The 115,343-nt window shown below is 39.1% G+C and carries 96 protein-coding genes, 1 tRNA gene and 1 pseudogene (1 of these 98 running past the window's edge); 44 read left to right on the plus strand and 54 right to left on the minus strand.

The features are described 5' to 3' along the window. From EZ444_RS19750 to kynU, 13 genes and pseudogenes are all read right to left on the minus strand, one after another. Positions 1-189 (minus strand): annotated as a pseudogene (locus EZ444_RS19750) (IS5/IS1182 family transposase); the annotation flags it as partial. Between the two features lie 151 nt (positions 190-340). After that, on the minus strand, positions 341-1,627 hold the full coding sequence (locus tag EZ444_RS19755) for a citrate synthase (protein ID WP_131610878.1): 1,287 nt from the start codon (positions 1,625-1,627) through the stop codon (positions 341-343). 123 nt (positions 1,628-1,750) lie between these two features. Then, complete coding sequence (locus EZ444_RS19760; protein ID WP_131610879.1) at positions 1,751-2,284, minus strand: DUF3347 domain-containing protein; 534 nt, start codon at positions 2,282-2,284, stop codon at positions 1,751-1,753. A 96-nt stretch (positions 2,285-2,380) separates the two neighbouring features. Further along, positions 2,381-2,890 (minus strand): hypothetical protein, encoded by a 510-nt coding sequence (locus tag EZ444_RS19765; protein WP_131610880.1) that lies wholly within the window; start codon positions 2,888-2,890, stop codon positions 2,381-2,383. Between the two features lie 153 nt (positions 2,891-3,043). Then, positions 3,044-3,574 carry an outer membrane beta-barrel protein gene (locus tag EZ444_RS19770; protein ID WP_131610881.1) on the minus strand — a complete coding sequence of 177 codons (531 nt, stop codon included), beginning with the start codon at positions 3,572-3,574 and terminating at the stop codon, positions 3,044-3,046. A gap of 193 nt (positions 3,575-3,767) precedes the next feature. Continuing rightward, positions 3,768-4,703, minus strand: a complete 936-nt coding sequence (miaA, locus tag EZ444_RS19775; protein ID WP_131610882.1) for a tRNA (adenosine(37)-N6)-dimethylallyltransferase MiaA — start codon at positions 4,701-4,703, stop codon at positions 3,768-3,770. Positions 4,704-4,721: 18 nt separating this feature from the next. Next, a complete protein-coding gene (locus tag EZ444_RS19780) occupies positions 4,722-5,525 on the minus strand; it encodes a hypothetical protein (RefSeq protein ID WP_131610883.1) in 804 nt (267 codons plus the stop codon). After that, positions 5,516-5,893, minus strand: coding sequence for a DUF1801 domain-containing protein (locus EZ444_RS19785; RefSeq protein WP_131610884.1), 378 nt, complete (start codon positions 5,891-5,893; stop codon positions 5,516-5,518). Before EZ444_RS19785 ends, EZ444_RS19780 begins: the two co-directional genes overlap by 10 nt. 61 nt (positions 5,894-5,954) lie before the next feature. Beyond that, a complete protein-coding gene (locus EZ444_RS19790; protein WP_131610885.1) occupies positions 5,955-7,052 on the minus strand; it encodes an MBL fold metallo-hydrolase in 1,098 nt (365 codons plus the stop codon). Positions 7,053-7,058: 6 nt separating this feature from the next. Next, positions 7,059-8,918 carry a DNA topoisomerase III gene (topB, locus tag EZ444_RS19795; RefSeq protein ID WP_131610886.1) on the minus strand — a complete coding sequence of 620 codons (1,860 nt, stop codon included), beginning with the start codon at positions 8,916-8,918 and terminating at the stop codon, positions 7,059-7,061. 2 nt (positions 8,919-8,920) lie between these two features. Next, complete coding sequence (locus EZ444_RS19800) at positions 8,921-9,820, minus strand: histone deacetylase family protein (RefSeq protein WP_131610887.1); 900 nt, start codon at positions 9,818-9,820, stop codon at positions 8,921-8,923. A gap of 1 nt (position 9,821) precedes the next feature. After that, positions 9,822-10,682 carry a bestrophin family protein gene (locus EZ444_RS19805; RefSeq protein ID WP_131610888.1) on the minus strand — a complete coding sequence of 287 codons (861 nt, stop codon included), beginning with the start codon at positions 10,680-10,682 and terminating at the stop codon, positions 9,822-9,824. 44 nt (positions 10,683-10,726) lie between these two features. Then, positions 10,727-12,016, minus strand: a complete 1,290-nt coding sequence (gene kynU / locus EZ444_RS19810) for a kynureninase (protein WP_131610889.1) — start codon at positions 12,014-12,016, stop codon at positions 10,727-10,729. A 489-nt stretch (positions 12,017-12,505) separates the two neighbouring features. Between kynU and EZ444_RS19815 the strand changes: the two genes are divergently transcribed. The 3 genes from EZ444_RS19815 (at position 12,506) to EZ444_RS19830 (ending at position 14,985) form a co-directional block, all read left to right on the plus strand. Continuing rightward, positions 12,506-12,727: a hypothetical protein gene (locus EZ444_RS19815; protein ID WP_131610890.1), complete on the plus strand. Its 222-nt coding sequence runs from the start codon at positions 12,506-12,508 to the stop codon at positions 12,725-12,727. An 87-nt stretch (positions 12,728-12,814) separates the two neighbouring features. Next, the gene (locus EZ444_RS19820) at positions 12,815-13,090 is read left to right on the plus strand and encodes a hypothetical protein (protein ID WP_131610891.1); all 276 of its coding nucleotides are present in this window, start codon (positions 12,815-12,817) and stop codon (positions 13,088-13,090) included. Positions 13,091-13,410: 320 nt separating this feature from the next. Next, complete coding sequence (locus EZ444_RS19830) at positions 13,411-14,985, plus strand: Na+/H+ antiporter (protein WP_131610892.1); 1,575 nt, start codon at positions 13,411-13,413, stop codon at positions 14,983-14,985. Between the two features lie 103 nt (positions 14,986-15,088). Here EZ444_RS19830 and EZ444_RS19835 read toward each other — a convergent pair whose 3' ends face one another. The 5 genes from EZ444_RS19835 to EZ444_RS19855 form a co-directional block, all read right to left on the minus strand. After that, on the minus strand, positions 15,089-15,577 hold the full coding sequence (locus EZ444_RS19835; RefSeq protein WP_131610893.1) for a DNA-deoxyinosine glycosylase: 489 nt from the start codon (positions 15,575-15,577) through the stop codon (positions 15,089-15,091). 147 nt (positions 15,578-15,724) lie between these two features. After that, a complete protein-coding gene (locus EZ444_RS19840) occupies positions 15,725-16,087 on the minus strand; it encodes a DUF1801 domain-containing protein (protein ID WP_225874779.1) in 363 nt (120 codons plus the stop codon). Between the two features lie 374 nt (positions 16,088-16,461). Further along, entirely contained in the window at positions 16,462-17,055 is a 594-nt protein-coding gene (locus EZ444_RS19845; protein WP_131610894.1) for a dihydrofolate reductase family protein, read from the minus strand. 109 nt (positions 17,056-17,164) lie between these two features. After that, positions 17,165-17,902 carry an MBL fold metallo-hydrolase gene (locus EZ444_RS19850; protein ID WP_131610895.1) on the minus strand — a complete coding sequence of 246 codons (738 nt, stop codon included), beginning with the start codon at positions 17,900-17,902 and terminating at the stop codon, positions 17,165-17,167. Between the two features lie 42 nt (positions 17,903-17,944). After that, positions 17,945-18,643, minus strand: a complete 699-nt coding sequence (locus tag EZ444_RS19855; protein WP_131610896.1) for an alpha/beta hydrolase — start codon at positions 18,641-18,643, stop codon at positions 17,945-17,947. A gap of 134 nt (positions 18,644-18,777) precedes the next feature. On the opposite strand from EZ444_RS19855, the gene EZ444_RS19860 reads away from it, so the two are divergent. From EZ444_RS19860 to EZ444_RS19890, 7 genes are all read left to right on the plus strand, one after another. Then, positions 18,778-19,845, plus strand: a complete 1,068-nt coding sequence (locus EZ444_RS19860; protein ID WP_131610898.1) for a DUF2652 domain-containing protein — start codon at positions 18,778-18,780, stop codon at positions 19,843-19,845. Continuing rightward, on the plus strand, positions 19,842-21,557 hold the full coding sequence (locus EZ444_RS19865) for a hypothetical protein (protein ID WP_131610899.1): 1,716 nt from the start codon (positions 19,842-19,844) through the stop codon (positions 21,555-21,557). The genes EZ444_RS19860 and EZ444_RS19865 overlap by 4 nt, the downstream gene beginning before the upstream one ends. Positions 21,558-21,655: 98 nt before the next feature. Next, complete coding sequence (locus tag EZ444_RS19870) at positions 21,656-22,222, plus strand: RNA polymerase sigma-70 factor (RefSeq protein WP_225874780.1); 567 nt, start codon at positions 21,656-21,658, stop codon at positions 22,220-22,222. A gap of 74 nt (positions 22,223-22,296) precedes the next feature. Further along, positions 22,297-23,493 carry a FecR family protein gene (locus EZ444_RS19875; protein WP_131610900.1) on the plus strand — a complete coding sequence of 399 codons (1,197 nt, stop codon included), beginning with the start codon at positions 22,297-22,299 and terminating at the stop codon, positions 23,491-23,493. 214 nt (positions 23,494-23,707) lie between these two features. After that, positions 23,708-27,208, plus strand: a complete 3,501-nt coding sequence (locus tag EZ444_RS19880) for a TonB-dependent receptor (protein ID WP_225874781.1) — start codon at positions 23,708-23,710, stop codon at positions 27,206-27,208. 12 nt (positions 27,209-27,220) lie between these two features. Continuing rightward, positions 27,221-28,651 (plus strand): RagB/SusD family nutrient uptake outer membrane protein, encoded by a 1,431-nt coding sequence (locus EZ444_RS19885; protein WP_131610902.1) that lies wholly within the window; start codon positions 27,221-27,223, stop codon positions 28,649-28,651. Positions 28,652-28,661: 10 nt separating this feature from the next. After that, a complete protein-coding gene (locus tag EZ444_RS19890) occupies positions 28,662-30,176 on the plus strand; it encodes a TlpA family protein disulfide reductase (protein ID WP_131610903.1) in 1,515 nt (504 codons plus the stop codon). Between the two features lie 66 nt (positions 30,177-30,242). Here the strand turns inward: EZ444_RS19890 and EZ444_RS19895 are convergent, their stop codons facing one another. The 7 genes from EZ444_RS19895 to EZ444_RS19925 form a co-directional block, all read right to left on the minus strand. Then, positions 30,243-31,436 carry a TlpA disulfide reductase family protein gene (locus EZ444_RS19895; protein WP_131610904.1) on the minus strand — a complete coding sequence of 398 codons (1,194 nt, stop codon included), beginning with the start codon at positions 31,434-31,436 and terminating at the stop codon, positions 30,243-30,245. Positions 31,437-31,439: 3 nt separating this feature from the next. Further along, positions 31,440-32,954 (minus strand): PKD-like family lipoprotein, encoded by a 1,515-nt coding sequence (locus tag EZ444_RS19900; protein ID WP_131610906.1) that lies wholly within the window; start codon positions 32,952-32,954, stop codon positions 31,440-31,442. A gap of 4 nt (positions 32,955-32,958) precedes the next feature. Next, the gene (locus EZ444_RS19905; protein WP_131610907.1) at positions 32,959-33,753 is read right to left on the minus strand and encodes a DUF4843 domain-containing protein; all 795 of its coding nucleotides are present in this window, start codon (positions 33,751-33,753) and stop codon (positions 32,959-32,961) included. A 17-nt stretch (positions 33,754-33,770) separates the two neighbouring features. Further along, positions 33,771-35,189: a RagB/SusD family nutrient uptake outer membrane protein gene (locus EZ444_RS19910; RefSeq protein WP_131610908.1), complete on the minus strand. Its 1,419-nt coding sequence runs from the start codon at positions 35,187-35,189 to the stop codon at positions 33,771-33,773. A 16-nt stretch (positions 35,190-35,205) separates the two neighbouring features. Further along, positions 35,206-38,652, minus strand: a complete 3,447-nt coding sequence (locus EZ444_RS19915) for a SusC/RagA family TonB-linked outer membrane protein (RefSeq protein WP_131610909.1) — start codon at positions 38,650-38,652, stop codon at positions 35,206-35,208. Between the two features lie 177 nt (positions 38,653-38,829). Next, positions 38,830-39,933, minus strand: a complete 1,104-nt coding sequence (locus EZ444_RS19920) for a FecR family protein (protein WP_131610910.1) — start codon at positions 39,931-39,933, stop codon at positions 38,830-38,832. Between the two features lie 75 nt (positions 39,934-40,008). Further along, positions 40,009-40,593, minus strand: coding sequence for an RNA polymerase sigma factor (locus tag EZ444_RS19925; RefSeq protein WP_131610911.1), 585 nt, complete (start codon positions 40,591-40,593; stop codon positions 40,009-40,011). A 128-nt stretch (positions 40,594-40,721) separates the two neighbouring features. Between EZ444_RS19925 and EZ444_RS19930 the strand changes: the two genes are divergently transcribed. The 5 genes from EZ444_RS19930 to EZ444_RS19950 all read left to right on the plus strand — a co-directional run bounded on the left by EZ444_RS19930 (position 40,722) and on the right by EZ444_RS19950 (position 45,485). Next, a complete protein-coding gene (locus tag EZ444_RS19930; RefSeq protein ID WP_131610913.1) occupies positions 40,722-41,051 on the plus strand; it encodes a DMT family transporter in 330 nt (109 codons plus the stop codon). 80 nt (positions 41,052-41,131) lie between these two features. Continuing rightward, positions 41,132-41,539: a helix-turn-helix domain-containing protein gene (locus EZ444_RS19935; RefSeq protein ID WP_131610915.1), complete on the plus strand. Its 408-nt coding sequence runs from the start codon at positions 41,132-41,134 to the stop codon at positions 41,537-41,539. A gap of 85 nt (positions 41,540-41,624) precedes the next feature. Further along, on the plus strand, positions 41,625-42,389 hold the full coding sequence (locus EZ444_RS19940) for an SDR family NAD(P)-dependent oxidoreductase (RefSeq protein WP_131610916.1): 765 nt from the start codon (positions 41,625-41,627) through the stop codon (positions 42,387-42,389). 216 nt (positions 42,390-42,605) lie between these two features. Beyond that, positions 42,606-43,199 carry a TlpA family protein disulfide reductase gene (locus tag EZ444_RS19945; protein WP_131610917.1) on the plus strand — a complete coding sequence of 198 codons (594 nt, stop codon included), beginning with the start codon at positions 42,606-42,608 and terminating at the stop codon, positions 43,197-43,199. Between the two features lie 27 nt (positions 43,200-43,226). After that, the gene (locus tag EZ444_RS19950; protein ID WP_131610918.1) at positions 43,227-45,485 is read left to right on the plus strand and encodes a response regulator; all 2,259 of its coding nucleotides are present in this window, start codon (positions 43,227-43,229) and stop codon (positions 45,483-45,485) included. 213 nt (positions 45,486-45,698) lie between these two features. Here EZ444_RS19950 and EZ444_RS19955 read toward each other — a convergent pair whose 3' ends face one another. The 9 genes from EZ444_RS19955 to EZ444_RS19995 all read right to left on the minus strand — a co-directional run bounded on the left by EZ444_RS19955 (position 45,699) and on the right by EZ444_RS19995 (position 57,341). Further along, the gene (locus EZ444_RS19955) at positions 45,699-46,712 is read right to left on the minus strand and encodes a TlpA disulfide reductase family protein (RefSeq protein WP_131610919.1); all 1,014 of its coding nucleotides are present in this window, start codon (positions 46,710-46,712) and stop codon (positions 45,699-45,701) included. Between the two features lies 1 nt (position 46,713). Beyond that, positions 46,714-48,027: a TlpA family protein disulfide reductase gene (locus tag EZ444_RS19960; protein WP_131610920.1), complete on the minus strand. Its 1,314-nt coding sequence runs from the start codon at positions 48,025-48,027 to the stop codon at positions 46,714-46,716. A 12-nt stretch (positions 48,028-48,039) separates the two neighbouring features. Then, a complete protein-coding gene (locus tag EZ444_RS19965) occupies positions 48,040-48,363 on the minus strand; it encodes a hypothetical protein (RefSeq protein ID WP_131610921.1) in 324 nt (107 codons plus the stop codon). A gap of 13 nt (positions 48,364-48,376) precedes the next feature. Then, positions 48,377-49,507, minus strand: coding sequence for a TlpA family protein disulfide reductase (locus EZ444_RS19970; RefSeq protein ID WP_131610922.1), 1,131 nt, complete (start codon positions 49,505-49,507; stop codon positions 48,377-48,379). Positions 49,508-49,585: 78 nt separating this feature from the next. Then, a complete protein-coding gene (locus EZ444_RS19975) occupies positions 49,586-50,977 on the minus strand; it encodes a RagB/SusD family nutrient uptake outer membrane protein (RefSeq protein WP_131610923.1) in 1,392 nt (463 codons plus the stop codon). Between the two features lie 11 nt (positions 50,978-50,988). Then, on the minus strand, positions 50,989-54,414 hold the full coding sequence (locus EZ444_RS19980) for a SusC/RagA family TonB-linked outer membrane protein (RefSeq protein WP_165503674.1): 3,426 nt from the start codon (positions 54,412-54,414) through the stop codon (positions 50,989-50,991). A 272-nt stretch (positions 54,415-54,686) separates the two neighbouring features. Continuing rightward, positions 54,687-55,886 carry a FecR family protein gene (locus EZ444_RS19985; RefSeq protein ID WP_131610925.1) on the minus strand — a complete coding sequence of 400 codons (1,200 nt, stop codon included), beginning with the start codon at positions 55,884-55,886 and terminating at the stop codon, positions 54,687-54,689. Between the two features lie 89 nt (positions 55,887-55,975). Beyond that, complete coding sequence (locus tag EZ444_RS19990; RefSeq protein WP_131610926.1) at positions 55,976-56,572, minus strand: RNA polymerase sigma factor; 597 nt, start codon at positions 56,570-56,572, stop codon at positions 55,976-55,978. A 172-nt stretch (positions 56,573-56,744) separates the two neighbouring features. Further along, positions 56,745-57,341: an insulinase family protein gene (locus EZ444_RS19995; protein WP_165503675.1), complete on the minus strand. Its 597-nt coding sequence runs from the start codon at positions 57,339-57,341 to the stop codon at positions 56,745-56,747. 718 nt (positions 57,342-58,059) lie between these two features. Here EZ444_RS19995 and EZ444_RS20000 point away from each other — a divergent pair. From EZ444_RS20000 to EZ444_RS20020, 5 genes are all read left to right on the plus strand, one after another. Next, complete coding sequence (locus EZ444_RS20000) at positions 58,060-59,082, plus strand: LLM class flavin-dependent oxidoreductase (RefSeq protein WP_131610928.1); 1,023 nt, start codon at positions 58,060-58,062, stop codon at positions 59,080-59,082. Between the two features lie 24 nt (positions 59,083-59,106). Further along, complete coding sequence (locus EZ444_RS20005; protein WP_131610929.1) at positions 59,107-60,366, plus strand: ATP-binding protein; 1,260 nt, start codon at positions 59,107-59,109, stop codon at positions 60,364-60,366. 150 nt (positions 60,367-60,516) lie between these two features. Next, complete coding sequence (locus tag EZ444_RS20010) at positions 60,517-61,488, plus strand: aldo/keto reductase (protein WP_131610930.1); 972 nt, start codon at positions 60,517-60,519, stop codon at positions 61,486-61,488. Then, positions 61,489-62,295 (plus strand): helix-turn-helix domain-containing protein, encoded by an 807-nt coding sequence (locus EZ444_RS20015; protein ID WP_131610931.1) that lies wholly within the window; start codon positions 61,489-61,491, stop codon positions 62,293-62,295. It begins immediately after the preceding gene. Between the two features lie 139 nt (positions 62,296-62,434). Further along, on the plus strand, positions 62,435-62,875 hold the full coding sequence (locus tag EZ444_RS20020) for a VOC family protein (RefSeq protein ID WP_131610932.1): 441 nt from the start codon (positions 62,435-62,437) through the stop codon (positions 62,873-62,875). Between the two features lie 28 nt (positions 62,876-62,903). Here EZ444_RS20020 and EZ444_RS20025 read toward each other — a convergent pair whose 3' ends face one another. The 3 genes from EZ444_RS20025 to mnmE form a co-directional block, all read right to left on the minus strand. Continuing rightward, entirely contained in the window at positions 62,904-63,836 is a 933-nt protein-coding gene (locus tag EZ444_RS20025) for an EamA family transporter (protein ID WP_131610933.1), read from the minus strand. A gap of 171 nt (positions 63,837-64,007) precedes the next feature. Then, positions 64,008-64,631: a class I SAM-dependent methyltransferase gene (locus EZ444_RS20030; RefSeq protein WP_131610934.1), complete on the minus strand. Its 624-nt coding sequence runs from the start codon at positions 64,629-64,631 to the stop codon at positions 64,008-64,010. 126 nt (positions 64,632-64,757) lie between these two features. Continuing rightward, positions 64,758-66,128 (minus strand): tRNA uridine-5-carboxymethylaminomethyl(34) synthesis GTPase MnmE, encoded by a 1,371-nt coding sequence (gene mnmE, locus EZ444_RS20035; protein ID WP_131610935.1) that lies wholly within the window; start codon positions 66,126-66,128, stop codon positions 64,758-64,760. A 93-nt stretch (positions 66,129-66,221) separates the two neighbouring features. Here mnmE and EZ444_RS20040 point away from each other — a divergent pair, with 93 nt between their 5' ends. Then, positions 66,222-67,355, plus strand: a complete 1,134-nt coding sequence (locus tag EZ444_RS20040; protein ID WP_131610936.1) for an AI-2E family transporter — start codon at positions 66,222-66,224, stop codon at positions 67,353-67,355. A 155-nt stretch (positions 67,356-67,510) separates the two neighbouring features. On the opposite strand, the gene argS is transcribed toward EZ444_RS20040, so the two are convergent. Both argS and EZ444_RS20050 read right to left on the minus strand, forming a co-directional pair. Continuing rightward, positions 67,511-69,292 carry an arginine--tRNA ligase gene (gene argS / locus EZ444_RS20045; RefSeq protein ID WP_131610937.1) on the minus strand — a complete coding sequence of 594 codons (1,782 nt, stop codon included), beginning with the start codon at positions 69,290-69,292 and terminating at the stop codon, positions 67,511-67,513. Between the two features lie 22 nt (positions 69,293-69,314). Beyond that, a complete protein-coding gene (locus EZ444_RS20050) occupies positions 69,315-70,265 on the minus strand; it encodes an arginase (protein ID WP_131610938.1) in 951 nt (316 codons plus the stop codon). A gap of 102 nt (positions 70,266-70,367) precedes the next feature. On the opposite strand from EZ444_RS20050, the gene EZ444_RS20055 reads away from it, so the two are divergent. Beyond that, positions 70,368-71,759, plus strand: a complete 1,392-nt coding sequence (locus EZ444_RS20055) for an arginine decarboxylase (RefSeq protein WP_131610939.1) — start codon at positions 70,368-70,370, stop codon at positions 71,757-71,759. A gap of 266 nt (positions 71,760-72,025) precedes the next feature. On the opposite strand, the gene EZ444_RS27905 is transcribed toward EZ444_RS20055, so the two are convergent. Both EZ444_RS27905 and EZ444_RS20065 read right to left on the minus strand, forming a co-directional pair. After that, positions 72,026-72,205 carry a PLDc N-terminal domain-containing protein gene (locus tag EZ444_RS27905; RefSeq protein ID WP_131610940.1) on the minus strand — a complete coding sequence of 60 codons (180 nt, stop codon included), beginning with the start codon at positions 72,203-72,205 and terminating at the stop codon, positions 72,026-72,028. Between the two features lie 17 nt (positions 72,206-72,222). Next, complete coding sequence (locus EZ444_RS20065; RefSeq protein ID WP_131610941.1) at positions 72,223-72,759, minus strand: hypothetical protein; 537 nt, start codon at positions 72,757-72,759, stop codon at positions 72,223-72,225. A 248-nt stretch (positions 72,760-73,007) separates the two neighbouring features. On the opposite strand from EZ444_RS20065, the gene EZ444_RS20070 reads away from it, so the two are divergent. The 5 genes from EZ444_RS20070 (at position 73,008) to EZ444_RS20090 (ending at position 81,787) form a co-directional block, all read left to right on the plus strand. Further along, positions 73,008-73,958 (plus strand): hypothetical protein, encoded by a 951-nt coding sequence (locus EZ444_RS20070; protein WP_131610942.1) that lies wholly within the window; start codon positions 73,008-73,010, stop codon positions 73,956-73,958. 94 nt (positions 73,959-74,052) lie between these two features. Then, on the plus strand, positions 74,053-75,432 hold the full coding sequence (locus EZ444_RS20075; RefSeq protein WP_131610943.1) for a PP2C family protein-serine/threonine phosphatase: 1,380 nt from the start codon (positions 74,053-74,055) through the stop codon (positions 75,430-75,432). A 4-nt stretch (positions 75,433-75,436) separates the two neighbouring features. Further along, positions 75,437-79,426 carry an FtsW/RodA/SpoVE family cell cycle protein gene (locus EZ444_RS20080; RefSeq protein WP_131610944.1) on the plus strand — a complete coding sequence of 1,330 codons (3,990 nt, stop codon included), beginning with the start codon at positions 75,437-75,439 and terminating at the stop codon, positions 79,424-79,426. 12 nt (positions 79,427-79,438) lie between these two features. Continuing rightward, positions 79,439-80,233 (plus strand): FHA domain-containing protein, encoded by a 795-nt coding sequence (locus tag EZ444_RS20085; RefSeq protein WP_131610945.1) that lies wholly within the window; start codon positions 79,439-79,441, stop codon positions 80,231-80,233. Between the two features lie 9 nt (positions 80,234-80,242). Beyond that, positions 80,243-81,787, plus strand: a complete 1,545-nt coding sequence (locus EZ444_RS20090; protein ID WP_131610946.1) for a serine/threonine protein kinase — start codon at positions 80,243-80,245, stop codon at positions 81,785-81,787. A gap of 64 nt (positions 81,788-81,851) precedes the next feature. Here EZ444_RS20090 and EZ444_RS20095 read toward each other — a convergent pair whose 3' ends face one another. Further along, positions 81,852-82,286 carry an Hsp20/alpha crystallin family protein gene (locus tag EZ444_RS20095; protein ID WP_090778494.1) on the minus strand — a complete coding sequence of 145 codons (435 nt, stop codon included), beginning with the start codon at positions 82,284-82,286 and terminating at the stop codon, positions 81,852-81,854. Between the two features lie 87 nt (positions 82,287-82,373). Between EZ444_RS20095 and EZ444_RS20100 the strand changes: the two genes are divergently transcribed. Continuing rightward, positions 82,374-82,856 carry an acyl-CoA thioesterase gene (locus EZ444_RS20100; RefSeq protein WP_131610947.1) on the plus strand — a complete coding sequence of 161 codons (483 nt, stop codon included), beginning with the start codon at positions 82,374-82,376 and terminating at the stop codon, positions 82,854-82,856. Positions 82,857-82,858: 2 nt separating this feature from the next. Here EZ444_RS20100 and EZ444_RS20105 read toward each other — a convergent pair whose 3' ends face one another. Continuing rightward, a complete protein-coding gene (locus tag EZ444_RS20105) occupies positions 82,859-83,230 on the minus strand; it encodes a dihydroneopterin aldolase (RefSeq protein WP_131610948.1) in 372 nt (123 codons plus the stop codon). Between the two features lie 98 nt (positions 83,231-83,328). Between EZ444_RS20105 and EZ444_RS20110 the strand changes: the two genes are divergently transcribed. The 4 genes from EZ444_RS20110 to EZ444_RS20125 all read left to right on the plus strand — a co-directional run bounded on the left by EZ444_RS20110 (position 83,329) and on the right by EZ444_RS20125 (position 88,439). Beyond that, positions 83,329-84,519 (plus strand): acyl-CoA dehydrogenase family protein, encoded by a 1,191-nt coding sequence (locus tag EZ444_RS20110; RefSeq protein ID WP_131610949.1) that lies wholly within the window; start codon positions 83,329-83,331, stop codon positions 84,517-84,519. A 91-nt stretch (positions 84,520-84,610) separates the two neighbouring features. Further along, the gene (locus EZ444_RS20115) at positions 84,611-87,238 is read left to right on the plus strand and encodes a DUF3857 domain-containing protein (protein WP_205945312.1); all 2,628 of its coding nucleotides are present in this window, start codon (positions 84,611-84,613) and stop codon (positions 87,236-87,238) included. Then, positions 87,225-87,605: an SRPBCC domain-containing protein gene (locus tag EZ444_RS20120; protein WP_131610951.1), complete on the plus strand. Its 381-nt coding sequence runs from the start codon at positions 87,225-87,227 to the stop codon at positions 87,603-87,605. Before EZ444_RS20115 ends, EZ444_RS20120 begins: the two co-directional genes overlap by 14 nt. A 42-nt stretch (positions 87,606-87,647) precedes the next feature. After that, complete coding sequence (locus EZ444_RS20125; RefSeq protein WP_131610952.1) at positions 87,648-88,439, plus strand: hypothetical protein; 792 nt, start codon at positions 87,648-87,650, stop codon at positions 88,437-88,439. A 36-nt stretch (positions 88,440-88,475) separates the two neighbouring features. Here EZ444_RS20125 and lysA read toward each other — a convergent pair whose 3' ends face one another. Both lysA and EZ444_RS20135 read right to left on the minus strand, forming a co-directional pair. Then, on the minus strand, positions 88,476-89,627 hold the full coding sequence (gene lysA / locus EZ444_RS20130; protein WP_131610953.1) for a diaminopimelate decarboxylase: 1,152 nt from the start codon (positions 89,625-89,627) through the stop codon (positions 88,476-88,478). 189 nt (positions 89,628-89,816) lie between these two features. After that, a complete protein-coding gene (locus EZ444_RS20135) occupies positions 89,817-91,130 on the minus strand; it encodes an aspartate kinase (RefSeq protein ID WP_131610954.1) in 1,314 nt (437 codons plus the stop codon). 229 nt (positions 91,131-91,359) lie between these two features. Here EZ444_RS20135 and EZ444_RS20140 point away from each other — a divergent pair, with 229 nt between their 5' ends. Continuing rightward, positions 91,360-93,093, plus strand: coding sequence for a phospho-sugar mutase (locus tag EZ444_RS20140; RefSeq protein ID WP_131610955.1), 1,734 nt, complete (start codon positions 91,360-91,362; stop codon positions 93,091-93,093). Positions 93,094-93,104: 11 nt separating this feature from the next. Here EZ444_RS20140 and EZ444_RS20145 read toward each other — a convergent pair whose 3' ends face one another. From EZ444_RS20145 to EZ444_RS20170, 6 genes are all read right to left on the minus strand, one after another. Next, positions 93,105-93,545, minus strand: coding sequence for a response regulator (locus EZ444_RS20145; protein ID WP_131610956.1), 441 nt, complete (start codon positions 93,543-93,545; stop codon positions 93,105-93,107). A gap of 48 nt (positions 93,546-93,593) precedes the next feature. After that, on the minus strand, positions 93,594-94,670 hold the full coding sequence (locus tag EZ444_RS20150; protein ID WP_225874782.1) for a sensor histidine kinase: 1,077 nt from the start codon (positions 94,668-94,670) through the stop codon (positions 93,594-93,596). A 182-nt stretch (positions 94,671-94,852) separates the two neighbouring features. Beyond that, a complete protein-coding gene (locus EZ444_RS20155; protein ID WP_131610957.1) occupies positions 94,853-96,100 on the minus strand; it encodes a glutamate-5-semialdehyde dehydrogenase in 1,248 nt (415 codons plus the stop codon). A 3-nt stretch (positions 96,101-96,103) separates the two neighbouring features. Further along, positions 96,104-97,138, minus strand: a complete 1,035-nt coding sequence (proB, locus tag EZ444_RS20160) for a glutamate 5-kinase (RefSeq protein ID WP_131610958.1) — start codon at positions 97,136-97,138, stop codon at positions 96,104-96,106. Between the two features lie 90 nt (positions 97,139-97,228). After that, entirely contained in the window at positions 97,229-99,649 is a 2,421-nt protein-coding gene (locus tag EZ444_RS20165; protein ID WP_131610959.1) for an AsmA family protein, read from the minus strand. 93 nt (positions 99,650-99,742) lie between these two features. After that, entirely contained in the window at positions 99,743-101,251 is a 1,509-nt protein-coding gene (locus EZ444_RS20170) for a malate:quinone oxidoreductase (protein ID WP_131610960.1), read from the minus strand. Positions 101,252-101,476: 225 nt separating this feature from the next. Here EZ444_RS20170 and EZ444_RS20175 point away from each other — a divergent pair, with 225 nt between their 5' ends. Genes EZ444_RS20175 through EZ444_RS20185 form a run of 3 tightly spaced genes read left to right on the plus strand, consistent with a single transcriptional unit; the run spans position 101,477 to position 102,975 of the window. Continuing rightward, on the plus strand, positions 101,477-101,968 hold the full coding sequence (locus EZ444_RS20175) for a GNAT family N-acetyltransferase (protein ID WP_131610961.1): 492 nt from the start codon (positions 101,477-101,479) through the stop codon (positions 101,966-101,968). Then, positions 101,965-102,426, plus strand: a complete 462-nt coding sequence (locus EZ444_RS20180) for a MarR family winged helix-turn-helix transcriptional regulator (protein ID WP_131610962.1) — start codon at positions 101,965-101,967, stop codon at positions 102,424-102,426. The genes EZ444_RS20175 and EZ444_RS20180 overlap by 4 nt, the downstream gene beginning before the upstream one ends. 54 nt (positions 102,427-102,480) lie before the next feature. Then, the gene (locus EZ444_RS20185) at positions 102,481-102,975 is read left to right on the plus strand and encodes an SRPBCC family protein (RefSeq protein ID WP_131610963.1); all 495 of its coding nucleotides are present in this window, start codon (positions 102,481-102,483) and stop codon (positions 102,973-102,975) included. A 19-nt stretch (positions 102,976-102,994) separates the two neighbouring features. Here the strand turns inward: EZ444_RS20185 and EZ444_RS20190 are convergent, their stop codons facing one another. Both EZ444_RS20190 and EZ444_RS20195 read right to left on the minus strand, forming a co-directional pair. Next, positions 102,995-103,846, minus strand: coding sequence for an SDR family oxidoreductase (locus EZ444_RS20190; RefSeq protein WP_131610964.1), 852 nt, complete (start codon positions 103,844-103,846; stop codon positions 102,995-102,997). Between the two features lie 68 nt (positions 103,847-103,914). Next, positions 103,915-104,730 carry a helix-turn-helix domain-containing protein gene (locus EZ444_RS20195; RefSeq protein WP_131610965.1) on the minus strand — a complete coding sequence of 272 codons (816 nt, stop codon included), beginning with the start codon at positions 104,728-104,730 and terminating at the stop codon, positions 103,915-103,917. A 115-nt stretch (positions 104,731-104,845) separates the two neighbouring features. Here EZ444_RS20195 and EZ444_RS20200 point away from each other — a divergent pair, with 115 nt between their 5' ends. The 8 genes from EZ444_RS20200 to EZ444_RS20235 all read left to right on the plus strand — a co-directional run bounded on the left by EZ444_RS20200 (position 104,846) and on the right by EZ444_RS20235 (position 115,024). Beyond that, positions 104,846-105,385, plus strand: a complete 540-nt coding sequence (locus EZ444_RS20200) for a sigma-70 family RNA polymerase sigma factor (RefSeq protein ID WP_169472235.1) — start codon at positions 104,846-104,848, stop codon at positions 105,383-105,385. A gap of 91 nt (positions 105,386-105,476) precedes the next feature. Next, positions 105,477-106,133, plus strand: coding sequence for a hypothetical protein (locus EZ444_RS20205; RefSeq protein WP_131610966.1), 657 nt, complete (start codon positions 105,477-105,479; stop codon positions 106,131-106,133). Further along, entirely contained in the window at positions 106,117-107,337 is a 1,221-nt protein-coding gene (locus EZ444_RS20210; RefSeq protein WP_131610967.1) for a hypothetical protein, read from the plus strand. Before EZ444_RS20205 ends, EZ444_RS20210 begins: the two co-directional genes overlap by 17 nt. An 89-nt stretch (positions 107,338-107,426) precedes the next feature. Next, positions 107,427-109,820 (plus strand): TonB-dependent receptor, encoded by a 2,394-nt coding sequence (locus tag EZ444_RS20215; protein WP_131610968.1) that lies wholly within the window; start codon positions 107,427-107,429, stop codon positions 109,818-109,820. 32 nt (positions 109,821-109,852) lie between these two features. Continuing rightward, positions 109,853-111,058, plus strand: a complete 1,206-nt coding sequence (locus EZ444_RS20220) for a DUF4374 domain-containing protein (protein WP_131610969.1) — start codon at positions 109,853-109,855, stop codon at positions 111,056-111,058. Positions 111,059-111,137: 79 nt separating this feature from the next. Continuing rightward, positions 111,138-112,268 (plus strand): PepSY-associated TM helix domain-containing protein, encoded by a 1,131-nt coding sequence (locus tag EZ444_RS20225; RefSeq protein ID WP_131610970.1) that lies wholly within the window; start codon positions 111,138-111,140, stop codon positions 112,266-112,268. Positions 112,269-112,279: 11 nt separating this feature from the next. Beyond that, positions 112,280-114,778, plus strand: coding sequence for an outer membrane beta-barrel family protein (locus EZ444_RS20230; RefSeq protein ID WP_131610971.1), 2,499 nt, complete (start codon positions 112,280-112,282; stop codon positions 114,776-114,778). A gap of 173 nt (positions 114,779-114,951) precedes the next feature. Continuing rightward, positions 114,952-115,024: transfer RNA gene (locus tag EZ444_RS20235), tRNA-Thr, on the plus strand. Between the two features lie 137 nt (positions 115,025-115,161). Here EZ444_RS20235 and EZ444_RS20240 read toward each other — a convergent pair. Then, the coding region annotated (locus EZ444_RS20240) for a transposase (RefSeq protein ID WP_165503676.1) crosses the window boundary (this coding region is incomplete at its 5' end): on the minus strand, positions 115,162-115,343 show 182 of its 266 nt. The annotated region continues 84 nt past the right edge of the window.

Raw genomic sequence — 115,343 nt, forward strand, 5'->3', positions numbered from 1 at the left:
CTTAAACATACGGATCGGACTCTCCGCAGTACGTCCATTGGTGTGGCAGTACTTCTCGAGCAGTTCATCATAAATGAAACTGAAGTCTATTAGATCGTTGATCTTTCGAAGTAAATTGTCTTTGGGAATGATCAAATCATACAATCCTGAGTAGGCACTGAATTGAATCTTTTGTTGATGAGCTAACATTGGGCACCTTTTAAAACCTACTTTTAAGGTACAAAAAAAGAGCAGATAACCATAGTTCTTCTGCTCTTTTTGGACTCCAAATATTTAAAAGGACTTTTTCAGTGCCCTCGTATCATGATACAGCCCCCTTTTTTTTATGATTAAGCTAATCTTATCTGTCTTTTATCGGTACAAATTTTCTATCGGTATGACCTACATAAATTTGACGTGGACGACCAATTGGTTCTTTGTTTTCGTGCATTTCTTTCCATTGTGCAATCCATCCTGGTAAACGACCTAAAGCAAACAATACAGTAAACATATCAGTTGGGAAACCTAATGCTCTGTAAATGATGCCTGAGTAAAAATCTACGTTTGGATAAAGTTTACGTTGAACAAAATATGGATCATTCAATGCTGCTTCTTCAAGTTTCTTAGCGATTTCTAAAACTGGGTCATTGATTCCTAGTTTCTCTAAAATATCATCACAAGCCTTTTTAATGATCTTAGCTCTTGGATCAAAGTTCTTGTAAACCCTGTGACCAAAGCCCATCATACGGAAAGGATCGTTTTTATCTTTAGCTTTATTAATCCATTTTTCAGTGTCACCACCGTCTTCTTTAATCAATTCAAGCATTTCAATTACAGCTTGGTTTGCACCACCATGTAACGGCCCCCATAAGGCATCAATTCCAGCAGATACAGAAGCGTATAAATTACAGTCTGAAGAACCAACCATTCTTACTGTAGAAGCAGAGCAATTCTGTTCGTGATCAGCATGTAAGATCAGCAAAGTATTCATTGCACTAACTACTACTGGATCAATTTCAATCTCTTCAGTACGCTGACCAAAGATCATGTTCAGGAAGTTACTTACGTAATCGAATTTGTTTTTAGGGTAAATAAGTGGATGACCTAAAGATTTTTTATAAATGAAAGAAACGATAGTTGGAAACTTTGCCAATAATTTGATCATTGTCAGATCCATTGTTTCAGGAGATGAATTTGCATTCAATGACTCTGGGTAGAATGTCGACAAAGAACAAACCAATGAAGACAATTGAGCCATTGGATGCGATTTTGAAGGATAACCATCCAAAAACTTTTTCATATCCTCATGGATCAGCGTATGTCTGCTAATCTGTGACTGAAAGTTCCCTAACTGATCCTGTGTAGGCAAATCGCCATAGATCAATAAGTAAGCTACTTCCAGGAATGTAGATTTTTCTGCCAGTTCTTCAATCGGATATCCTCGGTATTTTAAAATACCTAGTTCACCATCTAAAAAGGTTATTGCACTCTTTGTAGAGCCCGTATTCTTGTATCCAAAATCTAAAGTGATGTGACCTGTTAAATCTCTTAGCTTAGAAATATCAATAGCCTTTTCCCCTTCGGTACCTGTGATAACGGGGAACTCGTACACTTTTCCATCAATCTTAATTTCTGCAATATCTGACATATATATTCTTAAATTTATAAAAACAAACTTAACTAATCCATTCCGATTAGCTTTCAGCTTACTATAACAAAGCTGTTAAATTATTATTAAATGTGGGTCAAAACCAAGTAAGAATCTTAAAAATTACTTAGCTGATTTGATTTCTTCCAAAACTCGACCACATTCCATCATTTCATCCCCATAATATGGATTCTGTATTTTCTGCTCTCCAGAAAGCCAATCGCCACCATCTCCATTATTAGCCATAGGGCAATGCTGAACAAAAATGGAACCTTTCACGACATCTGCGTGTTTAAACAACGCAATTACATCTTGACTTAATGAAGTAAATTCTTTCCGTTGGGTTTTAATATCTTTTGCAGTGGCAATTTTATCAGCAATTAACGAAGTACTTTCACATCCTTTGTAATTGGCAAGATCTGTTTTAAGTACTGATGCTGTTTTTTGTGCATCTTCAAATTTTGTGCTAACTAACGCATCCTTCAAAGCGATATAACCATTGTAAATGGCCTGAACTTTAGTGTCTTTTAATTCCACGCCTGCTGTGCCTATCTCGACGGCTTTTGACGTGGTGTCTGAATTCCCTGCTACTTTTTGATCTGTATTTGTGCAAGAAACTACCCCTGTAATCAGCATTACTGCCAGATATTTTCTCATGTTTCGTTTTTTTGGTTAAAATAGCATTTTAATTTTAAATAAATAAAAAAGCTCCTGAAAAAATCAGGAGCTTTTAACAATTTACTATAAAACTACTTATAATTTAAATCCATAAGCAATACGTAATGCAACCTGACCTAAAGAAGCGCCTTTAAATTCGGCACCTTCATAGCGTAAACCTAAGTCTAATCCGTTGTCGAATCCATAACCAATTCCTGGAGCCCACAAAAAGGCTGTACCAGCTCCCGACTCCGTACCAAAGCCTGCCCCAAGCTCTCCTGAAAAATAGGCGCTCTCCGCGAAGAAAACTTTAGCACCCGCTTTAACAGGAACCATTCCAAAACTACCACCTCCGTAACTGTCTTTTAATGAAAAATTAGTATAACCTGCGGATAACATTCCAGAAATATTTGAACTGAAATCTTTTTGCAAACGTAAATCACCTCCTATTGCAAGACTATAGCCTTTTGATGTTGGCACACCAACATTAAGCCCCACGCCTAAGCGCGTTGCTTTAGAATCACCCGATTGGGCATTTACATTAGTCGTGAAAAACAAAGCTACAACAGCTGCTGCTGAAACTAAAAATTTAGTAGTTCTATTCATTTTATTGTTTCCTTATTATTTAATTAATATTACAGGTTAATCCTGTTTCATTTACAATCTCTCAAATGGCATGCCATATATGTTAACATTATACCTAAAGTAAGAAAGCCACTGAAAATCAGCGGCTTTCTTACTAATAAATTAAATTATATATTATAATTTAAAGCTATAAGCTAAACGTAAAGCGAATTGACCGTTTTGTGGTCTATAAGTAGAAGAAGATTCTTTTTGAGTGTAACCTTCATATCTTACACCAAGATCAAAACCATTTGCACATGCATAACCTAGACCACCTGAGTAGAGGAAAGCAGTTTTAGAACCTTCTTTGATTCCAAATCCAGCACCTGCTTCAGTTGATAAATATAAACCACCAATTTGAGGGAATACTTTCACACCAGCTTTTACCGGGATAAAGTTGTAATCAGCACCTTGATTGTCATCTGCTTTTAATGTAGTATAACCACCTGTTGCAGTAATTGCTAATTCTCTAGTTAAGTCAAATTGGAAACCTAAATCAGCACCTAAACCATATTTAAACGGAGATTCTTTAGTCGTAACACCACCGCTAATACCTAAACCAAAACGAACACCTTTAGCCTTTTCTCTTGTTTGTGCTTGAGATGCTGTTGCTGTTAACATAAATAAACCTGCTGCGATTGCCAAAACTTTTGTAACTTTTTTCATTCTTTTTTTAATTTCAATTATATAATATATACGTCTACATAAATAAGAGTTTCAATTCGATAAATTACTTAGTCCTCGAGTTAAAAATTATTTATTACCGACTCCTTTTACAAAAGACATGCCATTATTATAATGTCGCTTTTATAACTCACAAAATTGAAACCATTAAACGGAATAAATTTTCTCTTAATAATTAATCATTGCGATTGAAATGTTTATCATACAATGATAAAGACTGAGCGGTTAGCTCATCCGTATTATCCGAATCTATCCAGTTTATTTCTACGCCATCCTTTTCCATTTTCCTGAAAAAAGTCATCTGCCGTTTTGCAAACTGACATATCGCAATACCTAGTTTTTCCTTCAACATCTGATAATCAATCTCAGCAGACAGATAGGAAACAACAAACTTATATTCAAGACCATAGAACGTAAGCATCTCCTTAGGAACTCCGCTATTGATTAATCCCTCAACTTCTTCAATTAAGCCCTGACTAAGCCTTAAATCTAATCTATTAAGAATCCTTTTTCTACGCAAATTAACATCAGAAGCTAAGCCAATAATACAAGAATTAAAATCTGGTCTTTCTATTTTTTCAAGCGTATTCTCTGTTAAATAAGAAGAAACTTCAATTGCTCTGATTAATCTTTTTTTGGAGGACAAATCAGCATGAGCAGTAAATTCATGAGAATATTTTGACAAAGAATTCCGGAGCTCAGCGATATCGAGTTCCTCTAAGCTTCCCCTTAACGTAGCGTTTTGCGGAATAGCCGTGTACTCATGGTTCTGTAAAATGCTATGAATATACATACCAGTTCCACCGCACAATATAGGAAGTGCATTTTTGTCAGTTATCGTTTTAAAAGCATCATAAAAATCTTCCTTAAACTCATTTACGTTATAGCTCTCCCCTGCTTTTTTAATATCAATCAAATGATAAGGAATTTTTATACCATTAATGACATATTCATCAAGATCTTTCCCAGTCCCAATATCCATTCCTTCAAATACTTGCCTACTATCGGCACTAATAATTTCACCGTTCAAAGCATTAGACATATTGACAGCTAGCTTAGTTTTACCAGACGCAGTCGGCCCCAGTATTACAAGAAGCGGCTTCTTATCCATTATCATCATTTAAAAAAATCATGCCAAGTATAATATATACTTAAGATTTCCTGTATTAAAGATGGATAGATATTCACTTAAAACCTCCGGCGCAGCAACCGGCAATCGATGAGAAAAATACCTTTGAAGGTCAGTTTTATGCAACCATATTTGTGCTGGTGGTGTTACATTAACCAATTTAAACCCTGATTGCGCATAAGCATTGCCCAGCGACCAGTCACGATCAGCGTAACTCATGACATCATTAGGCGCTACCATTTTAATAAAATGCTTCAATAGTTTCGTAAATCCGCCTGTAACCGTATACCCTATAAGCGTTGCAAAGCGAATCAACTCTACTGACTTATAATCTGGAGCAATCCTTTTCATCAATCTAATATTACTAAAACAAGCAACTGCTACTATTTGCCCATCCATCTGTAAAGCGAATTTATATTTAGCTCTGGCGGATTCCTGAATATGATTGCGATTCAAAAAATCATCTGCTTCCTTTTGGTTGATCACTATAATCTCGCCTTTGCGTCCATGTAATCGCTTATTTAAGCCCAGAACAGACTTAATTCTTCCCAATAGCTGTTCCTGTCTGGCTAACCAAACATCTTCCCACAATTGCAATAAAGTTATGTTTTTAAGCTGATAGGCAGACTGCAGTTCGATCAATTCTACCGGGCTATAATTGTTATCAAGAGCTATTAAATTAAGGACTACCTTGTCATTACACAGCAGCAGATCATATTTCTCATGTTCAACAGGCCTTACGTCAATACCAACATCCTGAAGTGTGGTAAGCACCACATTTTTCCAACCAAACCTTATACCCAACCCTTTTCCTTATATAATCTATATCCCTCTGCCAATGCATCCTCAATATGAGCTAAAAGCGGTTCGTCCAATTTTTTGATATGAAAACAAGATTTACCTTTTAACAGCTTCAAAAGTGCAGGATCAAATATCTGTTTCATCTCTGGCTCTGCATATACCGGCATATAATAAAGCCCAACATGCCCCTTATGTATCATAACTGCTGCAAAATATACTTCATTCCTTTTTTTACCATCAATAGTCACTTCTATATCACTCCACAAATCATAAGTAGTCTCACTATTGATCCTGTTATTAAAGCCTAAAGTAGCATAAGGTTGCAATACTGCTCTGATGGTCTGAAATATTTCTATAAAATCTGTTTTCATAACACTAAGATCAATCTACTAAAACAACACCTTGAAAGCCATATTGTTTAACCTCTACCCTCTATTTATCCAGCCACCATTCTTTTGACGGGTAATTTTCATCTAAAATAACGGCTTCACCCAATATAGGGGTTGTTATTTTAAAATTTTCTTCTTTAGCCTTCTTTACTGCCCTTATCACTGGCTCATTCCAATTATGCATAGCCAGAGTAAATTTACCCCAGTGCACTGGAAGTAACACTTCTGCTTTTAAGTCTTTAGCAGCCTGAACAGTTTGCTCAGGAAACATGTGAATCAATGGCCAGTAAGCATTGTACTGTCCACATTCCAATATAGCCAAATCAAAAGGCCCATGCTGTTCCCCAGTTTGTTTAAAATGTGTATCGTATCCTGAATCGCCACCCAAATACAGCTTATGCTTTGCACCCTGTAATATAAATGCCGACCATAAAGTTTGATTTCGCTTAAATAGCCTTCCGGTAAAATGACGTGCAGGTGCAGCAGTAAATTTTAAACCACTAGCAAGGGATTCCTCGCCCCAAGCCAGCTCCATTATTTTGTCAGCAGGTATTCCCCAATGTTCCAGATGCGCTCCTACTCCTAAGGAAGTAATAAAAACCTCAGTTTTATCTTTCAATTTTAAAACGCTTTGATAATCCAGGTGGTCATAATGATCATGGGTAATCAAAACGATATCCAAAGCAGGAAAATCCTCAACCTTAATAAAATCTGTTCCTTTATAATTTTTTGAACCAATAAAGGATATCGGTGAAGTACGTTCACTGAATACAGGATCTACCAAGATCTTAATCCCATCCATCTGCAAATAATACGAAGAATGACCAAACCAAATCAATTTAGTTTTAGTTGTTTCCGAAAAATCAGGCGTAAGATGAGGAAGTGCATCTTTAGGTGTGCGCTGTTCATTTCCTCTTACCATCGCTACAATCATGTCCCAATAACTTACATCATCAGGTTTCATTGGGGTGGGCGACAAATTATCTAGCGTTCCGTCTGCTTTAAAATTAGGCAGTTTCTTCAATCGTTCCAAACGAGCACCCTCCGGAGCTTTACCAAATACTGGTAAATTAAACACCCATATGACAACTATAGCTAGAACAATTACAACAACAAAAATGGAATACATATACTTTTTCATTTACTATTAATCAACCTTTGTGGGTTCTTGTGGGGGTGGTGCTAGCTTTGCTGCCAATGTATTTCCAGCAAGCAAAAGTTCGTTGGTAATGGTCTTAGTATAATCTGCAATTTCCGCTTTAAAATCTACCACTGAAGCTCCCGTACGTATTTCTTCTAAACGCTTTTCCCATTGTCCAGTCAGTTCAGCCTGTGCTATTTTCTGGTCTTTCACCACATCATATACCGCCAATCCTTTCGCTGTAGGCACCAGGTTACGCTTTTCCCTCGAAATATACTCCCTGTTAATCAAAGTTTCAATAATGGAGGCTCTGGTTGCAGGTGTACCCAAACCACTATCCTTCATTGCATACCTTAACTCTTCATCCTCAATATCCTTACCCGAAGTCTCCAGCGCCTTTAACAACGAAGCTTCGTTGTACATCGCTTTCGGCTTAGTTTGCTTTTCTAACAAGGCCTTATTGGTAATCGGTAATTCCTCTCCCTTTTTCACTTTAGGTAAAGCGGGGTTATCTTCATCTTTCTTCTCATCATCTGTTTCATTGAAAACAGAACGCCATCCCGCAGAGCGAATTACAGTACCATTTGCTACAAACAAAGAACCCGATTCGACAGACATTTTAGTGATTTCTTTCACACATTCCTGGTGAAAAGCCTCAAGCATCCGTCCAACTACCATATCATAAACAGCCTGTTTATCACCACTTAATTGATACGGTGATTCACCTGTAGGTAAAATAGCATGGTGATCCGTCACCTTCTTCGCATTTACGCTTCGCTTATTCAATGGAATAGTCAACAAGAACTCTGCTTGCTTACCAAAATCCTTATGTACTTTCAGTTTATCAATCAGATTAGGAACACCTGCATACACATCATCACCAATATACCTACTACCTGTACGTGGATAAGTAACCAGCTTACTTTCATACAAGCCTTGTAGTAAATTCAAGGTCTGATCAGCCGTAAAGCCTTTACGCTTATTTGCTTCTTGCTGCAGACTACTTAAATCGTGCAACAATGGAGGGGGTTCTTTTCGGGGTTTAGCTTCAACACTTAAAATCTTACCGCCATTACTAAAGCCAGATGCAACATCCTCAATTTTAGCCAGCAGCTCCTCTGCATCCTCCTTTTTATCGAAATTATTTACAGACATGGCTCTAAACAGCTGTCCATCCTTATCTAACTGAATAGCCAGCTGGTAATACAACTGTGGTACAAAGTTCTTAATTTCAAGATAGCGGGAGCAAATCATAGCCAATGTTGGTGTCTGAACCCTTCCTAGCGACAAAACTGATCTATTTCCCGCCGAGATACTCAATGCTTGTGTAGCATTCATACCAACCAACCAGTCCGACTCAGAACGGCAATGTGCAGAATTAAACAAAGTATCGTAATCAGTACCCGGTTTTAAGTTCCTAAACCCTTCTTTAATAGCCTCATCAGTTTGCGAAGAAATCCAAAGTCTTCGAAAGGGCTTTTTACATTTCAAAAAATAATAGATGTAGCGAAAAATCAGTTCACCTTCCCGCCCGGCATCCGTCGCCACTATAATCTCTTCAGCTTCATCAAATAACTTTTTAATGATATCAAGTTGTTTTCGTACACCAGGATCTTCAACCATACCATCCTTAGTTTTTATTTTCCGGATAGCCAGTTTAAATTTCTTGGGTAACATCGGTAAATGCTGTCTTCGCCAGCCAATAAACCCGTAATCCTGAGGGGGCGCCAATTGCAGCAAATGCCCAAATGCCCAGGTAAAAGAATAACCTTTTCCTTCAATATACCCATCCTTTTTAGTTGTAGCACCGAAAACCTTAGCCAACTCACGCCCCACGGAAGGTTTCTCTGCAATAACAATCTTCATAATTATTCAAAAATATCTAAACCAATCTTAAATGTATTACAATGTGCATCAACAATATCCTTTATGTTTGGCGAATAACCACCACCCATACTTACCTGAACAGGCAATTGGTTGTCTTTGCAAAATTGCAACACCATCCTATCTCTTTCTTTACAGCCCGCTTTACTCAAAGCCAACTTTCCTAGCTTATCGCTTTCCAACACGTCAACTCCCGACAAATAGAATACAAAATCAGGGTTATGCGCCAAAAGCATAGGAAGTGCCTTACTTAATTTTTCTAAAAACACCTCGTCGCTAATGCCATCTTCCAAAGCAATATCCAGGTCAGAAACTTCTTTTCTAAATGGAAAGTTCTTATCCCCATGCATTGAAAACGTAAATACCCGATCTTCATTATAAAAGATCTCAGCAGTTCCATTACCTTGATGAACATCTAAATCTATAATCAATATCCGCCTAGCCAAACCATTATTCAACAAGTAATTAGCAGCAATAGCTTGATCATTCAACAGACAAAAGCCTTCACCCCAGTTACTCCCTGCATGATGTGTACCACCAGCCACATTAAATGCTATACCATACTGCATTGCATACAAAGCTCCATCAATCGTCCCCCGAGCTATCCTGACCTCTCGTTCAACCAATTGGCTATTTAAAGGAAAGCCAATCCTTCTTTGCTCCTTTGCAGGTAGCGTCAAGTCTTTTAACTGATCCCAATATCCCTTTTGGTGTGATAACAAAACCACATCTTCGGCTAAAGGCTCCGGTGCAAACAGGTTACTTTCGGTAATTATGCCCTCATGCAATAACTGTTCAGGAATCAACTCATACTTAACCATTGGAAAACGATGTCCTTCGGGTAAAGGATGCGCATACGATGGATGCCACGCGATCTTAACCATCTTATTTCAAGATCTCCCCAACATGCTTTTCTATATTGTTGCAAATTTCGTTAACAGGCAAGTCATTAGCGTCTTCGCCAAAAGGATTCTCTATCTCTTCAGCAATCAACTCTAAACTGGCTAGCACATACAATATGAAAGGAACAATAGGAATCACAAAATACCCAAGACTAAACACCCAGCCAAAAGGGAGTGTAATCACATAAATGAAGATGAATTTCTTTATAAAAGCACTGTACGAATATGGAATCGGCGTGTTTTTAATACGCTCACAGCCGCCACATATCTCAGTAAACTGCTGAACATCCGCATTCAATATGATAAGTTGCTCGTTGGTAATTTCGCCACTAACTTGTAGTTCAAAAACTCTGGATGATATGCTTGCAGCCACCTGATTTGGAATATGTTTACCCCCATCAACTTCGATTAAAAGGCTATTTTTACCAAAATACTGTTTTTCCCTTAAATGCTCTTGCAATGCAAACGCGTACTTTGGAATGGCGTAATCAAAAAACTCTACATGATTTTGTTTTAGCTTTAATGATTTTATTTTAATCGCAAAATTGCGGCTTACATTCGTTAGTCCACCTAAAAGCCTGCGACCTTCCCACCATCTATCGTACGATGTATTGGTTCTAAACACCAACAGCATAGATATCACAAAACCCAGGAGGTTATGCATCATCCCAATATTTTTAACATATATCGTCTCCGCCAACTTTAAATAGTTAAGCTCCAAAAAGGCAATAACACCGGAAAATACTGCCACACTGAGCATCAAAGGCCATAATGCGCGGATGGTATCTGCTTTATGTACATGAAATATAAAAGTTATCCAATCTTTTGGATTATAATTTATCATATTACTGTTCCTTTTCTAATACTAAAATACGCTTTAGGCTTTAACTATTTCAGTAACTTTTTACTTATATCCAGCAGCAAAGTTCCTGTTGTAAAAACATCTTCATAAGAATTATACAAAGGAACAGGGCTTAACCTGATCACATTAGGTTCCCGCCAATCACCAAGTACATTATTCACTATCAACTGTTCAAAAACCTCATTTCCTTTTTGCTTTGCGATGATAGAAACCTGAGCACCACGATCTGCTTGAGTTAATGGCGTAATGATCTTATACTGCTCCTCTCCTAACGCCTTATTCACTTCATTTATAATGATAAATAAATAGCTAGTTAAAGTTTTACTTTTATTTCTTAAAGGCGCAATAAAGCCTGCTTTTTTAAAACTCTGAAGCGAAGCGTAGTACAATGCCATCGGCATTACCTGCGTGCAACTTACCTGCCACCCATCCGCACCAGCTTCGGGCACAAAACCCTTTTCCATTTTAAAACGTTGCTGCTCCTGATATCCCCACCAACCTGCAAAGCGGTTCAGTGTGGTATCGGAAAAATGCTTTTCATGTACAAAGATTCCACTTATACCACCTGGTCCTGAGTTTTGATACTTATAGGAACACCAGCATGCGAAATCAATACCCCAATCGTGCAATTGTAAAGGAACATTCCCTGCTGCATGCGCCAAATCAAAACCTACAACTGCTCCCGCAGCATGTCCAGCTTTTGTTATAGCCTCCATATCGAACCATTGCCCAGTAAAGTAGTTTACACCACCAAACAATACCAATGCAATTTCATCGCCACTTTCGGTAATTGCAGCTGTTATGTCTTCTATCCTCAAGGTATACTCACCTTCCCTCGGGGCTACCTCGATAATTGCAGTAGCTGGATCGAAACCATGAAAACGAACTTGGCTTTCTATTGCATATTGATCCGAAGGAAAAGCTCCAGCTTCCATAATGATCTTAAATCTACTTGCAGTTGGTCTGTAAAAGCTAACCATCAATAAATGAAGATTGACAGTTAATGTATTCATCGGACAAACTTCAGCCGCGCTAGCCCCAACAATAGGTGCCATCAGTTTTTTAAGCTCCTTATGATAAAACATCCAGGGAGTCTCACCTTCAAACCAACCTTCTACGGCAAAATTCTGCCAATTGTTTAACTGTTCATCTAAAACCTCACGTGCAGCTTTAGGTTGAAGTCCTAAAGAATTACCACATAGGTAAATAAATGGTTTTCCATTTTGTTGAGGGAATAAAAAATCTTGTCTTAAATCGCGAATTGGATCAGCCTGATCTAGCGCCTGAGCGAATGCCAAATTGTTTTCAAAATTCATTTGTTTCAAATATCCACAAAAAACAGGGATAAATAAATCAGTCCAATCATTTTGTTATCCACAAAATCGAACATCACACCTCTATAACCAGCATCTCTGACTATAGATGAGTAGCAAAGTTCTTGAATTATTTCATGAGATATTGCGCTAGTTTACATTTAGGTGATTTACACAAAAACATCAAAATAAATCAAAATAGTCAACAATTGTTAACTAAAACAGACTTTCTATTACATAACTAGAATGTTACAGCTAAAGAATTTCACACTAAAAATTTCTTTTCAGTTAATCACAACCAAGCAGTCAGCAACCCCTATTTACCCGGACATTACCCGGACATTACTTGGGTGGATTCGAGTAGTGTCCGCTTAACAGCCGCGTAACATCCCTTAATACAGCGTGAATTAAATTACCTCAAAGTACAATTAGCTAAAAGCATGCAAATTGTCAATCAGCATCTTAGTGCATACATTAGAAAAAAACGAAGCTATGGCAAGAATTAATAATGGTATTTTGGGTGGCATGCATGGTAATGCAGATCCAGTAAAGGCCTATATAAAATATGGGGTAGCCCTTCTTAGCGGAAAGAAAAGAAAGCGTATAGCAATTAGCCCTTGCATTAGACATCCTAGCCTTTATGCCAGATATATTCACGTTTATGGTAATTACCCTGTAGGCTATATAGCTATTCCGTCAAAATTGGTTAATTGAAAAATTTAAAACACTAATGATCAGGGGTTGTTTATATAGAGTTGGCGAAACATACTAAAAGCGTTTCAGGCAAGTAATTATAAATAAATGCTAAACATCAATCAAAAATTAAACGAATTGGCCAGCAGCTGGTACAGTTTGTCAGAGCTAAGCAAGAGTGTCCTCAGCGAACTGGAAGCTGAACAAGTAAGAGAAAAACAAGAAAAGGCTCGCCAGCAGTTAATCCCAATGCTTCAGCAAATGCAAGCCTCAAAAGATACTCCTTATGAAACTTATCTCGAGGGAGATACTTTCGTAGATATCTATTTAGATGAAACCGGAGAAATCAAAGACAGCGGCCATTATAGCCGTCCAGCCCTTTAAACTTTCCAGGAAGAGGGAATCACTCCACTCTTCCATGCCTCTTTTTGCTCAGATCTTTGACCCTGATGTTTTTAAACTGCACTTCAGAACCATGACCATGGAAACTAATATGACCAGTTTCACGCATTAATCCAGGATGTTTCTTCCATCGGCAACACCGTTCTTTCTGGCTTCTGTAAGATCAGCATCCAGAATCACAGTACCATTTAAAATCACTCTAATTTTAGGGCCCATTACAATTACTGCCAGGGAGGGAAAACCGTAGCAATCTTGTAGTTCTAAAAAAATCGAAGTAAATTGTACGATATAAACGCTGATTGATGCTAGAAAGCTTCCCTTTTTACCTGAGTTTGATTGTAGCAATTGTATTGCTAATCATGCTGGCCAACAAAATAAAAGTAGCCTACCCTGTACTGCTAGTCATAGCTGGGTTAATTATCAGCTTTATTCCATGGATACCGACAATGCATATTGACCCCGAAATTATCTTCTTTATCTTTTTACCCCCATTACTGTATGAAGCAGCATGGGGAGTTTCCTGGAAAGAGATGTGGCGCTGGCGTCGCATCATTGCCAGTTTTGCCTTTGTCGTGGTATTTCTTACGGCCATGTCGGTCGCATTTGTGGCCAATCATTTTATCCCAGGCTTTTCATTGGTATTGGGTTTTCTATTGGGCGGTATCGTTTCGCCACCAGACGCCGTAAGCTCTGGCGCAATATTAAGATTTGTAAAAGTACCCAAAAGATTATCGTCGATATTAGAAGGCGAAAGCTTATTGAATGATGCTTCTTCGCTGATTATTTTCCGTTTTGCCTTGATAGCAGTGGCAACAGGTCAGTTTGTTTGGTCTGAAGCCGCGCTAAGCTTTAGCTGGATGCTGATTGGTGGTATAGGTATCGGCTTGGTGGTTGGTTGGATTTTCATGAAAGCCCATAAATACTTGCCTACGGATGCCAATATGGATATTGTGTTGACTATAGTAACGCCATACATCATGTACCTCGCTGCAGAAGAAGTGCACAGTTCCGGTGTATTGGCAGTAGTAAGTGGTGGGTTATTGTTATCAAATAAAAGGCATCACTTTCTGAGCAGCAGCTCTCGATTACGTGGTGTGAATGTCTGGCAAAGCCTTTGTTTTGTATTAAATGGCTTGGTATTTATGCTGATCGGTTTAGCCCTCCCTGAAATCACGGCGGGACTAGAAGGTGTAAACCTATCATCGGCAATCGGTTACGGAGTATTAATTACAGTTGTACTGATCGTAGGACGAATCATATCGGCTTATGGAGCTGTAGTAATCACCCTTATTGCGCGTAACTTCATTACTGTAGCAGATGCCAGAAGTCCTGGCTACAAAGTTCCACTCATCATCGGATGGACTGGCATGCGCGGCGTGGTATCCCTTGCTGCCGCATTATCCATCCCCCTACATCTGCCAGACGGCACTGCATTTCCACAGCGAAACCTTATTCTTTTTATCACCTTCATTGTTATCCTATTGACCTTATTGGTTCAAGGACTAAGCTTACCTTATTTGATCAAAAAAATACCACTTCCTAACCTTGATGAGACTTTATCTGATGAGGAAGTTTATCATACCATCAGGAAACAATTGGCTGCACACGCTTTAACCCATTTAAAGACTAATTACAGTGTGCAATTAAGCAATCAACCAGTATTGCAACAAATGGCCCGTAAATGGGAACAGAATGCAGGGATCACAGATGATGAACTTATGGCTGAAGAATGCAAACTGGTCTACCTTGACATATTAAATCAACAAAGGGAATGGTTGATTCAAAAGAACAATAATGAGCAAACACTCGATGAAGAAATCATTAGAAAACATTTGAGATACCTGGATATGGAGGAGGAAAAACTAAGTTTTCTATAACTTACACGTTAAACCAAAGACAGGCCATTATAGCCGCCCAACCCTTTAAACTTTACAGTGATCAAGCAATCCTTTCAACATGCCCATACAAAGGATCATTTAATTAAGAATGTTTGATTAATTTCCAGTCGGCCAACTTCTGTTCAAATGTTTTCCATGTGTTTGCGCTACTTGGAGAAGGCAATGTATAATATGATTTATTAGGAGATTTGAGAACATACCTACTATAAAACGCCTCTGCCTTCTGACTTCCAAAGAATACTGTTTTTATTTCTGGATACGAATTATAAAATAACTGAAAGTCATTCGCTTCCTCGTTCAATATATTGTTATCGGAGCTCCCCTTACATTCGCAGGTTTTTAAAACATCCCAAAGCGCAATACCATTGTCAAGCAATAGCTGCTTCCTGATTTCATAATCCTTTGAAAATGGTTGGTCAAAAAGAGTGAATATGATTTTCCAAAAATGATTGCCAGCATGCCCATAATACTGCTGCAACTTTAAGGATTTCTCACCTGGCATAGTTCCCAAAATAAGGATTCGGCTATTCTTATTTACGATTGGAGGAAATGCTAACTTTAAATTACTCATATGAAACTCTCGTAATTCGACACTCAAAAATATGGGATTTTGTCTAATGTCAGCTATAAAAACAACAGAAATTCTCTTTGTTATAGATTTATTCGTTGAATAAAAATGCCCTGCTCAAAAGAATAGGGCATATAATACTACCGCCTCTTATTTCTCCATCAATTCAATCCACGCATTCACCATTTTTTCAATCAGTTCTTTATTTGCGGTTACTTGTTCCATGGAATAAAACTTTGCATAAACTTTTCCCTTCGTGGCTTCTTCAAGGAAATCAGATTTTATATTAAGTAACTCTCCTTTGTGAAAGATAAGTGCCACATAATTTTTAATCCTGGGGTTGAAAGTGGCCAGATCCTCTTTGTAAAAAAAGCTCGGGCCTCCCCACTTTACGTCTTCTTCTATTTTAGAATTTGCATTGACAATGATTGCTCGGACTGCTTCCATTTCGGCTTTCAAGGGGTGTTCAAGCTTAGACATAAACTCTTTTACTTTCTTAGTATTGCTCATCATTTTTAATATTTAATGTTAATATCAAATATCAAAGTCTTTATTGCTTCAAAGGGGGTGCAGAAACGACAATTTAATGGGTTGATTACGACTGTTATCCCAAAAGAGGTCGCTGATAAACAAAACAATTATATCATCCCACTTTTTTTGAATTCATCCGTACAAAAAGAAAAATGCAATTATGAATAAATTTTTCAGAGCTGTCTTCGCCGCATGGGGCGCCAAGAAATTGGGAGGCGGCTGCCTATCCACCATTATTATATTTATCCTGATCTATACCCTACTCGGTAAATGCAATAACAACGCGCGCACAACATCTCAGCAGCCCAAACCTTCAGTAGCTCTCTGCAAATAATATAACAAGAATTACTGAAGTTTTAAGCCGCAACAGTACCTGTCTTAACTTCACCAGCCCGCTTGTAATTGGCCATAATCACTCCGCTTGGACTAACAACGCTCTCCACTAAACTAAATGCTGCCGGAATCGCATCATTGTTAAACAACCTTTTTCCTTTACCAAGAAGCACAGGGTGAATATTGAGCCAAAATTCATCTACCAGATCATGCTTCAATAGCAGCTGAACGAGCTCACTGCTACCCCAGACTTTAAGGTCAGCCCCTTCTGAATTCTTGAGTTTTTCTATGTCTGCCACGCTTGTAAGGAACACGCTGTTTTTCCAATCCGACTTTTCCATGGTATTGGATATAACATACTTTGTAACCTCATTTACACCTGGCCAATAGTCGGCATGTTCGGGCCAATAACCCGCAAAGATTTCAAATGTTTTTCTGCCAAGAAGTAAATCTGCAGGTTCCATCTGTTTTTGCATGAGTTGACCAGAAACTTCATCAGCATAGGCTGCAGTCCAACCGCCATAATTGAAACCGCCAGATGTATCTTCCTCAGGTCCGCCGGGTGCTTGCATCACTCCATCCAAGGTGATAAATGATAGAACAGTTATTTTTCTCATAATATTGATGTTTTATTAAGATATAAATTTCGTCAATTAATATAGTGTCAGTGCTGTGTGGATACGACAATCATGCTGGGTTAACGCGACATAAATTATTCTAAAATAATCACACCATCAATGCAAATCCATCGCTCAGATATCCTACTTTTAGTTGATCAAGCTTTTCCAGCATCTCTTGGTCAAAGTGAGTCAACAGCATCCGTTTACAAGAAAATTCAGGGAGCCGCATTTCCAATTCCAGATAATTCATATGTCCCTTTGCCTGCGTGCCGAAAAAATTACATTCACAAATAAATACATCAGCTTTATCACTTAACGCCAGTAGGGTATTAGTCCAAGATGTATCCCCAGAATAAGCAATCACCTTATCTGAGATTTCAATCCGAATCCCATGAGGTAAAGCTTTTTCAGAATGAATCACCGGAAGAGCCCTCAAGTTAAAATGTTCCAACTTTAGCACTTTATCTGCTGCATATTCCAGAAAATCTACGTTTAGTTTTTCCAACACAGAAGTTCCGGGGTATAGCAAATCTAACAAGGCACTGATTCGATCCTTCCCCCCCGGAGGGCTGATGATTTGCATTTTTTTCTTTCTACCATGTATCGCCGCATCCAAAAGCAAAAAAGGCACTCCACCATAATGATCACCATGGAAGTGACTGATGACAATTGCATCAATATCATTGATATTGATTCCATGATGCTTTAGTCCTGGCAAACTACTTGCTCCGCAGTCGATCAAAAACTTGCTTGTTTCTGTCTTCACATAAAAACAAGTATTCAGTCTACCACCGCTGCCAAATGCATCACCACAGCCAATAACTTTTAAATATACCAAGCTCATTTCTATAAATTTAAAAGTTCTTCCACTTCCAACATGGAAATCCTATGCATATACACTTTCAGCTGCCCTGACAATCATATCTGCAACTATTTCGGGTTGCGACATGAAAATAACATGGCTTCCTTGAACCTCTTCTACTATTGTATTTGAACGACTGTACATGTTTCTCTGAATATCCGGATTGATGCTCTTATCCTCAGTTGCAATCAGTCCATAGGAAGGTTTAGATCTCCATGCAGCATTTGTAATCGGGGTTCCAAAGCCCTTTGCATAAAAAGCCCCCTGAGACGCACACATAAATTCGGCTTCACTGGCATCTATGTCCGCACAGAAACCTTCATGGTACTTATCTTTATCATAGTAAACGATTCCCTTTTCATCTGGTGGCAAAACACCGTTTTCTGGTGCTGGTGGCGCACTTTGCAGCCATTGTAAAGCTGTTTCTCCGTTATCCGGCTGGAATGCCGCAATATAAACGAGTGCTGCCACATTGGGATGATTACCAGCCTCAGTAATCACAGCTCCACCCCAGGAATGGCCAGCAAGAATAGCAGGTCCCCCAATCCGATCAAGCGCAACATGTGTAGCCAGCACATCATCCTCCAGGGAGGTCAATGGATTCTGTACAACTATTACATTGAAACCTCTTTTTGTCAATTCGTTATAAAGTGCTTTATAACCAGAACCATCAGCGAATGCGCCATGTACTAACACAGCATTCTTAACATTTGAATTTTCCATCGTTTTAATTTTTGTTTATGAATGACATACAATACAACGATGACTACGAACTGTTTTCAGAATCTTTAAAAACAGATCCAATAATCTATTCTGATGTTTGGCTGATGGTTTATTGTTTGTAACTTTAAGATGAAATGGAAACGAAAGGTCTGCTTTTTATCCCTGACATCAGTGGTTTCAGTCGATTTGTAACAGAATCAGAAATTAACCATAGTCGGATGATCATACAGGAATTGCTTGAATTGCTCATTAATGCAAATCAAATAGGACTTGAAGTTTCCGAAATAGAGGGTGACGCTATTCTTTTTTACAAATTTGGCGAACCACCACAGCTTAAAGAATTGTATAAGCAGGTGGAAAAGATGTTTTGCCAATTTCACAAAAATCTTATGGCTTATGACCGACGGAAGTATTGCCAATGCAAGGCCTGTATTTCCGCTGCCAACCTTTCCTTAAAAGTAATCACACATTATGGTGAGTTTACGGAGTACCATGTGAAGAATTTCAGTAAGCTGATCGGTAAGGATGTTATCGTTGCACACCAACTTTTGAAGAACGACATAGCGCAACATGAATATTGGTTGGTGACCAAAGACCTTCTGCACAATCACCCTTTGGCTGATTTTACCGGATGGATGAATTGGAATGACAGTATAAAGCAGACTGAATCAGGAGATATACACTTTCATTATACACAACTGAGCGAGTTAAAAAATGAAATACATGATGACCCTTTACCCCCATTAAACCTCTCTGATAAAAGAAAAATACTCAGTGCTTCCAGCTTATACGAAACTGACATCATTACCCTATTTCATATTGCAGGTGCATTTGAATACCGTCACCTCTGGTGGGAAGGTGTAGAAAAAGTAGAGGAAATTAATCACTCCTTGCCACGGGTGGGTATGCAAAGCATATGGACATTAAATAACGGAAAAATGCTTTACTATTCCAGCAGCTACTCCTATACTGATGACAAGGTTGAATTTACTGAAACCGATGAAAAAGGAGATCAAGTGACTTACTTCACCCTGGTAAAAATAGCAGACAATAAAGCAAAACTCATTATAGATGTTTATAAAACCCGAAATTGGCTTACAGATTTTATTTTAGGATCATCAGGTCAAAAAAAAATGGAAGCTACGCTTAAAAAGTCATTAGAGAATATCATTCCACTGTTAGAAAAGATGCCGATATTATGAAAACAATACAACTGCTTTTTATATGCTGTCTCTTTTTTTCTGGCGGCGATAAATATATCCAAAAGCCTTCCTATCCATTGGATTATAGCAAGGCAATTGTAGCGACATGTGGTTCATCATCTCCCACAGAAAATATTGGTACAGCGGATAACGGTAAATTTATGATGCATCTGCCAGGCTGGGGACACTATTCTTACCAAATATCGACGACTAGCGACAGCGCGCAGGTTTATTTTGATCAGGGGCTAACTATGTATTATAGTTACCATATGAAGGAAGCGCTGGCTTCCTTTAAAGAAGCAGCCAGATTTGATCCCAATTGCGCTATGATCTATTGGGGTCAGGCATTGGCTATGGGGCCTTACTATAATTCTGCCCACACTTACCTCATTCCTAAAAATATATCAAAAGTTTTAAAACTGATGAACCAATCTGCCGGTAAAGCATCTGCAAAAGAGCGGGACCTGTTGAAGGTGATGAGCCTCCGATATCCATCCTCAGATGCTGATACTGTAAAAACGAATCTAAACGCGGCGTATGCACAAGGTATGAAAGGGCTCATGTCCATATACCCGGAGGATGCAGACATTAAGGCGCTATTTATAGATGCAGTGATGCTGATCCATCCCTGGGAGTTCTGGAACAACGATGGATCGGCGAAAGAATGGACACCTGAAGTGGTAAATTTGTGTGAAACTCTATTACAGGAAAACCCAAAACATCCTGGTGCTTTACATTATTATATACATTTAACGGAAGCATCACGTAAGCCAGAGGTTGCCCTGGCCAATGCGCAGCTGCTGAAAGATCTTTTTCCGGGCGTAGCCCACATGGTTCACATGTCCAGCCATGTATACCAAAGAAACGGCCTTTATGCGCTGGGCGTAGCGGCAAATGACAGGGCCGATGCGAGCCTTGTGCGTTATGATTCACTGGCCAGGCACCTTTCGCTTAACAAACATTCGTCGCATTATTTTGCAGTACAGGCTTTTTGCGGTCTGACAGGTGGAATGTATACTAAAGGAATGCAGGATGCCATAAAGTGCAGAAAAAGTGTTGCGCCAATTTACGAGGATACTTATGCCCAATATTTGTATATGATGCCACTCTTTACCCAGGTAAGGCTTGGTAAATGGGATGAGCTATTAAAAGAGGCTGTTGAGCCCGATACCCGCTGGACCTATGCAGGGATATTGGATAATTTTGCCAAAGGACTTGCATATGTGTATTCAGGCAAGCCGAATATGGCAAGAGAACAGCTGGTTCAGTTGCGTACTAAAATGACAGATCCCATTTTAAAAAAGAGGCGCATCCCTTTTAATACGACATTGCAAAGCGCGCAGATTGCAGAAAACATTTTAAATGCCGTTATTTTATTTGATCAGAGAAAGAATGCTGCCGGTATTAGCAGTCTCAATGAGGCCATAAAAATAGAAGATGAAATGATTTATGCTGAGCCGATGGATTGGCCACTTCCTGCAAGACAATTTTTAGGGGCCTACCTTTTAAAGTTGGGGAAACCGGCGGATGCAGCGCAGGTTTACAAAATGGATCTGGAACTAAACCCAGGAAATGGCTGGTCATTACTGGGGCTGTATCAAAGTTTAAGTGCCCTGCGTAAAGTTGAGGCGTTGGCGGAATATAAAGCCGCTTACCTTAAGGCGTTCTCTGGCGCAGAGCAGATTCCACCGGCCTCGGTTTATAGCAGATAGGGTTTATTCTGATAGAGATGTGATGCGTTTTTAGCAATTTGTTGACAAGGGACAGGCAATCCAATATATTTTTAGCTAAATTTACACTACGGGAAATCATGATGGATGCTTATTGTTCATATTCGGATCAGGAACTTACTGCTTTTTTAAAAAATGGGGATAAGTCTGCATTTACGGAGATTTATAACAGGTACTGGAAAAAAATGTTCGCGCTGGCTTGCCAGAAAATAAATGATCCGGAAGAAGCCAGAGAAATTGTTCAGCAGATTTTTATCCGTCTTTGGGAACGTAAAGATAAACTGGAAATCAATAACACTTTAGGCGGATACCTTTCTGTTTCTGTAAAATACAGGATTATTAATGCCTTGAATATGCATTACGTGCGTAAAAACTATATCGATAATTTACCGGCATGGTCAGAACTGGATGATTCTACACAGGAATGGCTGGACTTTGAAGAAGTAAAAGAGCGACTGGCTATACTTGTTTCAAATTTACCCGAAAAATGCCGTATTGTATTTGTCATGAGCCGTGAACAGGGGCTTTCACAAAAAAAGATTGCAGAAACCCTCAATATATCAGAAAAAACAGTGGAAGCACATCTGAGTAAAGCCGTAAAATCTTTAAGAACAGGGCTCAGAAGCTTCTTTTTAACACTTTTATAAATTAATCATATTTTTTTTCTTCGGGACTAAGGGATTCGATCTTCTGAACTGACATACTAGTAAAGGCTCAGGAAATGGATCAAAAGAATACACAAGAGAGATATGAATACCTCGCTTCGGCATGGAAAAATAAAACAATTACTCCTACGGAAGAATCAGAATTATTTGACTGGTTAAATCTGTCAGAAGAAATTGTCGTAAATATCCCTGCGTCATTTGCAAATTCTGAAACCGAACTTAAAAACCAAATGTATGACTATATAGATCAGTCATTATGGACAAATAAACAGGACAAAAAACGCAAATTATGGCCAAAATTAAGTATTGCAGCTGCTTTACTACTGTTAACTGGCGCTTCGCTTTTGTTCTATTACTCCCCTGCCATCCAACACCTTTTTAATTCAACCGCTTCTTTGAATAATCATATTTCTACCGGCAGCAATACAGCGACCTTAACGCTTGCAAATGGAAAAAAAATAAAATTATCAGAGGTAGCTGCAGGACAACTCAGTACTGAGGCCGGTGTTTCAATCAGCAAATCCAAAGATGGGAAATTGATCTATTCCGTTTTGGAGCGTGAGAATAAGGTTAATGACACTATTCGATTAAATACACTTTCAACAGCCATTGGAGAAACTTACCAGATACGTTTACCTGATGGAACAATAGTCTGGCTAAATGCAGCGTCTTCATTAAAGTATCCTGCAAATTTTGGTGTAGGATCTAAGCGTAAAGTTCAATTATCTGGCGAAGCCTATTTTGAGGTGGCAAAGATAGAACGGAAAAATAAAAACTCCCTGAGCGAACGTGTACCTTTTATTGTGGCCACAGGCAAACAGGAAGTTGAGGTGTTGGGTACACATTTTAACATCAGCAGTTATCAGGAAGAATCTACTGAAAAGACCACATTACTTGAAGGTGCCGTACGGGTATCCTTGTTAAACACCCCGTCTAAAAATGTAAATCTCCTCCCCAACCAACAGGCGGTATTAACTGCAGGCAAGCTTTCGATGTATGACGTAGATGCCGCAGAGTCGGTAGCCTGGAAGAATGGCAAGTTTACATTTGACCATGAAGAGATCAACAGTATCATGCGTAAAGTTGCAAGATGGTATAATATTGAGGTAGTTTACCAGGACAATCTAGAGGGGGTTAAATTAACTGGGAGTATTTCCCGCTTTGAAAACATTAGTAAACTGCTGGAAATTTTGGAAAACACGAAGCAGGTACACTTTAAAATTGATGGAAAACGCATCATCGTGAAAAAATAAAATCAACAAATCATAAATAAACCTAAACCCAAACCAAGACTATGTGAATAGATTTACTAAACAGTTAATTAATCTGTAACGGGTAAACCGCATTAAAAAACCGTAAAGTGGTTCGACGCACTTTACGGCTAAAAAATCTGAGTTAACCCTTCCGGCATAGCCGGAAAAACAATGAGCTATCAACTTACCGTTTTAACCCAAACTAAACAAAAGTATGAATTTAAATGCTTTTAACCTAGGTAAGCTACGCCTGTGGCTTCCACCAAAATTACTATTGATTATGAAAATGATCATCATTATCATGACGACCTGCTTACTACAGGTAAGCGCAGCCGGCTTCGCACAAAGAATTACTTTGTCCGAAAGAAACATGGCTTTGGAGCAGGTGCTTAAGAAAATTAAACGACAAATTGGATTTGATGTACTTTATGGCAGCAATCTGTTGGATCAGTCTGCCAAAATAAACGTGAACCTAAAGAATGTACCCTTGACAGATGCCCTGGACAAAATTCTTGAAGGACAAATGCTCAACTATGAAGTGAAGGAAAAGACCATCATCATCTCTAAAAAAATGCCTTCTATACTGGAACGGGTAATAGATGTCTTTCAAGCCACAGAGATCAGGGGGCATGTTTTAGATGAATTGAATCGTCCGCTTACCTCTGTTAACGTACGAATCAAAGGCAGCAAAAAAAGCGCTATTACAGGGCCAAGTGGCGAATTCCTAATCACAATACCTGATGATGGAACCATCCTCGTATTTTCTTGCGTGGGTTATATATCCCGGGAAATTCCCGCAAAGAAAAACATGATCGTAGTAATGGAGGCGGAAACCAATAAATTGAACGAAATGGTAGTGGTAGGTTATGGAAGTATCCGTAGAAAAGACCTGACCGGCTCCGTTGCCTCAGTGGACATCAGTGAAATTAAAAATGTTCCATTCGCGACTGTCGATCAGGCCCTATCCGGGAAAGCTTCGGGGGTTCAGGTAGTGCAGGCAGACGGATCGCCGGGAGGTGTAGCCAAAATACGTATTCGGGGAGGAACTTCCTTGATGGGTGGCAACGACCCATTATATATTATTGATGGGATACAGGTACAAATTCAGAACAGGTATCAGCAAAGTGCAGCAGAAATTCTAAGCCCGGTAGAAGGTTATGGTCCAAACGCCAGTCAAACCATTTCAGGTTCATTTGCACGCGGTCTAAACAGCCTGGGTGGGCTGAATATCAATGATATTGAAAGTATTGACATCTTGAAAGATGCCTCGGCAACTGCTATTTATGGTTCAAGGGCTGCAAATGGAGTGGTTATCATCACCACAAAAAAAGGCAAGCAAAATCAGAAACCTATTTTTGAAGCCAATTATTATGCAGGATTGAGCAGTCCCATTAAGGAGAAACTCTTAAATAGAGATCAATATATTATGATCATGAAAGAGGCTGCCAAGAACCTGAATGCTGCAAGAGCAGCATCGGTTCCGGCGCTTACACCTGATCCCACCGCTACCAGTATTTTAACCAATCCCAATTTTCTGGGCACAGGAAATACCGACTGGCTGGATCTTGTGCTACGTAATGGCATTACCCAAAATGCTGATATTGCGGTAAGAGGTGGCGGCACAGGTTCCAGATACTATACTTCATTGGCCTATAATAAAAATAACGGTACAATAGTCGGTACAGATTACACCAGAATTGCTGGAAAAATAAGCCTGGATAATGAAATTAATAGCAGGCTGCGTATCAATACCAATTTGGATTACGGTTTTAGTACCAATAACCTCACCAACGGTATGTATTCCCAAGCCCTGTTTGCTCCACCTACACTAGATGCCTATAATGCGGATGGTAGTATAAAAGTAATCAGCGCAAATGAGAATGGCACCTATGGCTTTGAAGGTTATCAGAACCCTTTGCTGCTGCTTAAAGGTATCAATAAATCTAACAGCATGACCTTGCTGGGCTCTTTGTCGGGCGAATATGATATCCTAAAAAACCTGAAATTAAAGTCTACCGTGTCGGTTAACTATAACAATTACCGCCAGACTAATTACGTACCGAGCACGGCTCAGATTTCGGGAAGTGGAGGTTATGCAAGTGGTTCAAAGAATGGTGTTGCAACACAGGCGCAGTCGCAAAACGTAGACCTGTTTTATGAAAACACGCTGACCTGGGACAAGCAGTTTAATGAGCACAACAGAATCAATATACTTGCAGGAACTTCCTGGCAAATTACCAGAAGCAATTCATTTTCAGCCAGCGGGCAGGGTTTTCCAGACGATAATTACCTGAACAATCTTTCGTCTGCAGCATTGACGTTGCCATCTACCGGTATCTCCGGCCAAAATTCACTGCTCAGTTTTTATATGCGGGCCAATTATGCCCTGTATGAAAAATACCTCTTCACTTTCACAGGTCGTTCGGACGCCTCATCTAAATTCCCTGAACACAACAGGGTTGGTTATTTCCCTTCAGGAGGGGTTGCATGGCGTATTTCTGAAGAAAATTTCCTAAAAAATGTAAAATGGATCAGCGAGATCAAACTAAGGGCAAGCGCCGGGTATACCGGTACGCAGAATATTGGTGACAATCTGTTCTATACACTATATTCGCCAGTATCTTACGCTGGATTAAACGGCCTTGCTCCTACTCAACTTGGTAATGATAAAATTAAATGGGAATCTACCCTGCAGAAAGATGCTGGTATTGATTTTGCTTTTTTCAATTCCAGATTAAGTGGTGGGATCGGATATTATGAAAAATCTACTGAGGGCATTTTGTTTCCGGCAACTGTGGCCCGCAGTTCAGGTTTTACAGGTGTAACTGCCAACATTGCTGACATCAGGAACCGCGGACTTGAACTTTCCTTACGTGGTGATTTTATCCGCAGCAAAAGTATTCAGTGGTCAGGCACCTTCAATATATCGGGTAACAGGTCTAAAGTACTTGCCCTTTCCAATGATTTTTCTGACCCCTCTAATCCGAAGATCTACACCTATGGAAACAATGTATTGAAAGTAGGTGAACCCCTTGGCTTACTATGGGGCTACAAATTTGATGGGTTATTGCGTACACAGGCAGAAGTGGATGACTATAAAAGTAAAAACCTTTTTGCTCAGTTTGGTCAATATCCATATATGGGAATTGGCGACAGCCGTTATGTGCTGGATCCGGCTACAAAGTTCAATAAAAGCGATATTATTGGTCGTGCCGAACCAAAATATTACGGAGGATATACCAATAGCCTGACATACAAGAATTTTAGTTTGATCACACTAGCTACTTTCTCTTATGGGGGTGATATTTATTACCTGGCCGATGTTCAGAATGCCGACGCAGGTACCCGCACCAATAAGGGGATAAGGATCCTGGACAGATGGACACCTGAAAACCAAAATACGGAAAGGCCAAGGTTGATACTAGGTCAGGGTACCGCCGCGAATGGTGCGAGCAACAATGTATACGACGCTTCCTTTATCAAGTTGAAATCTGTAACACTGAGTTATCAGCTTTCTCCGTCACTAATGAAAAAGCTAAAAATGAATACCGCTTCTGTATATGTTTCGGGAACCAATTTATTAACGATTACCAATTACCCGGGAGCCGATCCAGAGGTCAGCAATGACCCCTATAGCCTAATTGGCGGGTATAGTGATGCAGGAGGATATCCTACCGTTAGGCAATTTAGTTTTGGACTTCGTTTTGGATTTTAAAAAAGCATAAACATGAAAACAATATATAGATATATCGTGCTGGCCATATTTATCGTGAGTAGCCATGCATGTAAAAAAGAACTTGGTGCTTTGCCAAAAAACGCCAAAGTTGATGCCAATACGATTTTGGATCAGGGGACCGCACAAATCGCGTTAAATGGTGCTTATTACCGGTTTGCCAACGCAACAGTAGTTAAAACAGGTTGGCAAAACCATCAGATCATCCCGCCAATGTTAGCCGGCTACATGGGCATGTACTCAAGTGTTTTACCCGAAGAAGAAAACCGTAACGACAGGGTGAGCAGCTCTTGTTGGGCAGAATCTTACATCTTACTAAATGCTGTAAATGGGGTAATCAGTGGGGTGAAAGCTTTACCAGATGAGAAGTTTACCGGAAATCGTAAAAAAGAAATCATTGCAGAAGCACATTTTTTAAGAGCATATGCTCATTTTAAATTGCTTACTTTTTATGGAGAGTGGTATAAGCCGGAAAGTTCAGCAGGTGCCTTGTTAAGGGATGAGTTATCTACCCTAAGTAACATTCCCAAAAAGAGAAGCAGCGTAAACGAAAGCTATGATTTTATCCTGACTGACCTCGATGATGTCATTGCGAATGCACCCGCTACCAATCCAAATCATTATGTAACTAAATGGGCTGGCATGGCCCTAAAAATGCGTGTATTGATGAGCAGAGGTACTTCGACAGATTACGGAACCCTAATTACCTTGGCTAATTCCCTGATCCAGGATAGCCCTTATAAGCTTGAAGCCATAGTAGAAGATGTGTTTCATAAAAATGGATTGAGCAGTAAGGAAGTGATACTTGGCATTAAACCACAGGCTAACCAGGAAAAGGAAACTTATAGTACCAGTGCGCAATACTGGCCTGGAGCATCGTCATTATATGTGGCTAGAACAGCATTAAAAACAACATATGACAACGACCCACGCCAAAGTTGGATCATCGGCAGTGTGAGACCAAGACCAGCTTACTATTTCTTTACCAAGTACATGAAGGAAAACGGTGTATCTTCCCCCCTTTCGGAAACTTATTATGCGCTGCGGTTAACAGAAGTATATCTTTTAAAAGCAGAGGCTATTGTACGTTCGGGCGGAAGTTTAGCTGATGCAAAAATAATGGTCCATCAGGTACAAGAAAAAGCAGGAATAACCCTTACGGCTAATAGTACTCATTACAATGCCGTTGAAAATGCGAATACTGCTCAGACCTTATTGGTAGAAATATATAAAGAAACGGTAAAAAGCTTGATCGCTGAAGATGGGATGGAATGGATGGCCTTGCTTCGCTTGCCTTTTGAGACGGTAAAACAGTTTAAACCGACCATTACCAGTCAAGTACAATACATTTTGCCGATACCTAAAGATGAGTTTCTATACAACCCAATTTTCGGTGATCAAAACCCTGGATATTCAAAAAATTAAACGATAAACGATGTTTAAAAATATAATAAGCGTTTTGGTGCTGCTACTGCATTTATCGGCAGCAACCTTCGCCCAAGACAGCCCTCAACTAGATAAAACCGCCTTGCAAGCCTGGCAGGGTTCCATAAAGGACCTGACAACTCGCGAAAATGAAATTTACTCGGCCTTGAAAAATGCAGATGAGGCGCAGGAAGAAAAGCTTGAACTGGAACTGAAAGCCCTGGCCGATAAAAAACTGCAAAGAAAAGCAGCTTATGTTACAGCTAATCCAAACAGTAGTTTCAGTGTCAGCCTGGTCAGTGATGAACTACTTTTTATGGGAAACTATGAAGATGGTAGTCTGCTTTTCAGCAAGCTAGATGGGGCAATCAAACAGAGCCCAGCTGGAAAAAAAATTGAAGAAAGACTCTCAATTCTAAAACGAAGCGCCATTGGAGAACATATGCTTGACTTTAAGCAAAATGATATGGAAGGCAAACCGATGAAATTTTCAGATTTTAAAGGAAAATATGTACTTGTTGACTTTTGGGCCAGTTGGTGTAAGCCATGCAGGGCTGAAAATCCAAATGTGCTTAAGGCTTATGAGCAATATAAAGATAAAGGGTTTACTGTTTTGGGTATTTCTCTTGATGACAAAGCTGAAAGCTGGAAAAAAGCTGTAATGGATGATAAGATGCCATGGACCCAGGTGTCAGATCTGAAAGGTTTTAAAAATGAAGTATCTACCTACTTTGGCATTCAGGCCATCCCCAGTACATTACTGATTAATCCTGAAGGTATAATTATCGCCAAAGACCTCAGAGGAAAAGCATTACATAGAAAACTTGCTACACTATTTGAAACAGCAGAAAGCGATAAGACGCTAAACGATTCTATCAGCAAAATGAAAAGGCCTGAACGTTTAAAGTGGATCAGTGATTACATCACCACACATCCCGAATCAGCATCCGGTGCATATTTCCTCAGTGAGTTCCTCAAATTTGATTATCAGACCACTTTGGAGCAAAAGGAGGAGTTGTTAAATAAATTTAGTGCTGCGGCAAAACAATCAGAATACTACATTCCAATGGCTGCAGCATTGAGAAGGAAAAAACAATTGCAACCGGGTAATATGGCACCTGATTTTACTTTGCGACAGGCAAATGGCAAACCGCTTTCACTTTCTTCTACCCGAGGAAAATATGTATTGATCGACTTCTGGGCAAGCTGGTGTGTTCCCTGCAGAAAAGCCATACCGCATTTAAAAGAAGTATATGCAAAATATAAGTCAAAAGGCTTTGAAATTATTAGTTTGTCTGGAGATCAGATGGATGGCAGCTGGAAAAAGGCCCTGGATATAGAAAAAATGCCATGGCTACAGCTTGTGGATGATTTTCCTGGTAAATTTTCACCATCCCGGGTTGGTAGTATGTATGAGGTGAACTTCCTTCCTTTTTACGTATTACTTGATAAAACAGGAAAGATACTGGTCTACTCTGGAAATGAAAAAGAAGTGGAAGATAAACTGGAAAGCTTGCTAAATTGATTTCTTGCAATTTTAAGATTAAATAGAAAAAGCGGCTATGCCGCTTTTTCTATTTAAAAATCTCTTTTATTTTTCGGACAATATCTGGGCGACCATATCGTCCAGATCTTTTGCTTTTGCTTCGCTGCTACCTACAAATTTCTTGATGATAATGCCATTCTTATCGATCAATATTTTAGTCGGATATGCCTTGACATTATATTTTTCGGACACAGATAGTTTTCCTATTTCTCCTTTTTCATTTAAGACATTGATCCAGCTCATCTGATCCTGATCTAATGCTACTGTCCATTTTTTATAATTTTCTTCGGGCTTTCCGAGTTCATTCGCGACACCTAGAATCTCGAATCCCCTGTCTTTATATTCCGCATATAATTTGCGCAAGTGTGGATGGGTTTGGCGACATGGAAAGCACCAACTGCCCCAGAAATCAAGCAATACCAGTTTACCTTTGACTGAAGCCAGACTGACTGCTTTACCATTTCTATCTTTTAAGATAAAATCAGGAGCTGCAGCACCAAGGGCCGTTACTTTTGAGCTTTCTATACGTTTTGCATAGGCCTGTCCTTCATCTGAAGCTTTTATTTCTGGTTGGAACTGCTTAAACAAAGGTTCTATTTCTGCTGGTTCTAAGATCGATTGGGTATACTCCCTTAGCATGTCCAGCGCTATGCCGGATTGTGGATGGCTAAACAGATATGCCTTTTTCACTGAATCTATCTGGAAATCAATTTTAGATCTTTTCTTTGTATAGTTAACTATCCCAATGCTATCTTTATTTTTATATGCCGGATCACCTTCTTCTTTATAAGCTTTACTGTTCGCAGCATAATATGGATCTAATTTAGTCTTCAATTCTTGCCTGTCGTCATCAGCCTTTGATCCCTTAACGACGGTGCTGTTTAGTTTTTGAGCAGCATTTGCACTGAGCTTTCCTTTATCCATGTAAAATTCATGGACATAATCTTTTAGCATGCGTGTACGTGCATAATATGTTGCTACACTATCCGCAACTTTTAGCTGAATTACTGCTATGGCAGGGTAAGAGATTAGGCCTTTGAAGGTATAGCTACCATTGATCAATTTTGCACTGTCTTTTATCTCTATGCCATTCTGTTTAAATTTCAAATAAATGGTTTGATCTACGGCACGCTTGTAATCAGACACCTGACCTGTTAATGTGAAGGGCTTGCTCATCTGTGCGACGCCAAATATTGGCGCAAGCATAAGCGCAAAAACGTATATATATTTACTTTTCATGGGTTATCTTTTTTCTTTATAGAACATGCTTGTTATTTTTGCAAAGCCCGAATAGGTTTTAACGGGGCTGCCCAATGCTCCTGTTGGAGAGACATCAAACTCATTTATTTTTCCTTCGGCTCCGTTATAGGTTGATACATACAGTTTCCCTGTTGTTCTCAGAATCTGATAAGAGGTACTGGATTCTGCTACCCTACTGACAGAGAACTTCATATCCGTAATTTGTTCAGCGCCAATTGCTGTATAAGCTATTGTTGCGGTGTTGGATTTATAATCATATACCATTACATTATTTCCGGAAACATAATAAATATGCGGAAGTTGTGTAGAACCTGCAAAGATTGTCGCAGTGCTCATCGCTGCAGCTACAGGAATTTCCGCATAGGCCGCTGCTGCTTTTTGTGTGCCTATTGGATAGATCTGATAGAAATACATTTTTCCAAGGTCATCCTTCATTAGCCAGTTGTAATAAGCATACTGGTTAGAGTAACAGGCATATACACATTTTTTCTTTACGTTATTCGGGTCAAATGCCCCTGGACTTAACATATCTGTACTGTAGGTATTCAATTGGCCTACGCTGCCACCGGTAAACCAAAGAAAACGTCCGTATTTCTGATCATAACAAATGAAGTTTGCGGTAATTGCTGGGGTGTTTGATTTCCCTGCGGTTGTAGAGGTGATGAGGAAAGGTGCTACTTCATAATCGCCAAGTAATGCACCATAAAAACTAGGTGTACTCTCACTTGGTGAACCGAACTGGACTTTGCCATTTACCAGTGCATAAATGGCATTTCCGCTCCAATATCCCTGAATTGCCGATAACTCTACCGGTGCAGATGGAGGGCTTGCTAATAGTCCAGAAAAAGGACTGGCATCCTGATAAGTTTCAGGATCCAATTGCATGGTAGTCCTGCCGGGAGCAGATATGAACACGTAATATGGTTTTTGGATCGACTCTCCTCCTTTGAAGTAAAAACCCGTCAACTGGCCTACAGGCGTAGGAATGTAGCTGCCTTTGTTAGCCTCACTATATAGGTTTCTGTAAATTTTTCCGTCAAGCCCCAGATGGCTGATGTCGCCTCCTTCTGGTTTTTCTTCCAGTACGACAATACCACTTCCAAACCTAGATGTAATCGTAACGTGGGTTTGAACCGTCGAAGTTATATTCGTACTGACATCTTTTACTACATACATCAATGTATAACCGCCCAATGGCGCATTCATGGCAACTTTTAGATCCTTTTTATCAGAAAGCTCAATTTTAGGCCCGAAAGCATCGCTGAATATATACCAGCTATAGGTATATGTACCATTAGTCACATTTTCTTGTGTCACTGTAGGGGTAATGCGAAGTGTATCATTCAGCAATACATCTGTATTGTCAGCTGTACTCAACGCAGTAATTTCAATTTCATTGATTGGTTTTAAATCATAGTTGCTCTTGTCTTTCATACATGCTGCAAATAGTATGGAAAGCATCAAAACGCTTAGTAATGATAATATATTAGATTTCATTTTCTTATAGTTTAGGGAAGGTAACCTGATTGCCTGTTTCGTCGATCATTGGCCCATTTATTTTTTCATACTCATATAGTGCTGAAACAAGTTTGGCATAATAAATATACATCTGTTCTAACGTAGGGGCTTCAGCACCATCACGAGCCCTCGGTCCCCAGACTATTCTTCCTGTCATGTCAATTATGTATCTGTATTTCGTGGCACTATAGGTTCCAAAAAAGAGTTTAAACCAACTACCTGTGGCATCCCAGGTATCAGGTTTTAAAAGCTGATCACTCAATTTGATCAGGTAACCGGGCACATACGTACCGGCAGGTTCTCCGGAGAATGTACTATTGGTCTTGGTATTCACAATTTCGAGGGGAAACTCAGCACTGGTCGCAATTTTCAGATACAGCCTTACCTGCTTCGCTTTGAGGTCTGCTGTTCTTTTGAGGAGAATAGGAACCCTCCCGGTGATTTCATTTGCTTTAATTTTGGTCTCCAGTATTTGATAGTGTGTTCCGGCAAGCGCCGTAGTTAAACTTTCGTCCACTTTTAGCGGTACTGTACGGTCTACCGGAGACATGTTACCCGAAATTTTCACAGGAATGTAGATGGTATCTAACATCAGTGTACCGGCCTTTTCGGCAAAGGAATAGCTCGTGCTGTCTTTAACTCCAACAATTTTTTCCTTGTCAATATAAATACCCGCCTTATCTTCATACCTCAGTTCTTCCTTTTTGCAGGAAGCCATGATGAGCAGCAAGAAGATGGAGAGGAATTGAATTTTATGAATGTGAAATATAGTTTTCATTTTTCGTTGCTTTAAGGTTATCTGTTACCAAATTCTATTTCAGTGTCAGGTAGTGGAAACACATAGGTGGCGGCGGTCATAGTTACTGCCGACCTCGGGACCGGAAGTGTTCCCAAACGTTTGTAATAGAAGAACAATTGTCCTTCGGCATAAAACTCTTTGATGTACTCTTTAGCAATTTCCTGCATTCTGATCGGCTCAGTAAAAGTGGAAGTCAATGCTGGCAGTCCGCGATTTATCCTGATTTCGTTAACCAGGGTTCTTGCTTCTGTAAGATCCGTGGTAGCTTCGGCGGCTATATAATACATTTCTGAAAGCCTGATTAAGGGTACCTGATTACTGAGCTGCAGGTTGGTAATCCCATCCTGCCAGAACTTGCTGCTATATGCGAATCCATTAAATGTTCTGATATGATACAGGTAACGGTAATCGGTAGAACCCGCCTGAGCAATATCAAATACCGTATTCATGGTTGCTGTAGTCAGGAAGAAAGTAGAACTCTGGAAAGTTGTATTTCCTTCCAGACGGAAACGGATGTCTACAAGCGTTTTAGTTAAAGGCAAATTCAGTGCAAACACATGCTCGGTAGAGAAGGTTCGGTCCTGGTTAGCCGTCAGGTTAAAAGTATTACGGTTTACAAAGGGGAACTTTCCGGAAGCGATGACTTCCTTTGCATATTGGAGCGCCTTTACTTTATCGCCTGCGTACAGGTAGATCCGTGCTTTCAGTGCTTTTACTGCCCAGTAGTTAAAGTGATTACGTGTATAGTTGGTAAACTCGTCGGCACTTGCCTCTGTGTTGTATACGATTTCAGGATATACAGATAACAGTTGTTCTGCTTCATCCAGATCTTTCAAACAAAGCGCAATGACCTCGGTAGTGGTGCTTAATGGGCTTAGCTCTTTGCTAAATGTTTTAATATATGGAATGGCTTTTACTGAGCCTCCATTTACAGGAACAGGTCCAAACATACGCAGTAAATCAAAATGCATGTATGCCCTTAAACCCAAAGCCTCACCTTTTACCAGGTTATAATGGTTTTTCAGGAATATACCTTTGGCCTGGTCTACGTGGTCAAGGATATTGTTTACTCCACCTATGGCTTTGTACATATTGCCCCATATCGTTGCTATGGCTAATTTTACCACAGGAGCTGTATAATTGTATCTGGCATGTTCCAGCATGGGATGACCAGTAGCGGTGGTTTGATAGTTCTGTCCCATAGCACTGATGGTGGTCATCGTCAGGTTGTCTGCATAGAGCCCAGTCCCCATTTGTAGGTAAGAGCCCAGTAAAGCCTGATTGAATCCCGCTTCGGTACTGAACATTTCGTCCTGAATCACCTGGGTGCCGGGTTTTACATCAAGCCATTTTTTGCAGGAGGAAATCCCCGTTGCAAGGAGGCAGAATAGTAAGATATATAATGGCTTTTTCATAAAGCTATAGTTTTAATTAAAATATACTTGTGGATATGTTGAAAGTAAAGTTGTGTGCAAATGGATAGTCCAATCCACGCTCCCTTTTGATTGTAGAGATCTGGAAAGGATTTGCGATATACAGCTCCAGCCTGGTATTGGAAAGGCGCGCTTGTTTAAGCCATTTCAAATGCTCGGGAAACTGGTAGGTAAATGATACCCTTGAAGCTTCAATCATATATTCCTTCTGTACAAATCTTGAAGTTGCGAGTGTACTTTCCACTACAGCTTTACCATCCGCACTACCGATGATGCCTTTAAAAAAGGTTTGATCTCCAGGTTTTTTCCACCTCTCGCTGGATACCCGGCGATCTAAATTGTAAGTGATGTCGGCATTCTCTATACGGTCTACCAAAGTCTGGTTATACAGATCAGCCCCAAGGCGGTACGTCATATAGATATTTACCCCAAAACCCTTGTAATCTACCCCTGTGCTCAGTGTTCCGGATACCCGTGCCCTGGTATCACCTACGGCAACTTTGTCGTTGGAATTCCAGACATAAGTTGCGTTGCCATTTTTATCCAGGTAAATCTCCTGTCCATTTGCCGGGTCAATGCCCAAACTTCTAACTACATATAATGCTGTTAATGACTGGTTTTCCTGGTAATAGCTTTTCGGTTTTTTCCTGTTTACGTTGGTTACATCTTTGTCTATCTCATTGGCTGCATCATTCAACTTCCGCAATGAATTTGATATCTGAGTAATGGTATTTTTATTTCCATATGCCGATAAGCCAGCCCTCCAGTAAAAAGCCTCTTTGGGCTTTTGGATGATATTGACATTGACACTGCCCTGCCATCCAATGTTCTTCAATGCACCTGCATTTTCCTTGTAGCTGCTGAAGCCCAATGAGGGTGGAGTCGTAATGTCGAGGATGAGGTCGTTGGTCGTATTATAGTAAAAATCGCCGGAGAAACTGATCCGGTTGTTCCATAACGTAGCGTCAACGCCGGCACCCCGTTTTAAACTTTTTTGCCAGCCCAAAGTTGAGTTTCCGTATCCTACCAGGTAAGCACTCAGCTGGTTGAGGTAAAACTGATCCGCATAATAATTGTAGGTACTTAAAGCCATATAGGGAGGAAAGTTCTGATCCCCTGTGGTACCTACAGAACCGCGGATTTTAAGGAAAGAAATGAATTTTACATCCTCCATGAATTTTTCACGGTGAATATTCCAGCCCATACCGGCCGACCAGAAAGGAGCCATACTTCTGTCTTTTCCAAACTGTGATGAAGCATCCAGACTGACAGAAAAATCAAGCAGATACTTATTGTCGTAAGCATAGTTGGCATTCATTCTTCCGCTGATCAGTCGACTGATTCCCTGGCTTCCGGAAGGCTTTGTTGTTTCGGGATCGTATTTGCTGGCAAATATCAATTCTGCTACCTTCTCATTAGGAAAACCTATAGCTGAAGTATTGAAAGTTTGCTCTTTTCCCTCGGTAGCATTTATACTTCCGGTAAAGAATACCAGGTTTTTTTTCCATGTTTTCCTGATGTCAAAACCCAGATTGGCATCTACCAGATCTGTTTTACCTGTGCTTTTGTCGTATCGTCCGCGTTCTGTAATGGGCTTCGATTCAAAAGCTGTATTTTTTGCGGATAAGTAATAATCTGATGAAGTATTGTTATGTGTATAACCTACCCCACCCATGAAGCGGAGCCAGTTTAACGCAGACCATTCAAATCTGAAATTATTGGTAAAACCGAGCTGTTCATTAAAATTTTTACCGGGCAATGTCGCATTATATAAAGGATTTCCGTAGGATGCGTATAGGACTCCGGTACTGTTTCTTCTTGGTTCACCGAGAAATCTGGCAAACTGCCCGTCCTCATCATATGGCGACCAATACTGGTTGAGTTTTGTATAATCTGCAAAACTGCCATAAGGACTGTTTGTTCCCTTTACATTATTGATGGTCAGATCGTTCCCAAATAACAGTTTTGAATTGCGATAAGTAAGGTTTACACCACCGCTTATGCGATCACGACCCGAACCTTTCATCACTGCCACATCATTGTTGCTGCTCAGGTTTATTCCGTATCTCACTACCTGATCGCCACCTTCAAGATAAAGAGAATGGCTAGTGCCGTAGCCTGTCTGCAAAGGTTGAGACAGCCAGTACGTATCTACCCCGCTGGTTACGGCTTTCAATCTTTCGTTGTATTCGGCATCGCGCAGTGTTTGCAAATATGGCCATGTCCCACTATCCTTATAAAAGCCAACCTCTTTTTCGAACGCCAGTTTTTCAGCAGCATTCATCAGGTCATAACTGCTCAGATCGGGGGCGGTTACCGTAAGGCCACCGCGATAAGAAATTCTTATTGAACCTTCTTTAGGTTGTCGGGTATCTATGACCACCACACCATTACTAGCCCGCGAACCATAAATCGAAGTTGCTGCAGCATCTTTTAGAATCGTAATGCGCTCTACCCTATTCATGTCCAGGTCAAAGATTCTTTGCAAGGTTACCTGAAATCCATCCAACACAAATAAAGGGGCATTTGGCTTGTCGCCAAATACATTTCTCAATGTGGCAGTAGAGGTTGGACTAGTATTTTGGTCAGGAAAATTATTCTGCCCCCGCAATTCTATATCAGGCAATCTGTTTGGATCTGAACCTAGACTGATGTCTTCAGGGAGTCTGAAAGAAGGGTCAAGAATACCAATTGCTGCGAGAATATTGGAAGGAGCTACTCTTTTTAATTCTTCGGCGGTGATGGTTTTTGCGGATCCTGTAAAGTTTTCTACCGGTCTTTTGTAAATACCGGTTCTCACAACCACCTCATCCAGAGAATTGTTCTGAAGAGAAAGCCTGATCACTACTTTTTTTGTTTTCGGATCTATTTTATAATCCCGGGATTCATAGCCGATATAGTTGATACGCAGCACTTTTACCAATTCAGGAACGTTCATAGAAAACCTGCCATTCTTGTCTGTATAAACTTTGATATCAGTGCCTACTGCAATGATGGTCGCGTTTGCTAAAGGAATCTCTCCATCATCTGAAATTACAGTTCCTTCAATCTGCCATGCCCGTTGGTCAGTCAGTTCAGCACTTAAAACAATCTTTTTGATGACGATGGTTTTGTCCTCCACCGTATAAGCGAGTGGCTGATTCCCCAGGCAGATCCTTAAAACCTCATTTATTGAGGCTTTTTTGACATGAATGGTGACGGGATTTCCAGATTTAATAAGACTTGCATTGCCAATAAAATCATATCCCGTTTGATCCCTGATTGATTTAATGATCTGCTCAAGCGGGGCATTTTTCTCATTCAAGGTAATGGTTTGTGCCTTGGTAGCGGCACTTACCTGGACTAAGCATAAGGTAATTATGAGTACGGTTAATTTCATAATACGCAATAGTTGGTTGTTTATATAGCTTCCGTAATCCGGGCTATATAGCTGATAAAATTTCATACATTTGTTTAGTTGGGTTTATTTCCCACGATATATTATAGCTCCAATGGGGCATATACGCATTTCGTGGACAGTTGAATTTGTTAGCACAATTTTTATACGGGTGAATCCAATACTGCCGGATTCCGATGCCTAGTCGGATTCCGGTTTTTTGTGATTGCCGTCTGGAACGTAAAATTACTTCATGACAATCACCCTCCTTCCTTCAATTCTAAAATGGACACCACCTGATTCTTCCAGCAGCTTAATAACGGTAGATAAGCTTTTTGAGCGGGATATAGACCCAAGGAAAGACATCGGGGGCAACTTATCCTGGTAATAAATTTCCACATTATACCACCTCGATATTTTACGCATCGTGCTTTCCAGATCCTCTTCATTGAAAATGAAAAGGCCATTTTTCCAAGCCAATTCCTCAGTAACGTTAACACCTTTTACAGTGATGCGATTGGATGCCGCTAATATTGATTGTTGGTTTGGTTTTAATAGCGTTCCATTAGTTCCATTTTTTGATCTGACTTCTACCGAGCCTTCTTCCAAAGTGGTGAGTGTAGTTGGGTCATCTGCGTAAGCGCTAATATTAAAATGCGTGCCCAGTACTTTAACCTGCTGTTTAGTGGTATTTACAATAAATGGATGGGCTTTGTTCTTCGTCACTTTAAAATAGCCTTCGCCATCCAGCTCAACAACTCTATCCAATGCTCCTAAAAATGTTGAAGGAAATTTGAGTGTACTGGCTGCATTTAGGGTAACGATGGTACCATCCGGTAGTTCAACATTATATTGCCCACCTCGGGGTGTGCTTATGGTCAAAACTTCAGCACCTTTCGCATGGATGGCCTCAATATTTGAGCCGTCATTATAAACCAGTTGCTGACCTTTAATTGACACCCCTGATTTCACATCACTTAAGTAAATCTGTTTACCATTGGCCAGCCTTATGATTGTTCTATTTCTACCGGGTTTGATATCAGTTGCATATTCAGCTTTAGAAAACATTTTACGATCACTTGAAGTATTAAAATAATAAATGCCCATACTTAGCATCAATGCTACAGAAGCGGCGATGCCAATCCGCTGCCAGGACCAGCTACGTGAGGGTCTCGGTTCTAAAATAGACCAAACTTCAGCTTCAACGGCTTCGTAATCTGGTTCTGGAAGTTTGTCCTCTTTATTGCTCGCATAGTTAATATACCAGCTCTCAAGTATTTCTTGCTCTTTTAAAGTTGATTTCTTAGCCAGATATTTTTCAATCAGTTGGTTCGCTTTATTATAACCCATACTATTTGTATTGATGCATTATTATAGTAAAGACACTTCAGTAGGTCCTCTGCTGTATCCGAATTAAAAATAAATTTATAAAAAGGGAAAAGCGCTGTGAAAATTGGCCGCACCGAGTTTTTTTCGTAGGACCTTTAGGGCATTAGTCATCTGGGTTTTGACCGTTAACTCTGTCGTACCCATAGCATCTGCGATCTGCTTGTAAGACAGATTATCATTTCTTTTCATTAAAAACACCTGCTGCATACGCTCAGGTAAGCGAGCAATCTCTTTTTCTATAATTTGGGAAAGTTCACGTTCTCTGATCTGATCATCAGTTATATTTTCTCCCTGCTCAATAAATGTCTCCAGGGATGCCAGATGTTCATTAGCTATTTTGTTTTTGCGGAAAATATTAAGAATCTTATTACGTACAGCAGCATAAAGATAAGCTGCTAGTGAGCCCGACAGTTCTAAACCTGGCGCACGTGACCAAAGCATTAAAAAAACATCCTGTACCACATTCTTTGCTTCTTCATCGTTCTGCAGCATTCTACGTGCATGTTGATAAAGTAGTGACCAATAGCGTTTGTAAATTTCTGTATACGCAAGTTTATCCTGCCTCAAGATCAGTTGCCCCAGCATTTGGTCAGTTAATTCACTGTAATCCTTCATGTTCATTCCCTGGCGCAATTTACAGAAATTTTATAGCAAAGGAAATTACTGAAGTTCTACTTTCATTATTTAACATATGTAAAGTCCAGTAACTATTGAAATTGCTAATTTTGCCGTACAAAAAGAACATAATTATGAACTGGATCATATTAATACTAGGCGGTTTTTTCGAAGTTGGCTTTACACTATGCCTAGGTAAGGCAAAAGAAGCAGTTGGCAGCACCATGTACGCCTGGTATGCAGGTTTTGTGGCCTGTTTATTTATAAGCATGTATTTACTGCTAAAAGCAACGCAAACCTTACCATTAGGTACAGCCTATGCAGTATGGACAGGAATTGGCGCAGTGGGTACAGTACTGATTGGGATTCTGGTGTTTAAAGAACCCGCAACCTTTTTAAGGATGTTCTTTATAGCTACATTAATCGGGTCAATTATAGGGCTTAAAATGGTTTCATCGCACTAAAAATAATATCCCTCTTAAGTTTTTGCCGATGCACAAGTAGATTAATATATTATTTTTGCTAAAACATAATAGTTGTAGATATGAAAGTTCCTCAAAAATTCTTAGCCCGCCAGCACGAAATAACTGCCGATTTTTTGAGCGCGTTAGATATACATCTTGATGATATCGTATCTGGAAGAGTTAACGAAATGTTTGAGGTCAGGGATTTTGCAGAATTGATCCATATCCACCCTACTCATTTAAGCAACACGATCAAATCGGCTACAGGACATTCGCCCTGCTATTTCTTTGAGGCACGTTTGATAGAAATTTCAAAATCCATGCTACAGCAGCTGAATGTCCCGATTGCGGAGATTGCCAGAACGCTAACTTATGATCCATCGAATTTCACCAAGTTCTTTAAACACTTTTCGGGGCAAACACCTAAACAGTATCGCCAAGTTTATTTCCAATCTTTATCACACCATACGGAAGAAGCAAACGTATAATACTTAAACACTCACCATTTTATCTTAAACAGTCACCATTTTCATGAAGGTTTTCCAGGTAACTTTGTTTATCAATTAAAAGAAAATGGAAGTACAAAATAAAATTGCGCTAATAACAGGCGGTAGTCGCGGATTAGGGAAAAACGCAGCGCTAAAAATCGCATCTAAAGGAATTGATATTATCTTAACCTATCAATCGCAAAAAGAAGAAGCAGAAAATACTGTTGAAGAAATTAAAAAGTTTGGTGTTAATGCAGCCGCTTTACAGTTAAACGTTGCGGATATCAAAACCTTTGATTCTTTCTTTATAGAAATCGAATCGATTCTTAAATCAGTTTTCAAAACGGATAAATTTGATTTCTTAATTAACAATGCCGGTATAGGTGTTCATGCATCTTTCGCTGAAACCACTGAGGACCAATTTGACAACCTGGTAAATATTCATTTTAAAGGCACATTCTTTTTAACACAAAAGGCTTTACCGTTACTAAATGATGGCAGTGGGATTATCAATGTTTCTTCAGGCTTGGCTCGTTTCGCTACACCAGGGTATGCTGCTTATGCAGCTATGAAGGGCGCTATGGAAACCTTAACGAGGTATCAAGCTAAAGAATTGGGTGCAAGAGGAATTAGGTCAAACATTATCGCTCCTGGAGCAATCGAGACCGACTTCGGTAACGGCTTAGTTCGCGACAACCAACAAATTAACACGGTAATCGCTTCCCAAACGGCATTAGGTCGGGTTGGCTTACCTGATGACATTGGTGGTGTAGTTGCCTTTTTGTGCAGCGAAGATGCTAGATGGATTAATGCACAACGTATTGAAGTATCAGGCGGTATGTTTTTATAAATGTTTGCCCCATTCTTATAAATATTTCACCAACTCGCACATTTTCACATCTGAGAATACTCTCACCACTTAAATATTAAACACTAAGAAATTTAATTAACTAAATTAAAAATAAACCTTCATCAACTCGATAAACTTTACATTTCCTTCCGTTTAATATAATAAATGACGTTATTAGTCTTACAAACACAACCTACTATCACTTTGTATTTCAATATGAAAAAAGCGCTCGTGTTTTTTTGGCTAATATTTTTGTTTTCTGCCATTGGGTATCTATTTTGGTACAACGATATCATTTACAAATTGCCAACTCCAATTCCTAAAGACTATAAATCAATTGAGACAGGAAGTTTGATCGTGCTTAATGATGTTTTGAACAAGAACCACAGTAAGCCTATTTTTCTCCATTTTTTTAATCCAGACTGCCCCTGTTCACGCTTTAACATGAAGCATTTCAAATCACTGGTTAAAGAATATGGCGATCGTGTTGATTTTAGAGTCGTGGTATTAAGTCCAAAATCTTTTACTTCAGAAACCATCCAAAGTAAGTTTGATCTCCAAATCCCTATTCTATTTGATAAAGCCCTTGCCACAGCTTGTGGTGTGTATTCTACTCCGCAGGCAGTTTTACTAGATCAGGCTCAACATTTATATTATAGAGGTAACTATAACACCAATCGTTATTGTACAGATGAAAAAACCAGCTTCGCAAAAATAGCACTGAATGGTTTGTTAAAAAAACAAACTGATCTGGTTTTCAGTCAGGCAGCGCTAAAATCCTATGGTTGTACTTTGCCAGACTGCAAATAATAAATAACTTTTGAACTGATTTAAGTAATGACTCCAACCAATCGTATAACTATTTCTGATAACCAAAACCGCTTACTTTTCTTGGGCATTAAGGAAAGAACGGATCGTTTAATGAATTACTTTTTATGGGGATACTTCATAATTGGGCTCATCTTTGCGCAATTTTATGATACCTGGTTAATCGCATTTGGAGTAGGTGGTCTTTCTTTGCTGGCTTATTATTCTGTGAAATATTTTTTACCATCGTCCAATCTTTATCAATACGTTTTAAGTGCAGTGCTGGGCATTTTTATGGCACAGTACATTTACCAGATGCATGGACTATTCGAAATGCATTTCTTTGCCTTTATTGGCAGTACACTGCTAATCACCTATGAGAAATGGAAACTACAGTTACCGATCCTGATTGTGGTGATGGTTCATCATGCGATATTTGGCTATTTGCAAAATAGTGGGGTAAACGAAATCTATTTTACACGCTTGGATTCTTTTGATTTGCAGACTTTTACAATCCATATATTGCTGGCCGACATGATCTTTTTTATCTGTGGATTATGGGCCTACTTACTAAGGAAATCTAATGAAAGGCAGGTTGTCCAGACCTTAGAAATGGCCGAACTACAAAAAGAGGCTCAACTATCATTGGTTCGGAAACAGAATGAAGAGGTATTGGAAAAAGCCAACGAGCAGCTTAAAGCATCTAATTTAGAATTGGAAAAAGCCAGAGCTGAAGCCGATCGAGCCAATCAGGCCAAAAGCATCTTTTTGGCTACCATGAGCCATGAGATCCGCACCCCGATGAATGGGGTAATGGGAATGGCGATGCTTTTAAAGGAAACTGACCTGAATAAGGAGCAGTATATGTTTGCGGATGTGATTGCAAATAGCGGCGAAGCATTGATTAATGTAATCAACGATATACTGGACTTTTCTAAAATAGAATCTGGCCATATGGAATTAGAGTCTGAAGACTTTAATTTGCGTAAGTGTATTGAAGATGTCCTTGATATATTTGCGGTTAAATCTGCTGAACTTCAGTTGGATTTAGTTTATCATATTGAAGAAGATGTTCCCTTACAAATTGTTGGTGATCAGCTACGGCTGAGGCAGGTATTGATTAATTTGGTTGGAAATGCTATTAAATTTACGGAACAGGGTGAGGTTTACGTAGCCGTTTCTGTAGGGAATATTTTACAAAATGGACAGTTCGAACTGAGGTTTGCAGTACGAGATACAGGTATTGGAATAGCAGCTGATAAATTAGACAATTTGTTTAACGCTTTTTCACAGGTTGATTCTTCTACAACCCGTAAGTATGGTGGTACTGGCTTAGGCCTCGCAATCTCAGAAAAGCTTGTCAAACTTATGGGTGGCGAAATTAATGTGGAGAGTGAGCTGGATCAAGGATCGACCTTCTCATTTACGTTGCGTACACAAATTGGAACGAAGTTACTGTTGCCATACGCCAATTATAGCATGACTGAACATGCTGGCAAAAAGGTAATGATTGTTGATGATAATGCTACAAACCGGACCATTTTAAATAAGCAGCTTGGATATTGGAACTTACAACCTGTATCGGCCAGTTCGGCTAAACAGGCATTATCAATGCTGTTGCTTGATCCATCAATTGAATTAGTAATTACAGATATGCAAATGCCTGGAATGGATGGTGTAATGCTGGCCAAATTGATTAAGCAACGCTATCCATTTATTCCGATCCTTTTGCTCAGTTCTATTGGCGAAGAATTTGAAGAGCGTCAACGTGGTCTGTTTTATTCGGTCATGACGAAGCCTATCCGCCAACATGTCCTTAATAAACAAGTTTCAAATGCATTGCAAACAAGAAGGTATCCAGAAACAGAAGAAGAGGTATTCCGTAAAAAATTGTCTGCTGATTTTTCAACAAATTACCCTTGCGAATTGCTGGTGGCAGAGGATAAATTAATAAACCAATTGGTAATCGTTAATATTCTTGATCGATTGGGTTATAAACCTGACCTGGTGAAAAATGGGAAAGAGGCCATTGAGGCTGTTAATGGAAAAGATTATGACATTATCTTAATGGACATGCAAATGCCGGTAATGGACGGCTTAGAGGCAACTCGATTGATCAGAAAAAAGCAATCGAAACAGCCAGTTATTATTGCATTAACAGCCAACACACTAAATGGTGATGAACAAGATTGTTTAGATGCTGGGATGGACGATTATATCGGTAAACCTATTCGCCTGGAAGACTTGATGGATAAACTTGAAAAATGGCTTAATCCCGACACAGCGTAAATAATAAATAAAGGAGCTGCATCATAGTTTTACAATATGATGCAGCTCCTTTTTAATCCCTTTAGTTTATACTTTTAAACAAGCTAACAAATATTAATTCGTTCACTACAAAAGAGTACTATCGCCCAGATTACCCTTTTTTTAATTTATCATGAACAAAAATCGAGGTACAAACCATTTAGCGAAGAGCGGCACTTTAATCTAGTATGCCCATCAAAATATAAATGCAGCTAGTGTTTTTTCAAGTTCCTCCCCCCGCAGGTTTTTTCCAACAATTTTACCTTTCGGATCAATTAAATAATTGGCTGGAATTCCGTAAATACCATACTGCAGAGCGACCGCATTACCCGTCCCTTTTAAATCCGACACATGTATCCATGGCATTTGGTCATCTTGAATAGCTTTTTTCCATTTAGCTTCATTATCATCCAAAGAAACTGCCAGAACGGTGAGCCCTTTATCATGAAATCTATTGTAGGCTTTCAACACTGCAGGATTCTCTTTACGACAAGGTCCGCACCAACTAGCCCAAAAATCCAATAATACATATTTACCTCTCAAATCCTGCAAAGAAACAAGTGTACCATTTATATCCTTTTGACTAAATATTGGAGCCATGCTACCTACCGCCGTATTTTTATATATATCAACTTTTCCTGCCAAACGCTTGCCGGCGACAGAAGACTTTAAAGGAGTCCCCAGTGCGTTAAACAATCTTTCCAACGTTTTAGAATCCATTCTGGGCGACAGCTCTTGTAATTTATCTACACTAACATAACTGTTAGGATGATTGGTAATAAATGAGATCGTTTTCTCCATCGCCTGATCAGCGTTTTGAACACCTTTCATCTGATTTTGATAGAACACAAATTCGTCCTGAGTTGCCGAACCTTTAATTTTTAATCGTTTCAGTGAATCCATTTCTCCCATCATCTCAACAGCCGTATTCTCCAGATAAAAGAGAACAGACTCTTCCCTTTTTAGAAAAATGACTGCAAGCGAAGGATCGGCAACGCGGCCTTTAAATTTAAATTTCCCCGCTTTAACCATAGAAGAATCTATCTTTACAGAATCCCCCTGCTGCCAATTCAAATAGATATAAGCATTATTTAGCCCTTTAATATTACCACTAATGGTAAAACCATTTTGAGGTGGCGCCCCACAAATAAAGATTAGGCTAGCGAATATAGTTACAGCAATCACTGTTAGTTTTTTTTGGTTCATCATATTATTTTTTTGATTTTAAAGCTATATCTATCATAGCCGACAGCTCTGTAATGAGCTCTTGGTCATTTCCTGAAAATCCAGACGTTCTTGCCCGAGCATGTCCCCTACTATCAATAACCAATTTATAAGGTATTCCTCCGGTTGCTTTATAAGCTGAATAGGCCTTATACATATTCATATCCTCAGTTTTTTCATCCATCAACACCTTAAACGGATAAGGATTTTTAGCCATAAAAGCTTTAGCATTCCTTACAGCATCTCCCTGGTCCATAGTGCAGATGAAAAAAAACTGAACCGATGGATTATTCCGATATTGTTCCATTACACGCTGCATGGCAGGAAAAGAAGCAATACAAGGCTTGCACCACGTTGCCCAGAAATCTATTACAGTTACCTTACCATTCCCGGCTACTGCATCAATACTTACCGTATTTCCGTCAATATCTTTAAGCGTTAGCGGATTTACAGGTTCATCTACCAGGTTATCTTGTACATTTTTAAGGATCTCGGCTTTGTTGATACTCGTTTTTTTAGAAACAACTCCATGTGGTTCAGATTCTGCTTTACTAGCCGACCTCTCCGCCTGCAATGCTTTATTTTTGACATAATTGCCATTCGGAAATTTCACAGTCAACAACTTATCTAAAGAATCGGCTTGCTTTTTTCCTCCAAAATACGACAGATAAAGCTGGGCCATCATCAACTCTTCTTCCTTATCACTTTTAAGTTCATTGAGTTTTTTCAACAACTCAACTTTGTCCTCACGCTCTGGAGAATTGGCTAGCATATTATAAAAAGTTGACCTAAGCTCAACTTCACTTTCAGGATGAACACTCATTTCCTGTTTCATAAAAATGAGCGCCTGTTTCTGATCTTTTTTCAAACCCGCTGCATCAGGCGGCCCGCCACCAAATATATCGGCCATCGTGGCATAAGCAAATTGTGCAGGCTTTTCCTTTTTATAAACAGGCATCAGATAACCTTTATTATGGTTATTATCTAACATTTTACCATCAGGTGTACTAAACACAACGCTTACTAAAATGGTACTATCTGGTATTTTAAGCGTCCCGTTCCAGCCGCCTTTCTTCTTCTCCAGACTAAAATTCTCTTCAGCTATCTGCTTAGCTCTACTGTAAAAATATACCCTTGCTGAAACCTGCTTTGCAGAAGAAAGCAGGGTAGAATCTGCAACATAGTTGATGCTTAACTTTTTGCCCGCCATAGGATGAGCCGTTGTTTTTAAGGCATCATGCTGCTGAGCAGATACATTGAGTAGCAATAAACTACTTATAACCGTTAATAAGATTTTCATTTTATGTATTTTTTAAATAATCCCCTCAGCTTCACAAAAACAAAAATGGCCTTTTCTAAGCCTTACCGGATACTTAGTTTTATCATTTCCTTCACCGAAAACAAGATAACCTGGCCCTTCTTCGAATTGCTGAACAGACAGTCTGAACCTGTCGTTTTGTATGGTTACTGAGCACAGAATCTGACCATTCCCAGTCGATTCATCGCCAATCAAAGTGACAAGCTCACCATTTTTCCCTGAGGTAGTTCCAGTAAGCAAAAACAAATTTAAAGAGGCCTTTGCAGCAACCCAAATTATAGCTGCAATCACCAGCACACAAGCAAACACACTTATCATAAATACTCCAATTTTATTTTAACAACTCAGTAATTTTATTTTCAAGATCTTTATCCAAAAGGTTACTGGCTACAATTTTGCCAGTTTGATCTATGATTACATTTGCAGGAATCCCAAATATTGGATAAGTCTTCGCTACGCCACTATTAAATGCACGCAGATCTGATACATTTATCCATTTCATTTTTTCCACTTCAGATGCCTTCTCCCAATTGTATTTATTCTCATCCATAGAGAAGGATACAATTTCAAAGCCTTTTGATTTATACTTAGTATATAGCTGTTTTAACAAAGGAATTTCTTTGCGACATGGTCCACACCAAGATGCCCAAAACTGTAATAAAGTATATCTATTTCCCTTAACCACTGGAGCAAGGTTCATGCTTTCATCTTTTAAATTAACCGCTGTAAAATCGGTAAACTGTTGACCTAACATTCCTTCATGTCGTCTGGCCAGGGCGGCTGCCTGTTGCTTTTCCATTGACCTAACTCTTCTCATCATAATGGTATTTTCTCCTACCTGGGGAGCCACTTTATTGATAATTTCCATGGTTTTAGCGGCGTCAGGCTGTAATTCGCACATAATGGCCGCCATTACTTTAACTTTTGGATCTGAGTTAGTTTTAACCAGATTTGCCAGATAACTACTCCTAAGGTCTTCTTTCTTTAAAAATGGAGCGATCATCTCCCATTCCTGTTTTGTCCCTTTTATGGCAGCAATATTGCCACCTTTAGTCAGCTTCTTAAACAGATCATCAGCAGCAATAAATTCCTTAGCTTTTAAGAAACCGTTTAACACAGGAGTATACTTACCACCTTCAGTTCCGAAAGTTCCATCGGCAGTAATGGTATACTTTAAACTAGCAGGTTCTACTACTACCGTTCCGCCAAACTTTTTATCAATTTGTAGTAAAGCAAGGCTGATTTCATCTACTGGTACCGAAATTTGAAATTTCTCATCTTTTATGGTATCAACACCAAGGGTCTGTACCGATCCTTCAGTATACCTGACTAGTTCGACTTTCTGCCCGTTTTTTCCAGGGGCATTTCCTGAAATTGCAAACTTTTGTTGTGCAATAACTGTACTTGTGAAGCCCATTAATAAAATTAGAGCTACATATTTTAAATTCTCAATTGATTTCATAATTGCATGTTTATTAGCGGGTGTAAAAAAACACCCGCTTTGTTTATTATCTATATACTTGTTTTTTTTAAACTCTAGTTACCTGGGATTCTGCGTGATTTCCGGATTCAGATCAATGTACTTTCTCCCTATGGGCAATACGCAACGAACACTGTTTGGAGCTAATGTATAACTCGCTCCATTAATAAGATGGGTAACTGTTATATTGTCGTTATCTATTGCGTTGTATCTTTTGATATCAAACCACCGTTGTCCACTGAAAGCAAGCTCACGACGCCTTTCCTGTTTTACCAACAACAAAGCCTGTGCAGGAGTTGCCGCAATCAGCGTCGAATTACTCCCTGTTTTAAACCTGCTTTTCCTGAGTGTATTTAAGTCAGTAATCGCTTCGTTTACCTTTTCAGTTCTGGCATAACACTCGGCCCTAATCAATAACATTTCCGCAGTAGATGGCCCCTTGGCTGGTGTTTTCCCAGACCAACCCGTGCAAATAAATCCAAAGTTCAAACCAAAAGCTGCATCGCTTGCAAACTTCGCTTTAAAACGCAGGTCGTTTTGCTGATCATAAAGACTAACTAAACCATTACTGCCATAAAAAAATGACTCCGTGGAAGTTGGACTTTTTAAAAGCAGAACCTCTTTACTCTGAAGACCAGTTGGTTCGGCCAGTGTACCTGGAAATGATTGTCCTGCAGGCAAAGTATTGTAATCAATCAATGTATTATACAATTGGATAGAACCATTTGCATAAGCTAAAGCTGAAGGAACATTATTCATACACAGATAGGCTCTAGCCAACAAGGCATTGCATGCAGCTTCTACAGGTCGGTAATTTAAGTTAAGCTGAGGTGCTGCTGGTAATTTGCCTAAAGCATCATTTAAATCCTGCAAGATGTAATTGTATACCTCTTGAACGCTTGCTCGGGGCAATTTCTCTTCAAAATCCAGATTTTTTCGGATCGGTACCCCGGGATCGTTAGCAGCCGTTGCTGCTACATATTGCTTAGCATACAAATTAACGAGAATTAGATAGGCATAAGCACGATGTACCTTCGCCTCAGCAAATAAAGCATTTTTCTCTGCAGGTGTCCCCCCTTCAGAATCCATAACCTGACTTGTCACCAGGTTAGCTACATAAATCTGATTGTACAATGCTTCCCAATCCGGGTCAGACTCAGAGTCCTGATAAATGTGTTCGGCAAACATCAGTACATTTTGAGAAGCCGCTTTATAAAAACTGGCAGAAAACGCATTGACTTCCATATCATCGGACATCAATACATCATTACTAAAGCTTTGCGTAAAGCCATTTGAACTTCCTCTTGGTAAAATCTGATCAAGCAACAAACGATAATCATTAGTTTTCTGAGGTATAATTTTTCCTTTAGGTACAATATCCAGATACTTTTTACAGCCTGTCATCCCGGTGATCAGCACAACTAGAAAACAGATATATTTTAAACTTTTCATATGCGTACGATTTAAAAGTTGGCTTTTAGAATTAGGGAATATTCAGGTGTCGGTGGCAAAATAGTGGTACTGCTTTGCGTTGTGGTCGTAAAGAACTCCGGATCTAAGCCTGCTTTATTAAATTTATAAGTCGCCAGATTTCTAACCTGTAAACCGATATTAAATACGGTTGAACTATAACCATACTTTGATTTTAACGGAAGCCTATAATTAATCAACAACTCTCTAAACCTAATAATTGAAGCCGTTTCAACATTGACATCTGCATACTGAGTATACTGATCATAAACATTTAAACCAGTTACAGCAGTTGGTGCCGCTGGGATATTGGTAAATGCCTCATCACCAGACTTCATCCATCGCTTATCCCAATCTGAAGAAATTTGTGATGCTCCGCCATAAGCAGTACTGTATTGAATTACAGGAACAAAAAATTTATGACCCATTTTATAGGTAAAATTGGTTAGCAACGTAAATCTCTTGTAACCAAATTCATTAATCAGCGCTCCATAATGCGGAGAAACAGAATTTCCCTGGTAAATTAATGCCAATGGATTGGCCATTTCTGTTTTATAACCAGTAGCCTCCCCTTTCTCATTGTATACCTGAGGAATTCCGGTAGCTGAAAGACCCGCCCATTTATAGCTATACAAATAATTAAGAGGTAAGCCAACCTGCGGTACACCAGCTAGATAAGAGCCAACTGTTTTTTGTGGAAAATCAACTTTAGTGACTTTATTCTTGTTGTAACTATAATTTAAGGTAGCCAACCACTTAAAGCCCTCATCTAAAATCAAGCCCGATAGGTTAACATCAAAACCCGTATTTTTAAGACTTGCATAATTGATAAACGCAGTATTAAATCCATAGGTCCCATTCACGGTTGCATTACCCAACAAGTCTGAACTCTTACGATTATAATATTCCAATGAGCCTCTTAAACGCTGTTTGAGCATTGCAAAGTCAATCCCTAAATTGGTAACTTTCGTTTTCTCCCACCTCAGCAATGGATTTGTAGGATTAGACACATAAGCGTAAGGCAGATTATTTTGGCTATTGGTAGCCACATTGGCAATTAAAAAAGGACTGGTAGATTTATTTACATTTCCATTAATACCATAGGTTGCTCTCAAAATCAAGCTATTGAAAATGCCGATCTCAAAGAGCCTTTCTTTATGCACTTGCCAACTCAGTCCAGCAGACCATAACCATACATTTTTGTACTGGTCACTGGAGCCGAAAAGATTGGTTTTATCTAGTCTTGCACTTCCATTCAGCGTATATTTATCGTCATAGGTATAACCGGCATTGGTGTATATGGAAACAAATCTGTTTAAATCATCCTGAAAAATGGATTCATCTGGTATCAGATTCTGAGTATTACCTCTTACATCAGTATAAAAAGCGTTATAATTTACCCTGGCAAACTGAAGGCTTTGAGGATCATAACCGTACTTTGTTTGATTGGAAGCTTTATTGCCAAGCTCCCTAACTTCTGTACCTGCGATGGCAGAAATGACATGCTTGCCATGTAAAAAGTCTGCATCATATTTCAGCATGCCCCGATAAGTTTGCGAATAAGAACTACTGTTGAACTCCTTGTAAATCCCTCCTTTTGGAATGCCAGAAGTAAGAATCCCATTTTTTATGGTTGTAGCATAATTCACGCTATTTCTAACCAAGTAAGTCTGTTCGTTATAAACATTCTTGGTTACTGTATTGCCAGACTCATACTGATAGCCAGCGTTTGCCGAAAGACCTTTCAGGATTTCATAGTTTAAACCGGCTGTTACGTTGATGTTACTGGTTTTTACGGTATTGTTTTTATTATTGAATTCCTGACTTAGGTTATAGTCCCAATTATATGGATAACCGGAATTAACATAAGCCTGTTTATCGCCCTGATAAAAAGTTTGAGGTTGTGCAATATATCCACCATTGGCATTCAGAATTTGCTGATATGGGAGCAGATTTTTAAGATCGGTATAGCTCATTCCATTATTCAAACCCGTGTTCAAGGCATAGTTTAGTCCAACTTGCGCCCGTAATTTGGGTAATATGGTCATCGTCTCAAATAAATCCGTTACAAAACGTTTTGAGCCATTCTGTTTAAACTGATTGTTGATATTATCATAACTAAAGGACGCTCTATGGGTAGATTTGGCACCTTTTCCAGCAATTGCCAATGCATATTGCTGCCTTGTGGCTGGACTCATAAACAAATCTTTAAACTCATCAAGAGCATTGATGTTTTTTAAAGGGTCAACCACCTGAGCTGCTCCAGAAGGATTATTCAAATAAGCATCAAGAACTGGTGAAATAGCCGACCGAGGGACGCCAGTTGTAAAAAGCGTAAGCTTATTATCTACCTTAAACTTTTCAAATTCAATATAAGAAGCACTCGAGGCATAAGGCAATTTATTAATATCAGCCGCGGGACTAATAGCAAATGTCGAAGAGAAATCAATATCCAGAGGTTTACGGCTTGAACGCCCTCTTTTAGTTTGAATTACAATCACACCATTGGCAGCCCTTACCCCCCATATCGAAGCGGCGGAAGCATCTTTTAATACCGTAATACTCTCTACATCATTCGGATTAATACTCTCCACATTGCGTTCAATAGGAAAACCATCCAACACAATCAGGGGATCTTTATTAGAACTTGCCGCAATTGTACTTTGACCACGAATGGTAATCCTACCATCAGCTCCAGTTAATAAGCCAGGTACTTGTCCTTCCAGATACGTTAAAATATTACTGTTGCTTCGCTTATCAAGATCCGCTTGTGTCACAAAACCAAAGGAGCCAGCAGCACGTTCTTTGGGTAACCGCTGATACCCAGTACTGACCATGACATTAACTTCATCCAGCTTATTTGAAGCTAGTTCCATTCTGATGTCCGGCATTTTACTGACCACACGAACTTCCTTTGTTTTATAGCCAAGAAAACTGATCGTTAGTATCGCTTTCTCATCCACATTGTTAAAACCATAACCTCCCTCACTATCGGTAAGTGTTCTTTTTTGACTACCATTTACTTTAACTGTGGCACCAACAAGCGGTTCTCCATTTTCATTCAATATCCGTCCGGTGATATTGATCAGTTTCAGGTAATCCACGATATTATCCAAAATAGATTTCTCTTTGGATTGTACGATAATTGTTTTCTCCTTGATCACATAGGTCAAGTCACTTCCCTGAACTACCCTATCCATTACTGTTGTTAATGCTGCATTTGAAAAATCTGCGACAATGATTTTCGAGCTGCTGATTTTGTCCGTAGGAAGCAACACATTATAACCCGTTTGGATGCTAATTTCCTTAATCAGTTTTTCTAGCGTTACCTTTTGCTGGCGCATAGTTATGCGTTGCGCAAAAGATGAAGCACTAACCTGCATCATGGAAACTATTAATATAATGGTGGTTAACTTCATTATTAATAACGGTTTATACATGCAACGCCAGTCGCATATAATTTTAGTATAAATTTTATACATTTGATTGTCTTGTTAATCGTGAAAAATTGTTGCTCAATGATTCTCAGCCTTTATTGGCTTTAAGTTTAACAGATATCAGAAAGGGGGTGTTTCGAGCACTCCTTTTCTATTCTACCAAACTTTCAGATTAACTCAGGTTTCTTTTTTTCGGTCTTTCATTTTCTTGTTTAGTTTAGTTGATTATTAAATATAAGGGATGGTTAAGCCCCTTAGTTCCTGAGTACGGTAATTTCTTTGCCTTTTACTTCAAACTTCACTTCATTTGTTAATGCTATCATCTCCAAAACCTTAGCCACATTAGAAAAACGGCTTACTGTTCCAAAAAACTTGATCTGCTTCACCGATGGATCAGCATATTTCACCTCAATATTGTACCACCTGGAAAGTTTGCGCATCACAATTTCCATCGACTCATTATTAAACATGAAATTTCCATTTTTCCAGGCAATGACATCATCTGCTTGCACCTGGGCTATGCTAAGGGAAGTACCACTTAATAAAGACTGCTGACCTGGCTTTAACAGCACACTTTTCAAGCTTGTATTTATTTTCATAGGGTTGGATAAGGATACTTGCACAGCGCCTTCTAATAAGGTTGTAGCTATGTTCTGTTCATCCGCATAACTATTGATGTTGAAATGGGTACCCAATACCTTAACCTGCTGATCTCGTGATTTCACGATAAATGGATGTGCTTTATCTTTAGAAACTTCAAAATAAGCTTCTCCATTTAGCTCCACAATCCTAGCTGAAAGCTTAGAAAATTTAGCTGGGAATTTTAAAGTGGAAGCGGCATTAAGCCAAACTGCCGTCCCATCAGAAAAGCGTACCTGATAGGTTTCACCAATCGCGGTAGAAATTGTATTGACCTGACCTGTTTCGGCTGCAGAATTTTGGGCTTGATAAACCAGTTTACCATCGGCAGTTTTAACAATTAGCACCCCAGCTTCTTTGGCCAGATCACCATTAGCCGATTCAGATAATTTTATTTTTTTGCCATTTGCTAAGGTTAAAGTAGCTGAATTTGTTCCTGGTAGGATGTTACTTGCGCTCGAAATTGAATTGCTAAAGTCAGTTTGATCTGTACGGAGATAAAACAAAACGGCCATTCCTGAGATTAACAGCATTGAAGCTGCCACAGCAACTACCCATTTCCTGGCATACCATGGTCTATATCGTAGTATTGGTTTTAATTCAGGCTCAATTACCTCATGAATCCGATTAAGCAGCATTTGCATCGCTTCTTCTTCCTCATTTACAGACATGCCATCAGTATACAAAGGCGAACCTTGAAAAGAATCGTACCACTGATCAAGTTCTTGCAAATCTTGCGCACTAGCTTCATTACGCCTTGATCGCTCAATGACATCCAATATATGTTGTTCGTTATTGCCTTTATTAGTCCCCATCACTAAGTACACGAATAGAAAACCCAAGTGTTCTACTTCTTCAGTAAAATATTTATTAATATACTGAAAAACAACAATTTAATTTTACTTTAGGTACTCAAAAAGATCAACAAACACACAGCCAGTACATCGATTTGCTGGTCCTTAAAGTCTTTACGTAAAATACTTAAAGCCTTATGCATATGTTTCTTTACTGTGCTTACTGCAATCCCGGTACGCTCAGAAATCTCCTGATTGGACAATTGCTCAAATCGGCTCATTAAAAAAACCTCCCTGCATTTATCAGGTAGTTGATCTGCAGCCTTACGAATTTTTTCGCGCAACTCTTTATATTCAAATTCCTGATCAGGCTGTAAGGGCAAGATCTGTTGATGGGTAATTACACTTTCCAGATGACTCTCTTTTAGCTTTTGCGAACGAAAAGCATCAATTATCCTGTACTTAATTGCAATGTTGAGATAAGCTTCCAGTGAAGATTTGGGTTGGATTTGACTCCTTCTCATGTACAGATTCACAAAAACATCCTGCACCACCTCTTCGGCTTCTTCCTTAGATTTGAGGCGCTGAAAGGCTGCATTAATCGAAGATCTCCAATAACGCTTATATATCTCATTAAATGCTAAATGATCCCCATTACGAAGGAGTTCAGTTAGTTCGTGATCATTCAATGATTTATATTCGACCATAGCAATGCTTGTATAAATTTACTTAAAAGGAGGGCAATAGTAATTAATTATTTTCACAATTTAATTATGAGGACTAGATACAAATAGAAAGCGGAGGATAATCCTTCAGATCATCTTCCGCTTTCTATTTTATCGGCCTGTCACCTATGGCCTCTTAGAAATTGTACTTTAGCTATTTCTTTCGTGCAGGCAACAATACTGCTTGTATGTAATTGCTGCCAGTTAAAAATTCGTTCGCAGCCTGCTTTAAAGTTTGTGTATTAGCCTTATAAAAGTAATAAGGATAATGTACAATTTCATAAGGATCGTCACCATTCACATATTGTAAAGTCAAGTAATCGCGCCAAAAAATATAATCGAAAGTTTGCTTTTTGAGTTCACTTTTTCTCAAAGTCACATATTGCTTCAGCTCCTCAGCTTTTATACCTTGTTGCAAGCTGGCAATCGTTTGATGAACCTGAGCCAACATTTCATCAACCTGCTGTGGCAAACACTTAAACCCAATATTTATGGAATAGCTTTGCTTTGGAAACTTAGTTAAGTTAAGTGTCACCGAGGCTTTATTTGCTCCGCTAAAGGCTTTAAGGGTATCCAAATTTTTCTCCAATAAATAAGACAATACCTTTAACTGCAGATTTACAGAATCGCTGTGTTGGTACTTCCCACTATAAACCAATTGCACCGCTGCCAATGGCAAATGGCCATTGCAGACTTTTTTATAAATCTTGCCTTGCGGAATCTCGTTGTTCCTGTCAACTTGCGTTTGCACAACTGCCTTTAAACGCATGCTCATCCCCACTGGCAATTTTTACCAGCAATTCACGTTCGCCCGGAATTGGTTTGATCGCCATATACTATACCTTCTTAAAATTACATACAAATTTAGCCAATAATAAGTAAAATTCGGCAGATAAGGCCAATGATGGAACTTACTGTAAACGTTCCGTAAAACGCAACACACAGAATCACAGGTTCCACTTGAATTGCTTCATGAGATATTGCGTTAGTTTACATTTGGGTGATTTACACAAAAATATCAAAATCAATCAATCAAAATAGTTAGCAATTGTTAACGAAAACAGACTTTCTATTACCTAACTAAAATGTTACAGCCAAGAATTTTGCGCTAAAAATTTCTTTTCAGTTAACCATATATCAACTGTCTGCAACCCCTATTTACCCGGACATTACCCGGACATTACTCGGACATTACCCGGACACTACTTGGCTGGATTCGAGTAGTGTCCGGTTAACAGCCGAGTAACATCCCTTAATACATCGTGAATTAAATTACCTCAGAGTACAATCGGCTAAAAGCATGCAAATTGACAATCAGCATCTTAGTGCATACATTAGGAAAACAAACAAAAAAAACTATGGCAAGAATTAATAATGATATTTTAGGTGGCATTCAGTTCATCGTTATGACTGGGCCATGACCTATCCTAAACTTTCGTATTCCTAACTTCGAATGTAATCTTGGTAAAATGAAAAAAATAGGTTTTTTATCCTTCGGTCATTGGTCAGACCATCCCTCATATCTTGCCCGTACAGCGGGCGATACCTTGCTCCAGTCCATTGATCTCGCTGTTGCCGCAGAAGAAATAGGTCTAGATGGTGCTTATTTTAGGGTTCATCATTTTGCCAGGCAGCTTGCCTCCCCATTTCCACTGCTTTCGGCAATCGGGGCAAAGACCAGCAAAATAGAAATTGGTACAGGCGTCATCGATATGCGCTATGAAAACCCCTTATATATGGTAGAAGATGCAGGTGCTGCCGACTTGATCTCGGGTGGGCGTTTGCAACTGGGTATTAGTAGAGGTTCTCCCGAACAAGTGATAGAAGGTTGGCGGCATTTTGGTTTTGCACCTAAGGAAGGTCAAAATGATGCGGATATGGGAAGAGAAAAGGCCCTGGAGTTTTTGGATAAGTTGAAGGGCCAAGGTTTTGCTCAGCCTAATCCCAATCCTATGTTTCCAAATCCTCCTGGTCTGTTAAGATTGGAACCATACTCCGATGGCTTGCGAGAACGCATCTGGTGGGGAGCTGCATCCAATGCCACAGCGGTCTGGGCCGCCGAGAATGGAATGAACCTGCAAAGTTCTACTTTAAAATTCGATGAAAACGGTAAGCCTTTCCATATCCAGCAGGCCGAGCAGATCAGACTTTATAAAGATGCCTGGAAAAAAGCAGGACACGAACGTGATGCCAGGGTTTCGGTAAGCCGTTCTATTTTTGCACTGGTTAACGATCAGGACAGGTATTACTTTGGACAGCAGGGAAAGGGCGCTGATAGCTTTGGCTATATCGAGCCTACTCAACGGGCGGTCTTTGGTAAGAGCTATGCGGCAGAACCCGATCAGCTCATTAGGGAATTGGCTCAGGACGAGGCTATACAGGAAGCGGATACTATACTTTTGACTATACCGAACACTTTGGGTGTTGATTACAATATCCATGTACTGTCTGCTATTTTGGAGCACGTTGCACCTGCTCTTGGCTGGCGATGAAATTTTTAGTTAACTTCATCTGCTATGACATACCTATTAATCATCCTCCTATTTTCCATGTCTGCCTGCGCCCAGAACCCTCATCCGGTTTCCCCAGCTGATACCGCTCATCATCAAGTTGATAAACTCAATCGAACCGGCGTCGAATACCATTCCGCCGGCGATAAAACCAAAGCCTTGGAACACCACAATAAGGCACTACAACTCGCCAAAAAGCATGAGCTTCATGAAGACCAAATTCGTTCTCTGATCGGCATTGCCAACGTGTTAAAAACTGATGATACCGATCAAAGCATCATACATTTAAAAAGAGCTTTGCAACTGGCCAAATCCATCAACCATCAGGAACTTACCTCAGAGATTTACCATAGCCTATCAGAAATCTACCGCCAGCAAGCCGATTATAGGCAATCAATGGATGCACTGGAAGAACACCACCGGCTTGCCGATAAAATGATACAAGGTGAAAAAGATCAGAAGCTGACTCTTTTAGAAAAGACATATCAACGGGACGCTATACTCATTATTGCCATTGCCATTCTCTTCATTATGGCTGTGCTATTCTATTATTTTAGAAAAACACGACAATTAAATACCCGCCTGCACGCAGCCAACCAGATCAAAGACAAGCTGTTTACCATTATTGGGCATGACCTGCGCAACCCCATCGGAAGCATTACCAATGTACTGGCCATGATGGAAGGCGATGACCTGACACCTGATGAACAAAGGCACATGATCAGCCAGATGCGCAAACAAGGCGATGTTTCCCTGGAGATACTGGACTCCCTATTAAATTGGGGCAAAGCCCAACTCAACGGCATAACCATTAACCCAGTGGAGTTCGATCCGACAGCAATCGTTATCAACAACATCACTGCATTACAGGGAAAGGCAGCTGAAAAAGGATTGAATATTCAAAATCATATCCTTCCTGGTTATAAAATCAAAGCTGATCAGGATCATTTTGATTTCATTATCCGCAATCTGCTTTCCAATGCCATAAAGTTCAGCAGCGAAAGCGGAAAAATTGAGATCAATGTAAAACAAGAACCCTCGAGAACTGTCTTTTCAGTAAAAGACGAAGGGGTCGGCATCAATGCTGCCCAACAAAAGGCCTTTCTATCTCAACATATGGGTATCACCTACGGCACTAAAGGAGAAAAAGGTACAGGAATAGGCCTAATGCTGAGTAAAGAATTTCAACGGGCAAGCGGCGGAGCACTCTGGCTGGAAAGCAAAGAAGCGTCGGGGACTACAGTATATTTCAGTTATCCGAAATAACCGCAATCGTCTTAATCATCGTATAGGGGAAGAAAAAAATTATTAAATAGTGTCGTATTTTTGATCTTTAATCTAATCATGAGCTATCAGGATAATTAATTTGAGCCGTATAGATAAGCTCAATAATGATCGAACGCTGATCTTTGTATCATGACAACGATCAAAAAAATACAACTGGGCCTAAATGGCCCGCTCGTGTCCAAACTAGGTTTGGGCTGTATGCGCATGTCTTCTGTATGGGGAGGTTCAACGCCAGATGAAACTGAAAGCATAGCTACTATACAGTCTGCGCTTGACAGTGGCATCAATTTTTTAAATACCGGTGACTTTTATGTTGCAGGACACAATGAATTGTTAGTCGGTAAAGCGATTAAAGGCCGCAGGGACGATGCTTTCATCAGCGTTAAATTTGGTGCTTTCTTCCATAATGGCCAATGGCTAGGCTTGGATCTGCGCCCTGTGGCCATTAAGAATTTTATCAATTATTCGCTTACCCGCTTAGGCATTGAAACCATAGACCTGTACCAGCCCTGCCGGATGGACGGCAGCGTACCCGTAGAAGATATTATAGGTACCGTAGCCGACCTGATCAAAGAAGGTAAAGTGCGCTACATCGGTGTTTCTGAGATCACCGCTGATCAACTGCGTGAAGCAAACCAGATTCATCCGATAAGTGCACTGGAAATTGGCTATTCACTGGCAGACCGACAGGTGGAAAGCGAATTGTTGCCAGCTGCTAAAGAAATGGGTATTGCAGTAGCCGCCTTTGCCAACACTGCCGAAGGTTTGTTAACAGGCAATATGAAAGCGCCGCTCGCAGATGATGATCATCACCTGCACTTCTCTCGTTTTCAGGGTGATAACCTCATCAAAAACCTGGAAAAAGTGGAAGTATTGAAAGCCTTAGCGAAAGATAAACAAGTTACACCTACACAAATTGCCATCGCTTGGGTAAATGCGCAAGGCGACCATATTATGCCATTAGTAAGCATGAGCCGCCGTTCAAGGTTGCCGGAAAATATCGCTGCCATGAGTATTGAATTTACGACCTCTGAAATAGAATTATTAAATACTATTTTTGCACCGGGCGCCATCTTAGGCGGTACTTACTTACAGAGATAAATGACCAATCCAGCTGAAATACTTCCCGGCGTGATCTTCTATTCCTATCTCTCCGCAGAACGGAAAGATAAAGTATGCTTCTGGAACCATCATACGCTAGTGTTGATGGTTTCTGGGCAACTTTATTTAGAAACGGCTGACCAGCGCCTGGAGCTCAAAGCAGGCGAAATGCTGCTGGTGGGTAAAAATCAGCTGGGTACGCTGACTAAAACACCTCTTCCCGGCCAAGGTTATGAGAGTATCGTTATTTGCCTTCAGGAAGATCTGTTACGCAAAATAGCGCTGGAAGAACAGATCGACACCAGTCCGAAATATGTCGGCCCCTCAAACGTACCCGTTCCGCCCGATCCATTTCTTCTTGGCTATTTTCAATCCATTATTCCTTATGCACAGGCCATAGCAGGAACGCTCACAGAAGATATGGGTATCCTCAAAGTCAAAGAAGGCGTTAAACTATTATTACATAGTCTGCCACAATTGAGGTCATACTTATTCGATTTTGCAGAACCTCATAAAATTGATCTGGAGCGCTTTATGATGACCAATTTTCATTTTAATGTCCCGATTGAAAGATTTGCGCGGCTCACCGGACGCAGCCTGGCAGGTTTTAAACGGGACTTTGCAAAAACGTTTGGCGTACCACCCCGTCACTGGCTCTTAGATAAACGCCTTAAAGCAGCAAAGCATTTGATCGAACAGAAACATCAAAAGCCATCGGCCATTTATTTAGATCTCGGCTTCGAAAGTCTGCCCCATTTTTCGCGTTCGTTCAAACAAAAATTCGGTAAATCACCTTCGATGATTTGATCGTACTATCTATAAATCAATTCACTCTGATAATAAAACTAAAACCTCTTGACGCAAAAAACCTCTTTCTTGTCGTTTTCACACCCCATTCATTTTGCAGTTAAGCAGTAAATTTGAACAGTAACAAAAGATAAAAACTATGGCAATCATCAATCCACACATTAACTTCAACGGAAATGCAGAAGAAGCATTTATGTTTTATAAATCAGTATTTGGAGGAGAATTCACGAAGATTATACGCTTCAAGGATATATCTGGCCCTGAATTTCCCATAGCAGAAAAAGAGGAAAATAAAATCATGCACATTGCTTTACCGATAGGTAAAAGAAATATGTTAATGGCTAATGATGTGCCCGAAATTTTGGGGAAAGTAAATGAGAATGAGCATAGAAGTAAAATTTCAATAAGTACAGAAAGTAAAGACGAAGCTGATAAATTATTCAATGGCCTTTCAGTAGGTGGAACAATAGAAATGCCCATTACCGATAGCCCTTGGGGTTCATATTTTGGTATGTTTAGAGACAAATATGGCATTGAATGGATGGTAGAGTTTAACCAAAAAGATAATGAAAAACTATAGGAAAAGACAACGAACGTCTAATAAGGGTTCAGTTTTTTCTGTATTTGGCAAGATTAATTAACAGTACGCTGCCAAGGATCACCAATAAGCCGATAATTTGAATAAGGGTGACACTTTCACTCGTAAAAAGAATACTTAGTAAAACTGCGACAACAGGATTTACATAGGCATAGGTACTCACCTGTGTGGCAGGGCGCACAGTTAGCAACCATACATATGCACTAAACGCTAGAATAGATCCGAAAATGATCAGGTAACCAATAGACAGCCAGGCGTCAGTAGATACATTTTGCCAGTTGAAATCCTTAATCTCAGCGGTGATCAGCATGCCAGGGATAAAAGCCAGGCCGGCCGCAAGCATTTGCCACGAAGTGCTAACAGACACGGAGACCTTATTGTCAGAATTGTACTTTGAATATAATGAACCTGCGGCCCAGCCTATAGGGGCTAACAGTAATAAAATTATTCCCAATATCTGTGTTCCTTTCTCCGTGCTGTTCATGGTTTGCATCATTTGCTCAGCAAATAGCAGGATAACACCGATAAAACCAATAATCAGACCGGCAACAGTAGAGGTACTTTTTAAATTCTCTTTCCATTTGGGCTTATCCAGAATTACAAACCACATGGCTGCCGAAGAAACCAGAATGGCTACAAGTCCACTTGGAGTGAATTGCTCAACCCATATTACCAGGCCATTTCCAACACCTAACATCAAGATGCCTCCAATTGCAGCGTGCCTGATACTTTTTTTATCAAATATTTTTTCACCTTTTATTGCGCACCAGGTGATGAGCAGAAAGCCCGCAGCCAGAAAACGAAAAGCGCCCAGAATAAACGGAGGAAAGCCCGCCAGTGCCTTTTGAATGAAGAAATAAGTAGATCCCCATACCACATAAACAATAGCAAAGGCAAGAATAACCATTAATGGTGCAGCTTTTTTATTTACGTTTGGCGACATGCAGTTTTTATTAAGAGAAGTTACATTTCAAAATTAGTATTAATATCATATCGCAGATATTGTTATCTTGCTTTTTTATTAATAGTTACATCTAAATGATTATCATTATTCAATGAAAAGACCAGGTAGGGCTGGTTCTCGCCTTGAATTAAATAAACCTAAAGGGGTAAATCAGGATGATTTCATTTTGCGCACGCACCAAGTAGTCATACTTCTCAGGTTCTGAACGTTAGTGGTCTTGATGGGCTCGTGAAGTTCTCCGCCAATCTTTTTGGTCAATCTGAGCAACATCTCTTGATTCACCAGGAAGCGTTCCGATCCATCGGGAAGGACATATCTGCCATTTCCGATAGACCTGACTAACGATTCGATCCCGATTTCTGAGGCCAACCGACAGAAAAAATATCCTCCGGGTTTAAGCACCTCCCACATGGAATTCAGCATGGCTTCGAAATGACTGAGGTTTTCTGCAAAATGTAATACAGCACTACTGATGACTAAATCAAAGGTTTCACTTTCAAACGGTAGCTGCTCTACAGAAGCCACCTTAAAATTCTCGTCCGTATCAATCTGAGGAAATGAGCTTCCAAGGGTTCTTAGTTGCGCAATGGCTTCCGGGTTTTGATCTACACCAAAAACATTTGCTCCGCTTTTCAACAGGTACAGTAGGTTTCTGCCAATTCCGCAACCGGCATCTAAGATCATGTCACAATCGTCGTAAGTACCTTTAAGTATCTGGTCAAATAAGTAAATGTCAATATTTCCAAAAGTATCCTGAATGTGCTGCTTTTTCATCTCCAGACAAAGATAGCCACAAGGTAGCTTACATTAAAACGTTATTCAATCCACATATTAATTGAGTCTTATTTATAGCGGTTTTCTCAAAATTTTGTGTTGTCTATTTAGGACTATTGAGCCGTCTTACTTTCCGATACAGAACTTACTAAATATGTTCTCTAACAAGTCGTCTGTGGTAACCTGGCCTGTAATCTCACCTAAATAATGAAGCGCCTGCTTAATATCCATCGCTAAGAAGTCGGACGTCACAGGATTAACCAATCCTTCGGCTACACTATTTAAAGCTGTCCTGGTCCTCTGCAAAGCCTCTACATGTCTAATGTTCGTGACCATGGTATGATTATCAGATAGCTTATCTCCTATGGCTGTATCGTACAACAACTGCTTCAGCTCTTCAATTTGCTGTTGCTCCTTTGCCGAAATACCAATAAAACCGATATCCTTAGGCAATTTAAGCTCTTTTAATCTATCATTATAAGATAGGTCCATTTTATTGGCAACCGCCAAAAATGCGATTCCCGGTTTATGTAGCCGCAAAATATCTTCCTGAATCTCGTCGACAGAAAGATTTACCACATCAAACAAATAAACCAATACCGCCGATTGACTGATCTTCTGCATTGTTTTCTCCACGCCTATCGCTTCAATAGTGTCCGTAGCTTCACGGATACCAGCAGTATCAATCAATCTAAAGTTGATCCCATTAATATTTAACACCTCCTCAATTGTATCTCTGGTTGTACCTGCAATTTCACTTACTATAGCCCGATCCTCGTTCAGCAAAGCATTCAGCAAGGTAGACTTACCCGCATTGGGTCTGCCGGCAATTACCGTATTGATACCTAATTTGATCACGTTACCCAGTTCAAATGAACGGATCAACTTATTCAACACAACAGTAATCTTCTCGATCAATACCTGTAACTGATCCCTATTCGCAAACTCTACATCCTCCTCCGCAAAATCAAGCTCTAGCTCGATCATCGAAGCAAAATGGATCAGTTGTTCACGCAAAACATTCAGTTCCGTACTAAAACCACCCCTTAACTGATTCATGGCCACACTATGTGCCGCTGCAGAATCAGAAGAAATCAAATCAGCCACAGCCTCGGCCTGAGAAAGATCCAGACCACCATTTAAAAATGCCCTTAAAGTAAACTCTCCGGGTTTAGCCGCAGAAGCCCCTTTTCTAATCAGCAAACTGATGATCTGTTGAATGATATAATTAGAACCATGACAAGAGATCTCCACCACGTTTTCTTTGGTATATGATTTCGGTGCTACAAATAAGCTGACAAGCACCTCATCTATAACCACATTCCCATCTTTAATTAAACCAAAATGTATGGTGTGCGAGTCTTGAGCAAGCAAATCCTTACCACTAAAAACAGAATTGGTGATGGCAATAGCATCTTTTCCGGAAAGGCGGATTACACCTATAGCACCGATTCCAGGCGGGGTTGATAAGGCAACTATAGTCTCATTCGTAATCATGGGCAATCTTGTTAAGTTTGATTTCTGGCACAAAATTAGCCAAACATTCCGTACCTTTTAGTCTTTATCCCTACAAAAACAAACAAATTGCGAATGAAAGACATGCCACTCACCGTTAGACGGTCTATTGAATTACTGGGAATCGCATTGCTCGGCGCCCTCCTTGTTATTGGTAATGACATCATTATGCCTGTAATCATGGCCTTCTTTATTACCATTGTCCTGCTACCCATTTACCGGTTTTTAATTAAATATAAATTCCCTGAGATCGCAGCAATTATATTGCCCATCCTATTACTGGCTATTTTATTAGGACTCATTGTATGGTTCTTCTCCGCTCAGATAGGGATTTTGGTAGAAGACTTCCCTGATATTAAGAAAAATGTAAGCTCACACCTAAATTCGATAAGTGCCTGGATCAGTAGCATCAGTGATTTCTCTACTAAAGAACAAGTTAAATTTATAAACGATAAAAGTAACGATCTGCTGGGGATGGCCGGAAAGGCTGCCAGTGGGGCTGCCGTAACGCTAAGCTCCGTATTTGTATTTATGGGCCTATTGCCAATTTACATCTATTTAATGCTTTTTTATAAAGATATCTTGTTGCGATTCGTTTTTATGTGGTTTAAAACAGATCACCACCCTAGAGTGAAAGAGGCTATTTTTGAAACAGAAGCTATTATTAAGAATTACCTGGTAGGATTACTGATCCAAGTGACCTATATGACAATTTTATTAGGGGGCATATTGTTATTGATTGGTATAAAACATGCGCTACTAATAGGCGTAATCTTCGCCATATTAAACCTGATCCCTTATGTTGGTGCATTAATTGGAAACATTATTGGTGTAATGCTTACGCTAACTTCTTCGACAGAGCTTTGGCCAGTGATTACCGTTTTGGGTGTTATAGCGGCAGTTCAGTTTCTGGATAATAATATACTGATGCCTAGGATAGTTGGCTCTAAAGTAAAGATCAATGCGCTGTTTGCCATTCTTGGAGTAATTATAGGTGGCAGTATTGCTGGAGTATCTGGAATGTTCCTGGCGCTGCCCATCATTGCGGTGCTAAAAGTTATTTTCGATAGAACGGACACCTTTAAACAATGGGGAGTGTTATTGGGTGATGAAAGACCTGAGAAAAGCCCTTTAACATTTGCTTCGTTTAGGAAAAAGACGGTGGTACCTGTAAAAGCTGGGGTTGAAAAAACAAAAGAGAAGGAATAATCCTTCTCTTTTGTTTTTAAGCGCTTTTTTTTAGTCGATCGTCATCCTGAGTTTATCTCAGGACCTCGCACTCGCAAGGCTGCTTTTCTCTTGAGGGATCCTGAAATGAATTCAGGATGACGACAAGCGAACAGGGTGACGACCCAAGCCCAAACTTACATACGCTCCGGAACCGCGATTCCTAAAATACGCATACCTCTTTTCAAAACTTCTGCTGTTACAAAGCTTAAATTCAAACGGTGCTTTTTAACTGCTTCGTTTTCTTCCTTAATAATCGGCGGAGTCTCATGATAAAACTTGTTAAACATTTTAGCCACTTCATATAAGTAATTGGCTAAAACTGCCGGACTATGTGTTTTCGCTGCCGACTGGATCTCATTTGGATACTTAGCCAACAACATAATCATTTCTTTCTCTGTAGCGGTAATCTCTGCATCAGCAATACCTGCATGAGCAAAATCATAACCGGCTTTCAGCAATAACGATTTAATCCTTGCGTGTGTATATTGAATAAATGGACCAGTATTTCCCTGGAAATCGATAGACTCTGCAGGATCAAATAACAATCTTTTCTTAGGCTCCACTTTCAACAAGAAGTACTTTAAAGCTCCCATACCAATATTATAGTACAAACGCTCCTTCTCTTCCTCGTCAAAATCATTTACCTTACCTAAAGCTTCTGTTTTTGCCTTAGCGGTATCAATCATCTCTGCAACAAGGTCATCCGCATCCACTACAGTACCTTCACGAGACTTCATTTTTCCACTTGGCAAATCCACCATACCATACGACAAATGGTGCAGACCAGTGGCCCAGCTTTTACCCAGCTTCTCTAAAATCAAAAACAGCACTTTAAAGTGATAATCCTGCTCATTACCCACCACATATATCGACTCATCCATTTTGAAATCGTCGTACTTCATCTGGGCAGTCCCCAAATCCTGAGTAATGTATACCGATGTACCATCCGCCCGTAAAACCAACTTCTGATCTAATCCATCAGCAGTTAAGTCAATCCATACCGAACCGTCCGGTTTTTTAAAGAACACGCCTTTTTCCAATCCCTCATCAACCGTGCCTTTACCCAACAAATAGGTATTGCTCTCGTAATAGTACTTATCAAAGTCAACACCCAGGTTTTTATACGAAACAGCAAAGCCATCGTATACCCAGCCATTCATGGTCTTCCAAAGCTCAATTACTTCCGGAACGCCAGCTTCCCAATCCAAAAGCATTTTCTGTGCCTCTTTAATTAAAGGCGCATTTTTCTTGGCTTCCTCTTCAGTTTGACCTTCCAGCTTTAACGCTTCAATTTCTTTCTTATACTCCTTATCGAAAATTACATAATACTTTCCTACAAGGTGATCACCTTTCATCAATGAGCTTTCTGGCGTTTCACCATTACCCCATTTCTGCCAGGCCAACATTGATTTGCAGATGTGAATACCCCTGTCGTTTACCAGATTCACTTTTACCACATCATAGCCACTGGCTTTAAGCAATTCCGCTACCGAATAACCCAATAAGTTATTTCTTACGTGGCCCAAATGCAATGGCTTATTGGTATTTGGAGAAGAATATTCAACCATTACCTTTTTGCCATTCGGACTAAACACACCAAATGATGGATTTAGCAGGTCTGTATTGAACAGATTTACCCAATAAGCATCGGCAATACTCAAGTTTAAAAAGCCCTTAACGACGCTGAAAGCCGTAATTTCTTCAATATTTGCTACTAAATATTCGCCCAGATCGGTAGCCGTAGCCTCTGGCGATTTCTTTGAGAAACGTACTACAGGAAATACCACTATAGTGATCTGTCCTTCAAATTCAGCTCTTGTATCTTGTAAATTAACCTGATTTTCAGGCAAATCCTGCTGATATAACTCTTTTACTGCTGCTACAGTCGCAGCGATAATCTTATGTTCGATGTTCATATGCTAATAATCCCCAAATCTACTATTCGTTTCTGAAAGCGTTGGTCGCTTTAATTAAAATTTCAAAGGCATGCTCTGCCATTTGGTTTTCCCGGTCTAAAGTTGGGTTCACTTCTACGATTTCAAAGCAGCAAACCTTCTGGTTGGTAATCAACCCAGACATTAACTTGCCGGCTTCTCTTTCCGTCAAGCCTTGCGCTACTGGTGTGCCAGTACCTCTGGAAGCCGTAGGATCTAGTGAATCCACGTCGAAAGAGACATAAATCAAATCACAATGATCCAAATATTTAAGTGTCTCAATTACGGTCCGCTCTACCCCTCTTTTTCTCAATTCGGCCGTCGTAAATATTTGTACTTTATGCTTTTTAAGTAACGCTGCTTCTGGCCGTTCCATATCCCTTGCCGAAATCAACACCAGGTCGCGATAATTGATCTTTGGTGCGATCTTACCTACGTTTTTAAGCTGATACCAATAGTTAATTGTTTCCTGATCCAGCTTGTTCACTTTCGCCTCCAAATTGTCTTCATCAAGCGCCATCGCAAGCGGCATTCCGTGCATGTTTCCCGACGGAGTTGTGTAAGGTGAATGTAAATCTGCATGCGCATCGATCCAAACTACACCTAATTTTGACTTCGGATACATTGCTTTTATACCAGCAATTGTACCTGCGGCAGTACTGTGATCGCCTGCCAACACGATAGGAAATTCTCCTTTTGCTAGGGTCGAACTCACCTCGTCGCTCACCCGCTCCACCATCGTCAATATTCCTGAAATCCGCTTTGCAAAGGGGCTCCCGGTGCTTTCAAGCAACAAATGGTTCTCCGTAGGTACATCTACAGATTTATGTTTTTTAAAAAAACGGCTCCCAAAATCAAGCGCTGCAATCTTAATTGCATCCACTCCTAAACTCGCTCCACGTGTGCCTGCGCCGATCTCAGATTTTACTTCAATAATTTTTAAAGTCTTAGTCATAAAAAAAATACGGGTGTATTTTATAAAGTGTTTATCTTTGAGCCCAAAATTAACTTATTTTAATTTGCCAAACCTTATAAATAATAGTTCAAAAATAAAAAAATGCAGAGTTACTCCGAATTTCTTGATCTAAGTGTTGGTTTCCCTCAGGAAGGTTACAGCGTAATAGACGACGAATTATATTTTCAAGACCTCAATCTGATGGAGATGATTGAAACCTATGGCACACCATTGCGTTTCACTTACCTTCCTATGATCAGTAAGAAAATTCAGCAGGCCAAGTTGTTGTTCCAGACGGCAATCATCAAGAACAACTACCGTGGCGATTACAAGTACTGCTATTGTACCAAAAGTTCCCACTTCAGACATATTGTTGAAGAGGCCCTTAAAAATGGTATCCACCTGGAAACTTCTTCAGCATTTGATATGCCGATGATTGAGGCCCTGGAGAAAAAAGGTGCCCTAACCAAGGATATTACCGTGATTTGTAATGGTTTTAAAACTTATCAGTACAAACAATATATCATTGATATGTTGCATGATGGTTATAAAAACATCATTCCGGTGTTGGATAACAAAGAGGAGTTTAACCTTTTTGATGATGAGGTAGAAATGGACACACCTTGTAACCTGGGTATCCGTATCGCAGCAGAGGAACAACCAGATTCACAATTCTATACTTCCCGTTTAGGTGTTCGTATGGAAGATGTAATCGAGTTTTATAACAATAAGATCTCTGCAAATCCTAATTTCAGGGTTAAACTATTGCATTTCTTCATCAACTCGGGTATTACAGACTCTCCGTACTATTGGAATGAGTTAGAGAAATATGTAACACTGTATTGCAAATTTAAAAAGATCAATCCTGAATTGGATACTTTGGATATTGGTGGTGGTATGCCATTTAAAGATTCATTGGTATTTGATTTCGATTACGAATACATGGTAAACGAAATTGTAAAAAGGATTAAAGAAATCTGTGCTGAGCATGATGTTGTAGAACCGGATATCATTACTGAATTTGGTAAATACACTGTTGCTGAGGCTTCAGGTATCTTATACAAGGTATTGGGTCGTAAACAACAGAACGACAGAGAGAAATGGTTGATGCTTGATGGATCATTCATTACCAATCTGCCAGATGTATGGGCATTGAACCAAAAATACATCCTTCTTCCTATCAACAACTGGGATGCAGAATACGAAAGGGTAAACCTTGGTGGTATTACTTGCGATGGACAGGATTACTACAATCAGGAAGCGCATATGAACAGTGTGTTTATGCCTAAAACCCGTAAGGTTCAATACTTAGGTTTCTTCAACACTGGAGCTTATCAAGAGGTATTGAGTGGTTACGGTGGTATTCACCATTGCTTGTTACCTAGCCCTAAACACGTCATCATTCGTCGTAATCGTGATGAGACATTCAACTTTGAAGTGTTTGGTGAAGAGCAAAACAGTAAACAAGTATTGAAGATTCTAGGTTATACCTAGGATTAGATACCATATAAAATTAAAATTACAGCCCCGATCGTCTAGCCACTTTCGGGGCTGCTTTTTTAACTGCCGGCGCGATGCCAAGCGATTACCTTCTGGGTTGACATAAAACCATGTGCCCCAATGCATTTGCACCGCGCTGATTTATCCCATTTGAATTGGTTTTTGTATTTAATTCAATGGTGAACACTAAAATGAAAAATATGTTTAATTTTTTTAAGAAATTTTGTTGTTAGAATTTACCCTGACTCAAGAGCGATATTCTAATGCCTGTCCACAAAAATTGTCTTTAAATAAATAGCGACACCTAGCACTGGCAGGCAAATAGCGATTACACCCCAAATGATCTTCTCCGCTCGATTTAAGGATTTATTTTTTACAATATGGGCAATTCCATAAACCATATAACTAATCCACAATACGAAAAAAATGATGTACCACATATTTCTGTTTTTAGCTTTTAATTCATATGTATAGGAGGCATCAAATAATCGGCCGACATCTGATCCAAATAAAGTTCATTTAATAATTCAATTATTTTTCTATAATCATATTCTGACAAACCCAGCGTGGTGTGGTAAATATCAAAAGGTAAATGGTTATCATCATAAGACAGAAAAAAAAGCCTCTTGTAACTTCCGGCATCTTCTGTAGCCTCGTCAAGGTCTAAAACTTTAAGCGCCATATTTATTGGAATAGACTTTAATGATGTAACAAATAAACCGTAATCGTGCTGGTAACTCAATGATTTGGTATTTATAATTAGCTTCTCTTCACCAAACAAGTTCCATAGAGTATACCTAAGTACAAAAAACTCACCTACTAAAAAAAAGATAGCCGCCAAACCAACACCTGCTATAGAAAAAGCAATAATTGCCGAAATTAAAAAAGCATTTATGAGCAACAGAATCAACTTTCCAATAATCGAAATTCGACTTCTCAGTGTTGCATAAATACAAACACCATCGTAAAATGCAGTTAAATCACCAGGCAGCATATACAGAACTGAATAAAAAAAAGGAATTAAACATAGTAGAGTAGCGTTTGGTGAGTTAGTAGCCTCAAATATATAATTCTTTTCTATATAGAAATTAATAGTAACGGTGAAAAATGAGATCTGATCTTGATTTCTTATATCAGAACGACTAAACAGCTGTTCTCGCTATATTAGAATGTTATCTTTGTATTGAATTAACTAGCTTTACCGTTATATAGAAATCGTTCAAGAACATTAACCTTTTATAGATGGAAGAAAAACCTTCTTTTTGGCAGAGAATAGGAATACAGGATTGGTTTTTAAGCAGCAATGAATCTGCGCCAACCGCTAAATCACAACCACTTACACCAGATACAGTTTATAAATATATCATAGATAAATTTAAGGAATCTATTGCTGAGCTTTCATTTGCGGAGCGCATTGTTTTCTACCATGAGTTTATCATTTGCTTGAATACCGATGACTACCGTACATTTATGGACAATAAAAACGGCTTGTTCGGTCTGATTGCGCAAGAATCTGTAAAAAAGTTCTACGAAATATTGAACGACTATGCCGCTACCGGCAAGAGCGTAGAACCATCTAGCAACAAATGGGTTTTTCGCTTTGTTTCCCATCCTGATTACAAATCGGGTGATAAAGGTTTTATTGGTAAATTGATGCCCGATGGCGCACAAAAACAAGAGAACCTAAGGGTTACTTTTATACCGCGACAAACGGGAATGGCACAAACATTTGACATCAGCAACGATATCCTGAAGGATTTCATCTTCTATAGTGAGGGATACTATGAGATCCCCTATCTGGCTAATTTGAAGTTTAAGCCGAAAAATGAAGTGGTTGAGGAGAATGTATTATTGGCAAGATTTGAAACTACACTTCCAGATAAAGCTTACTCGGGACAAAAGCTTGAATACCTGATGAAAAGTAACGACATCACAATTTCGGGTAATGAGGAAACACGTACCGATGCGAACGTTTTTAAAATCCCATCTGAATGGGTAAACTCGCCGCATCTTCAAATTCGCTATCGTAAGACAGAGGAGAAATTCTTCCTGGCTTCTTTCGGAGAAAAAACAATCCTGAACGAAAATCTGGTAGAAAGAAGTACTCCAGAGGATCCGAAATGGACTGAACTACCGGTAAATTCAAGAATCATATTGAACGGAATTATTGGTGTTAATATATTTAAAGCCTAATCTATGTCGCAAATCCTATCTGTAGCGTTATTGCTTATCTGTGTGATCTTATTGATCGCACACTTTGTGGCTATTAAAAATTCGACCAGCAAGAATGGATAGAAATTATTTTGGAATAACAGATACTGGAAAAATACGCAGCAATAATGAAGATACCTTTATTGCCGAAAAGATAGCAGGAACAGATTTTGTGCTTGCCTGCGTAATAGACGGTGTTGGTGGATATACAGGCGGTGAAGTTGCTGCAGCCATTGCAAGAGATACGATATTAAAGCTGATTGATAACCCCACTGGCGACTTGTCGCTCTTAATGCGTACTGCAATTACCGAAGCAAATGACCAGATCATTGCCGAAAAGCAGCAGAATAAGGAACATGAAGATATGGCTTGCGTGCTCACGATGGCGCTGGCAGACCTTAAAAACAACCAATTCCACTATGCGCATGTGGGTGATACGCGCTTATATTTGCTTCGCGACAGCTCTTTAATTAAGATATCTAAAGATCAATCGTTTGTTGGTTTCATGGAAGATTCGGGCCGCTTAACCGAAGAACAGGCCATGCAACACCCAAAACGCAATGAAATCAATAAAGCATTAGGCTTTCCTGGAAACATTAATCTGCAGGAAGACTACATAGAAACAGGGAATTCTCCATTTTTACCTGGCGACCTGATCCTGCTCTGTAGCGACGGCTTATCGGACATGGTGAATAAACAAAGCATCACGGAGCTGCTCTTAAAACACACGGAGTTGGAAGTAAAAGGCGCTGAGCTGATTGATGCGGCCAATAATAATGGTGGTAAGGATAACATTACGGTTGTGCTGGTTAAAAATGATAAAGCATCATTTGTGCATGAAGTCACCAAACCTGTAGCGCTTCCTAAGAAAAAGAAAGTAGTACCAGCTCTTCCGGAGACAATAATTCGGGAAGAACAAATCACAGAACAGGAAAATAAAGTTGCAAAGCTTAAGCAAGCTGAGGCGAAGAAAATGAGTGGCAAGAACATGCTGCTTATTTTTATCGCTATTGTGGCGCTGGCAGCAGTAGCTTATCTTTTCTCGAAGCAATCGTCTGGAATCTTGGGCGACCAACCCACTCCACCTGTTGATTCTACAGCCTATGCTAAAAATACGCAAGCCTTAAAATTGCAAGACACCTTAAACAAACTCACTGGAAATATATTGATCCTCGATACTTCTGTTTTTAAATCGCCTATACTAATCAGCGAACCGATCAAAATAAACAGAGATAGCTTGTATTTGAAAGCGACTGGCAACATCACCATAAAAAGTGACTCTGGATATAAGGGACAACCTTTTCTAATTGCGCCGACCAATAAAAGCACTTTACTGGAGAACTTTACTCTAGAGAATTTTGATGACGTGAGCGAATTACAACGGAAAGGTGTATTGCTAAAAAATGTACAATTCATCAGGACAGACGCCCCAGCGGTGGTAAAACCAATTAAATAGTTATATGAACAAACAATCAATTATCATCCCCAATAGAAAGGTTGAGCGTATTTTTTTACTGCTCATTACCCTGGTATTGGGTGCTTTGTTTGTTACGCTATACTTTGCTCAGCAGCAAAACTTCGAGGATGTACATAAGCGACTGGCTGATGGAACGATGGTCAACATTAATGAGGCTGAGCCCGGTAAACAAATTAAAAACCTGCTGAATAAAGGTTATTATTTTGAAGATAAAAAGGACATCGACCTGATTCAAGATGTGGTTACTGGTGGTATTCCACTGTATAAGGGAGAAATTGACAACATTGGCGAGCTAAATAAACGTAAATTTTTTGTACCCGCCGACATTGCCTTTGCCGAAGGTGGAAAGAACTTTAAAGAACGGGTGATTGCTTCGCGCCTATTGTTAGGCTTTACCGGAACAGATTCTTTAAAATATAAAGAGGAACAAAAGCGACCGCAACAATTGCCTGCTCAAAAGGATTTTGCTAAAGGCAGCTATGGGATCAGTGGAAAGATAATTGATACTGCAGGAAAGGCAGTATCCGGCGTATTGGTAAGATTGCAAATGATCTTACCACAAGATACCGCCTATACCGAAGCCGAGGTGGTTAATGATTTTATTGCCTATCTACGAACTGATGCAAATGGTAATTATAATTTCCAACATCTACGTGATGATAAGGCATATGGAGTGCTTCCCTTAAAGGCAGGATTTCAGTTCGGCAGATCTCAAGGATTAGAGGAATTGGACAGAGATGCAACTTTAAACTTCCGACAGTCGCCGCATAGCATCAAATTGTTTTCGACCAGGGACTTTAAAATTCTTAAGAAAGAAAAATCGCTGATTGTGCGGACACCGGAGGCTTACAATCAATGGTATTGGATCATCGCTGTTTCGTTTTTTGCAGGCTTCTTTTTCCTGCATTTCTTAATGAGTGCTAAATATCCACAAGCCGATCAATTGATTCTGCCCATCATCATGCTGATGACGGGTATCTCCTTCCTTACCTTATTAAGTCTGCAAGACCCTTTAAGGGATCGTTTTTTGGCCAGAGATAGCCTTATTTTTTATGGCTTAGGGATTTTAAGTATTTGTATCATGTTGGCTATACCGATGCGCAAATTCAATGTAGATTCGCGCTGGTATAGAATGCTATTGGTGAAAAATGCGTTTAGTAAGGCTAAGGGTTGGCAATGGGCAATTATGGCGCTATGCCTTTTAGGCTTGACCATTGTTTTTGGCTCCGGACCAGAAGGTAGTGGCGTAAAAGTAAACTTGTTTGGTGTGCAGCCCAGTGAAATCGTAAAATATTCGATCATTTTGTTTCTGGCAGGTTTTTTCGCCTCCAACGAGCGCTTTATCACTGAGTACAGTAGTTGGCATAAGCGTTGGTTCTTTTTCTCCTTTGCTTTAATCGCTATGGTGATTGCCATATTGATGTATTTGTTACTTGGCGATTTGGGACCAGCAATGGTAGTTTGTTTTACTTTTATCATCCTGTTCTCTTTCTCGAGGGGCGATTTCATGATGATGCTAACCGCTATCATCATTTATGTGTTTAGTGCCTGGTTCTTGAATGTTTGGATTGCCACGCTTGTAACCGCCTTATTGGTAGCGTTGATTATGGTGATCAATAAAAAGACCAGTGAATCGGCCATGATGATTGTGATGGTAATGGCAGCGTTTTTACTGATCGACCAGGTACCTTACCTGGGTAAACTAATTCCAGGCCCTGTAAACAGACTTACGGAACGTAAATCAATATGGCAAGATCCCTGGAACAATGAGGTTTATGGCGGCGATCAGGTGGCTAATGGCATCTGGGCAATGGCCAGTGGTGGCATGAGTGGTCAGGGTGTTGGTCAGGCTTTTGCGAAGACCATTCCCGAAGCACATACCGATATGATTTTACCAGCCATTGGTGAAGAGTTTGGTGGAGCCGGTATTATAGGCATATTTATATTGTTCCTGATATTTTTACACCGGTCCATATTGATTGGCCGGCAAACCGGGATGCCTTTTCTATTCTATTTAAGTGCAGGTGTAGGTATTAGCTTGTTTATACAGTTTTTATTGATTGCAGGAGGCTCAACAGGTGCATTACCTCTATCTGGCGTTGCATTGCCTTTTATCAGCTATGGCGGTTCATCTTTGGTCGCCAATATGTTGGCCGCAGGATTTTTACTCGCTGTATCTATGGTTAAAGGCACAGAAGTGCAAATGGCCTATATCACCAAACAACAAGACAAGAACCTTGTTCCGGCCTTACTTGCAGCTACTGTAGCTATAGTATTACTTGGCATAACCGTATCTAACTACATTGTTGACAATAAAAAATGGGTAGTACAACCTGCGTTGGTTGCCGACAAAAGTGGTGCCCGCATGTTTAGTTATAATCCGCGTATAGCGATACTAATGAACAAGCTGGCTGCAGGTGACTTATACGACAGAAACGGGCGTATTTTGGCAACGAGTAAACCCGAACACATTAGAAAACAACAACGAGTGCTTCATGCAGCAGGTGTTAGTTATGACCTGGATTCGGCCGAGCATAAGCGTGTTGACCGCTATTATCCTTTTGAAGAACAACTCTTCTTTTGGGTTGGGGACAACAATACAGGTGTATTTAATGGTAGTACTAATGGTTACTTTGCAGAATATGAGCATGCCGCAGAACTAAGGGGTTTTAAAACGCCCACAGTTTCCTTTAATACCCATGCGAATAAGTACCATGAAGATCGTTTCTTGCCTAGAGGCGTAAAGGAAATGACGGTAAGCAAAAGGGATTATGCAGCTCTTGCGCCACTTTTACTATCAGGCATTAACAGCGCTGAAGTTGAGTTATTTAAAAAACGAAATAGAGATGTGAAACTGACGATTGATGCGGGCTTGCAAACCAGCATTCAAAATACGATGGCTCAGGATACAGCCATTCAAAAAAGTAGAGTATCGGTAGTGATTATGGAAGATGCGACTGGTGATGTATTGGCTTCGGCAGTATATCCCCTTCCTCCTATTAAAAACTGGGATTTACTGAACATGCCCATCACCGAGCAAAATAAGCTAGCCGGTTGGTATACTACTGCAGACTTAGGCTTTACTACAGCCACTCCTCCGGGATCAACGGCCAAAGTAGTGACGGCGATGGCCGCCTTTAACAAATTAGGCCCTGACGCCGCTAAAAAGGTGTATACAGTAAGTATGGCCGAACGCATCAGGACTAAAGGGATTGAACCTGATGAAACTGGTCGTATTAATTTGGAAAGCGCGTTGGTAAAATCGAACAATGTGTATTTCATTAAAATTGCCAATGAACAGCATCTTCAAAATGAAATGGCTACTTTATACTTGCAAACAGGTATGTTTTTGAGAGGTGTTGGTGGCTATTACTATGATAGAAACGCAAATAATGCCAAGCAGGAAGAGAAATGGAGGGCATTATGGGAAAAGACAGAATTCAATACCAAGCCTAAATATGATCCTGCGCGTATTCGTAGGACAAGGGCGAAAGGAATATCTGGAATGGCCTGGGGACAGGGTGAGCTGATTGCCACTCCTGCTGCTATGGCCCGACTCATATCTGGCGTAGCCAATAAAGGAAAAATGGTAGCCAACCGATATGTGCTAAAAATCAGCGATTCAGTTACGGCTGTTAATCCTGCTATAAAAATTGCCAATGACCCACAATATGCTGAGCTGATCTCCGGTTATATGCTTAAGCAAAGTGAAAATAAAACTTACACGCTTGGCCTAAAGGTTGCTGGAAAGACGGGGACACCGGAAAGAATCTGGAAAGATGAAAAGATCAACGATGGATGGTATACCTTCTTCGCGCCAAGGGCAAATGGAAAAGGTAATGTAGTTGTATGTATCCGGATAGAATCCACGCGCGGATCTAGTAAGGCAGTAAAGCTAGCGGGGCAGCACGTGATCCCAGCCCTATTGAAACTAGGGTATTTGAGTAAGGAAAATAAAGAAATAAAAAATTAAAGCAGAGATTATATGTTTAATCTATTTAACAAACGCAATCCAGAACCACCACAGGACGTAAAGGCCATTAGGGAGCAATTGCTGACGGCTATAAAACAGGAATTGCAAAAGCTTGAAGGTGGCGAAGGCAAACATATTAAGGGCTTAGCTTTGCTGATTGCTTGTTTGCCGGCGGAGAAATTCATGTACGAATCGGCTGTATTTGCGGAAGATGAAGGTCGGTTTAAGAATGAGATACAGCGCATAGTGGATGATTTCGCTATTGATCTGCCTGAAAACTGGACCATGCAAATCAACTTTGTGGAAGAGCTACCTACTGATGCCATAAAGCTGAGCGGCATAAATGCTTCGCTTTACATCAGAACTCCGGAGCATGTAGTGGTTACCAAATCAAAAACTGCGTACATTCGCACTTTGAATGGGGAGTCGGAGAAAATGCTTTATAAGATTGGCCCGGAAAACGGTAAAATAAATATTGGTAGAGAGCATAAAGTACAGGTGAGTGATGGCTTTTTCCGCATCAACCATATTGCTTTTCCTGATGTCAGTACAAATGAAGCTAATAAATTCATCAGCAGACAGCACGCACATATTGAATGGGACAGCAATACCGGTTCTTTTCTCTTATTTGCAGATGAAGGTGGTATACCGCCAAGAAACAAGGTAAAGATCAGATCAGTGGGCGACCATAACCCTGTGAAATTGAATGTAGTGGAGCTAGGCCATACCTTACTGGAAGGTGACCAGATTATTCTGGGTGAGCTTGCAGTTTTAGAATTTAGCTATAATGACGTTGATAATAATTAATATTGTATAATGAGTAAAGTTTTTACGATAACGGAAGGATTAGAAAATCTTGGCGCCTTGAGTACAGGTGGTCAGGGCTCTGTTTATAAGGGTAAACGTGTGGGCACCATCATCACAGCGGTGAAGATTATGCCTACCCCTATACATACAGAAAGTGAGGACGATAAGAACTTCATTAAATTTAAAAATGAGGTTGAGAAGCTGAAAAAGGTAAATGAGGTACCCAATCCCAATGTGGTAAAAATACTAGGGTCGGGACTTACTGAAAGCGGCTCCTTCCCTTTCATAGAAATGGAATACATTGAAGGCCCTGATCTGGAGAAGCTTTTAATGCCGCCACACAGCCCTATCTTTACCATCCATGAGCTAATTAAGCTGGCAGAGCAATTGGCCAATGCGCTTGCCCATTGTCACCGTGTGGGTATTAAACATGGGGATATAAAAAGTAATAATGTAAAGTTCAATACTGATACAGGTAATTACGTTTTGTTAGATTTTGGCTTGGCTGTTATGTCTGACGAGCAACGCAGGACCAGTTTACGACATGCTGGTGCTGTAGAGTTTATGGCCCCGGAGCAGCATGATGGTGAAATGTTTTTCCAGACGGATATATACAGCTATGGCATTATACTTTATGAATTGCTAGCTGGTACCGTTCCTTTTCCGCTGATCAACAAGAATGAGAGTTCGCGTAATCAGGTTATGCTTTCACATATGGAAGCTGCAGTTCCTGATTTGATGGCTTTACGCAGAAACCGTTTGCCAGAAAGCTGGGATGCGGAAAAGAAGAAAAAGGAAATGTACGTTCCGCAATGGTTGTTGCAGGTGATCAAAAAATGTTTGGAGAAGAGTCCTGAAAAGCGATATGCCAATGGTGCGGCCTTGCAAGATGCCATTATCCACCGTGGTGGAGACTTAGTAGCACCCGAAGAGGTGGTAGCAGCTCCTGCCCCTTTTTATCAGAAAGAAGGCAAATCAACGGTAGTACCTGTACCTGCTTCGGATAGCGTTAGCTTATCTAAACCGGTGTTTGCCATCATGATCTTGTCTATCGTTATATTGGGTATGCTTTCTGCCTACGGATTATTTATGAAAAGCGATGGTGAGAAACATCAAGCTATGCTGGATACGGTAGCCCCTGCAAAAGTTGACACCAGCGATATTGCCCAAGAGCATCACACCGATACGACTACTCAGATTCAGCCTGTGGCTATTGATACGGCAGCGCAAAAAGCGGAAATAGATAGTTTAAAAAAAGAGTACGAAGCACAAATGGCGACAGCTGCAAAGCAAGCTGAAGCGAAAGCTAAAGAGACAGGAACTGTAATTGTTAGTGAAGGTAAAAAGTATCAGCTACCTAAAGGAGTTGTGGTTTTCTATGAAGCAGCAAGTAGTAACTCCACTAAAAATAGCGTATTAGGCTTATGGAACAATGCGAAGTTTAACGTAATTGAAGAAGATAACGGCTTTATTTACGTAACACATACCAATAAAGATGGTCAGGTTACTAAAGGCTGGTTAAACAAGATCGATCTTAAAGAGATTAAGGAATAAAGGGCAAAAAAATAAGGGCAGTCTTTCGACATGCCCTTATTACCTTAAAAACAAAACTAACCAATTATGAAACTTTTATTTCTTTTGCAGCTGATTGAGAATCATCTTTTTTACCGATGGTAATGTTTAAAATACCATTGATATACTCAGCTGTAATTTTATCTCCATCTACACTTTCTGGCAATACAAATGATCTTGCGAAAGAAAAGTATTCAAATTCTTTTCTTGTGTAGTCTTTTTTCTCTTCGGTTTCACTAACCTTTTTCTCTGCCCAAACTGATAACGTATCTTTTTTCAAGTTAATTTGAAAATCTTCTTTTGTTAATCCTGGTGCAGCCAATTCAATTTTGTAATCCACATCAGATTCTAAGATATTGACACCCGGCACTTTATTAACGGTTAAGTTTTTATTCAATGCTTCACTAAACAATGAGTCGAAAACATTGTTAAAATAAGGTGCGGTGTTTCTGGTTCTGTTATTAAATTTTACTAGTGTCATGATTATTTCTCCTATCTTAAGCTTTTATAAGTTTTTGTTTTTTTATATATAAACCCTTATTCAACTCCTGTACCAACCCTATTTATTATGATTTTTAAGACATTTTGGCGTAAAAAAACTAAAGAACAAGACAAAAAGGCGGATTTAATCGAAACTTTAGACAGTTTTAAGTATAAAACTGCATTAGAAACCCGCTTTGCAGATTTCGATATGATGGGCCATGTGAACAATGCAGTGTACTTTACCTACATGGAAATAGCCAGAGCTAAATACTGGAACCATGCCATACAGTGGGACTGGAAAAAAACCGGAGTTGTAATTGCTCAGGCTTCGCTAGATTACATTTTACCCGTTTTTATAGAAGATAAGATCAGCATGTATGTACGGACATCCAGAATTGGAAATAGCAGTTTCGACCTGGAATATATACTGGTAAAACTGGTACACGGTAAAGAAGAGATCTGTAATCGAGGAAAAACTACTTGCGTAGCTTTCAATTATGCGACTAAAAGCTCCTTCCCAATACCAAAAGATGAGCGGGAAAAAATGATTTCGTTTGAACAACTATAACCTTAAGCTTTATAACTTAGCTGCACAAATGAGTGCCCTACTTCGCCGGGCATAGGAGGATTTAATTTTCTTATGCCCACAGTCGCAGTCAAAACGAATGGATAAGCATCAATGCTGCGATCGATTATATTTTTGATTACCGTTTCCAGCATTTTCTGCGTTTTGGCCATTTCCTCCAATATAATGGTATTTAATACCTCATAATTTACGGTATGCTGTAAATTCTCAGTATCACCAAAAGGTGCAAATTCTACCACAACATCAACCATAAAATAAATGCCCGTCAGCTGCTCTTCCGAGTAGTAGCCGTGTAAAGCAAAACATTTAACATCTTTAAGTGCAACAGTCTGAATATAATTACGATCTTGGGACATGAGGTAATATTAATTTTTGATAAGGGATTAACAGCCATACCTCGAAATTAGTACCTTTGAATATATGGCCGATTGCTAAACCAAATATAGAGGAAACAATGAACAAATCTGCGAAAAAAGATCTTTACGAAGCCCCTGATTACTATTTTATAGATGAACTACTATCTGAAGAACATAAACTAATTCGTTCTACAGCCAGAGAATGGGTAAAAAAAGAAGTAAGTCCGATTATTGAAGATTATGCCCAAAGAGCTGAGTTTCCAAAACATATCATTCATGGATTGGGTGAAATTGGAGCCTTCGGTCCTACCATTCCTGTGGAATATGGTGGTGCTGGTTTAGATTATATGGCTTATGGCATATTGATGCAGGAAATTGAACGTGGAGATTCTGGAATCAGATCTACAGCTTCCGTACAAGGTTCGTTGGTGATGTACCCTATATTTGCTTATGGCACCGAAGAGCAACGTCGCAAATACCTACCGAAACTGGCCACAGGTGAACTGATGGGCTGCTTTGGCTTAACTGAACCTGACCATGGATCGAACCCAAGCGGAATGGTAACCAATATTAAAGATAAGGGCGATCATTATTTGTTAAACGGTGCAAAAATGTGGATCTCTAACGCCCCTTTTGCAGATATCGCAGTGGTATGGGCAAAGGATGAATCGGGCAAAATAAGGGGGATGGTTGTAGAACGTGGTATGGAAGGCTTTACCACACCAGAAACTCATGGTAAATGGAGCCTAAGGGCTTCGGCTACAGGTGAGCTTGTGTTTGACAATGTGAAGGTTCCAAAAGAGAACATCTTCCCTGATATTACCGGATTAAAAGGTCCACTAGGCTGTTTAAATCAGGCCCGCTATGGTATTGCCTGGGGGGCCCTGGGTGCAGCAATGGATTGTTACGATACCGCTTTGCGTTATTCAAAAGAGCGTATGCAATTTGGAAAACCTATTGGCGGCTTCCAGTTACAGCAAAAAAAGCTGGCTGAGATGATCACTGAAATTACAAAAGCTCAGCTTTTAGTATGGCGCTTAGGTGTGCTTAAAAGTGAAAACAGGGCAACACCGGAACAAATATCAATGGCTAAAAGAAACAGTGTTGAAATTGCCTTGGATGTAGCCAGAAACGCCAGACAAATGTTAGGTGGTATGGGTATAACCGGCGAATACTCGATCATGCGCCACATGATGAACTTAGAATCAGTAGTGACCTATGAAGGGACACATGATATACATTTACTAATAACCGGAATGGACGTAACCGGATTAAATGCGTTTAAATAATCAACTAAATTAACGACTTAACATTTAAACTATGCGGTTCAGGGCGCTCTCAATTTGCTTTTTAAAAGCGTTTTTTGTACTTAATCTATCCTTGGTTACTCTATCTGCTTTTAGTCAGGGGAAGAATTTTTCTATAGACCGCAAGGATCCACTCTGGATTGTTAAACTCAACAGTCAGGGCTTAAAGCCTAAAGCAAAGGACATATTAGATGGTTATTTTTTGGCTTTATATGAGAATCAAACCCATGCTGAACTAGACGAAGAATATACACATCTCATTAGGGAAATAGTTTCTGATGCCGGAGTGCAAAACGCATCTCAAATATCGATCACATACGATCCAGGATTCCAAAAGCTTGTATTACATAAAGTGATCGTTTGGCGAGACAATCAGCCTCTTGATCAACTTATCACAAATAAGTTTAAAATTCTACAAAAAGAAAAAGACCTTTCGAAATTCATTTATCGAGGTACATATGATGCATTTTTATTATTAAACGACATTAGAAAGGGTGACCGCATAGAGTACGCTTATACAGTTAAAGGAAGTAATCCAATATATGGGAAGAAATTAGCAGCTACGATTTATTTTGAAGGATCGAGCAGTATTGGTCACCTTTACAACAATCTGATATTTGATAAGAAAAGAAACTTAAGCCTTAAAAACTTCAATTTCAATGATAAACCTAAGATCACTGAAAAAGATGGTTTAAAAATGTATGAATGGGAAAGTAAGTTAACGAAGACATCCCGTGTTGCAGACTTTGAACCATCCTGGTACAACACAGAGAAAAGAACGCAATTCACCGAATACAAGAATTGGAATGAGGTAGTAAATTGGGGGCTTAGTGTGAATGACTATAGCAATATTAAAACTCCTTTACTGAATAAAAAAACAGAAGAGCTATGGAAAAAAGCTGGTGCAGATACGACAAAGTATATTGAATCAACAATCCGATTCGCTCAAGATGAAATCAGGTATATGGGCATTGAAATGGGTATATACTCCCATCGCCCAAATTCTCCGGAAAAGGTAATAACGCAACGCTATGGCGATTGTAAAGATAAATCTTTACTACTTGTGCATTTATTAAAAGCAAAAGGAATTGAGGCCTATAGTGCCTATGTTGATACCTATAGTACCATAAAAACCAACGAATATTTACCAAGTCCATTCGTATTCAATCATGTGGTGGTGATGGTAGATCGGAAAAAAGTAAAAACCTGGATAGATCCAACCATCTCTTATCAACGTGGTAAATTTAAAGAACTTTATTTTCCAAATTATGGTTATGCCCTGGTTTTGAAAAAAGGAAACAATGCTTTGGAGCAAATTAGAACCACAGCCGCAGGCAAACAGATCGCTCATCTTAAGTTCAATATAGCTGATACCTTATCGGATAAGGCATCTACCCTGCTTATCAAAACAACATACACAGGCAACTATGCCAATAATATGCGGCAGGAACTTGCGGAATCAGGGGCCGCTGAAATTGAAAAATCTTATGCGGAATATTATGCTGACCTCTATACCGATATTGAGGTCGACCAACCTTTAAAATTTAGTGATAATGAACAAACAAATACGATTGAAGTAACTGAAAGTTATAAAATCAATGACATTTGGGAAGAAGACACTAAAACAGGTGAAAAATATGTAGCATTTTATGGCGACCTGATTCGTCATCAATTGCAAAAAGTTGCGGCAAAAAACCGTCCGGCCCCTTTGTTATTAAAATTCCCGACCGACCTTGAGCAAATCATCACTGCTGAAATGCCTTTTGAGTCGAAAAGAAGTAATGGTGAATTTAAACTGGAAAACGATCAATACTCTTTTGAATTGAATCGTAGCCAATTAGGAAAAACACAAACCTTCCATTATAAGTTGCGTAATCTTAAAGCGTATATTGAGGGTTCTAACATAAAAAAATACGTAAAGGATAGAGAAAAAATCTCTGAATATTTAACCTATTATGTAGATCGAAAAGTTATCGATCCTACATTAGACGTTAATCCATATACGCTGGTTGCTTTTATACTGACCTTTATAATTTCAGGTTTATACTTTATGGGCCTTTATAAACAAAGTGCTCCATTTGACCTCGAAAGAATTGAGTATGCACAGCCTATAAGCGGTTGGTTGATTCTCCTGGCCATAAGGATGATCACATTACCAATTGGACTTGCTTACAAACTATTTTCTCTGGGTTATTTTAATGGTAGCATTTGGGATGGTATTGCTACGCTAAAGTATGAATACCTGATCAAAGGACTGTTCATTATAGAAAGTGTAGGCTTTGCATTATTAATTGCTGCTGCTATACTATGTATCATCCTATTTTTCAACAAAAGAGAGCGCTTTCCCCGCCTTTACATAAACTTTTCAATAGGTTTCATTACTTTTACAGTAATTGATTTTATTTCAGGGATGCTAATTGCATATTCCAATAAGACACCATTTGCAGATGCAAATGAATCTATCAATGTATTTATTTCAATAACCATTAGTTTTGCCTGGATATTGTATTTACAGCGATCGGAACAAGTAAAGGAAACTTTTGTTTTTAGCTATCCTGAAATAGAATGGAAAAGCGCAATAATTAAAAAAAACAATGATCAATTATTTACAGAGCGGGTTGAAACAATTATTGAAGAGGAATCAATAAATGATCAAGCACCTGTAAGCAATTCGGACATCAACAATCATGAAAAATTTTAAAAAGTATTATCAGATCCCTGCTTCTCCTGAAGAAGTATATCTAGCGATGACCAAGGCGCAAAGTATTAAGTTGTGGACTGGTGCTGAGGTTGAATTTACAGAAGAACCGGGAACGGAGTTTTCTTTTTGGGATGGTGATATTGTGGGCAAGAACCTCGAATTCGAATACGGAAAGAAAATAGTGCAACAGTGGTATTTTGGAGAAGAAAGCGAACCCTCAATAGTAACCATCAAATTGCACGAGGATAAGAGAGGAACATCATTGGAATTTGTACAAACTAATATACCCGATGAGGATTTCGACGATTTTACCCAAGGTTTAGACGAGTACTATCTAGGTGGCTTATTAGACTTCTTTGAAGACTAATAACAAATGAGCAATTCCATTATTAAATAACAATTAATCTTCATGAAAAAAATAACATTCCCAATGCTGCTTTGTGTAGCATTGGGTTTCAGTTCTTGCAGTAGATCATATCTATCACCTGCAATATCCGGAAACAATATGGGCTATATGGCTAGGCCCATGGCGGATGACTATAAACCAGCACAAACTTACATTACCGGTAGTTTTATTGGTTCAGCTTCTCCAGAAAATGCAATCAGCTTTGCGATGGGCATGTTAAACCTACACCGTGGACATACTTACAAATCCTTCAATTTTGCATATGGTATTTTCGGTTATCTAGGTGAAGCCAGTCATAAGATTGCTGAAATCTCCGATCCAGATGACAGGAAGAATTACATTCCTTCATTTAATAAAAACATAAGTGGTATAGGTTTAAAGACAAGTATTGGTTATCAAGTTTTGTCGAGTACAGGAAATACCAATTTCAGAGTTATCAATTGGGAAAATTCAATTAGCAGAGAAATGGGAAGTTATGCTGATTTCAGGAAAGAAAAATATGGAGCGGGAAATTACACCAATTCATATATATCTAATAAAATCGATGTGTGGACGACAGGCTTGTCCTCAGAAATTATCTTTCATGGTAGCAGGAACAAAAATATCCAGCATTCCTTCCGGGTATTTATAGGAGGTACACCTGGTCTTACTAATAGCTTCGATAGAACAATAACCACTCCATCTATAGCAAAGTCATTCAATTACTACCTAAAGCTGAACAACTTTTCTTTCTCTTATGAATTGTCTGGAAACTTAAACAGCTCAAGTAAATTATCTTTAGGTTATTCCTTTTAATTTACCTGAGCTGTTTAGCTTTATGATGAAATCAGATTAGCCTTCAGAATAGACTGATCTGATTTCGTCACGAAGGTTATATTTCGAAGCCATAACTTCTCCGTAAGCACCTGCACTCCTGATGGCATAAAAGTCACCTCTAAAACTTTCCGGTTGCTCTACCTCTTTACCGAAGCAATCTGTGCTTTCGCAAATCGGCCCTACGATATCATATTTTAAAGCAAATTCGTTACCTCTGGTTAGGTTTTCAATTTTATGATAAGCTTGATACAAAGCCGGACGCATCAATTCAGTCATACCCGCATCTAATATCACAAAGTTCTTTTTCTTTCCGTTCTTCACGTATAAAACTCTGCTGATCAAGGAGGCGCACTGACCAACTATAGCTCTTCCCAATTCAAAATGTACTTCCTGTCCAGTTTTAATTTCCAGAAATTCAGAGAATATCTTAAAGTAACTTTTAAAATCAGGGATTTGATGATCAGGGTTATGGTAGTCGATACCTAAACCACCGCCAACATTTAACACCTTAACGGTAAAACCTCTTTCTTCGAACCATAAAGCAAACTCGTTTACGCGTACACATAGGTTTTTATAAACATCAAGGTTAGTGATCTGAGAGCCTATATGAAAGTGTATGCCTATAAATTCAATATTTGCTGAAGCTCTTAAGGTTTCTGCGCATTGTGGCAAATCCCAGGCATTTACACCAAACTTATTCTCATCTAAGCCAGTGGTAATGTTATGATGGGTATGTGCATCAACATTTGGGTTGATACGGATGGCCACTCTTGCTACTTTGCCTTTTTTTGCAGCCAGCTCATTAATCACTTCCAGCTCCTGAACAGATTCTACATTGAAACAGAATATATCCTGATCTAAAGCATAATTAATTTCCTTGTCTGACTTCCCTACTCCAGCAAAAACAATCTGGTTCTTATCAAAACCCAATTCAATAGCTTTAGTTACTTCCCCCCCACTCACGCAGTCAGCACCAAAACCTACTGCCTTAATCTTTTGCAAAACGGTTTGGTTGAAATTCGCCTTCATGGCATAGTGCACATGAAAATTGTATAACTTAGCGGCGTCTGCGCAGGTATTTAAAGTATCCTGTAGCAAACTCAAATCGTAATAATAGAATGGTGTTTCTAAGTTTGCGAAGTGTGATATATCTTTATTAGAAAACATAATGTTCAAATATCTTGTTATATTTTTTTTAGTTGTACTCAGCTTAATTTACATCGGCAACAATTTAGATCTTAGAAATAATAAGATCAGTAAAAAAGAGTATGACAGAAGAATCAGGTTCTTTATCATACTCATCTTTGTTGCTATTGGTATCCTGGTATGGATAAGAAGACGGTGATCCGCCTCTTCTTATTCAAACAACCTATTGTGCAAACTTTTTAAAGCCTCAGTTTTATCTGTAGTATTGATTAGTAACGAAATGTTATAATTACTTCCACCATAAGAGATCATTCTTAATGGGATGTGTTTAATCGAATCCAATACACGAGCAGCATAACCATGTTTCTCGGCACTAAAATCACCAACTACACAAACGATCGACTGATCCGCATCTATTTCCACAGAACCAAAGTCATGTAATTCTTCAACGATCTTCTCCAGATTATCTGTAAAATCAATCGTTAAGGAGATGGCTACTTCTGAAGTAGTGATCATGTCGATTGGTGTTTTATATCTTTCAAAGATTTCAAATACCTTTCTTAAAAATCCATAAGCCAACAACATACGACTCGACTGGATTTTAATAGCGGTAATTCCATCTTTTGCAGCGATAGATTTAATCTTTCCCTTTTCACTTTCTGTAGAGATCAACGTTCCGGCAGCGCCTGGCTCCATGGTATTCAATAACCTAACCGGGATTTTGTATTTCTGTGCTGGGAAAACCGATTGTGGATGCAAGATCTTAGCACCAAAATAAGCCAGCTCCGCAGCCTCATCAAACGAAAGGTGTGAAATTGGTTTGGTACCTTTTACAATCCTAGGATCGTTATTATGCATACCATCAATATCCGTCCAGATCTGAACCTCTTCAGCTAAAATTGCGGCACCAATTAACGATGCAGTATAATCACTGCCACCACGACGCAGGTTATCGACCTCGCCAAAACTATTTCTACAAATAAAACCTTGAGTAATGAATAACTTATTGTCTGTATGCTGATCTAGTATCGGTTTCAAATGCTTAGTCGCATAAGGCACATCAGGTTCGTTATCCTCATCAATTTTCATAAAATCCAATGCAGGAAGCAATACTGATGGTACACCGATAGATTTTAAATAGATATGATATAAGGTAGTAGATAACAATTCGCCTTGAGCCAATATCACTTTCTCTTCAACTGGTGTAAAGATATCATTGGCCAAAGTACTTAAAAAGTTGAAATGATAATCTACAACTTCCTGTCCTTGCTCGCGAAACTCACCTGCAGTTAAAAGTTCGATTACAAACTCATTATATTTTTGGTGCAATGCGTTAATTAAGCTTAACGCAACCTGTTTATCTTCCTTTAAAAGTTTGGCTGAAATCTCTACTAAACTATTGGTAGTACCGGACACGGCCGACAATACGACAATTTGTTCTTCTGCTGGATTGATGATATCCAACAATTTTTTCATGCGCTCAGGGCTTCCTACAGAAGTGCCTCCAAACTTTAATACTTTCATAATTCGTTGTTGTTGTTAATAATTTTGAAACCCCAGGCAAAGCCTAACTGTCTCATTTTCGGTTTATTTAATTTTTAAAGGTTAAAAGCTGTATAAATAGCTATATTTATTTGCTTCAAGTATTTCAATTTTAACCAAAATGGTCATATACTTGTAATTGGGCGTGAATTTAAGTAAAACACGTCTAATAAAGGCAAAATAGACAAAATAAAATTTGGAAGGACAATATATGCAGTTAGAACAAGCTACTTTAAGCACCATAAACGAATGGCTTAACGGTAATTACGATAAAAACACAAAAGAAGAGATACAAGGCCTTTTAGATAAGGAAGCTTACACCGAACTTACGGACTCTTTTTACAGAAGTCTGGAGTTTGGAACTGGAGGATTAAGAGGAATAATGGGCTCAGGATCTAACAGGATCAATAAATATACGATTGGGACTGCAACGCAGGGTTTATCTAATTACCTGAACAATAAATACCCGGGGGAAAAGATTAAAGTAGCTATTGCGCACGACAGTCGTAACAATTCTGACTATTTTGCTAAGATTACAGCCGATGTATTTTCGGCAAATGGCATACATGTTTATTTCTTTTCGGCTTTAAGACCTACTCCAGAATTATCCTTCGCTATCCGTCATTTAGGCTGTAAAAGTGGGGTAATGCTTACCGCCTCTCACAACCCTAAAGAATACAATGGCTATAAAGCTTATGGTGCTGATGGTGGACAGTTCACTTCGCCAGATGACAGTATGGTGATGGATGAAGTAGCAAAAATCAAAAGTATTGATGCCGTTAAATTTGACCGTGTAGATAGTAATATTGAACTAATTGGCGAAGAAATTGATCAGTTATATCTGGACAAAATAACTGCACTATCTGTATCACCAGAAGCAATTTCCCGTCAAAAGGATCTTAAAATAGTTTACTCCCCTATCCATGGTACAGGAATCACCCTGGTTCCTAAAGCATTGGAACAATTTGGCTTTACCAACTTAACAGTTGTTGAGGAACAAAGTAAACCAGATGGTAACTTCCCTACGGTAATCTACCCAAATCCAGAGGAAAAAGACGCGCTTACATTGGCTTTGAAAAAAGCACAGGAAATAGATGCTGATTTAGTTTTGGCGACAGACCCTGATGCAGACCGTGTAGGGATAGCTGTGAAAAATAACGACGGAGAGTTTGTATTGTTAAATGGAAACCAAACCGGCAGCTTACTGATCAACTACCTGCTAACTGCATGGCAGGAAAAAGGAAAGCTTACGGGTAACGAATACATCGTAAAAACCATTGTAACTTCTAATTTAATAGAAGCCATTGCTGAAGCTAAAAATGTAACTTACTACAATACACTGACTGGCTTTAAATGGATTGGCCAGATAATGACCCAGCTTGAAGGCAAGAAAACCTTTATAGGTGGCGGTGAGGAAAGCTATGGCTACCTGATTGGTGATTTAGTGAGAGATAAAGATGCGGTAATTTCTTGCGCCTTTATTGCAGAAATGACGGCCTTCTATAAAGATAAAGGTAGCAGTCTATACAATGCTTTATTGGATATGTATGTAGAATACGGTTTATATAAAGAAGAACTGGTATCCATCACTAAAAAAGGCAAGACTGGTGCAGAAGACATTAAAGCCATGATGGAGAAATTTAGAAACAACCCTCCTGCTACTTTAGGGGGTTCGAAAATTAAAACCCTGAAAGATTACGAACTTGGTGTACAAACAGATATAATATCTGGTGTAAAAACAGGACTGGAATTACCTAAATCTGATGTATTGCAGTTTATAACCGAAGATGGCAGTATCGTTTCTGCAAGACCTTCGGGAACAGAACCTAAGATTAAGTTCTATTGCAGTGTAAATGCACCATTAAAGGATAAAGCAGGCTTTAAAGAAACTGACGCCAAACTTGGCGAAAAGATTAAGGCAGTAATGAATGATCTTGAGGTTTAATTACCTCAGGATCATTCCTCATCTATAACTTCGAAATACTTATCAGCGATTTGTGCAAAAGCCTCCATGTTTAGAGGCTTATGCAGATAAGTGGCAATCTCTTCAACATTTGCTGCATGCTGCTCATCATCTGGATTAAGAGAAGTCGTAAGCATAACCACCACAATTCTAGCCTTATGCTTTTGATCCAGTTTTTTGTACTCGGCAATAAAGTCCCAACCATTCATACCCGGCATATTGATATCTAAAAATATGATACCCGCCTTTGGAGCATGTTCCATATTCTCGTACTTCCCCGAATAAGTTAAATAATCCAAAGCTTCTTTTGCAGACGAAATTTCTTTCACATCTACATTTATCTTAGTATTCTCCACAATCCTGCGATGGATGAAATTTGTAGAGATGTCATCATCAACTAATAATACACAATCAAGATCCTTATATCTTTTCATTAATATATATTTCTTTTATTCTAATCAATTATTTTGTCTTGCTTTAGTTTACACCCGTAACGTGAAGTTGAAAGAACTCCCTTCGTTTAAAACAGATTCAACCGAAATTTTTCCACCGTGTAACTCCACAATCTTCTTACAATGAGAAAGACCAATGCCGTAGCCTTCATAATCGGCTACATTATGTAAGCGCTGAAACATGACGAACACCTTCTCCTTATAACAGGGCTCAATCCCAATTCCATTGTCCTTAAATTCAAAATGCCAGAAATTATCATGAGCAGCTACAGAGATGTCAATTTGCGGTGGTACTCCTGGCATTTTAAATTTTAAAGAGTTGCTTAACAAATTTTGAAAAAGCTGTCTCAATGCAGTTTCAAAACCGTAAACAATAGGCAGATCTTTATAGGTAATTGTAGCCTCAGCAGCAGTTATACTACTAAACAGATCATTCTGTAAACTATCCATAAGCAAGTTACAATCCACAAGTGTTTTAACTTGGTGTCCACCTAGTCTTGCATAGTCAAGTAAGCCCTTAATCAGATTGCGCATGCGCTCTGTAGAACGATCTATAAATTGAAGGTATAGCCTTGCATTGTCATCAAAAACGTCTTTATACTCGTCCTTAAACAGTTCTACGAAGTTTTTAACAGTCAGTAAGGGTTCCTGTAAATCATGAGAAGCGATATAGACGAATTGCTCTAGCTCCTTGTTTTTGATTTCCAACTCACGGGCATACTCTTCTGTGGTCTTCTCCATCTGTCGCTTGGCGGTAAGATCCCTGATGAATTTAGAATAGCCCACCACCTCACGCTGATCACCATAGATTGCAGAAATAGTAACGAATGCCCAAAACAGTTCACCGCCCTTTCTAACGCGCCATCCTTCATGTTGTGCTCTACCTCTTAGTCTGGCTTCTTCAATAAGTAATTCAGGTAATTTATTCCTCCGGCTTTCTTCACTATAGAACACATTGATATTATGCCCGATAATTTCTTCGGCCGTATATCCTTTAATCTTCTCCGCTTCTTTATTCCAATTCTCAACATTTCCATGCCTGTCTAAAAAGAGAATAGCGTAATCGTCTATTACTTCAAGCATTCTAAGTAGGCTGTCTGATCTCAAGTGCTTGCGTTTAATTATTTGTGGTGGAATCCACAACAATTATTTTCAAAATTCAAGCCAAAAAAGCGCAGTTGAATGCGATTACACCAAGGCATTTTCGTGTTACAACATCAAATTAACTGATGTATTAATTACCCAAATAGGGGAATTATATCGCAGGCATACTACTGAAAATTAATAGATTAGCGAACTTGTCCCTCACCCTTAACTACCCATTTCTCGGTAACCAGTTTTTCGAGTGCAAATGGTCCTCGTGCATGAAGCTTTTGAGTAGAGATACCGATTTCAGCCCCCAGACCGAAGACTTGTCCATCTGTAAACCTGGTTGATGCATTCAAATAAACCACAGCTGCGTCAACTTCATTTAAAAAACGCTCAGCCTTAACCAAGTCTTCCGTCACAATGGCTTCAGAATGTTTTGAAGAGAAATTAGCAATATGTGATAAAGCCTCATCTTCATTGTCCACAACCTTTACCGAACATTTAAAATCGAGAAACTCTCTTCCAAAATCTTCCGGTGTAGCTTTATTAACCTGAGGATAGTTCAATTGTTCCAGAATTGGGAAGGCACGCTCATCGGCAAATATTTCTACATCGTATCCAGCTAATAAAGGTGCCACTAGATTAAGAAATGGCTCTACAACGGCACTATCCACCACGATGGTATCTAATGCATTACATACCGATGGTCTGGACACTTTTGCATTAACCACTATAGCCGCAGCTTCAGCAAGTTTTGCGGTTTTTTCGATATAAGTATGGCAAACACCCGCCCCAGTTTCTATAACCGGAACCAAGGCGTTTTTACGCACAAATTCGATCAGTTGATTTGAGCCACGTGGAATGATCACATCTATATATTTTTCGGCCTGTAAAATGTCTAAAATATACTTCCTATCGCCAGGAAGTTGCTGTACCACATTCTTATCTAAACCATGTTCAGTTAAAACACGTTGAATTAAAGAAACAATAAATAAATTGGTATGATACGCATCCTGTCCACCACGTAATAAGCATACATTACCAGACCTGATGCACAAAGCAGCAACATCAATAGTTACATTAGGTCTCGACTCGTAAATCACACCTACAACACCAAGTGGAACTGTCTTCTTTTGGATAAAAAGGCCATTTGCCAGTGTATTTTCTGAAAGAATCTTATTCGTCGGATCATCAAGATTCGCAACATCATTAAGACTTGTGGCAAGATCTAGTATTCTAGCTTCATTCAACAACAGGCGATCTCTTTTGGGGTCTGATACAGGCATTCTTTCTAGATCCTTAAGATTTTCGGCAATAATCTCTGCCGACTGCGCTTTAACGAGCACAGACAAATCATTGATCAGGTCTTGCTTTCCCTGATCACTTAGCGAAGAAATTGAGTATTGAGCCTTTTTCGCATTAATTAACTGTTGTTGAATTGATTCCATTATTTATAATATTACAATATCACTCGCGTTTGCGATTTCAAGATTACGTTGTTTTGAGTCTTTAATAATTGCTTCTGATGATGTTTTAGCACGCGCAACTGCGACGATGTTGTCTTGAGCATCCGTGATTTCGAAGATCTCTCCATCACTAAACTTCTCGATAACAGACAGAACACCTACAGCAAGTAAACTTTTACGGTTTCTAATCGCTTCACAAGCACCGTCGTCAACCATGATGCGACCGGTAACCAAACTGCCACTAGCCAACCATTTATTCCTTGCCGAAATACTGCAGTCTTTAGGGATACAAACCGTACCCGTTTTTTCCTGAACAGCTTTACTGATGCCATCTGGCGTGCGTACGCCAAATATAACAACCTTAATCCCCATGGTCGAGGCCAGGTGAGCAAAGGTTAATTTAGAGATCATTCCCCCTAAACCTAAATCTGATTTTCCCTTATCGGCCAATGAGAATATATCATCGTTTATACTTTCAATTCTATCGATCACTTTACCGTCTCTATCCAATACCCCCGGAACTGAAGTGCCCAATAAAATTACTGAAGCACCAAAACCTACCCCCAATAAAGTAGCAAGCTCATCATTGTCCGAAAACTTTAACTCCAAACTACTCACTACATCATTTTCATTGGCAATAGGAATCACATCATTTTTCCATAACTCCTCGTAGGTTTCCTTCAATTGCAAAAATTGCTTCCTGTTAGAGAAATGTTGACGCTCACAAAGACTTTGCGCAATACATATACCGTAGGGAAGAAAATGTTTGCTGTAAGTATTCAATAGTAAAGGATTGCCGATTGAAGCGGCAGCTTTACGCTCAGAAATCTTTCCTTTATAGTTTTTGATGTATTTTTTGCCGGCGCCTACAGCGCCAGATGAAACAAGTATTAATCGGTAATCTTTTGCAACTTCTGCTACCTGTCTGGCAACATCTGCAATTACCAATTCATCAAGCTCTCCCTTTTCAGTGGTTATGGAGGCTGTGCCTAATTTCAAAACAAGTATTGGCTTGTTCATTGTGGTTCTGGGTCTAATTTGTAATGAAAACCCGAAAATAGGCAATTATCCGCCTATCTGTGAAATAAACAGGAGGATAATTGATAGATTTTATAGATTTAACTTAATTTTGACCTTTCCGTCCTCACCATCCGTGGCCAATAAATGCAAAACAATACCTTTCATACGCCGGGCTTTTTTCTCAGCAGGATCGGTAATATCAGCATCTTTTTTAGGGTTTCGGAGCGGTACATCAATCGCTATATTTGTACCGGTAGATAGAGAATAAACACCGGCAACATCCATATTTAACAAACTAGAATTGATTTGCATGGGGCTGATCGTGATCTTTTGTCCACGAATATCAAATTTACCATTCAGGTTATCAAATGTAATGTGATTTAAGTCCCTGAAAGGAAAAGCAAATTTACCGACATTGATGATGGGATCAAAATTAAGTAGCGCCCCTTTCTTAAGGTCAAACACCAGGTTACCGACCATAGAACTGGTCACCAGCTTACCTTGATCAGTAATCCCTCCGGAAATGTTTGTTTTGGAAAACAGATAGCCCTTTAGGTTCTTTGAAGTAAGGCTCGTCAGCCCAAAATTATCAAACGAATAAAAGAAATGTTTGATATCTACATTGCTTAAAATAGCGTTTACATTAAACCTGTTTAAGGTTCCTTTTTGGGTAATTTTCCCATTGAGCTTAAGCGTACCGCCAGCATGTTTAAAGCCAACATTTTTAATAGCAATACCCGATTCAGAAAGTTGTAAATCAGCAATGGCATTGGTGGCCAAAAACTTGTTGTAATAAACTTTATCTACACTCAAATGCATATTCACATTACTTTTCTCGAATACAGCATTCAAATCTTCAGATAAGGTAGTTCGCTTTACATTTCTAGCTCTTGCTTTGGCCGACCGCCCCCTACTACCCAGAAAACCAATAAATTCTGCCAAATGTATCTGTGGACTGCGAATCTGCCAGGTAAGTAAAATCTTTTCAGGTGCAGTATAATATAGATTTAGAAAATTACGCACCACCCCATCCATAAAAACAACACTTTTACCACTTTGCAAACGAATGTTCTTTATAAACAGGTCATTATTTGTAAAGTTTAGCTGAATAGCTGTATTGCTAAAATTAAGCTTCCGGGGCACATAATTGATATCAGCATTTTTTATGCCTATTGATCCCGAAATCAATGGTTTTGTTAGTTCGAAATCCACAACATCCGCTGTGTAAGACAGATTTACATCTGCAGTTCCTTTACCAAATTTTAAAGTTTCCTGGCCCAGTACTTTGTTTAGTTTTGCTATATCAAACTGTGATTTAAAAACACCTGTGGCAATAGGCTTTTCAAGGTTATTGATAAACACAGTGTCCATTAAAAAGGGTATCTCTTCATAGCTTCCCTTAAAGTGGTAAAGTTTAATGATCGAATTTGCATCACCTAAACCCTTTCCGTTGACATAGTTATTGTTAAATGTGCCGTTAAAGCTGCAATCCTTAACCACTCCACCGGGAGTAGTCAATACATTATCCTTGACTAAGGTCTTAATATTTATCAGCGGGTCGCCCCCAGCGCCCATATTTCCCTTTAAGGTACATTGCACATAGATAGGCCTATCCAGATTAAACATATTCAGCTTCGTTGTTATGTTTTGAGCAAGAAGACCAGCGGCACTTCTCCATAAGATATTAGGAGCTTCAATATCTATGGTAAAATCAGTCCCTTCTCTTGAAGTATCAAATCTACCACCGATAATAAATAGATCATCACCAATGTTTAATTTATTAGGAGCTACATCAAAAATACGGGTCTCCTCATTGTAATTAACCTTAAATCTCCCATCCAATAGCTTATCCTTTACGAAACTTCCCTTGTCTGTATTAAAGGCTAGACTTTTTGCCAATGTTTTCAATTTGACATCTACATCCCAGCCACCAAGTAATGGATAATCTATTTTCCCACTCAGCTCATCTACTACAAAATGAAAAAGTTTATGACCTTTTCTATTGTCAACCTTAAAATCTACATTATTCAAAATGATGTTTCTGATTTGAGTAGGAACTGATCCCTTCCCTGCAGATTGATCTTGTTGCGCTTTCTTCTTAAAAGCTGCTGTATTACTATAGCCATTGCTATCCGTAAATAAGTAAATAGTAGAATTGTTAATGCCTATTTTTTCTATATCGACATGACCGCCTAAAAGCCCCAATACATTTACGGAAACATCAAAATCTTTTGCCTCCAGCAGGCTGTGCTTATGATTTTCCCAGAGGCTATCTTTAAGAATTACATTTTTAAGGCTCAAGGATACACCCGGAAATCCCTTAAGAAAAGTGGGATTCATACTGCCGATCGTCATCGTACCACTGATATTTTGGTTGAGCTGTTCGGTAATTCTAGCCAGCAACTTTTTTTGATTGGCGCTTACATAAATTGCCAACCCAACATAAATAAGAAAGATTACTGCGACAAGGGCTGCCAAGACTTTGAGTGTAATTTTAGACCAACGGGGCATACGATTTTATTTAAGATTTAGCATTTCTCTTAAATATACAATAAAAAAGGCCATCTTGTTTGCAAGATGGCCTTTTCAATATCATAAGGATGACTAATTCAATCCGTAATTTAATCCTAGCGCATGCGTTGTTTGCGCTCTGATATTATCCGTTAATTGCGAATTACCATCTAATGATTCACCATAAGAAGGGATCATCTGTTTAAGCTTTTGCTGCCACTCAGGTGTATCAATTTGATCTGCAAAGCAACGTTCCATTAATGAAATCATAATTGAAACCGCTGTAGAAGCACCTGGCGAAGCGCCTAACAATGCTGCAATAGAGCCATCAGCCGCAGTTACCACTTCGGTACCAAACTCAAGGATACCACCGTGCTTTTCATCCTTTTTAATTACTTGTACACGCTGACCGGCAGTTTCCAATTCCCAATCTTCCATTTTTGCTCCTGGGAAATATTCTCTTAAGGCAGCCATGCGATCTTCAGGAGATTGACGAACCTGGTTGATCAGATACTTGGTTAACGGTAAATTATCTAATCCTGCCGAGATCATTGGACGGATATTATTCGCTTTAATAGATAAAGGAAGATCCAGCAATGAGCCATGTTTTAAAAAGCGGGTAGAAAAACCTGCATACGGTCCAAAAAGCAACGCCTTTTTCCCGTCGATCATTCTCGTATCTAAATGTGGTACAGACATCGGTGGCGCACCTACCGAAGCTTTTCCATATACTTTTGCATTGTGTTGTTCAATAATCTCAGGGTTTACACACTTAAGCCATTGGCCGCTTACCGGGAAACCACCAAAACCATTACCTTCTGGTATGCCTGCTTTTTCAAGCAATGGTAAAGAACCACCACCAGCACCAATAAATACAAACTTTGCCTTTACTACTCTTTTTTGACCGGTAGTCTCATCCTTAACCTTCACATCCCATAAGCCATTTTTTTGCTTAAGCTTTTTCACATCGTGATGAAAATGAAGTTGTACGTCAGGTCTGCATTGTAGTTTATTGAACATCATCCTGGTTAGGGCACCAAAATTAACATCGGTTCCCAATTCCATTCTTGTTGCAGCAACTTTATCAGCCGAACTACGTTCTTGCATCACCAAAGGCATCCATTCTTTAAGCAACTCCGTATCTTCAGAATAAACCATTCCTTTAAACAAATCACTTTCCTGTAGTTTTTCAAAACGCTTCTGCAAGAAATCAACATTTTTTTCACCCCATACAAAACTCACGTGTGGGATGCTTTTTATAAATGTTTCAGGTTTATCTACCAGTTTGCTTTTCACAAGGAAAGCCCAAAACTGCTTAGATACCTCAAATGATTCTGCTATTGAAACAGCCTTTTTAGTATCAACAGATCCATCAGCTGATTGAGGTGTATAGTTCAATTCACAAAAGGCAGAGTGCCCCGTACCTGCATTGTTCCAGGCGTCTGAACTTTCAGCCGCTGCCACATCTAATCTTTCAAAAATTTCGATAGTGATATCCGGCTGAAGTTCCTTGAGCAACATACCTAAAGTAGCACTCATTATACCTGCCCCAATCAGCACAACATCCACAGTTTTATCCGGATTACTATTTTTTCGAGTCATTTATTTGAAATTTCCCGCAAAAGTACAACACAAAATTATATTTCGCACGAAATCTAAGAATATAATCTACTTTTTTACATTTTTATTGAAATCAACTAGCTCGTTTTGAAATAAGCACTTCTTTTCTACCTATTTTATTACATAAATATGATTAAAAAAATATTATTACCAAATCTTTAATATACGTAGCTAACTACGTATACTTGTACATAAACCAGGTATTGTATGAGCACCAACATCACTATAGAACCATTAAATAATGCGTACTGCGAACAGATTGTCAATCTGATTTTACCGATACAGCAAATTGAATTCAATGTCCCGGTAACTTTAGCCGATCAGCCTGACCTTTTAGATATTGAAACAAATTATCTTCAGGATGGAGGCAACTTTCTGGGTGCAAAGCATGGAGATGAACTGGTAGGTACTATTGCACTGATTAATACAGGCCATAAAGCCTGTGCTCTGCGAAAAATGTTTGTTAAAAAGGAGTTCAGGGGAAAGGAACATGGCATTGCGCAACTGTTGTTAGATAACCTGATTGAGTTCTGCTCGGCAAATAGCATTACCGATATTTATCTGGGCACTGTAAGCATGCTTAAAGCAGCTCATCGTTTTTATGAAAAGAATGGCTTTACTAAAATCAGCCCGGATGCACTCCCGCCCTATTTTCCGAGAATGAAGGCCGATGATGTATTTTATCATTTCCATATATGAACGTTATAAATGAGTCGGGTATTTTGGGTATATCCACACGACTTCAACACCTTAGCGAACAATTAAGGAAAGATGGCTTCCAGATATACAAGACAAATGGTATCGACTTTGAACCCAAATGGTTTCCAGTGATCTATACCCTTCATTTCAAACCCGTGTTAAGTGTTGTGGAGCTGGCTACTGAAATTGGCTATACCCACCCATCCACCATTAGCTTGTTAAAAGAACTTGAAAAGGAAAAGCTTATCCGTTCAAAAAAAGACAAACAGGACGAACGTAAACGACTAATATTACTTACGGAAAAAGGAAAAAAGCTACTGCAGCAAATGCAACCAGTATGGCAAACCATGGTCGTTGCTTTAACGGAATTAACAAATACCAGCAACAACATCATGAAGGCCATAGAAGAAGTAGAGGCTCAATTGAATCACAAAAGCTTTATGGATAGGGCTAAATAACACAAGCCCAACCTCCCTTATCTTTGTTTATATTTGAGCAACAACAATATAGCTATGAAAAACTTCGACTGGACATCATTTACGATTAGAATATTGGTAAAGACAAAAATGTCAGTACTTTATGACGCATGGACAAAACCCTCAGAAATAGAAAAATGGTTTCTAAAGGAAGCCATTTTCCATGATAGCAAGGGTAAAATGGTTGAAAAAGACAGTCAAATACAAGCAGGATTCACGTACGACTGGACCTGGCATCTTTATGAGGAAAAAGAACATGGCCATATCAATCATGCCAATGGAAAGGATTTTATACAATTTACATTTGCGGGGGCCTGCCTTGTTGACATTGTATTAACGCAACAGGAAGAGTATGTTTTGGTAGAGTTAACACAAAAAGAAATCCCTACTGATGACCAAAATAAGCAATACACTAGGCTAGGTTGCCACAATGGTTGGTCTTTTTATCTACTCAATTTAAAATCCGTTTATGAAGGCGGCCTTGATTTAAGAAACAAGGACACCAGGTTTAAGCCCATGCTAAACAATTAAACCTGGTATCTTTTTTTTCTTATAGCTTTGTTAAATATTCCTTTAATGCTAAGGGCTTGCGTTTAAGCAGCACCTCCAGGCAATCTTCTACCGGGGCAAACTCATTGGCTTTTATGCTTTTGGCCAAGCTTAAAAACCAGCCAATTTCGTCCTCTGGCATTTCTGTTTTAATCAACTCAGCTTCCAAAAATTCAGCAGGAATATCCATATAGTTGATACTAAACTTCTTTTCAAGGCTCAATAGGCTTGCTATATCCTGAAAAGAGAATGCTTTTGACCCCGTCACCTCATAAACCTTATTTTGATGTTGAGTTTCTGTAAGCACTACGCTTAAAGCCTCAGCAATATCTTCCCGACTTACAAAACTCACCTTCCCTGCTCCTGCCGGGAAATAGATATGACCATCTTGCAATGCATTCCCAATAAATTGCGGAATCGTTTCCATGTATAAACTATTTCTAAAGAAAGTATAGCTAATTTTCGAATTTATAATGGCTTCTTCTGTACGGAGACATTGCTGAACAGCAAGAAAATAAGAATCAGCCTTTGGTCCTAAACCGCTTGTATACACAATATGCTTTACCCCCTCCCAATCTGCAGCCCTTACCACGTTATTTTCTTGCAGTACACCAACAAGTCCCATACTCGTAGTTGAGATATGCAAAAGTGTATTTACACCTGCTAATGCGGTAATTAAAGATTCAAGATCATTATAATCAGCCGTCCTGATCTTAATACCTGTATCCTTATAAGCCGCTAATTTTAAAGGATCTCTTACTATTGCGACAATGTTTTCCGATTTAATCTTTTTTAGAAGATGATTAATCGTTGCCTTACCTAAATGGCCACTGGCCCCTGTGATTGCGATCATAATTTTGTTATTTAATTTTTAACAAGATTACAACAGTTACTATTCTCAAAATAGAACAAAACCGACAATCAGGATTTCATTTCAGGAAAATTTTCAACGAGCTCAGTATACTGCTTTTGATATTGATTTGGAGATATCCCGGCAAATTCCTTAAATGATCTAATAAAATGCGACTGATCGGCATAATTATTTTCAAAAGCAATATCCGAGAGCTTGTTGTACTTATTGCCTCTCAAAAGCTCCATTGAAGCTTGAAAACGAATAATTCGGGACAATAATTTTGGAGGAATACCTACATCATACTTAAACCGGCGTTCAAAACTCCTTTCCGTTATTTTTAAATTTGCCAGCAATAATTTTAAATCAATAGCTCCATTTACCTTCAGCATTTCGGCAACGGCATATTGGGCAATAGGGTCTTCAAAACGCCTATTTTTTTCAATCTGAGAAAACAAATAAGTAGAAAGCACATCAATCTGCTCCTCAGGTTCAGGCGTATTTAGCAACCGCTCTGACAGTTGTAAAAACTGTGTACTTGGAATCAGGTCTACATCCAGACAGGAATTGGTTAATTCAGCTGCATTAAATCCAAATATTGATTTTAAGGCATGTGGATAAAAATAAACGCCAATAGTTCTGAAACTTCCAGGGGAATGTAACTGGGTATATCTAGTCGTTTGCCCATACAAAAAAACCGAGGGCAATTCTTTATGATTCTGGTAAAAGCTTCCATGCTCAGATTGTTGAAAAATAATACCGGGACTTCCATCAGCAATAGCTCCAAAAGTTTTTGGCAATTCCCCAACATCACTACTCTCCAACACCCAAAAGTAGCGAACATAGTCTTTAAGAAATAATGGAGGCTGTATTTCTCTGAATTTCATTTATAAAGCTAATGAAATATTAAATATCTACTCACATTAAAAATAAAAACACATAATTTATTTATAACTATTCTAAATAAATTATATTTGCAGCACATCAACAACAGATTGAGTTTTGACTGAAAAGAAAAGCAATACAAATAACACCACCCTGATCGATAGAAATACTTTCGAAACAGTGTACAATTTGTATTGGGAAAAAGTTTATGCAGTATGCTATAACAATATCCGTGAAATAGAGCCCTCGCGTGAGATGGTTCAGGATATTTTTAAATCTTTATGGGAGCGTCGGCACGAACTTGAACTCGAAAACATTAATAACTATTTAATCCGGGCAGCCAAGTTTAAAACCTTCGAATACATCCGAAATAAAGTTAGCCAGCAAAAACACATTTGCACTAAATATCAGGACTGTAGTCATTCTTCAAACTGCACAGAAGAACGTGTATTGTTCAATAACCTTAAGGAAAAAGTTAACATACTGGTTGATACACTTCCCTGCCAATGCAAACGTGTATATAAAATGAGTCGTGAACAGGGACTTAGTAATAAAGAAATTGCGTCTGCTCTACTCATCACAGAAAGGGCTGTAGAATACCACATTACGAAAGCCTTAGGCGTCTTAAGACTTAATCTTTCAAATTATTCCAATTAATTTTCATTTCAACTTACGGTAAAGCCGTTGTTATGCTACTTATATTTTATCTAAGTTTGTATCTATTAAAAAGCATATCCTATAAAACTGAATGAAGATCAGCAAAGAGCTCATAGAAAAATACCATAGGCACGAATGCAGCGCGGAAGAATCCGAAGCTGTAGAGGGATGGTTATTTTCCGGAGAAAGCGATGAAGCGCTGCAACTTCCCATAAGTGAAGATAAAGCGCAACACAAAGCTGTGTTATGGAACGAAATTGAAAAAGTATTTCCTCAAGAATCCCCAGCGCCGATTTCGACTAAAAAAGACTTTTATAAAAACCCATTCTGGTCGGGAGCCATTGCAGCTACTTTCGTTATTGCAATTCTTGGCATTACAGGTTATTATCTAACTACTGTTAAACCTACTAACGATATGCCTCTGGTAGTAAACAATAGTTCTTCTATGCATGTAAAACATGTAGACGCCAGGGCTTATCAAATTTCTGTGGGAACAAACACTTCTACAAGAATCAACAATACCACTGGCGTTATTGATCTTTCAGGTAGCCTTTTGATTAGTCCAAAGGAAGATATGGAGCTTATATTTGAAGGGAGCTCAGAAAAAATGATCTTTAAAGCCGGTCAGACTTATATTATATTGAAGGGTGAAAATGGAGTAGACAAGATCATCGTGGTGAACGAAAAAAACATCATGGACCTCCCTCCTGTACTTCAAAAACAAATCATCAATGAGTTTCAAATTTAATCGCCTTCAATTTCTGCTCTTATTCTTCTTGTTTTGCGGTACAGCATGCACAAGAAAATCTTCAGAAGGTGATACAACCGCCAAAAAATACAGTATATACATCCTAGCTAAAGACGGCAAAGAGTATTTATTACAAAGCAAGACTTTAGATAAAGGATTACTGATGCCTGAACAAGAGGGCGCAGAACTCAATTCACAAGAAATCACCCGTTCGGTGATTGTTAAAAATGGTTATTATTATCATCTGAATAGAAAAAAAGGAACTTTCGTAAAGTATAAACTGAGTAACAGATCTTTAATTGAAGTGGGATCAGTTCCATTAAAGGATTTTTCTATTGAAAACTTTTACTGGAAAGGGTCAGACACGCTTTTACTTACCGGTTTAAACGTACCTGAATCTTCACAGGTAAAATATGCAATTGTAACCACGGCAAAAATGGGCCTAATTGCTGAAGGCAATATGGACATCCCCCTCCCTTTCGGTCGTTTTGATAACATGTCTGTTGGCTTTGTAGAATTGCGCAACCAAAAGCTTTTTGTGGGCTACACCTACCATCAGCAATTAAGTGCATCTAATTATACGACGAGCGACACGACTTATATTACAACGTTGAATTACCCTCAAATGACGGCTATTAAAACCGATAAGGACACTCGTTCTACTTATCCGGGAGGAATCAATACCATACAACCTTACGCTTTCAATGACGAGCAGCATAATTATTATTTTATGACTTGTCCGGGCATTGCACTAGGAAACCGCCCTGAACTACCAACCGCCATCATGCGGATTAAATCGGGATCAGACATTCCTGATGAAAACTACTTCTTTAACCTTAGCACCTCTGCTACCCATAATCATGCCTATGGCATGTGGTATCTTGGCAACAACAAAGTCATCATCAGAAGCGAAAGAAAAGATCTCTTTAAAGGTTTGGGCGACCATTACAGTACACCACATTTTGAATTTTATGTAGCTGATCTGATCAGTAAAACAACACACAAGCTTGATCTCCCGCTTGATAAAGGAACGCGCAGACAATGTGTACTCATAAATAAGGACATGGCCTACATTTCTGTAAACTCCTCTACAGAAGGTAACTATATATGGATCTACCATATCAAAACCGGGGAATTAAAGAAAGGCTTGCAATTAGCCGGGAACACTGATTTCATCATGAGAATTGATGAGCTAACGCCATAAACGTAATTATTTTAATATTTCTTGTTTTCCACCTTCGGTAAACAAGCAGTTATGCTACCTACTAGTATAAATGCACAATATTAAATAAAATGTCGTACTGGAAATCTCTACTCTTATTCTTATTTAGCTCATTATCTCTCAACGCTTTTTCTCAAAATCCGACGATCATCACCGGATATATTAAAGATGGAAATCAAGTCATTGCTGGTGCTTCTATAATGATTAAAGGCGGTCAAATTGGCGCTACATCCAATGAACAGGGTTATTATGAACTAAATAATGTTAAACAGGGCCCCTACACCATAATCGTTTCTTATTTAGGTTATCTAAAAGAATCGAAGTCGATTACCTTAAATAATAATCAAAACCTTAGTCTTAATTTCTCCTTAAAAAAAGATCTGCAACAATTACAAAATGTAAGTATTCAGGGAAAGACCAAAGCTCAGGAAATAAAAGAATCTGGCTTTTCGGTAAATGCAATTGATACAAAGCAATTTGCAAACACTACTGCCGATCTAAATCAGGTTCTGAACAGAACTACAGGAGTCAAGATCAGAGAGCAAGGTGGATTGGGTTCAAACTTCAACTTTTCAATTAATGGATTATCCGGCAAGCAGGTTAGGTTTTTTCTGGACGGAATACCTATGGAAAGTTTTGGCGGGGGAATGTCTTTGAACAACATCCCTGTTAACATTGCCGAGCGTATCGAAGTTTACAAAGGAGTAGTACCCGTTGAATTAGGCTCTGATGCACTGGGAGGAGCCGTAAATGTAATTACCGATCAGTATACGCAAAAATTCTTAGATGCGAGTTACAGCTATGGTTCCTTTAACACCACAAGAGCTGCTTTAAATGGAAGATTTACGGATAAAAAAACTGGTTTAATATTCAATTTTAGTGGATTCCATAATTATTCTGATAATGATTATATGATGCGGAATAATCCAAAATACGATGCCGCTATAAAAGTGACAGAAAACGATGAAGTGGTGCTTAAAGATGCCAGACGTTTCCATGATGCCTATCGTTCTACAATGGGACAAATAGACATCGGACTAAGCAATAAATCATGGGCAGATAGAATTACACTTGGTCTTACCTATTCCAATTTATACAAGGAAATACAAACCGGAGCAAGTCAAAACAAAGTATTTGGAGGCTTACATACCAGAGGTAATTTCGTTATGCCCTCTATAAAGTATAAAAAAAACAACTTCCTGATTAAAGGACTAACGGTAAACATACTAGGCGCTCTATCCATAGACAGATCAGATGTAGTGGACACTGCTTCAAACATTTACGGCTGGGAAGGAAAAGGAAAGACAGAGCTTATTGCCGGAGAATTAAACGGCGTCAAAACCATTTACCATTATAAAAATACTGGCGGCCTAGTGAGGGCTAATTTCACGTACAAAATTAATGATAATCAAGATTTAAACCTAAATTATACTTACAATCATTTTGGTCGGTCGGCAGTTGAAGATTTAAAAAAGGTAGATAACAATAACTTCGATATTCCCAATACCATCGATAAAACCATTGTAGGATTGGCGTACCAAACCAACTTTTTCGATAAGCGCTTAACGAATACCCTATTCACCAAATTCTATCGCCTAGGTACATTTGTTAGAAATGCTGTTTACCTATCAAGAGAAAGTTCTTGGGCAAAGGCCGACACCAGTGCAACCAACAACTATCTTGGCTATGGTATTGCTTCAAGATACAAGCTTACTGAAAATGCAGGACTTAAGTTCTCCTACGAGCATGCCTATAGATTACAGGAAGGAGAAGAATTATTTGGAAATGGAATCAATACTTCAGCAAATCCAAAATTAAAACCAGAACAAAGTGACAATATTAACATTGGAACATATTACAACTACCAAATAAATAAACATAGGTTTGCCGTAGAAGCCGCATACTTTTTTAGAGATGCGAAGGACTTTATTTACAGCTCTCCTGCTGGCGGAGGTATATATACTTCTTACGAAAATGTTGGAAAAGCACGTATACAAGGCGCTGAGGCAGAAATAAAATATGGATATGATCAGCTATTAGATCTATCTGTTAATGCTAGTTATCAAAAATCAAAAAATAACCAACGATATATTTTTGGGACAAGCAATCTGGATCCGACCTACGGCGACAATATACCCAACCAGCCATGGCTATATGGCAATGCTAATTTTGGAATTGGTAAAAATGATCTGATAGGAAAAGGTACCAGGATTCAATTCAATTGGTTTAGTCAATATGTGCATTGGTTTTACCTTAAATGGGAAAGCCGTGGTAGCAAAGAATCCAACAACAAGATTCCGCAGCAACTTTCACACAACGCCGCAGTTTCTTACTCCTTCCAAAAAGGAAAATACAACATTTCTGCTGAGTGCTTAAATATAACGGATGAACTAACCTATGACAATTTCAGGCTCCAAAAGCCTGGAAGATCATTCTTCATGAAGCTTAGGTATTTCATCAAATAACAATAAGAACACATCAATTCAAAATCAATTTTATGTTAAAATCAATCAAAAACCCAACTGCGGTATTATGTATTGCCGCACTACTTACAGGATTTAGCGCCTGTAAAAAAAGTGATAAACCTGAAACCGTAGATCCGGTAACAGAAAACATATATAGTTTAAGGGTATCCGCAGGAAGCCCTGCAGCATCTTACCTGGTACAAGCTGGTTCATTAAACTCAGGAACAATAACTACTGCCGGCATTGGGGTTGCGACAAACCTAACCACTATGACCGCTAAAAATGGCTTTTACTATGGTATCGACAATGATTCAGGTAACCTGGTTAAATACACTTCAAACAATAAGACAAATACCATTGTAAAAGAAATCCCTTTCAAACAAATCAGCTGGGCATTTTATTCAAGCTTCTACAAATGGAAAGATGAGAAAACCCTTGTATTATTTAGCAGCAATGCATCAATCCAGTTTCAATATGCAATTCTGAACGTAGAAACAATGACTATTACCTCAAGTGGAAATATCAATGTTCCATTAAAAGCTGATCATTATTTCTGGGGTTATAATGCCGCCTTTGTTGGAGATAAATTTTATTTAACTTACACTCAAGCTGCAAATGCTACTGACTTATCAGATCGTGTAACTTATCTTGCAGCTATGGATTACCCAGCGATGAACAATGTAACTGTAAGTCAGGATAACCGTTTTGGCGCACCACAGCATTACACACTGCACATGCCGGGTTCATTTACCGACAATGGAAATGCCTATTTATTAGCTACACCAAACACATGGACAACACCAGATACAAACCTTCCTTTTGGAATATACAAAGTAAAAGGCGGAACTACGCAAATTGATCCAGACTATTTCTATGAGTTGACAGACAGAACTAAAGAAGAAGCACTTGGATTATTCTATATCGGAAATGGCAAAGCCATTAGCAAAATTTTAGATAGAACAAAAATCACCTCTTCAGATGCATATGGTACACTATACATCACAGAGTATTATGTTATTGATGTAATCAACAAAACGAAAACAAAAATCAACATCCCAAAAAGTATAGCAACAGCATTCAGCCAAAATATATTAGTAGAAAATGGTGTGGCTTCAATTGCTGCCAATACACCTGATGGATTCTACATCTATCAATACAACATCAGCACTGCTGCAGTAACACGCGGTGCTAAATTAGATGGAGTGAACAGCGTAGAACGTCTGGATTTAATTAAATAAATATAATAAAGGGCGTGCCTGAGCCACAGTTAGGCCCTTTATAAAAACACAATTGCGTACCCCTTACCCTTCAGAATCAATGCTATTCAAAAAAATAAATGCCTGGTTACACTTATGGCTCGGACTAGCATCCGGGATCATTGTCGTTATTTTAAGTATAACCGGCTGCATTCTTGTATTTGAACAGGAAATTAAACAGCTAACATCTCCCTGGTTACACGCAAAAAAAACTGAAGGAACAGCTTTACTACCACCCTCAAAATTATATCAAGCCGTTTCTGTAGCATTACCAGAAAAGAAAATCAATAGCGTATGGTATCATGGAGAGGGTCGGACCGCTCAGTTTACATTGAACTCAGATTCCCTGGTTTACGTTAATCCATATACAGCCGAGGTTGTAGCTATGGTAGACCATGAAAACTTTTTCCATTTTATTGATGAAGGACATTTCCATTTGTGGATGCCTGAGGAAATAGGAGAAATATTTGTTGGCTGGGGAACATTGATATTTTTCTTATTGCTCATTAGTGGAATTATCCTCTGGTGGCCAAAAAAATGGAACAAAAAGGGAGTAGATCAAAGTTTTAAAGTACGATGGAAAGCTAAACTTAAAAGGGTAAATTATGACTTGCATAATGTTTTAGGCTTTTATGCCTTAATCATTGCTTTATTGTTTGCTTTTACTGGATTGGTTATGAGTTTCTCCTGGTTCAATAAGGGGGTTTATTGGATGGCAGGAGGTAAAGATACCCCCAGGATACAAGCTATATCTGACACTACTTTTGTAGGTCAAACCGAGATGCTGAAACAGGTGGATAAAGCCTGGAACCTAGCCATACATGAGCTAGGGGAATTTAATAAAGACGAAGTAATTGTTTCATTCCCTCAAAATAACGCAGCAGCCATATATGTTTGTACAGACATGAAAGATGGCATCTGGAGGGATATTTATCTTGACCAGTTTACCTTAAAGCAACTTCCTGCTTCGCAGTCCAAAATTAAAGACGCCGACCTGGCTACCTGGCTTCGCAGATCTAACTTCAGTCTGCATGTAGGTGCTTTAGGCGGACTACCAACCAAAATCCTTTTCTTTCTTGCCAGTTTAATCTGCGCCAGTTTACCAGTAACCGGGTTTTACATTTGGTGGGGCAAAAAGAAAAAATCAGCCAAAAGAGCTAAACCAAAGGAAAAACAACTGATTACCGCCTAACCTCTTTTTTTATGGAAAAACAAAAATATTCAACAGGCAAAAGCCTTGTTGCAGGATCCCTTTTGCATTTTACTTTGCTAATTCTATTTTCAATTTTTGAAATACCGCTTGCCTTTTCACAGCAAAACAAAGGAAAGGTTTCAGGAAAAGTCATTTCATCTGATGGTCAACCACTCCCCTTTGCTTCTATAGCGCTTTTAGATCAAGAAGGAAAAACATTAAAAGGCACCCTAAGCGACACCGTTGGTATGTTTCACTTCGTTACGATCATAGAGGGCAACTATAAAGTAAAGATCACCACCATGGGCTTCAATACACACCATTCTAAACCCTTTGATATCTCTTCAAGAAACAACAACAACATACATCTGGGTGTTTTTACACTATTTGAAGATGCTAAAGTCCTGAATTCAGTCACTATAAACGCCAAAAAAAAACTAATTGAGCAAACCATTGACCGGACGGTCATTAACGTAGAAAACAGTATCCTTTCGGAAGGCAATACGGCTTTAGAATTGCTGGAAAAAACCCTAGGAGTTAAAGTTGATGAGGATGGAAAAATATCTTTAAAGGGAAGATCTGGTGTGAATGTAATGATTAACGGTAAACCGACATACCTTTCTCCCAAAGAGCTAAGTACAATACTCAAAGGCACCAATTCCAGTTCCATTTCCAAAATTGAGATACTAAACAACCCCTCAGCTAAATATGACGCAGCCGGTAATGCAGGCATCATCAATATTATCATGAAAAAAAACACTGCCACTGGATTTAATGGGGCTATAGCATTAAACTCTGGATACAGCAGAAACGCACATTACGGCAGCGGATTGAATCTGAATTATCGAAACGATAAAGTAAACCTTTATGGCGGCTACAACTACGCCTATCGTGGTGAAACAGAATACCTTGATTTTGTACGTCGCTTTTACGATACAGGTATTGCAAATGGTCAACCCCAGCGCACATCCTTTCAGCACACCAATACGAACGAGCCTTTAAATACACATAATTTTCGCATTGGTTTTGACTACGAGCTAGATAAAGCCAACAGTTTCGGCATCCTCATTAACGGAAATTTGGGTAAATACACCCATGATAGCAAAACAGATAACAACCTTATTAGCAATAACAATAGTACAATAAGTAAAACGATCACTTCAAATTATGATCAGCAACATTGGGAAAACCTCACCTACAATGCAAACTACTTACATCAATTTAAAAAAGAAGGGCGGGAACTTTCTGCTGATGTTGATTTTGCCAGTAATAGCTTTACATCAAACCTGAATTTAAACACCATTACACTATTGTCACCAGATGCACCATCAGGAACAATAGCTAGTAGAAAGGGCTATGTGCCGGCAGTTACAGATGTTTACATTGGAAAAGTTGACTATACAGATCAATTCGGAAAAACAGTAAAATTTGAAAGCGGGTTAAAAAGCAGCTTTATACAATCAGACAATAACCTAAAGTACCATATCCTGGATAATGGCAATTGGGTTTACGATGTTAACGGCAGCAATCATTTTAAATATAAAGAGCAAATACATGCCGGTTATATCAATATCAACAAAGAGTTTAAAGGATTTAGTCTACAAGTTGGATTAAGAGGAGAATATACACAAACTCAAGGTCATCAAATCACTTCAGACTCTTTACTAAACCGTAACTATTTCCAGCTCTTTCCAAGCGTATTTCTGAACAAGCCTATAGGAGAAAACCATCAGTTTCAGGCCGCTTACAGTCGCAGAATTGAGCGCCCCGATTATGGAGACCTTAATCCATTTAGAGTGTTTAGAGACCCCCTACTTTATTATCAGGGAAACCCATTTCTAAAACCTCAATTAACGAATACATTTCAGCTTAGCCATACTTTCAAGGGTAAATACACAACGGCTATTAACTATAATCAAACCAATGATGCAATCACCTGGATAACCGGGCAGATTGATGCGCTAAATACTACTTTCGAAACACCTAAAAACTTAAGTAAGGCGATCAACTATGGTATTAGCTTCACTGCATCAACAGAACTACTGAACTGGTGGACTGGCACCTATTTCGCAAATGCGTTTAGAAACGAATATCGGGGCAGTCAGGAAAATGAAGATTTTAAGAATGCAAATACCAGTTTCAGCTTTAATACGCAGAACTCTTTTAAAGCAGGGAAGGGCTATAGTATGGAGCTAAGTGCTTTTTGGTATTCTGGTTCAGTTTATGGGATATCGACTTATAAAGCAAGCTATGCTGTTTCAACAGGTATCCAGAAACAAATTTTTAATGATAAAGGAAGTATAAAACTGATGGTAAATGATGTTTTTCAAACAAACAGGTATCAGGAACAGACCTTTTTCCAAAACATCGATATGAATACAGATAAAAGACTTGATAGTCGCAGAGCAATGTTATCCTTCTCCTATAGATTTGGTAATCAGAACCTCAGCAAAAAAGAACGTAAAAGCGCAAGCGAAGATATTCAAAGCAGAGTTAAAGGGGGCGGCTAATGGCAGCGCCTACCTTTTAAACGTCTGACCAATTATTTTAAAAAAAAATCAAACGCCAAAACATTAATAGCTAGAAAATTACGGGTTAACGCGCCAACTTTACTAAAAAACTTAAGGAAAATAATTTGCAGAGCAATAATAAAGTTATACATTTGCGGTCTCAACAATTAAAAGCCTCCTTAGCTCAGCTGGTAGAGCAACTGACTTGTAATCAGTAGGTCATTGGTTCGATCCCGATAGGAGGCTCTTTAATTTCCCCCTCAATTTAAGCTTATTGTTACCTCGACTTGTATCATATTGCAGCTTAAAAAGCCGCAGTTAAATTTCTATTAGATCCTAAGGGATAAGATAGGATCAAGCGGAATTCTTGGGGGGAAGGAAATTTAAGCATAGATTTTAGATAGTCTGAATAGGAAAAATTTAACATCTCTGACCCCTCTGGAAGTTGCTCTGAAAGCTTTCACCTTAGCATTGAACGATTCTGCAGAAGCATTTGTACTCCTGTTGACAAAGAAGTTGACGATGGAGAAGCGATGTGTTTGAATAGATCTTGCCACGGTTTTAA

Origin of the sequence: Pedobacter hiemivivus, assembly GCF_004331685.1 — a bacterium.
Classification (GTDB): Bacteria; Bacteroidota; Bacteroidia; order Sphingobacteriales; family Sphingobacteriaceae; genus Pedobacter; species Pedobacter hiemivivus.

What these genes read in the sequence shown, in the direction of transcription:
- EZ444_RS20075 (WP_131610943.1), top strand. Translation starts at nt 74,053, where the DNA reads ATGGATAGAAATTATTTTGGAATAACAGATACTGGAAAAATACGCAGC.
- EZ444_RS20175 (WP_131610961.1), top strand. Translation starts at nt 101,477, where the DNA reads ATGAGCACCAACATCACTATAGAACCATTAAATAATGCGTACTGCGAA.
- EZ444_RS19760 (WP_131610879.1), bottom strand. Translation starts at nt 2,284, where the DNA reads ATGAGAAAATATCTGGCAGTAATGCTGATTACAGGGGTAGTTTCTTGC.
- EZ444_RS19955 (WP_131610919.1), bottom strand. Translation starts at nt 46,712, where the DNA reads ATGATGAACCAAAAAAAACTAACAGTGATTGCTGTAACTATATTCGCT.
- EZ444_RS19985 (WP_131610925.1), bottom strand. Translation starts at nt 55,886, where the DNA reads ATGGGGACTAATAAAGGCAATAACGAACAACATATATTGGATGTCATT.
- EZ444_RS20220 (WP_131610969.1), top strand. Translation starts at nt 109,853, where the DNA reads ATGTTAAAATCAATCAAAAACCCAACTGCGGTATTATGTATTGCCGCA.
- EZ444_RS20005 (WP_131610929.1), top strand. Translation starts at nt 59,107, where the DNA reads ATGACATACCTATTAATCATCCTCCTATTTTCCATGTCTGCCTGCGCC.
- argS (WP_131610937.1), bottom strand. Translation starts at nt 69,292, where the DNA reads ATGAACATCGAACATAAGATTATCGCTGCGACTGTAGCAGCAGTAAAA.
- EZ444_RS20010 (WP_131610930.1), top strand. Translation starts at nt 60,517, where the DNA reads ATGACAACGATCAAAAAAATACAACTGGGCCTAAATGGCCCGCTCGTG.
- EZ444_RS20100 (WP_131610947.1), top strand. Translation starts at nt 82,374, where the DNA reads ATGATTTTTAAGACATTTTGGCGTAAAAAAACTAAAGAACAAGACAAA.
- EZ444_RS19800 (WP_131610887.1), bottom strand. Translation starts at nt 9,820, where the DNA reads ATGGTTAAGATCGCGTGGCATCCATCGTATGCGCATCCTTTACCCGAA.
- EZ444_RS20040 (WP_131610936.1), top strand. Translation starts at nt 66,222, where the DNA reads ATGAAAGACATGCCACTCACCGTTAGACGGTCTATTGAATTACTGGGA.
- EZ444_RS19875 (WP_131610900.1), top strand. Translation starts at nt 22,297, where the DNA reads ATGGATCAAAAGAATACACAAGAGAGATATGAATACCTCGCTTCGGCA.
- EZ444_RS20165 (WP_131610959.1), bottom strand. Translation starts at nt 99,649, where the DNA reads ATGCCCCGTTGGTCTAAAATTACACTCAAAGTCTTGGCAGCCCTTGTC.
- EZ444_RS20170 (WP_131610960.1), bottom strand. Translation starts at nt 101,251, where the DNA reads ATGACTCGAAAAAATAGTAATCCGGATAAAACTGTGGATGTTGTGCTG.
- EZ444_RS20095 (WP_090778494.1), bottom strand. Translation starts at nt 82,286, where the DNA reads ATGACACTAGTAAAATTTAATAACAGAACCAGAAACACCGCACCTTAT.
- EZ444_RS19785 (WP_131610884.1), bottom strand. Translation starts at nt 5,893, where the DNA reads ATGAAAACAGATTTTATAGAAATATTTCAGACCATCAGAGCAGTATTG.
- EZ444_RS20050 (WP_131610938.1), bottom strand. Translation starts at nt 70,265, where the DNA reads ATGACTAAGACTTTAAAAATTATTGAAGTAAAATCTGAGATCGGCGCA.
- EZ444_RS20210 (WP_131610967.1), top strand. Translation starts at nt 106,117, where the DNA reads ATGAGTTTCAAATTTAATCGCCTTCAATTTCTGCTCTTATTCTTCTTG.
- EZ444_RS19770 (WP_131610881.1), bottom strand. Translation starts at nt 3,574, where the DNA reads ATGAAAAAAGTTACAAAAGTTTTGGCAATCGCAGCAGGTTTATTTATG.
- EZ444_RS20085 (WP_131610945.1), top strand. Translation starts at nt 79,439, where the DNA reads ATGTTTAATCTATTTAACAAACGCAATCCAGAACCACCACAGGACGTA.
- EZ444_RS19865 (WP_131610899.1), top strand. Translation starts at nt 19,842, where the DNA reads ATGAAAACAATACAACTGCTTTTTATATGCTGTCTCTTTTTTTCTGGC.
- EZ444_RS19805 (WP_131610888.1), bottom strand. Translation starts at nt 10,682, where the DNA reads ATGATAAATTATAATCCAAAAGATTGGATAACTTTTATATTTCATGTA.
- EZ444_RS20105 (WP_131610948.1), bottom strand. Translation starts at nt 83,230, where the DNA reads ATGTCCCAAGATCGTAATTATATTCAGACTGTTGCACTTAAAGATGTT.
- EZ444_RS19790 (WP_131610885.1), bottom strand. Translation starts at nt 7,052, where the DNA reads ATGAAAAAGTATATGTATTCCATTTTTGTTGTTGTAATTGTTCTAGCT.
- proB (WP_131610958.1), bottom strand. Translation starts at nt 97,138, where the DNA reads ATGAACAAGCCAATACTTGTTTTGAAATTAGGCACAGCCTCCATAACC.
- EZ444_RS19890 (WP_131610903.1), top strand. Translation starts at nt 28,662, where the DNA reads ATGTTTAAAAATATAATAAGCGTTTTGGTGCTGCTACTGCATTTATCG.
- EZ444_RS20180 (WP_131610962.1), top strand. Translation starts at nt 101,965, where the DNA reads ATGAACGTTATAAATGAGTCGGGTATTTTGGGTATATCCACACGACTT.
- EZ444_RS20030 (WP_131610934.1), bottom strand. Translation starts at nt 64,631, where the DNA reads ATGAAAAAGCAGCACATTCAGGATACTTTTGGAAATATTGACATTTAC.
- EZ444_RS19945 (WP_131610917.1), top strand. Translation starts at nt 42,606, where the DNA reads ATGAAAAAAGCGCTCGTGTTTTTTTGGCTAATATTTTTGTTTTCTGCC.
- EZ444_RS19975 (WP_131610923.1), bottom strand. Translation starts at nt 50,977, where the DNA reads ATGAAAAGTTTAAAATATATCTGTTTTCTAGTTGTGCTGATCACCGGG.
- EZ444_RS19845 (WP_131610894.1), bottom strand. Translation starts at nt 17,055, where the DNA reads ATGAGAAAAATAACTGTTCTATCATTTATCACCTTGGATGGAGTGATG.
- EZ444_RS19895 (WP_131610904.1), bottom strand. Translation starts at nt 31,436, where the DNA reads ATGAAAAGTAAATATATATACGTTTTTGCGCTTATGCTTGCGCCAATA.
- EZ444_RS19915 (WP_131610909.1), bottom strand. Translation starts at nt 38,652, where the DNA reads ATGAAATTTTATCAGCTATATAGCCCGGATTACGGAAGCTATATAAAC.
- EZ444_RS19855 (WP_131610896.1), bottom strand. Translation starts at nt 18,643, where the DNA reads ATGGAAAATTCAAATGTTAAGAATGCTGTGTTAGTACATGGCGCATTC.
- EZ444_RS20225 (WP_131610970.1), top strand. Translation starts at nt 111,138, where the DNA reads ATGCTATTCAAAAAAATAAATGCCTGGTTACACTTATGGCTCGGACTA.
- kynU (WP_131610889.1), bottom strand. Translation starts at nt 12,016, where the DNA reads ATGAATTTTGAAAACAATTTGGCATTCGCTCAGGCGCTAGATCAGGCT.
- EZ444_RS19970 (WP_131610922.1), bottom strand. Translation starts at nt 49,507, where the DNA reads ATGAAATCAATTGAGAATTTAAAATATGTAGCTCTAATTTTATTAATG.
- EZ444_RS19905 (WP_131610907.1), bottom strand. Translation starts at nt 33,753, where the DNA reads ATGAAAACTATATTTCACATTCATAAAATTCAATTCCTCTCCATCTTC.
- EZ444_RS19935 (WP_131610915.1), top strand. Translation starts at nt 41,132, where the DNA reads ATGAAAGTTCCTCAAAAATTCTTAGCCCGCCAGCACGAAATAACTGCC.
- EZ444_RS20195 (WP_131610965.1), bottom strand. Translation starts at nt 104,730, where the DNA reads ATGAAATTCAGAGAAATACAGCCTCCATTATTTCTTAAAGACTATGTT.
- EZ444_RS19850 (WP_131610895.1), bottom strand. Translation starts at nt 17,902, where the DNA reads ATGAGCTTGGTATATTTAAAAGTTATTGGCTGTGGTGATGCATTTGGC.
- EZ444_RS19765 (WP_131610880.1), bottom strand. Translation starts at nt 2,890, where the DNA reads ATGAATAGAACTACTAAATTTTTAGTTTCAGCAGCAGCTGTTGTAGCT.
- EZ444_RS19815 (WP_131610890.1), top strand. Translation starts at nt 12,506, where the DNA reads ATGGCAAGAATTAATAATGGTATTTTGGGTGGCATGCATGGTAATGCA.
- EZ444_RS20215 (WP_131610968.1), top strand. Translation starts at nt 107,427, where the DNA reads ATGTCGTACTGGAAATCTCTACTCTTATTCTTATTTAGCTCATTATCT.
- EZ444_RS19755 (WP_131610878.1), bottom strand. Translation starts at nt 1,627, where the DNA reads ATGTCAGATATTGCAGAAATTAAGATTGATGGAAAAGTGTACGAGTTC.
- EZ444_RS20125 (WP_131610952.1), top strand. Translation starts at nt 87,648, where the DNA reads ATGAAAAAAATAACATTCCCAATGCTGCTTTGTGTAGCATTGGGTTTC.
- mnmE (WP_131610935.1), bottom strand. Translation starts at nt 66,128, where the DNA reads ATGATTACGAATGAGACTATAGTTGCCTTATCAACCCCGCCTGGAATC.
- EZ444_RS27905 (WP_131610940.1), bottom strand. Translation starts at nt 72,205, where the DNA reads ATGTGGTACATCATTTTTTTCGTATTGTGGATTAGTTATATGGTTTAT.
- EZ444_RS19880 (WP_225874781.1), top strand. Translation starts at nt 23,708, where the DNA reads ATGAATTTAAATGCTTTTAACCTAGGTAAGCTACGCCTGTGGCTTCCA.
- EZ444_RS20155 (WP_131610957.1), bottom strand. Translation starts at nt 96,100, where the DNA reads ATGGAATCAATTCAACAACAGTTAATTAATGCGAAAAAGGCTCAATAC.
- EZ444_RS19920 (WP_131610910.1), bottom strand. Translation starts at nt 39,933, where the DNA reads ATGGGTTATAATAAAGCGAACCAACTGATTGAAAAATATCTGGCTAAG.
- EZ444_RS19885 (WP_131610902.1), top strand. Translation starts at nt 27,221, where the DNA reads ATGAAAACAATATATAGATATATCGTGCTGGCCATATTTATCGTGAGT.
- EZ444_RS20140 (WP_131610955.1), top strand. Translation starts at nt 91,360, where the DNA reads ATGCAGTTAGAACAAGCTACTTTAAGCACCATAAACGAATGGCTTAAC.
- EZ444_RS19830 (WP_131610892.1), top strand. Translation starts at nt 13,411, where the DNA reads ATGCTAGAAAGCTTCCCTTTTTACCTGAGTTTGATTGTAGCAATTGTA.
- EZ444_RS19940 (WP_131610916.1), top strand. Translation starts at nt 41,625, where the DNA reads ATGGAAGTACAAAATAAAATTGCGCTAATAACAGGCGGTAGTCGCGGA.
- EZ444_RS19840 (WP_225874779.1), bottom strand. Translation starts at nt 16,087, where the DNA reads ATGATGAGCAATACTAAGAAAGTAAAAGAGTTTATGTCTAAGCTTGAA.
- EZ444_RS19870 (WP_225874780.1), top strand. Translation starts at nt 21,656, where the DNA reads ATGATGGATGCTTATTGTTCATATTCGGATCAGGAACTTACTGCTTTT.
- EZ444_RS19860 (WP_131610898.1), top strand. Translation starts at nt 18,778, where the DNA reads ATGGAAACGAAAGGTCTGCTTTTTATCCCTGACATCAGTGGTTTCAGT.
- lysA (WP_131610953.1), bottom strand. Translation starts at nt 89,627, where the DNA reads ATGTTTTCTAATAAAGATATATCACACTTCGCAAACTTAGAAACACCA.
- EZ444_RS19980 (WP_165503674.1), bottom strand. Translation starts at nt 54,414, where the DNA reads ATGAAGTTAACCACCATTATATTAATAGTTTCCATGATGCAGGTTAGT.
- EZ444_RS20230 (WP_131610971.1), top strand. Translation starts at nt 112,280, where the DNA reads ATGGAAAAACAAAAATATTCAACAGGCAAAAGCCTTGTTGCAGGATCC.
- EZ444_RS20020 (WP_131610932.1), top strand. Translation starts at nt 62,435, where the DNA reads ATGGCAATCATCAATCCACACATTAACTTCAACGGAAATGCAGAAGAA.
- miaA (WP_131610882.1), bottom strand. Translation starts at nt 4,703, where the DNA reads ATGGATAAGAAGCCGCTTCTTGTAATACTGGGGCCGACTGCGTCTGGT.
- EZ444_RS19960 (WP_131610920.1), bottom strand. Translation starts at nt 48,027, where the DNA reads ATGAAAATCTTATTAACGGTTATAAGTAGTTTATTGCTACTCAATGTA.
- EZ444_RS20070 (WP_131610942.1), top strand. Translation starts at nt 73,008, where the DNA reads ATGGAAGAAAAACCTTCTTTTTGGCAGAGAATAGGAATACAGGATTGG.
- EZ444_RS20185 (WP_131610963.1), top strand. Translation starts at nt 102,481, where the DNA reads ATGAAAAACTTCGACTGGACATCATTTACGATTAGAATATTGGTAAAG.
- EZ444_RS20000 (WP_131610928.1), top strand. Translation starts at nt 58,060, where the DNA reads ATGAAAAAAATAGGTTTTTTATCCTTCGGTCATTGGTCAGACCATCCC.
- EZ444_RS19965 (WP_131610921.1), bottom strand. Translation starts at nt 48,363, where the DNA reads ATGATAAGTGTGTTTGCTTGTGTGCTGGTGATTGCAGCTATAATTTGG.
- EZ444_RS20145 (WP_131610956.1), bottom strand. Translation starts at nt 93,545, where the DNA reads ATGAAAAGATATAAGGATCTTGATTGTGTATTATTAGTTGATGATGAC.
- EZ444_RS19925 (WP_131610911.1), bottom strand. Translation starts at nt 40,593, where the DNA reads ATGAACATGAAGGATTACAGTGAATTAACTGACCAAATGCTGGGGCAA.
- EZ444_RS19835 (WP_131610893.1), bottom strand. Translation starts at nt 15,577, where the DNA reads ATGAGTAATTTAAAGTTAGCATTTCCTCCAATCGTAAATAAGAATAGC.
- EZ444_RS19950 (WP_131610918.1), top strand. Translation starts at nt 43,227, where the DNA reads ATGACTCCAACCAATCGTATAACTATTTCTGATAACCAAAACCGCTTA.
- EZ444_RS20190 (WP_131610964.1), bottom strand. Translation starts at nt 103,846, where the DNA reads ATGATCGCAATCACAGGGGCCAGTGGCCATTTAGGTAAGGCAACGATT.
- EZ444_RS20120 (WP_131610951.1), top strand. Translation starts at nt 87,225, where the DNA reads ATGAAAAATTTTAAAAAGTATTATCAGATCCCTGCTTCTCCTGAAGAA.
- EZ444_RS20055 (WP_131610939.1), top strand. Translation starts at nt 70,368, where the DNA reads ATGCAGAGTTACTCCGAATTTCTTGATCTAAGTGTTGGTTTCCCTCAG.
- EZ444_RS20090 (WP_131610946.1), top strand. Translation starts at nt 80,243, where the DNA reads ATGAGTAAAGTTTTTACGATAACGGAAGGATTAGAAAATCTTGGCGCC.
- EZ444_RS19930 (WP_131610913.1), top strand. Translation starts at nt 40,722, where the DNA reads ATGAACTGGATCATATTAATACTAGGCGGTTTTTTCGAAGTTGGCTTT.
- EZ444_RS20015 (WP_131610931.1), top strand. Translation starts at nt 61,489, where the DNA reads ATGACCAATCCAGCTGAAATACTTCCCGGCGTGATCTTCTATTCCTAT.
- EZ444_RS20205 (WP_131610966.1), top strand. Translation starts at nt 105,477, where the DNA reads ATGAAGATCAGCAAAGAGCTCATAGAAAAATACCATAGGCACGAATGC.
- EZ444_RS19910 (WP_131610908.1), bottom strand. Translation starts at nt 35,189, where the DNA reads ATGAAAAAGCCATTATATATCTTACTATTCTGCCTCCTTGCAACGGGG.
- EZ444_RS20080 (WP_131610944.1), top strand. Translation starts at nt 75,437, where the DNA reads ATGAACAAACAATCAATTATCATCCCCAATAGAAAGGTTGAGCGTATT.
- EZ444_RS19900 (WP_131610906.1), bottom strand. Translation starts at nt 32,954, where the DNA reads ATGAAATCTAATATATTATCATTACTAAGCGTTTTGATGCTTTCCATA.
- topB (WP_131610886.1), bottom strand. Translation starts at nt 8,918, where the DNA reads ATGAAGATTGTTATTGCAGAGAAACCTTCCGTGGGGCGTGAGTTGGCT.
- EZ444_RS20110 (WP_131610949.1), top strand. Translation starts at nt 83,329, where the DNA reads ATGAACAAATCTGCGAAAAAAGATCTTTACGAAGCCCCTGATTACTAT.
- EZ444_RS20025 (WP_131610933.1), bottom strand. Translation starts at nt 63,836, where the DNA reads ATGTCGCCAAACGTAAATAAAAAAGCTGCACCATTAATGGTTATTCTT.
- EZ444_RS20135 (WP_131610954.1), bottom strand. Translation starts at nt 91,130, where the DNA reads ATGAAAGTATTAAAGTTTGGAGGCACTTCTGTAGGAAGCCCTGAGCGC.
- EZ444_RS20065 (WP_131610941.1), bottom strand. Translation starts at nt 72,759, where the DNA reads ATGCTGCCTGGTGATTTAACTGCATTTTACGATGGTGTTTGTATTTAT.
- EZ444_RS19990 (WP_131610926.1), bottom strand. Translation starts at nt 56,572, where the DNA reads ATGGTCGAATATAAATCATTGAATGATCACGAACTAACTGAACTCCTT.
- EZ444_RS19820 (WP_131610891.1), top strand. Translation starts at nt 12,815, where the DNA reads ATGCTAAACATCAATCAAAAATTAAACGAATTGGCCAGCAGCTGGTAC.